This window comes from Pseudomonas sp. O39, from assembly GCF_045447295.1.
GTDB classification, from domain to species: domain Bacteria; phylum Pseudomonadota; class Gammaproteobacteria; order Pseudomonadales; family Pseudomonadaceae; genus Aquipseudomonas; species Aquipseudomonas antarctica_A.
The window spans coordinates 1-84,562 of sequence record NZ_JBJGXV010000028.1 but is presented as its reverse complement, the minus strand read 5'-3'; the positions used below and the strand labels follow the sequence as shown (position 1 = coordinate 84,562).

Here is an 84,562-nt window from a genome sequence, read left to right as displayed (position 1 = left end):
ATTATGCGAAAGACTAGCATGTTCGTGTGTGTTGCGTTACACAGGAAATTACCTAGGCTCAACTGCAACGCTTCCTACCATAAGGAGCAGCTTCAGCTTTTGTCACCATCACAGGTGAGCTCACCGCTGAAGCGCGCCAAACACTTCAGCAGTATCGCGGGCCGGCCGCATTACACCGCACGATATGAGGCATACGTGTGCGACTGTCAGGCTTCATCAATTTGTAGAAAATGGCGACGTCCTCGAGATGGCAATCCAGAGACTGCGAGCTTTTTTTGGCTGGGCCCGCACCTCGGATATGCCACGACGGTACGCACGAGCTTTTTTTGAGGATCGCTTAGCCACCGTTTGAAACCATGCATTTGACGTCCATGTCAGCCATCTGCGCTCCTAAAAGGGACAGATGAAGGAGCAACGCACGTAGCCCTTTAAAGCACATCAGGGGCAGCCTCTCACCATGTAGGAAACGTCCTATTCGCCTGTAGGAACGACCCTCTTGGATCATCTTATTAGAATAATTATTATAACAACCGCTGCGACACTAAACTTTCAAGGTGAAATCTTTAATGCCGCACATGCCTAAATTCTTAATATTTTAAGGATGACAAAATGAAATTCTACAAAGCTCCCCTGGCACTTTTTGCTGCACTGGTAGTTGGGAGCGCGGCTGCTCATGTAACCCTCGAGTTCGGGCGCACCATCACAACCGCTGTGTTTGAAGCAGAGAAAAAATGAAATACATTCCTACTCTACTGTTATTACTCATTACAATTCCCGCGCACGCAGATTTGTATGTGGACTTCCACCTTAACAAATATTCAATTAGAGGAAACGTCCCCGCAGGCAAATATTTAGTCTATATGGAGAGTCGAAATAGCATCAAGTATGGATCTCGTATTAATTGGCCCACCAAAGATGGTGTATGGGCCTTCCCAACTTACAAGCGGATTCATGACGCCTACAGTATAGATCCAATTTATCTGGCTCCGCCGCTGATAGTTACACCATCGTATGTACAAAACGCAGACGTCTATTTAAACATATTATCTATCGATCAGTTATTTAGAGGGATCGACCTACCAAACATTGATACCACAGCGCTTGAAGAAGTGGGCCTTCACATTTGCGACTATAAGGTCAATACATCACCCTGGAAGTGCAAAGGTGCCAAAGCGGGTTCAGGGCTCATCGAAACGCCAACCCCACCACAGCCGCCACTAAGTTGCAGTATTAGCGGTTCTATTGAGCTACGCCACGGCAATATCACATTAAGTAATGTTGCTAATAATCGTGCGGTCACCACCGCCTATGTGACCTGCAATCGCGCAGCTAACGTGAGTGTTGCGATCGCTCAAAACATGGCAGGCCGCGTCAAACTCAATGGCGTTGAAGGGCTTTACTCAGTGCTGTCAGTCGAAGGCGTGGGCTCTGGCCGCTCCTACAGGTTTTCTGCAGGAACCGGCTACAGATCACTCACCTTCGCATCCGTACTGGAGACTAACGGCAACACGAGCGCAGGCGACTTCAGCGGCAGCGCCAGTGTGGTACTGACTTTCCCTTGATCATGCCCCCCCATCAAACCAGACGTGGCGCTCGCGGGGCCTTGAATAAAGCCGCTTCTCCCAAGCGCGCTCGCACCAGGGCCTGGCCCTGCCGGGTCATCTGGTCAAGCCATCGCTGCCATGGTATCGGGTATTCATCAGCACTTGCGGACCGCGGGCGCCCAGCACCTGAAAGCCCTGGGCCTCGAAACAACCGACCTTGGCCACGTTGCAAACGAGTTCCGCATGGGGATAACGCGCCAGCATGGCTTGCAGCATCTGCCGGGCAATACCCTGTCGTTTGACCCTTGGGCCATCGGACGTTTACCGCTAGTCAGCACACCGTTCACCAACATTGTGGTGAAATCGATAACGCTGCCCGTCGTAACGCAGTACTGGGAAACAAATGCCCGGGCCGCCGACCTCGACATCAGGCCAACCATTATTGCCTTTGCTAGCTAGAAACTCAGCGACACCGCTTTCTTCGAGTATGAGTTTCCAGTGGCCGTCAGACTGCTGACTGACTAGATAAAATCCAGTGCCCGCTTGCCCATAACAGTCAGTGCTGCCTTCAGTAATCAACGCGTCCGGCCGGCCGTCACCGTTCAGGTCCTCAACCAGCTCCATGGTTACCGGCGTGTAGGTACCTGTTGTCTCAATTTCGCACTCCGACGTCTCTTGGTTAAATCCAGCAGCGCGGAATGCTTTTAGCTGCTCGCTACGCGGTAGTTCATCCGCCAGCGCCGTAGCGCTGGTCATGAAACATACCACCCATAGACCTGACGTAAGCCTTCCCCGCTTATAGATCGTCCGTTGATGATGCCAAATGTGATGTACCCACACTAGCGTAAAGGATCAACTAGCTCTGCCCTCACAATATAACCAATTAATATAACTCGACTAAATGACTATTTAGTTTAGTTATTCTTTAAAAGCACTAATAGGCTGCGTACCTGCCTTATGTCCCATCGATGAGGTGTCTGTATGCCTGCCCTCCTTGATAACGTGACGTGCCAGTTCTGCAGATACCCTTCCCTGGCTCATTTATTAGGCCTGTACATAATCAAATACATCGTGCCGTGGAAGTCGAGCCGTTAGCGAGTCAGTACCATTGCCAGGAAGGCCGCCATCGTCTTTACAGATAGTCTTGTTTAACAGCTTTTCACAACCGCTCGGGACACACTTGGAGGACTATCCAAGCCGTCTTTAACGTTACTGAAGGAGCGAGCCATGTCAGTTGAAAGCGTGGGGAAAAACACGGTGCCCAAGCAAGGCGATAGCGGCTCGGTCTTCGATGCTGCACTCAACGGTGCCTGGAAAAACGAGTGGACACGGCGCGAGGCGGCGCGCGACCAGGCCAAGGCATCGGGCAATGAAGCGTTGGCGCAACACTTCCAAAACGAACTGGATGTCCTGAAACTGATGATGCCGGAGGGTGTACCAAGCGACGCTACGCCACCGTTGGCAGGTGCCAGCGAATCAGAACCTTCGAAAAGCTCGGTGCTGGACACAGCACCACCTCTGCCAACTTCGAAATCATTGCCGACCCCATCGAACGCCGTTGCTGAGCGCCCCAAGGATGTGCCGACAGGTAACACGCTGAACTTCACCAACGAGCGTGACACGCCGATGACTATCGTGTTCACCGCCAATGCCGGCCAGCCCCTTGTTCCCTCCGTCACACTCAAACCCGGCGAAACACTGGCGCAGTCTTTCCCCGAAGGTTGGTCGGGTAACTTCCGCTCCTCGACCGGCGATGGCGTCAACGCCACACTTGGCGAAGTGGCTTTCAATGGTGGAGCGGACGGTAAGCAGACTTTCTACGACGTCAGCTATATCGAGGGCAACAACGCCCGTATGACCATCGAACCGAGCTCGGGCGGCCCGGTGTCCGGCACACTGAAGGACATCGTGAGCGGCGCACCCGACAGCATCAAGGCGCGGGATGAGCACGGCAATGTCTACGGGCTGAAGAAAACCACCAACGCGCAAGTCATCAACGATTCGGTGGTCAGCTACTACCGTGCCGCAGTCGGTGACGGCGAGGGGTACGTCGTGCCGAAGGATGACGCGAGCACGCTCGGCTCCAACTCCAACAGCCTTAACGTGCGAATTGCTTGATTGGGTTGCGCCCATACACGTCTAAAATCGCCCTATGTAAAAAAGCTGGCCCTTGAGGCCAGCTTTTTCTCGGCTGGCAAAAGCTGAAGCTGACCGCCGCCGTAAGGACTGCAAGTACATACTAGACCGGAGACCCTTCAGTAACCGCTCGCCGCCGTCATCGCCCCACCCACGATCGCAATCCCTGAACTGCTGCCCAAGCGCGTCGCCCCGGCTTCAATCATTTTCACCGCCGTCGGGTAATCACGCACCCCACCGGATGCCTTGACCCCAACCCCGGCGCCTACGGTTTTGCGCATCAGTGCCACGTCTTCGACCGTGGCGCCGCTTCGGCTGAACCCGGTAGACGTCTTGACGAAAGCCACACCCAAGTCCCGGCAGATTTCGCACGCCTGGACCTTCTGTGCGTCGTCGAGCAGGCAGGTTTCCAGGATGACCTTCAACGGTACGGTGCCGCAGGCCTTGTGGACCACGGCAATATCATCGCGCACCGCGTTCAGCAGCCCTTCCTTCAACCAACCGATATTGAGCACCATGTCAATCTCCCCTGCCCCGGCGGCAATCGCCCGTGCGGCTTCAAATGCCTTGCTGTCACTCAGGCCCGCGCCCAGCGGGAAGCCCACCACCGCACAAATCACCACGGTATCGTCGGTCAGGCACGACGCGGCGTAAGGTACCTGTCCCGAATTCAGGCACACCGAATAAAAGCCGTGTTCCTGGGCTTCCTCGCACAAGGTGCGAATCTGCTCACGGGAGGCGTCGGGAGACAGCAAAGTGTGATCGATGTACTTTGCCAATGCTGCGGGTTGAAGAGTGTTCATTTAACGGGCCCTTGCCTGTATGTTGCCAATGATCGTGTGCCGCTTGTCACAGCGCTCACAATAATACGTTACAATAGTCACACTTAATGTTGCTTATTTAACAACAACAATCAAGCCCTGGAATACTCGTGGACAGTAAAAAAGCCGAGCGACTCAAGCTTATCCAACAAGCCTTGCAGGACCAGAACGCCATTCACCTGAGGGAAATGGCAGCGTTGCTGGACGTCTCCGAGATGACGCTGCGCCGTGATCTCAATCACTTCAGCGATCACCTGCGACTGTTGGGCGGCTACATAACCCGGGGCGGCAGTGAGGTCAGCGAATACCGGGTCGCCGACCAAGGCACGCGCCACGTCGAAGAGAAACGCCGCATCGGCAAGCTCGCTGCCGGTTTGATACAGCCCGGTGACACGGTCTTCTTCGACTGCGGCACCACCTCGCCCTTCGTCATTGACTTCATCCCCGATGAGCTGGAGTTCACGGCCGTGTGCAGTTCGTTGAACGTGCTGCTCAAGTTGCATAACAAGCCCAACTGCCACATCGTCTTGTGCGGCGGCACCTTTCACCGCAAGAACCAAGTATTCGAAAGCAGCGCCGAAAGCAGTATTCTCGACAGCGTGCGCCTGACGTGGGCCTTCGTGACTGCGGCGGGTGTCAGTCAGGAATTCGGTGTGACGTGCTTCAACTTCAATGAAGTCGAGGTCAAGCAAAAGGTCCTGCGCCAGGCCCAGCAACGCGTGTTGCTCGCCGACTTCAGCAAGTTCGACACGGTGCGCACCGCTCATTTCGCCAGCCTTGAAGACTTCCAGTACGTGGTGAGCGACAAGAAAATTCCCCGCGCCTATAAAGAAGTCATCCAGGCCCGCGGTGCGCAATTGCTGGTTTAACCCAACAACCTCTGCCGTTCCTTCTTATTCAAATAGCCGGTGGTCACGCTGAACGAGGCGCTCGCCCCGGCCGCCAGCTGCCTCACGTGGCCTTTGGCTTTCTCAGCGTTGTAGCCCTCGGGCTCGCAGGTCGACGGCAGCACGAACGCGGCCACTTGCTGATCCGGTGCGTGCAGGACCCAGCGTGCGGCGTGCTCGAATTGCTCGGGGCGATAACGGGTGTAGAACGCGGCGCCATCGGGATGCTCGAGCAGAAAGTGCGCGTGGCCGCTGGCGTCGGTGCCGACGCCGTCGAGGAAAAACACAATTTCAGGGTCATACAGCGCTGGCGCTTCGAGGCAGGCCAACTGAGCGGGATGCTCGGCCAGTTGCGCCATGTAGGCACTCCAGTCGGGTGTCGGCTTGACGTGGTCCGGCACACTGGTCCGCAGGCGCAGACGCTGCATGCCCAGCGGCTCGACGAACCGGGCACCGTCCACATAGGCGTAGTTCATGTGGGCCATGTACATCAGGTCCATGGGCTTGCCGGCCAGGTTCGTCACATCCATCTCGATATCGAACAAGGCCGAATCAGCGCGCAGTGTCACGCTGGGGCAGGCCCGGTAGCGATCGCCGAACCCCTTGGCATATTCATATGACCCGCCCAGGCGCACAAAGCCCTCGCCCAACTCCAGCCAGGCGGTGTCCATAGGCGCGCAGGGCATTTCGCCGTGCAAGGCATGCGTGTCATCCGGCGCCGGGCAGCCGTTGCGCAGCAAGCCACTGTGAAACATGAAACAGCCATAGGTATCAATGACCGTCGGGCTCGGCCGGGGCTGCTCAAACAGGTTGCGCATGGTCAGGTCGCACCCCTCGAACACGGCCGACCAGATCATCTGCCCTTGATAAGGCAGCACCACCAGGCGTCCACGGCTGTTCTCCAGGCTCAGGGCCAACACACCGGACGGGTAGGTCCAGGCACTGACCTTGAAATCCTCAGACTGCAAAAGGATCTTTTCCTGCTCGCCAAACACCGCACGATACAGCGCGATACGTGTGTTCATGAGGCCACCGCCGCTGCCGCGCCCGCTGGCAAGGTGTCTGACTGGCGCAGGCATTTGACTGCGTACATCACGATCACGATAAAGCACAGCAACGGTACGCTGTAGGCCAGTTGCATGTTGCCGCCGCTGGCATCGGACAACAGGCCCTGGAAGATGGGGATGACCCCGCCACCGACGATACTCATCACCAGCAATGAACCACCGACACCGGTGTCTTCACCCAGGCCATCGATGGTCAGGCCGTAAATGGTCGGCCAGCATGGGCCGAGAAAAATACTCACGCCAACCGCTGCATACACCGCCGAAATGTTCGGCACCAGAATCGTGTAGGCCAGCAGCACAATGCACAGCACGCCGTAAATCGCTAACACTCTGGCCGGGTGCAGCCTGCGCATCAACAGGTTGGCGATCATCTTGCCAACAAAGTACGCCGCAAAAGTGGTCAGCAGAAACCACGAGGCGCTGCGTTCATTCATACCGCCCATTTGCATGGCCAGGCGAATGGTAAAACTCCACACACCCACCTGTGCGCCCACATAGAGAAACTGCGCCAGTACGCCAAAGGTAAAACGCGGGTTACGCAACAGCCGCCCCAGGCTTTGACGCAGGCTGCCAGGCTTGCTGCCGGCAGGCTTGTTGCCCTTGCACGCGGGGAACCGGGTAATGGCGATCAGGATAAACATCAGCACCAGTACAGCGATCATCCACTTGTACGGCAGCAACGTGGACTGGATCATTTGCAACTGCTGCACCGCCGCCTCGGAGGCGCTCATTTGCTTCAGTTGTTCAGTGGTGGCGTCGGAGTCCTTGAACATCACAAAGCTGCCCACGTACACCCCGGCCATCGCGCCGAATGGGTGAAAGGTCTGCGAGATATTCAAACGTCGCGTCCCGGTTTCCCGTGGGCCCATCAGCGTCGAATAGGTGTTGCACGCGGTCTCCAGGAACGACAGGCCGGCGGCAATCACAAACAGTGCCAGTAGGAACATGCCGTACTTGGCGGTGGAGGCCGCCGGAAAAAACAGCAGGCAGCCAAACATGTACAACAACAGCCCGATCAGAATCGTGCTCTTGTAGCTCAAGCGACGCACCACCATCGCGGCCGGAATCGCTACAAAAAAATAGCCCAGGTAAAACGCCGACTGCACGAAGGCGGTCTGGAAATCACTGAGCAAAAACGCTTTCTTGAAGTGTGCGATCAGCACGTCGTTCATGCTCGCGGCGGCTGCCCACAGCGCAAAGATGCTGCACAGCAGGATAAAGGCGAACCAGGGCGTGCGGTTCAGGTAGAAACCGTCGGGGGTTTGTTGCAGCGCAGGTTTGTTCATTATTGTTCTCCGGGCTGATGGGGGTGTTACCGCTGTTGCTGGAAGCGGGCGAATGCTTCGCTGTCGGGATAGGAGGTCTGCGTACCCAGCGCCATCACCGAGCAGGCGGAATACGCCACTGCCTGTTCCATGGCGTGACGAATCCCGCCGTCGCGGTTCCAGTGTTGAATAAAGCAGCCAATAAAGGCGTCACCGGCACCGGTGGTATCACGGGCGGCAACCCGTTGGCCCGGCACTAGGAATTCACCCTCTTCACCCACGTACAGCGCGCCTTGCTCGCCAAGGGTGACAATCACGTGGCGAATACCGCTGGCTACCAGGGTTTTTGCGGCGGTGCGGGCTGAGTCCGGCGAGTCCACGGTCTGGCCGGTGATCAGCGCCAGTTCCGATTCGTTGGGGATCAGGAAATCCAATTTTGCCAAATGCTCGGCGCTCAACCCGGCCATGGCCGGTGCCGGGTTGAGCAATACCGCAATGCCATGCCGGTGAGCGAATTCGATGGCGTAGTAGACCGTCTCCAGGTTGATCTCCAGTTGCAGCACGATCAACGTGCACGCGCGCAGGTCGGCTGCTGCCGCATCGATATCCGCAGGCGACAAATGCGCGTTGGCGCCTTTGACGATCAAAATGCTGTTGTGGGAGTCGGCCCGGACAAAAATCGGCGCCACGCCGCTGGAAACGCCAGGCACCCGCTGCACATAACGGGTGTCGATACCAAAGTGCTGAAAGTTGGCCAGGGTGTTGTCGGCAAACATGTCGTCCCCGACCTTGCTCAACATCAACACATCCGCCCCAAGCTTGGCTGCCGCCACCGCCTGGTTGGCCCCTTTACCGCCGCAACCCAGGGCAAAGCCCGGTGCTTCCAGGGTTTCGCCCTGGCCCGGCATGCGGTCGATGTACGTAATCAAATCCACCATATTGCTGCCGATGACTGCGATCTTGCTCATTGCTATTCCACCTTGTTGCGGCACGACCAGGCAGGTTGTGGCGCTCTTGTTTTGTTATTTAAATAACATTAGGTGTGAATATTCAATCTTTTTTTGCGATGAGAGATCAACGGAGTGTGCACATGGCCGGCAGCGGCCTTAAGCAGTTGCTGATCGACTGCGTCGGGTCTGCTCCATAGCCCGACTCAAAAAGGGCAAGGTCGCAATTATGTAGCGTGTGTGTAAGCGTCACCTTGTGTCCCCGGGGAGCGCTCACTAAGCTGGCCGATCTTTTTTGATGCAACCCGGAATCCCCATGCCTCGAAGTATTGCCCACCTCGCCTTGCTGCTGGGGTTGATCACCGCCATAGGCCCTTTCGCCATCGACAGCTATTTGCCCGCGCTGCCCACCCTCGGGGCCAGCCTGCAGGCGTCGCCGGCGGCCGTGCAGATGAGCTTGACGGTGTTCTTCATGATCATTGGCGTGTGCCAGCTGTTCTACGGGCCCATCAGCGATGTGTTCGGTCGCAAGCCGCCGATTTATGCAGGGTTGGTGATTTTTGCCGTGGGCAGCGTCGGTTGTGCGCTGGCCCCCACTATTGAAGTGCTGATCGGCTTTCGTGCCCTGCAAGCGTTTGGTGCGTGCGCCGGCATGGTCATTCCCCGGGCCATCGTTCGTGACCTGTATACCGGCCATGAAGCGGCGCGCTTGATGGCCTTGCTGATGTTGGTGATGAGTGTTTCACCGATCCTGGCGCCCTTGGCCGGCAGCGTCGTCATTTCCCTTTGGAGTTGGCGTGAAGTGTTCGTGGCGCTGGCTGTCGTGGCGGTGCTGTGCCTGGTGATGACCATCGTGCAACTGCCGGAAACCCATCCGGCCGAACGCCGTTTGGGCAAGACCCTGGGCAATGCGTTCGGCAGCTACGGCGCCCTCCTTCGTGACCCGGTATTCACTGGCCTGTCGGTGGTGTGTGGCTTTGGCCTGGCGACGTTCTTTGTGTTTATCGGCAGCGCGCCGTTCGTTTACATCGAGTATTTCGGCCTGACGCCGACGCAATTCAGCCTGTGTTTTGCGGTGAACGCTGCCTCATTCTTCGCCATGAGCCAACTGACGGCGCGCCTGAGTGCGCGCTTTGGCCTGGCCCCGCTGATTCGCTGGTCGGTTGTAGGCGTTGCCGTGGTCATGACATTGCTGGCCACCACCACGCTATGGAGCGACAATCTGGCGTTGATGATGGCGCTGCTGTTTATCGGTTTCGGCTTTCTCGGCCTGTTACTGCCGGCCGCAGGGGTATTATCCATGGAAGATCATGGTGCCGTGGCGGGTTCCGCGTCGGCGCTGCTCGGTGCTATCCAAATGATCACGGCGGCCGTCTCGATGACCCTGGTTGGTGTGTTTGCCGACCACACACCTGCCCCCATGCTGATTGGCATCGCGCTGTGTGCCGTCGCCGCGATGCTGGTCACCCTGTGGACCCTGCGTCGTTTACCGACTCATCTGGCCCGCGCCAGGTCCTGACATTGTTTTGACTGATAGCCGTTATTGGCCGGAATCCGTTCTGGGGCGGGGCCAGGCTTTATAGAATGGCGACCACAGTCTAACCGCCACCGATCGGTGCTGGAGGTCGTCATGCGTTACCTGTTTATTGCACTGCTGAGCGTGGTCAGCACTTTCGCCGCCGCCCAGGGCGCCCCCAATCCGGGCGCGGACAAACCGGTCAATCAGGCCGACAATTACGCCGAAGACTTGGACATCGCCAAGGCCGTGCGCAATACCAACGCCGCATCCGCCACCTGCGGCCCGGTCAAGGGCCATGTTGTGTACGTTGATAGCCAGGGCGTGCGTCACGAACTGGACTATAGGCGGCTCGGTGACACCTGCCCGCACAGTTAATCGCGCTTACAAATCAAACCGGTCCACCGCCCGCCGCCGCTCGTTGTCATCGCGCACGTCATAACTGGCGGTCGTCTGGATATTAGAGTGATGCGCCAGTTTCTGCGCGATAGACAGGTCATGCTCTTCGATCACCCGGGTGATGAAAGACCGTCGGAAATCATGGGGCATGATCTTCACGCCCACCTGTTCGCCGCGCTGACGAGCGATGTAGTAGATCGCGTGCTTGGTAATGCGTTCGCGCGTGATATGGCTGCCCCGGCGGATACGATTGAACAGAAATGGATCGTCCTGTTCGCCTTCCTTGAGGTGTTCGCGGCGAAACTCCAGCCATGCTTGCAGCTTGGCAAACGCCCAGGCGGGTGCGTACTTGATCAGTTCCTTGTTGCCCTTGCCGGTCACGCGCAAGCTGCGTTCGTCGAAGTTGATCTGCGCCAGGTCGAGGTTGACCGACTCCGACTTGCGCATGCCCGAGCCATACAAAATACCGATCACCGCCGCATCCCGCAGGCCCTGGGGGCGAGGGTCGGCGGCGCAGACGTCCATCATTTCGCGGATCAGTGTGCGCCGCAGGTTACGGCCCTGCCCCAGGCGGGTACCGGGCGCAGCCTTGACCGAACGCATCTTCAACAGGTGGTCCTGGCTGATCAAGCTCATGCGCCACGCCTCGTTCATTACCCCGCGCACCGCATTTACATACAACGAAGAGGTGTTCGGCGCATAGCCGTCCTCGCGCAACGCGGCGACCAGGGCAATCACGTGCTCGGGTTGCAGCAGGTGCCAGTCGATCTCTTCGAGATTGATGTCTTCAAAGCCGAGTCGGTCGGCGGCGTCCTGCAGCACGTAACGCATGGTCAGTTGACTGGAGGGCGCCAGGCGGGTGAGGTAGAGGGTCAGCGGGTTGCGGATAGACTCAGTCAAGGTAGATCAGCCTTTGGATTAAATACCTCGATCAACTCATTGTTTAATCGAGGTATTTAGTGAATTGGCGAGCGCCGAGTTTAACGCACGACCGGCCCTTGCACAAAATCACTGGGCCGATTCGTCATCCTCTGTGGCGTCTTCGGGCTGAGGCTGGGTTTGGGTCTGGCTCCATTCAGTGTCCTGTTTCTGCATCAGCCCAAACCAATGCTGGCGCATGAACGCCAGGTAGCCGTCCGGCGCCTTGGCGAAATCACTCTCATCGCCATAGCAGCCGGGAAGCGGCAACTCCGTGCCCTGCTCCTTGTACTGGCTGACCAGCGCCTGTTGCGCTGCAATAGAGCAGTCCGTCGGCAGCGGCATGCCACGCAGGGCGCCAGCTTCCTCGTCCCACCAGCTCGCGCCGACGCGATCGACACCGCGCAGGCGGTACTTCTGGGATTTGCCGACATGCATGATCAGTTTGAATTCACGGGGGCTGACGTCGCTGGTGCACGTTCGCGAGTAGCCCACGGTCGCCTGAGTCATGCCATCCCCGGCCAGGTCGGTGACCTTGGTCGCCGCCATGTCAAAGCGCAGCGCTGCATCGAATTGGCAATGCTGCACGTCGTCATAAAGCATCCAGACGCGTTTGGGATGGTCGCCCGCCAGCAGGTATTGGGCCGCATAGACGAAGGCCGACTGGGTGCCGTCATCGTCACGCTCGCCAACTTGCTCGGCGAGTACCAGCAGGTTTTTGCCTTGGCGGTCGTCCCAGGTATAGGCGGCGACCTGCTTGCCACGCACTTCCACGCCCTCCGGTACCTGCTCGATGCGCGAGAGCACTACCCCGTCGTCGGCCCGTACGGTCGTGACACAGGCCACGGCCATCAACAATCCCATCAACGCAGGCCGTAATTGGCCGCGAAAAAGCTGCACGCTATTCATCCGAGTACCCTGGCAAGAGATGGCTTACTTTACCGGCACTTGAAGGGCAATGCAGAGAAGATTGTTGAATTACAATCGGTCGGCGGCACAACGCTGAAATAACCCAGCAGTTTTACCCGGTAAACCTATTGCTTGGCGCTTCAGTCACTTAGCTGAACCCTAGCTGTCTACCTGTCAAATAAACGAGTTTTTCATCCGCCTTTCATATTCGTTCAACATTTTTCCGCTTAACCTTGGCCGCAGAACTTGAGAACAAACCGCGTTTTTACCGACTAACCTGTTGATTACGCTTTACCTTTCATATATTTCGTCTTTAATCTGATACCCATGGAAGAATCCGTTGCCCGTCTTCAGGAAAGTCGAATGAATGCCGCAAACCCACGCTACGTTTAATCAGTCAGCGTTTTACCGACTGATTACTGCTGTTTTCACGCTTCAATTGCTCTAGCCCCGAGGTCATGAATCTTTGAAACCCTACCCTATTCATTGCGTGTCGATCGTTATCCCGGTCTACAACGAACAAGAGAGCCTGCCTGAATTGCTGCGTCGCACGACGGCAGCCTGCAAGCAACTGGCTTACGAATACGAAATCATCCTGGTGGATGACGGTAGCCGCGACAACTCGGCTCAATTGCTTGAAGACGCCGCCGCTGAAGACGGCAGCAACGTGGTGGCGGTGATCCTCAACCGTAACTACGGCCAGCATGCGGCGATCATGGCCGGCTTCGAGCAGTGCCGGGGCGAGGTGGTCATCACCCTCGACGCCGACCTGCAGAACCCGCCCGAAGAGATCCCGCGCCTGGTGGAACAAGCTGCCCTGGGTTACGACGTGGTGGCAACCGTGCGTAACAACCGCCAGGACTCGGCCTTCCGCCGCTGGCCTTCGCGCCTGATCAACCTGGCGGTGCAACGCTCCACCGGCGTGGCCATGACCGACTACGGCTGCATGCTGCGCGCCTACCGCCGCACCATCGTCGACGCCATGCTCGCCTGCCGTGAGCGCAGCACCTTTATTCCGATCCTGGCCAACGGCTTTGCCCGGCACACCACCGAGATTCTGGTGCATCACGCCGAGCGCGAGCACGGCGAGTCCAAATACAGCGCGATGCGCCTGATCAGTCTGATGTTCGACCTGCTGACCTGCATGACCACCACCCCGCTGCGCCTGCTGAGCATCGTCGGTTTCAGCCTGGCGGCGCTGGGCATGCTGTTTGCCTTTGCACTGGTATTCCTGCGATTGGTCTTCGGTGCCGAATGGGCAGGCTCAGGCACGTTTGTACTGTTTGCGGTATTGTTCGTGTTCACCGGCGGTCAATTCATCGGCATGGGCCTCTTGGGTGAATACCTGGGCCGCATGTACAGTGACGTGCGCGCCCGCCCACGCTTCTTTATTGAAAAAGTGCTGCGTAACCAACCCGCAGCACCTGCTCCGGTCGTCGTGGTCGACGGCCTGACAAGTTCTCACACTTCCACTTCTCCTTCCGATCAGGTTTCGTCATGAATTCAAAAGCTGTTGTCTTCGCTTATCACGATATTGGCTGTGCAGGCATTGAAGCCCTGCTGACCGCCGGCTACGACATTGCTGCCGTGTTCACCCATGCCGACGACCCCAAGGAAAATAATTTCTACGGCTCCGTCGCCCAACTCTGTGCCCGCAACGGCATCCCGGTACATGCACCGGAAGACGCCAACCACCCACTGTGGATCGAGCGCATTGCCAAGCTGAACCCGGATTTCATCTTCTCGTTCTACTACCGCAACCTGCTGAGCGAAGCCCTGCTGGCCACCGCCAAGAAAGGTGCGTTCAACCTGCACGGCTCGCTGCTGCCTAAGTACCGTGGCCGCGCCCCGGCCAACTGGGTGCTGGTAAACGGCGAAACCGAAACCGGCGTGACCCTGCACCGCATGGTCAAACGTGCCGACGCCGGCGCGATCCTGGCCCAGCAAAAAGTCGTTATCGACCGCACTGACACTGGCCTGACCCTGCACGCCAAACTGCGTGAAGCGGCCACCAACCTGCTGCGTGATGCCCTGCCACAACTGGCCCAAGGCAAGCTGGCGGAAACTGCCCAGAACGAAAGCCAGGCCACCTACTTCGGCCGCCGCACCGCTGCCGATGGCAAACTGGACTGGAAAAAGCCGGCTGAAGAGCTGTTCAACCTGGTTCGCGCCGTCACCCAACCTTACCCGGGCGCCTTCTGCGCCGTAGGCGAGCACAAACTGATCGTTTGGCAAGCCGATGTGGTCAAGGGCAACGAAGGCATTGCCCCGGGCCGTGTGATCAGCGTCAACCCGCTGCGCATCGCCTGCGGTGAAGATTCCCTGGTGGTCAAGTTTGGCCAGCGCAACGAAAACGGCCTGTACCTGGCCGGTCCTTCCCTGGCCGACGAGTTGGGCCTGGTGGACGGTTCCGTACTGCGCGGCGCCGAGTCCGGCCGCAAGCCACGTCGTACTCGCGTACTGATCCTGGGTGTGAACGGTTTCATCGGTAACCACCTGTCCGAGCGCCTGCTGCGTGACGACCGTTACGAAATCTACGGCCTGGATATCGGTTCCGACGCTATCGAGCGCCTGCGCAGCCACCCGAACTTCCACTACGTGGAAGGCGACATCAGCATTCACTCCGAGTGGATCGAGTACCACATCAAGAAGTGCGACGTGGTCCTGCCGCTGGTGGCCATCGCTACCCCTATCGAATACACCCGTAACCCACTGCGCGTGTTCGAACTGGACTTTGAAGAGAACCTGAAACTGGTTCGCTACTGCGTCAAGTACAACAAGCGTGTGATCTTCCCGTCGACCTCCGAAGTCTATGGCATGTGCCAGGACCAGTACTTCGACGAAGACACCTCCAACCTGGTGGTTGGCCCGGTCAACAAGCAACGCTGGATCTACTCGGTCTCCAAGCAACTGCTGGACCGTGTGATCTGGGCTTACGGCGACAAAGGCCTGAACTTCACCCTGTTCCGTCCGTTCAACTGGATGGGCCCGCGCCTGGACCGTCTGGACTCGGCACGTATCGGCAGCTCCCGTGCAATCACCCAGTTGATCCTGAACCTGGTAGAAGGCACGCCAATCCGCCTGTTCGACGGTGGCGAGCAGAAGCGTTGCTTCACCGACATCGCTGACGGCATCGAAGCCCTGGCACGCATCATTGATAACGACAACGATGTCTGCAATGGTCAGATCATCAACATCGGCAACCCGGAAAACGAAGCCAGCATTCGTCAGCTGGGCGAAGAGCTGCTGCGTCAGTTCGAAGCTCACCCGCTGCGTAGCAACTTCCCTCCGTTCGCCGGTTTCCGCGACGTAGAGAGCAAGGCGTTCTACGGCACCGGTTACCAGGACGTGGCGCACCGCAAGCCAAGCATCGAAAACGCCAAGCGCCTGCTGAACTGGGAGCCAACCGTTGAGATGAGCGAAACCATCGGTAACACCCTGGACTTCTTCCTTAAAGAAGCCATGCTCGAAATCGCGGACAAGCGCTGATGCAGGCAGGTCTTCGCATCGACGTCGACACCTACCGTGGCACCCGTGAAGGTGTGCCGCGGTTGCTCGAATCCCTGGATGAAGCCGGGGTGAAAGCGACGTTCTTCTTCAGCGTTGGGCCGGACAACATGGGGCGCCACTTGTGGCGCCTCATCCGTCCGCAATTCCTGTGGAAGATGCTGCGTTCCAATGCCGCCGGGCTGTATGGCTGGGATATCTTGCTGGCCGGCACCGCCTGGCCGGGCAAGCCGATTGGTCGTGACCTGGGGCATTTGATGCGCCAGGCCAAGGCCGCCGGCCATGAAGTCGGCCTGCACGCGTGGGACCACCACGGCTGGCAGGCCAACACCGGGCGCTGGAGCGACGCACAACTGGTAGAGCAGATTCGTCGCGGCGTCGACACCTTGAGCGACATTCTCGGTGAACGCATCGACTGTTCCGCCGCCGCCGGCTGGCGTGCCGATGAACGCGTGGTGCAAGCCAAACAAGGTTTCAACTTTCGCTACAACAGTGATTGCCGGGGCTCCAGCCTGTTTCGACCCACCTTGGCCGATGGCAGTGCGGGCACCCCACAAATTCCGGTAGACCTGCCGACCTTTGACGAAGTCGTCGGTCCGGTGGTGGCTGCCAAAGATTTCAACAGCTTTATTCTTGACCGGTTTACCGCGTCAAAGCTGAACGTCTACACGATCCACGCAGAAGTAGAAGGGATTCTGATGGCTGAAGATTTTCGCCAGTTGCTCGCCCAGGCCGGGCAGCGCGGCATCGACTTCAAACCCTTGGGCGATCTGCTGCCCGCGGATGTGACCACCCTGCCCCAGCAACACCTGGTGCGCGGCGCGCTGAGCGGCCGCGAGGGATGGCTCGGAGTACAGCAGGCATGATCCGGCGCTGGGCATTGCCCCTGCTCCTGTTGGCGTTTGGTGTGTTTTATCTGTTACCGCTGGCCAGTCATGGCCTGTGGATTCCGGATGAAACCCGTTATGCACAAATCAGCCAGGAAATGCTGCTGACCGGCAAGTGGGCTTCGCCACACTTCATGGGCATCCGCTACTTCGAGAAACCCGCCGCCGGCTATTGGATGATTGCGCTGGGCCAGGCGATTTTCGGGCAAAACCTGTTCGGCGTGCGCTTTGCGTCCGCGCTGAGCACCGGGTTGAGCATCCTGCTGGTCTATCTTGTGTCTCGCCGACTGTGGAACGACCCGCAAAAAAGCCTGGTCAGCACGGTGCTGTACATGAGTTTTGTCAGCGTGGCCTTGCTTGGCGGTTATGCCAACCTGGACCCGCAATTCACCTTCTGGGTCAACCTGACCGGCGTGGCGCTGTGGTTCTGCTTCGACAGCACCACGCGCCGCGGCCGTTTATGGTCCTGGGCCATGCTCGGTTTTGCCTGTGGCATGGGTTTCATGACCAAAGGGTTCCTGGCCTGGCTGCTGCCGGTGTTGATCGCCCTGCCCTACGCAATCTGGCAGAAACGCTTTCGTGAATTGCTGGCTTACGGCGTGGTCGCCGTGGTCGTTGCGATTGTGGTCAGCCTGCCGTGGGCCCTGGCTGTGCACCTGCAAGAGCCGGACTACTGGAACTTCTTCTTCTGGCACGAGCATATCCAACGCTTCGCCGGGGATGACGCCCAGCATGCCGAGCCATTCTGGTTCTATCTGCCGCTGATGGTCGCGTTCTCGTTGCCATGGATTGCCCTGCTGCCATCCACGGTGAAACGCGCCTGGCTGGAAAAACGCCTGCCTAAAACCGCGTTCCTGCTGCTCTGGCTATTAATGCCGCTGGCATTCTTCAGCCTGGCCAAAGGCAAGCTGCCGTCGTACATCATGCCTTGCCTGCTGCCGTTGGCCCTGCTGATGGGGTCGACCCTGAGCGACAAACTTGCCCGGGGACACAGTCGCGCACTGCGCATCAACGGCTGGCTGAACCTCGGTATCGGTATCGCGGCCTTGTTGGCAATCAGCTGGTTTCAATTGAAGAACCCGGTGTACGAACACGGACAAGAAACCCTCAGCCTGGTGCTGGTGTTTACCTTCCTGTTCGGCTGGATTGTGGTCAACCTGCTGCAGGCCGCGCGTCCTTTGAAGCTGTGGGCAGCGCCGGCGATCGGCAGTTGGTTGCTGGTCGCTCTGGTGCCGGCCGCCCTGCCCCATTCGGTGGTGTACAACAAGACGCCGGATCAGTTCATCATCGACCACCTGCCAGAACTGCAACCGACCACCGCTCTGCTCAGCAATGACCTGGGCGCCGCGTCGGCCCTGTCATGGCGTTTGGGCCGCCCGGACGTCAGCCTCTACAACACCGTCGGCGAAGTGAAATACGGCATCGCCTACCCGGACACCGCCCATCGCAAGATCGATACCAGCGAAGTCCAGCAATGGATGAGCGAAGCGCGCAAAAAGGGTTCTGTCGGCGTGGTGATGCGGGTCAAGGGCGACGATGAGGTTGCTGAAGTGAACCTGCTGCCCCAGGACGGCAAGCGTTATGAGCAAGGCAATATCGTGATCCTGATTTTCCCACAGGCTGCGCAATGATCACGTTGCTTCTGCTATTAAGCGCCTGCCTGCTCACCTGCATGGGCCAGGTTTCGCAAAAATTTGCCGTGGAAAGCTGGCGTGACCAGCCGGACGGTTGGGCGCCGAAACTGCGCTCCCCGTGGCTGTGGTCGGCGCTGGTGTGCCTGGGCCTGGGCCTGTTGGTGTGGCTGCTGGTGTTACAGCGTCTGGAGGTGGGCATCGCCTACCCGATGCTCAGCTTGAATTTCGTGCTGGTGACGCTGATGGCGCGCTTTGTGTTTCATGAGCACATCGATGGCCGTCATTGGCTCGGTGTGGCGCTGGTCATCGGCGGCGTTGTACTGCTGGGGCGTCACGTATGAGCCGGGCGCAAGGGTTTGCCCTGGCCCTGGGCAGCGTCGGCCTGGTGAGCGCCGCTCAACTGGGCATGCGCTGGAGCATGACGCGCCTGCCACTGCCTGACGAGTGGCTGAGCGCATTCAACAGCAACGCCATTGATCTGGGCGCCCTGGGCGTGGTCAGCCTGGCAATCATCGCCTATGCGCTGTCGATGGTGTGCTGGCTCGGCGCCCTCAAGCATTTACCCCTGGGTCGCGCCTATTCGCTGCTCAGCATCAGCTACGCGCTGGTGTACCTGCTGGCGGCCAGCCTGCCGGTGTTCAACGAACATTTTTCGCTTTCAAAAACCCTGGGGGTGGCGCTGGTCATCCTCGGTGTTCTGGTTATTAACTCTCGTCGTGCTAGCGTTGCAAGCCCCAGGAATGCCCCATGAAAATCAGTGTATTTGGTAGCGGTTACGTCGGTCTGGTACAGGCCACCGTATTGGCCGAAGTCGGTCACGATGTGATCTGCATGGACGTTGACAAGAGCAAGGTCGAGTCGCTTCAGAAAGGCCATGTGACCATCTTCGAACCGGGCCTGGCTGCCATGGTCAAGGAAAACCTGGAAAGTGGCCGCCTGCACTTTACCTTTGATGAAAAACTCGCCGTTGAACACGGTGAAGTGCTTTTTATCGCCGTGGGCACGCCCTCGGATGAAGACGGCTCAGCCGACCTCAAGTATGTGCTGTCGGTAGGTGATGCCGTGTCCCGCCATCGTGTGGAACCGGTGATTCTGGTGGAAAAGTCCACCGTACCCGTCGGCACCGGCGACACCTTGCGCGCCCATATCGAAAAAAACCTGCACATCGCAGGCCGTCACCTGGAATTCGATATCGTCTCCAACCCGGAATTCCTCAAGGAAGGCACGGCCGTTGCCGACTGCCGCCGCCCGGACCGTATTATCATCGGTTGCGAACGTGAAGAAGTGCGTGAAGTGATGCGCGACCTGTATGCGCCCTTCAACCGCAACCACGACCGCATCATCTTCATGGACCTGCGCAGCGCCGAACTGACCAAGTACGCCGCCAACTGCATGCTGGCCACCAAGATCAGCTTTATCAACCAGATCGCCGAGCTGGCCGAACACCTGGGTGCGGACATCGAAGCCGTACGCCTGGGCATCGGCGCCGACTCACGAATTGGCTACCACTTCATCTACCCGGGTTGCGGCTACGGCGGTTCGTGCTTCCCCAAAGACATGCGCGCCCTGATCCACAGCGCCAAGGAAGCCAACTGCTCCAGCGACCTGCTGGAAGCGGTCGAAGCCATCAACCAGCGCCAGAAGAGCAAGCTGTTCGAACGTATCAATGCTTACTTCAAGGGCGAGCTGAAAGGCAAGACGTTCGCGTTGTGGGGCCTGGCCTTCAAGCCCAACACCGATGACATGCGTGATGCACCGAGCCGCGTGCTGATGGAAGCCCTTTGGGCGGCGGGCGCCAATGTACGTGCGTTTGACCCTGAAGCGATGCAGGAAACCCAGCGAATCTACGGTGACGAGTCGCGGCTGACGCTGCTGGGCACACCGGAGTCCGCCTTGAGCGGCGCCGATGCGCTGATCGTCTGCACCGAATGGCAGCAGTTCAAGGCCCCGGATTTCGAGCTGATCCTCGACCGCCTGAAAAACCCGGTGATTTTCGACGGTCGCAACCTGTACGACGGCGAGCGCCTGGCGCGCAAAGGCTTCAAATACTTCCCAATGGGTCGTGGTGATTCCTGCGAGTTGCCGATTCCTCAGCAAAACTGGGTAGCGCCGGTCAAGGAAGACTGACACGTGAACAAAGCTCAACCGCCCTTGCTTACTGCAACGATCCGCAACCAGTCGCTGGGGCTTGGGCTCCTTGCACTGGTGCTGTTTATCGTCGGCAATTGGCACCAGGCCATCATCGGGTTCGACTCGCGCTTCGTGGTGTTTGCTCAGGAGATGCTGCGCCATGGGCCGAGCTTCTTTCCCACCACCTATGGCCAGCCCTACGCTGACTACCTGGCGACCTCAACACTGCTGACGTGGCTGTTGTCCTTGCCGTTCGGCCAGGTCACCAGCCTGACGGCATGGCTGCCTACGTCTATCGCGTCAGCGCTGATCGTAACCCTGGTGTATCGCCTCACGGCGCCCTACTCCACGCGTTGGGGCCTGTTGAGCATCGCGATGTTGCTGCTCAGCAGCACCTTCATCAGTGAAACCCGTGCGGTGTCCCTGGACCAGATGCTCGCCGCCATCGCCCTGGCGGTGCTCTACCTGGGTTACGCCCACGATCACTTCGGTGCCGCCAAACGTCTGCATTGGTTGTTCCTGCTGGTGATTCTAGGCTTTGCAGTGCGTGGGCCAATCGGCCTGGTGATCCCGACCGGCGTACTCTGCAGCTATTACCTGATCAATCGCCAATGGCGCCAACTGTTCACTTTTGGTGTGCTGGCACTGGCCCTGTTGGTGGCATGCGTCGGCCTCTTGCTGCTGCTGGCCAAGCTCAGCGGTGGCGAAGACTTCATGCAGGACGTGATCCGCATGCAGTTCCTGGGGCGTATGGACGGCACCGAAGGCTCCAGCGGCGTGCTGTATTACTTCACCAGCTCCATGGGCAACTATGCGTTGGCCTATCCGCTGGCGTTGTTGGTGCTGTTGGCGGTCGTCGTCGGCGGGCGCCGAGCGCCGGACCCGGCGTTGCAACTGGTGTTGTATTGCGCGGCGGCCGGTCTGCTGGTGATGCTGGGCCTGTCGGTACCCCAGGCCAAAAAGGCCCGCTACATACTGCCGATGCTGCCCATGGCGGCGATCATTGCGGCCTACCCGTTCCAGGTCACCCAGGGGCGACTGTTCGCGGCGCTACGCGCTTTGATGCTGGGTATCTGGACGCTGCTGCCGGCGCTCCTGGTGATCGGATTGGTGGTGGCGCGCAAGCGTTACCCGGCGCAGCTGGACAACCTTGGGCTGATCTTCACGTTACTGGGTGTGCTTCAGGGGCTGGCGTTGCTGTCACTCCTCAAAGCACGCCTGCGGCCGCTGGGGCCCGCCTTCGCGGCAGTGCTGGCGCTCTGGTCGACCTACATCGTGGTGGTCGAACCGCTGGAACGCACGCTCTACGACACCCGCACCTTCAGCCTCGCGGTCAAAGCGCAAATCCTGCAGCAACCGGCACCGGTGGTACTGCATGGCTTGGGTAAAGATGCGAAAGCCATCAAGTTCATGGTCAACTTCAACTGCGATAAGGTGCCACTGTTTACCCAATCGTCCGCAGATCTCGCCCCGTTGCAAGGGCCGGCCTGGCTGGTGATGAGTGCTCAGGACTTCGAAAAACTGCAAGATCCACGCTTGCGCTCGATCACACCGACGCTCAGTGGAGAGTTCGACAAAGATCCTTATGTGTTGCTGCATCTGGAGAAAGTCTCAGCGCCTTGATCGCGTTCACTGATCGCGGTCACAGCAGTCTGACGGAAACAACGCCCACTCCTCAAAGAGTGGGCGTTTTTCGTTATTAGCGCCCGGAAAGCACCTACGTTGCTATGCGTAAAGGCTGGTGCGCTTTGCCTTCCGATGCCTGGAACCCAAATGTAGACTCGTTCGCCAAGTGCGTTAACTATCTACTACAGGACGCTGCCATCCCTTCAACGCACAGTGGCCGCCATCATTAAAAGGGCAATACCGTGCCAGAAGATTTGTTGCTTATGCCTGCGCCGAGGCTGGATCGGCTGATGGAGCTGCGCGACGCGTTGGTGGCGTTGAAGGGCCCCTTGGCCGATAACACCGCGCTGCAGGCGAATCTGCAAAGGCAGTTGTTCAATGAAGAGATCGATACGCGTGTTCTCGGGAGGATCAACAGACCGTTCGCGCAGCAGACACGCCTGATCCCTTTTGATTAAGCCCTATAACTTCACTTTTTTTGCATTCAACCCTCATTAATATGCAGTGGCGCCAGGGTGCCCAGGTCGGCACACTGTTCAGTGTTCCTCCCCCAACTGTTGGAACTTTCAAAGGGCTTTTGCGGGAAACCCGCCAAGCCCTTTTTTTCGCCTGCTATTGATGGACTGCTTCGATGCTCGCTCGCTGGTTACCCGCTGCAATCAATACCCGCCCTGCCGAATGGAGCCGCGCCGCAGTCGGCATGGCCGTAGGCACGCTGTTCAGTGTCTGGGTGTGTGCCCGGCTATTTGGAATGGAAGTCGCACTGCACCTGCTCGGTCCCCTTGGCGCTTCGGCCGTGCTGCTCTTTGCGGTGTCGTCCGGTGCGCTGGCCCAACCCTGGTCGATTATTGGCAGCTATTTGTGCGCCGCCGTGGTGGGGTTGCTGGTCGCTCGGGTATTGGGCCGTACGCTGGGCAGCGCTTGCCTGGCGGCCGGCATGACCGTCATCCTGATGTGCTGGCTGCGTTGCTTGCACCCACCCGCCGGTGGCCTGGCCATGACCCTGGTGCTTGCCGACCCCGCCTCTATTGCGCTGGGTTGGCAGGAGTTGGCCCCGGTCATGCTCGGCGCGTGTGCCCTGCTGGTATGCGCGTTGGCCTATAACAACGCCACGCGCACGCGTTATCCCAAGGGTACGGGCGAATCACCTGCGGTCATTATCGGCACTGCGCCATCGGGGGCAGACGCCGCCATCACCGCAGCCGACCTGAAGCTGGCCATGGCCGAGATGGAGCAGTTTTACGATGTGCAACCGACCGAGCTGGAACAACTGATCCACGCGGCCGAAGGCCATGCACGGCGTCGCAGCATTGGCCAGGTACTGGCCAGCCGAGTCGCTTGACCTCATCTGCATAAATGCAAAAACGACCTGCATGATTCCGGGTTGTACGGGGCAAATTTGCACTGGTACGATCGCGAGAGGGTTCGTTCGCGAACATCTTGATAAAGAACAATAAAAGCAGGGAGTTACAGATGACTGCTCAGGTTTCATCCGAAGCAAGCCGCGCCGAGGCTCTTCAGCAGGAGGCCCTTAAGCACGAGGTGCTGGCCGACGTGCGTAACCATATCGGCCACCTCACCCTCAATCGCCCCGCAGGCTTGAACGCCATTACCCTGGAGATGGTCCGCAGCTTGACCGCGCAGTTACAGGCCTGGGCGGATGATCCGCAGGTTTACGCCGTGGTACTGCGCGGCGCCGGTGAAAAAGCCTTCTGCGCCGGTGGCGACATCCGTTCGCTGTACGAAAGCTTCAAGAACGGCGACAGTCTGCACGAAGATTTTTTCGTTGAAGAATACGCCCTCGACCTGGCCATTCATCATTACCGCAAACCCGTATTGGCCCTGATGGACGGGTTTGTGCTGGGCGGTGGGATGGGCCTGGTGCAAGGTGCCGACCTGCGCGTAGTCACTGAGCGCAGCCGCCTGGCCATGCCGGAAGTGGCCATCGGCTATTTCCCGGATGTGGGCGGTAGCTACTTCCTGCCCCGCATTCCGGGCGAACTGGGGATTTACCTCGGCCTCACCGGCGTACAGATTCGCGCGGCCGATGCGTTGTATTGCGGGTTGGCGGACTGGTCTATCGACAGCGCCAAACTCAGCGAGCTGGACCGCAAGCTCGATCAATTGCAGTGGCAGGACTCGCCGCTCAAGGACCTGCAAGGCGTATTGGCCAAACTGGCCGTACAGCAATTGCCCGATGCACCACTGGCAGCGCTGCGACCTGCTATCGACCACTTCTTCGCCTTGCCGGACGTGCAGAGCATCGTTGAGCAACTGCAGGAAGTCACCGTCGCCGACAGCCACGAATGGGCCCTGAGTACCGTTAACCTGATGCAAACCCGCTCGCCGCTGGCCATGGCCGTAACCCTGCAAATGCTGCGCCGTGGCCGCCGCCTGCCGCTGGAGCAGTGCTTTGCCCTGGAACTGCACCTGGATCGCCAGTGGTTCGAACGCGGCGACCTGATCGAAGGGGTTCGTGCCCTGATCATCGATAAAGACAAAACGCCCCGTTGGAACCCGCCGACTGTCCACGGGCTGGACGCCAGCCATGTCGACAGCTTCTTCCGCGACTTCGTGCAGACTGGGAAATAGGCCATGCAAGATATTGAATACACTGAAGAACAGGTAATGATCCGTGACATGGCGCGCGACTTTGCCCGTGGCGAAATCGCCCCGCATGCGCAAGCGTGGGAAAAAGCCGGCTGGATCGATGACGTTTTGGTCGCAAAAATGGGTGAATTGGGCCTGTTGGGCATGGTGGTCCCTGAGGAATGGGGCGGCACCTACGTCGACTACGTGGCTTATGCGCTGGCGGTAGAAGAGATTTCTGCCGGTGATGGTGCTACCGGCGCGCTGATGAGTATCCACAACTCAGTGGGTTGCGGGCCAATCCTCAACTACGGCACACACGAACAGAAACAAACCTGGCTGCCCGACCTTGCCAGCGGCCAGGCCATTGGCTGCTTCTGCCTGACCGAACCCCAGGCCGGCTCCGAAGCCCACAACCTGCGCACCCGCGCTGAGCTGCGTGATGGCCAGTGGGTAATCAATGGCGCCAAGCAGTTTGTCAGCAACGGCAAGCGCGCCAAGTTAGCCATTGTGTTTGCGGTGACTGACCCGGCGTTGGGCAAAAAAGGTATTTCCGCGTTCCTGGTGCCCACCCAGACGCCGGGGTTTGTGGTTGATCGCACGGAACACAAGATGGGCATTCGCGCCTCGGATACCTGCGCCGTCACACTCAGCGAGTGCACAGTGCCCGAAGCCAACCTGCTGGGTGAACGCGGCAGAGGCCTGGCCATCGCCCTGTCCAACCTCGAAGGCGGGCGCATCGGTATTGCCGCCCAAGCGTTAGGCATCGCACGGGCAGCGTTTGAGGCGGCGCTGGCGTACGCCCGTGATCGCGTGCAATTCAATCAGGCAATCATTGAGCACCAGAGCATCGCCAACCTGCTGGCAGACATGCAAACCCGGCTCAATGCCGCACGCCTGCTGATCCTGCACGCCGCGCGCCTGCGCAGTGCCGGCAAACCATGCTTGTCGGAAGCCTCCCAGGCCAAGCTGTTCGCCTCGGAAATGGCCGAAAAGGTCTGCTCTTCAGCGATGCAGATTCATGGCGGCTATGGGTATCTTGAGGATTACCCGGTGGAGCGTTACTACCGGGATGCCAGGATTACGCAGATTTACGAAGGGACCAGTGAGATTCAGCGGATGGTCATTGCCCGAGAGCTCAAGCACTACCAGCTCTAACAGATACGCCGCTCCCACCTGTGGGAGCGGTCTTGCCCTAATGCCAGTCAGTTAAGCGAACGAAATGCTCAATGCAGCGAAGATCAAATGTGGGAGCGGGCTTGCTCGCGAAGGCGGCCTGAAGCAAACATTGATGTTGATTGCCCCACCGCATTCGCGAGCAAGCCCGCTCCCACCATGGGGTCTACCGTGTTCTTGGGGTCAGCTTACTGGTCCTTGAATTCAGGCGCGCGCTTGGCTACAAATGCCGCCATGCCTTCCTTCTGGTCTTGCGTCGCAAACGCTGCATGGAACACCCGGCGTTCAAAGCGCACGCCTTCGGACAGGCTCACTTCAAACGCGCGGTTCACACTTTCCTTGACCATCATGCTGATCGGCACTGACTTGCCGGCAATCAGTGTGGCGACTTTCAGCGCCTCTTCCAGCAGTTCATCGGCCGGCACAATGCGCGCGACAATCCCGCAGCGCTCAGCTTCCACCGCATCGATAAAACGCCCGGTCAGGCACATTTCCATGGCCTTGGCCTTGCCCACTGCGCGGGTCAGGCGCTGAGTGCCGCCCATGCCCGGCAATACACCGAGGTTGATTTCCGGCTGACCGAACTTCGCCGTATCACCGGCCAGGATGAAGTCGCACATCAACGCCAGTTCGCAGCCGCCGCCCAGGGCGAACCCATTAACGGCCGCAATGATCGGCTTGCGGCGGTTGGCCACGCGGTCACTGTCGCTGAACAGGTCGTCGAGGTAGATCTGCGGGTAAGTCAGCTCGGCCATTTCCTTGATGTCGGCACCGGCAGCGAAGGCTTTTTTGGAGCCGGTCAACACGATGCAACCGATTTGCGGGTTGGCTTCCAGGCTGTCGAGCGCCTGGTTCAACTCGCTGACCAACTGCGCATTCAAGGCATTCAGCGCGTGCGGGCGATTAAGGGTAATCAACCCGACGCGGCCCTGCACTTCGAGCAAAATGGTTTCATAACTCATGTATTGGCTCCTTAAAGATTGCGTGAGATGACCATGCGTTGAATGTCGCTGGTGCCTTCGTAAATCTGGCAGACCCGCACATCGCGGTAGATCCGCTCCAGGGGGAAGTCGCTCAGGTAACCGTAACCGCCCAAGGTTTGCAAGGCGGCGGAGCAGACTTTCTCGGCCATTTCCGAGGCAAACAGCTTGGCCATCGACGCTTCGACCAGCGCCGGCTTGCCGCTGTCACGCAGCGCGGCGGCGTAATGCACCATTTGCCGGGCGACCGCGATTTGAGTGGCCATGTCCGCCAGGCGGAACGCCACCGCCTGGTGCTCAATCAACGCTTTACCAAAGCTTTCGCGCTCACGTGCATAGTCGCGTGCTGCTTCAAACGCGGCGCGGGCCATGCCCACCGATTGCGAGGCAATACCCACACGCCCGCCTTCGAGGTTGGCCAGGGCGATCTTGTAGCCTTCGCCCTCCTCGCCCAAGCGATTGGCGACGGGCACCTTCACATCCTCAAACAGAATCTGGCACGTGTCGGACGCGTGCTGGCCCAGCTTGTCTTCCACCCGCGCGACCGTGTAACCCGGTGAGTCGGTAGGCACGATAAACGCGCTGATCCCACGTTTGCCGGCTGCCGGGTCAGTGACCGCAAACACAATCACAATGCCGGCGTTCTGTCCGGAGGTGATGAACTGTTTGCAACCATTGAGCACGTAATGGTCGCCTTCAAGGCGCGCACGGGTTTTCAGGCTACTGGCATCAGAGCCTGCCTGTGGCTCGGTCAATGCGAAAGCACCGAGCATGGCGCCACTGGCCAAGGGTTTGAGGAACAGTTCTTTCTGCTGATCGTTGCCGAACTTGAGAATCGGCACGCAACCCACCGAGTTGTGCACGCTCATGATGGTTGAGCACGCGCCGTCACCGGCGGCGATTTCTTCCAGCGCCATGGCATAGGCCAGGTAGCCGGTGTCGCAACCGCCCCACTGGTCCGGCACCAGCATGCCGAAAAAGCCCAGCTCGGCCATTTCGCCGATGGCTTCCTTGGGGAAACGGTGCTCGCGGTCCCATTCGGCGGCGAACGGTTTCAGGCGTTCCTGGGCAAATTGCCGGGCCGCCTCGCTGATTTGCAGTTGTTCGTCATTGGGCAGCATGTTGAGTCCTTAATACAGACATTCGACGGCCATGGCCGTGGCTTCACCACCGCCGATGCAGATGGCGGCAACGCCACGCTTGAGGCCTTTCTGGCGCAGGGCCGAGAGCAAGGTCACCAGAATGCGCGCGCCGGAGGCGCCGATCGGATGCCCCAAGGCACAGGCGCCGCCGTGGATGTTGACCTTGCTGTGGGGGATATCCAGCTTGCTCATCGTCACCAGGCTGACGACCGCGAAGGCTTCGTTGATCTCGAACAAATCTACGTCGCCCAGGTGCCAGCCGGTCTTGCTCATCAGCTTGCGAATTGCGCCCACCGGCGCCACCGGGAACAGCCCCGGCTCATCGGCAAATGCAGCATGCCCGTGGATCACCGCCAGCGGCTTGAGACCGCGCTTTTGCGCCTCGGACTGGCGCATCAGCAGCAACGCCGCCGCGCCATCGGAAATCGAACTGGAGTTGGCCGCCGTCACGGTGCCGCCTTCACGAAACGCCGGTTTCAGACTGCTGATCTTGTCCAGCCTGGCTTTGGGTGGCTGTTCGTCATGCACGATGGTTTTTTGCTCTTTACCAACGGTGACCTGCACCGGAACGATCTCCGCAGCGAAGCTGCCGCCGGTAATCGCCGCTTGCGCACGGGTCAGCGAGGCGATGGCGAACGCGTCCTGGGCTTCACGGGTAAACCCGTTGTGCTCGGCGCAGTCTTCGGCAAAGGTGCCCATCAGGCGGCCCTTGTCATACGCATCTTCCAGGCCGTCGAGAAACATATGGTCGAGCACCTTGCCATGGCCCATGCGGTAGCCGCTGCGCGCACGGTCGAGCAGGTACGGCGCGTTGGACATACTCTCCATGCCACCGGCGATCACCACTTCGACACTGCCGGCCAACAACGCGTCGTGGGCTAGCATGGTCGCTTCCATGCCTGAACCACACATCTTGTTCAGCGTGGTGCAGCGGGTGGCCTTGTCCAGCCCGGCACCCAGGGCCGCCTGACGCGCAGGCGCCTGGCCCAGGCCTGCGGGCAGCACACAACCGAACAACACTTCATCCACGGCATCGGACGCAATACCGGCGCGCTCGACAGCCGCGCGAATCGCGGCGGCGCCCAGTTGCGGTGCGGTCAGACCTTTGAGGTCGCCCTGGAAACCGCCCATGGGCGTGCGCACGGCGCTGACTATGACAATCGGATCGCTCATGAATAATTCTCCTTATTTGGCCGCCATGCGCAAGGCACCGTCGAGACGGATCACCTCGCCATTGAGCATGCTGTTTTCAATGATGTGCCGCACCAGCGCAGCGTATTCGGACGGTTTGCCCAGGCGCGGCGGAAATGGCACGCCGGCAGCCAGGGAATCGCGCACTTCCGGCGTCATACCCGCCATCATTGGCGTCTCGAAGATGCCGGGGGCAATGGTCATCACCCGAATGCCATAGCGTGCCAATTCGCGCGCGGCGGGCAAGGTCAGGCTGGCAATGGCGCCTTTGGAGGCGGCATACGCCGCCTGGCCGATCTGCCCGTCAAAGGCGGCCACCGATGCGGTGTTGATGATTACACCGCGCTCACCGTCGGCATTCGCCTCGGTGTCGGCCATTGCCGCAGCAGCCAGGCGCAACAGGTTGAAGCTACCGATCAGGTTGACGTTGATCACCTGGGCAAAGCTGGCCAGGCCGTGGGGGCCGTTCTTGCCGAGGATCTTCTCGCCGCGTACGACACCGGCGCAATTCACCAGGCCATGCAAACCACCAAAGGCTGCAACGGTGGCGTGAACGGCAGCTTCAGCAGCGGCTTCCTGGCTGATATCTGCCACCGCACTGCGGGCGTTCTCGCCGAGCTGTAGGGCTTTGGCCGCCACGGCCTCGGCGTTCAGGTCCACCAGCATCACTTTGGCACCGGCCGCGATGAGCATGTCAGCGGTGGCCGCGCCGAGGCCCGAGGCACCGCCGCTGACCAGGAATACCTTGTTTTCAATCTGCATCATTGTTTCCTTAAAAGTTGATCAAGCCAGTGCCGCTTGGGCCTTGGCGATTTCCTGATTACGCAAAATAAAGCGCTGCAGCTTGCCGCTCGGGGTCTTGGGCAAGTCACTGACGAATTCGATTTCTCGTGGGTAGGCATGGGCGGCCAGGCGTTGGCGCACATACAGGCGCAGCTCTTCGGCCAATTCCGGGGTGGCGCGGTATTGCTCGTTGATCACCACAAACGCTTTCACCAGTTCGGTGCGCTCCGGGCAGGGTTTACCGACCACCGCAGCCTCGATGACAGCCGGGTGCTCGACCAGCGCGCTTTCCACGTCGAACGGCCCCACGCGGTAACCGGAAGTGGTGATCACATCATCACTGCGCCCGACAAAACTGATGCTGGCGTCAGGGTTCAGCTCGACGGTGTCGCCACTGAGGTAGTACTTGCCCACGAAGGCTTTGGTCTTGACCCCGTCATACCCCGCAAACCAGCACATTGGCGATTGTTCACGGTCGATGGCCAGGATTCCCGGTTGCCCGGCGGGCAACTCCTGGTAATCGTCATCCAGCACCACGATACGATGCCCCGGTGAGGCAAAACCGGCCGAGCCGACGTGCACCGGGTGCGCCAGGCCATGGTGGTTGCAGAGCACCATGCCCAGTTCGGTCTGGCCGTAGTGGTCGTGAATAGTGACGCCCAGGTTATCGGCGAACCAACGGATGACCTCCGGGTTCAGCGGCTCGCCGGCGCTGCTGACGATGCGCAGCTTGCCCTTGATCGAGCGGGCGAACTGCTCACCACCGGCAATCAGCAGGCGATACGCCGTGGGAGAGCCGGTCAGGTTGGTAATCCCGTATTTATTGATCACCCGGCAGGTGCTTTCGAGGGTAAAGGGGCCATCGTAGAAGGTGATCGGGTGGCCCATGGACAACGGCCCGGTCACGCCGAAATAGATACCGTAGGCCCAGCCTGGGTCGGCCACATTCCAGAACGCATCTTCAGGGCGCAGGTCCACCGCGTCACGGGTGTAGCGCTGAAACGCAACGATCGCCTTGAGCGGCACCGACAGCGCTTTCGACGGGCCGGTGGTGCCCGAGGTGAACATCAGCAGGAAAGGGTCATCGCCGCCCAGCAACACCGGCTCGCACACCGGGGAATAGTTGGGCAATTCGGCCCAGAAACTGTAATCGCCCCGCACGAGGCCTTCACCCTTGGCACCCGCGACCGTGACAATGGTTGGGCAACCCTGCACCTCCGCCAGTTTCGGGCGGTTCACCGCATCGGTGACCACCAGCGCCGCGGCGGAGCTGCTCAGACGATGCTCAATAGCCTTGGGGCCAAACGCAGTAAATAACGGCTGATAGACCGCGCCGATGCGCCAGGTCGCCAACACCACCACCAGCAATTCAGCCGTGCGGGGCAGCAGGCCCGCCACCTTGTCACCGCGTTTGACGCCCTGGGCCTGCAGGAAATTGGCGAAGCGGGCCGCCTGGTCCTGCAGTTGGGTAAAGGTAGACGTGGCGCTCTGCCCGTCCTTGCCCTCCCAGAACAACGCGATGCGCCCCGGTAGCGCGTGCCGGTCGCAGCATTCCACGCAGGCATTGAGCGCCTGTAGATTGCCGGCCAGTGCGGCATCGACGGTGTGCTGATAATCGAATTCGGTGATGGCAGCCAGGTACTCACGCATTGCTTCAAATCCTTCTGTATTTTTATTTTGATGACGGTTTTGAGGACAAGAATCGCTGAAATAGTCGCTCTGGAGCGGCGCAGCAGCAATGGTCAAAGCCTTCAACTTGGCTGACTGGTTTGGCCAATCATTGATTGCGCTGATCAGCCGGTCAGCCCAAGTGATTGGACGCCCCCAGCGCTTGCTTCTAACCTGATGGCCTGCGCCACCACAGAAGCCTTCCATGATCGTTCGCCCCAAACCCAACCTGCTGGGCATCCTGTTTTCCCTCAAGGGCTCGATTGCCAAGCGCATCGCCTTGCGCAGCCTGCTGGTCACGTTACTGGCCTCAGTGATCGTGTTGGTGGAAACCCTGCACCCGGCCTATTTCTCCAAGGTCAACGCCACGCCCTTCACGTTGCTCGGGCTGTCGTTGTCGATCTTCATGAGTTTTCGCAACAACGCCTGCTACGACCGCTGGTGGGAAGGCCGCAAGCAACTTGGCCAAATGATCATTGAGGTGCGCTCGCTGATTCGCGAAACCCAGGTGCTGGCTGATCCGGCTGAGCGCGCGGGCGTGTTGCGCGGTCTGTGCGGCTTTGCCCATGGTTTGATCGCGCGCTTGCGTCATGAAGATGAGGCCCGGGCCATCAAGCCCTGGATCAGCGTCGAGCAGGCGCACCCCAACCTGCCCGATAGGGTATTGCAACAACTGGGCGCGCGATTTTCGCTGCTGGCAGAACGGGGCGTGATCAGCGAATGGCGCTACACCCAGCTCGAAACCCGGCTGGTCAGCCTGAGCCAGGTGCAAGCGTCGTGTGAGCGCATCAAAAGCACGCCGCTGCCCTTCCCCTACACGCTGCTGCTGCACCGCACCATCTACCTGTTCTGCATTCTTCTGCCGTTCGCCATGGCCGAGCCATTGGGCTGGCTGACGCCGCTGTTCACCGCCATCGTGAGCTACACCTTCTTTGGCCTGGATGAAATCGGCGACGACCTGGAGGACCCGTTCGGTTTTGACGAAAACGACTTGCCGTGCAATGCGATCGTACGCACCCTGGAGCGCGAGTTGCTCGCCGCCCTCGGCGAATCCGACCTGCCACCGGCGCTGGAGCCGGTTGAATACGTGCTGAACTGACGCGGGTTTGACACTCGCCGTGGTCTGACCGAAGCTGATGGCTTTGCGATAGCTGCCCCAGCTTTTGGACGCCTGCATGTCAAAGTCACGCCGTTACTCCATCATCGGCCTGTGCGCCCTGTTGTTGCTTGTGTTGGTCACTTGGTTTTTCTCCCGCTCCAGTCCAGTGGCCGTGCCGCCGGCGATTGCCCACGGCTATTCCAAAGCCTTGAAGCAGGCGCATAACGGCGAGCCAGGGGCCGCGCGCGTGCTGTATCAACAGCTCGGCCGGCCGGACCTGACTCCCCAGCGTCGCGCTGCGTTGCACGCCGAACTGCCCAATTACCCCAGCCCACAAGCGCTGAAACTGGCCGATAAAGACCTGGCCGACGAGTCTCCATTGGTCCGCGAGGCGGCCATTCACAGCATTGTCGGCCTGGTACCCAGCGGCCAACGCACGTTGTTGCTCGGCCCTGTGCTGGATGACCCTGAACAAGACGTGCGCTTTGCCGCCGCGAATGCCTTGCTCGGCCTATCGCCGGACACCCTGGGTTTGTATTTCGGGCCCTTGCAGCAGGTGCTGGATGAGTTCGTGAAAAAGCTCAAGGGCGAGCCCGAAACGGCTGAAGGCTGGATTCAACTGGCGCGCCTGTACATCCACAGTGCCTTGCTGCCGGAGGCGCAAAACGCACTGGAGCAGGCCATGCGCTTGCAGCCGGACAATCTGCAGGCCGTGGTCGCACAAATCGAGCTACTGGACAAACAAGGCAAAACCGATGAGTCGCGTCAGTTGCTGGCACGCCAATTGGCGGCCCATCCCGAGTCGGCTTACTTGCAGCATGCTCTGGGCATGTGGCTCTTGCACCACGGCGAACGGCCGTATGCCCTGCTCGGTTTGTCCAAAGCGGTAGAGCTTGAACCGGACAATCAAGATTACCGCTACGACCTCGCCACCACCCTGCACGCCCAGGAGGAATTGGAAGCGGCCCAGCGTCAGCTGGAAGAAATCATTCAGCGCCACCCGGCCAATCGCAAGGCACGGGTGTTGCTGGTCAATTACTGGAAAGAGAGCGGCCAGTTGCAGAACGTCCAGGTGTTACTCGCCCAACTTGAGCAACAAAATCCGGATGATCCCGCCCTGCAGCAAGGCCTGTAGCCCGCGCTAAAAAGATGTAAGCCTTAGCCAGGCTTGTACAAATTGTGCAAAACGTTGAACCGCCACGGACCACTACGGTCAAGTAAATATGGCGCGCCCAAGGCGGTGCGCTCCTCTACTTGTACGTGACCCGAGGGCACTTCTTGTCTACATCCAAAGAGCTGTTCAGTGAAAAGGCGGCCACCGGCATCGAAGGTCTTGACGACATTCTTTCCGGCGGGCTTTCGCGCAGCCACCTGTTCCTGCTGGAAGGCGAACCCGGCACCGGTAAAACCACCGTAGCGCTGCACTTTCTGCAGGACGGCGCAAAGAACGGTGAACGATCCTTGTACATCACCCTGTCCGAAACCGAACGGGAGTTGCGCCAAGGCGCCGAATCCCATGGCTGGGACCTGGATGACAATATCCATATCTTCGAACTGACCCCGCCGGAAAGCCTGCTCGACGCCGATCACCAACAAAGCTTGCTGTATTCCTCCGACCTGGAACTGGGGGAAGCCACTCGACAGATTTTTGAAGAGGTGGAACGGGTCAAACCGTCGCGGGTGGTCATCGACAGCCTCTCGGAAATCCGTCTGCTCGCGCAAAGCTCGCTGCGCTATCGCCGGCAGATCCTGGCGATCAAGCACTACTTCGTGCGCTACAACGCCACGGTGCTGTTGCTGGACGACCTGACCACCGAATCCCTGGACAAGACCGTACACAGCGTGGCCCACGGGGTGATTCGCCTGGAAGAATTGACGCCCACCTACGGCGCCGAGCGCCGTCGCGTGCGGATTGTGAAATACCGTGGCCAGAAATACCGCGGCGGGTTTCATGACTTCACCATCATGGCCGACGGCATCCACGTATTCCCTCGCCTGGTGGCGGCCGAGCACCGTGGTGGTTACGTGCGTGAGACCCTGAGCAGTGGCATCCGCGAAATGGATGCCTTGATGGGCGGCGGGGTCGAGACCGGCTCCAGCACCTTGATCCTCGGCCCTGCCGGTACCGGCAAATCCCTGATCTCGATGATCTTTGCCGCAGCCGCCGTGGCCCGTGGCGAGAAAGCCGCGTTGTTTATTTTCGACGAAGAGCTGGGCTTGTTGTTCGAGCGCATGAACAACATGGGCATCGACCTCGCCGCCCTGCAAGCCACGGGCAACCTGCTGATCGAACAGGTGGACGCAGCCGAGCTTTCTCCTGGCGAGTTTTCGCACCGCGTGCGGCGCTGCGTCGACGAGCGCGGGATCAAAACCGTGGTGATCGACAGTATCAACGGCTACCAGGCCGCAATGCCGGAAGAAAACTCACTGATTTTGCATATGCACGAGCTGCTGCTGTACCTCAACCGCCGGGGCGCCGCGACCTTCATGACGGTGGCCCAGCACGGGCTGGTCGGCGATATGCAGGCGCCCGTGGACATCACCTATCTGGCCGACACCGTGATTCTGCTGCGTTACTTCGAAGCGCTCGGCAAAGTTCGCCGGGCCATTTCGATTATCAAGAAACGCACCGGCGCCCATGAGTCGACCATTCGCGAGTATCGAATCAGCGCGCGTGGCCTGACTATTGGCGAACCCCTCGACAATTTCCAAGGCGTACTGCGCGGCATCCCGACTTATATGGGCGCCGGTTCCCCGCTGCTCAAGGAAGACGGCGTGTGACCGGTCTTTCCCCCATCTCCGAACGCGCAATCATCCTCGCGCCATTGGGCCGTGACAGCTCTCTGGCGCTGAAGATGCTCAACGAAGCCGGCTACAGCGGCATGATTGCCGGCAACCTGACGGCACTCTGCGAGGCCCTGGAGCAAGGCGCCGGTATGCTGTTGATTGCCGCTGAAGCCCTGCGCGGTGTCGATTTGGAACCGCTGCTGGAATACCTGCATGAACAACCGGCCTGGTCAGACCTGCCCATCGTACTGATGACCCACCATGGTGGCAGCGAACAGAATGGCTCATCCCATCTGAGCGGGCTGCTGGGCAACGTGACCTTCCTGGAGCGGCCCTTCCATCCCGTGACCCTGATCAGCCTGGTGAGCGCGGCCCTGCGCGGTCGGCGTCGGCAATATGACGCGCGTGACCGCCTGATCGACTTGAGCGAGAGTGAACTGCGCCTGCAACGTACCCTCGAGACCCTTGAGCAGCAGGTCGAAGAGCGCACGGCGCAGTTGCGCAGCAACGAAGAAGCGCTGCGTCAGTCGCAAAAAATGGAAGCTGTGGGACAGCTGACAGGCGGCATCGCCCATGACTTCAACAACATGCTCACCGGGATCATCGGCAGCCTGGAACTGCTGCGCAGGCGCGTTTCGCGCGGGAAGCTGGATGATCTGGACAGCCTGATCGACCTGGGTGTCACCTCCGCCAACCGCGCCGCCGGCCTGACCCATCGGCTGCTGGCGTTCTCCCGTCGCCAATCCCTCGATCCCAAGCCCGTGGAGATCAACCAGTTGGTCGCCTCCATGGGCGAACTGCTGCAGCGCAGCATCAACGAAAGCATTAGCCTGGATATGCGCCTGACCGAGGCGCTGTGGACCGCCGAAGCCGACCCCAACCAACTGGAAAGTGCCCTGCTCAACCTGGTGATCAACGCGCGCGATGCCATGCCCAACGGCGGCAGCCTTATCGTGGAGACCACCAACCGCCACCTCGACAGTGTGTTCACCGCCGCCTACGGCACGTTGATGCCAGGCGATTATGTCGAACTGAGCGTGAGTGACACCGGTTGCGGTATCCCTGAGAGCCTGATTGGTCGCGTCTTCGACCCCTTCTTCACCACCAAGCCGATTGGCCAGGGAACGGGCCTCGGCCTGTCGATGATCTATGGCTTTGCGCGGCAATCCCACGGCCATGTGATCATCCACAGTGAAGTTGGCAAGGGCACGACCGTCAGTCTGTTCCTTCCACGCTTTATCGGTGAGCCGGTGACGGCCGCCGCCGTTAACCCGGCGCTGTTGCCGTTTGCCAATCCTGGCGAGACGGTATTGATCGTCGAAGACGACCCCGCCGTGCGTGTGCTGGTCAGCGCCGTACTCACGGAATTGGGGTATGCCTTTGTGGAAGCAGGTGACGCCAACACCGCCGTACCGATCATTGAGTCTGACCAGCGCATTGACCTGTTGATCAGCGATGTCGGACTGCCCGGCATGAACGGGCGGCAACTGGCGGAAATCGGGCGGCAACTGCGCCCGGAGCTGAAAGTGCTGTTTATCACCGGCTATGCCGAGCATGCAGCCGTGCGAGGTGGCTTCCTGGACCCGGGCATGCAACTGATCACCAAACCGTTCACGTTTGACCTACTGACGGAAAAGGTGCGGGAGATGATCAAGCAATAGGGCTGCATGGCAGCCCTGGCGTGTTTCAGGCCAGCAAACGCTGGATATGCTCTTGCAACGTGTCCAGGTCAAAAGGCTTGGCCAGGATCGGCGCGTTGCGCGTGATCGGGCTGTTGCAGTCGAGAATCTCCTGCGGATAGCCGCTGATAAAAATGACTTTCAGTTCCGGTCGCAACTTGATCGCCGGCTCGGCGATCTGCACGCCGGAAATGCCACCCGGCAAACGGTAGTCCGTCACCATCAGGTCCAGGTGCGGCTTGGTCGCAAGGATTTCAAAGGCCTGCTCCCCATCGATCGCCTTCAATACCCGGTAGCCCAGGCCGGCCAGGTATTCACCCAGCACGAACATAATGGATTCGTCGTCTTCGACGATCAGTACGACATCTTGTGCATCTTCACTCATGGGAAGCCTTTGTCCGGTCAATTGCTGCAAGTACGACCATGGGGTCACGCAGAGGTTGCGTCGAGGTGACGATTGATTTCATACCGACGCCTCAAGAGGCAGGCACACCCGAAACAAGGCGCCCTCGCCTATGCGGCTTTCGACCTCGATGGCGCCGCCATGGGCGGTCACGATCTGCTCGGAGATAAACAACCCCAAGCCCAGGCCTGCCGCTACATGGCTGGCAGAGACACGCTCGAATTGCTGGAAAATACGCTTCTGGTTGTCTTCGCTGATACCAATGCCACGGTCACGCACCTCGACGCGCGCCTCACCGTGTGAGGTATACACCCGCACATACACAGGGCTCTTGGCCCCGTAGCGCAACGCGTTGGTGAGCAGGTTGGTCACCACCTGTTCAATGCGAAACTCATCCCAATTGCCCACGACGCCCTCTTCGGCCTCCAGGTCCATGGTCGAGCCCGCCGCGGCCACCTGCGGCGCGAAGTTCTGCACCAGGTTACGCACCAGTTGGGTCAGGTCGAAACGCGCCGGGCGAATCGACAGCTTGCCGGTGCGGATGCGCGACACGTCGAGCATGTCCTCGATCAGGCGAATCAGGCTCTGGATCTGGCGCTCATCGCGGTCGACCATAGCGTGCATCTTGTCCAGCGTAAACGCAGCGGCGTTATCACGCGCCAGGTGCATCTTGCGCAGCTGGGTCTCCAGGATCAGCCCGTTAAGCGGCGTACGCACTTCGTGGGCGACGATTGACATGAAGTCGTCACGCATGCGCACCGCCTGCTCCAGCTCGGACTGGGTGGCCTGCAGGCGCGTCAGCAACAGTTCCTGCTCACGGCGACTGCGCTCCAGGGCTTCCACCTGCAGTTTCATGGCCTTGCTCTGGCGATACAGGTCTACGAACACATTGACCTTGCTCTTGACCGCATGGATATCCAGCGGTTTGTGCAAGAAGTCCACGGCACCGCTTTCATAGCCTTTGAAGGCATAGTTGAGTTCACGGCCGGCAGCGCTGACGAACACAATCGGGATATTCTTGGTTTTTTCAGTGCCGCGCATCAGTTCGGCCAGCTCGAAACCGTTCATGCCGGGCATCTGCACATCGAGAATCGCCATGGCGAACTCGTGCTCCAGCAACAGTGACAAGGCCTCGTCGGCGCTCAATGCCTTGAAGACCTGGCGATCCTCGCGCTTGATCAGCGCCTCGAGGGCCAGCAGGTTTTCCGGCAGATCATCGACGATCAGCAGTTTGGCCTGGACAGTACTTAACATGGGGAAGGTTCCAGGGAAGCCAGCAGTGAGCCAATCTGGCTCAACGTTAGAATATGATCAGGTGTATGCAAGGCCAGGGCCGCCAGGGGCATCACGGCGATGCGTGCTTCTGTGGGTTCTTGTACGACGGTGGTGCCACCCGATTGTTTGACGTGGGCAAGGCCGCGCGCGCCATCATGGTTGGCGCCCGTCAGCAGAACCGCCATCAAACCGGTGCCATAGGCATCGGCAGCGGACGCAAACAAATAATCGATCGCGGGTCGGGAATGGTGTACGCGGTCTTCCTGGCTCAGGGACAGGCTGCGATCGTTTTCCACCGACAGGTGATAGCCGGGCCCGGCAAAATACAAGGTGCCCGCCACTATCACTTCCTTGTCTCGTGCTTCTTGCACCGGGATGCGCAGGCGCCGTGCAAAGACTTCGGCCAACTGGCTACGGCGCTCATCCGGCAGGTGCAATACAGCAATGATCGGCACACTGAAGGTACCGGGCAACGTGCCAAAAATACTCAGCAACGCCTCGACACCGCCGGCGGAAGCGCCGACGACGATGGCTTCAATCCCGCTGATCGGGTTGGTTGCGGCGTCGCTCATGATTTTCGGTAGATCCGTTCCTGCTTGACCAAGGGTTCGAACTGCTTGCTGTAAGCGGAAAAATCCAGGGTTTCCTTGCTGCCCAGCACCAGAAAACCGCGATGGCACAGCGACTCATGAAACAACCCGAACGCTCGATCCTGTAATTTTTTATTGAAATAAATCAGCACGTTGCGGCATGAAATTAATTGAGTTTCTGAGAATACACTGTCGGTTGCCAAGCTGTGATCGGCAAAGGTGACGTTCTCGCGCAGTGTCTTGTCGAAGATCGCATAATCGTAGGCTGCCGTGTAGTAATCGGCAAATGAACGCTGCCCGCCGGCCTGCTGATAGTTGGCGGTGTAGGCCCGCACATTCTCCAGGGAGAAGATGCCTTGCTTGGCTTTTTCCAGCGATGCCGGATTGATATCCGTGGCATAGATGATCGTGCGCTCCAGCAAGCCTTCTTCGCGCAGCAGGATGGCCATGGAGTACACCTCCTCCCCCGTGCTGCAACCGGCGATCCAGATCTTGATCGACGGGTAGGTCTTGAGCAACGGCACCACCTCCTGGCGGATCGCCAGGAAGTGCGACGGGTCGCGAAACATCTCGCTCACCGGGATCGTCAGAAATTGCAGCAACTGCATGAACGCGGCGGGGTCGTGCAGCACGCGCTCCTGCAGCGCGGAAATAGTGGCGCAGCCAAACTGGTGTAAGGCGTGGGCCACACGTCTCTTGACTGACGCACCCGAGTAGTCGCGAAAGTCATAGCTGTACTTGAGGTAAATCGCCTCGATCAGCAGGCGCAGCTCAATATCGCTGCTTTTATCCAAAAAACTTCGCTCCACTTAAATGCGTTCCATCTTCGGTAGCCATACGCGAATCAGCGAGAACAAACGGTCCAGGTCGATCGGCTTGGCCAGGTAGTCGTTCGAGCCCGCCGCGAGACAACGTTCCTGATCGTCTTTCATGGCCTTGGCCGTCACTGCAATGATTGGCAGCTTTTTCCAGCGCGGGTCCTGGCGGATCAAGGTGGTAGCCTCGTAACCGTCCATTTCCGGCATCATCATGTCCATCAACACCAGGTCCACGTCGTCAACTTCATTGAGTTTGTCGATCGCCTCACGGCCGTTACGCCCGATCACCACCACGGCGCCCTTGTGCTCCAGGGCACTGGTCAGGGCGAAGATGTTACGCACATCGTCGTCCACCAACAGGATCTTGCGACCTTCAAAGACCTTGTCGCGGCTGCGGGCGGTCTTGAGCATCTTCTGGCGGTCATGGGACAGCTGGGATTCGACTTTGTGCAGAAAGAGTGTCACTTCGTCCAGCAAGCGTTCAGGTGAGCGCGCGCCTTTGATGATGATCGAGCGCGAATACTTGCGCAGCTCCGCCTCTTCGTCACGGGTCAGGTTGCGCCCGGTGTAGACGATTACCGGCGGGAACGAGCAGATGTCTTCGGTCGCCATGCGCTTGAGCAGCTCATTGCCGAGCATGTCCGGCAGTTTGAGGTCTATGATCATGCAGTCGTAAATATTCGTGCGCAGCAGGTCCAGAGCGGCCTGGGCGTAGCCTACATCGGTGATTTCAATGTCATCGTCGCCGATCAAGCGGGCAATGCTGTCGCGTTGCAGGTCATCGTCTTCCACCAGCAGTACGCGTTTGACCTTCTGGGTCAATTTGGCTTCCAGACGCGCAAACACATCCTTGAGCTCTTCGCGGGTGGTCGGTTTGACCGCATACCCGATGGCGCCCATGTGCATCGCGGCCTCGACGCGATCTTCCACAGAGATCACATGCACCGGAATGTGGCGGGTATTGGCGTGTTCCTTGAGGCGTTGCAGCACGGTCAGCCCGGAATGGTCGGGCAGGCGCATGTCCAACAGGATGGCGTCGGGGATGAACTCCTCGGCCAGGCTGTAGCCTTCGTCCGCGCCATGGGCGACCAGGCAGTTGTAGCCCAGCTCGTGGGCGAGATCGAACAGGATGCGCGCAAAATTGGGTTCGTCTTCCACCACCAGAATACAACGGGTGGTGAACGGTGCCTTGTCGCGATCATCGGCAAAACGCGGGATCTGTTGTGCGTCGGCAATCGGCAGCGCAGAGACCACAACAGGCTTCGGTGCAGGCGCTGCGACGACTTGGCGTGGCGGCTCGATCGGCGCGTCGTTCTGCGCGTGTTCCACGTACTGCTCCGGCAACACCAGGGTAAACACGCTGCCCTTGCCCGGCTCGCTGGTCACGCTGATATAGCCGCCGAGCAACGTCGCGAGGTCACGCGAGATCGACAAGCCCAGGCCGGTCCCGCCGTAACGGCGGTTGGTCGTGCCATCCGCCTGACGGAACGCCTCGAAGATGCTTTCCTGCTGGTCCGGCGCAATGCCGATCCCTGAGTCCCGCACGGTAAAGGCAATGCCGCCCTCCCCGGCACGAGACACCGAGAGGCTGACCTCACCTTGCTCAGTGAACTTGACGGCGTTGGACAGCAGGTTCTTGAGGATCTGCTCCAGACGCTGGCGGTCGGTAAACAGCATCGTCGGTGAGTCTGCCTGTACCTCAACCTGGAAGCCCAGCTTGCGGTCGGCGGTCAGCGGCTCGAACATGACACGCAAGCCATCGACCAGCCGCGCGACGCTGGAGTTTTCCGGGCGCACCTCCAGTTTACCGGCTTCTACCTTGGAAATGTCGAGGATGTCGTTGATCAGGTTAAGCAAGTCATTACCGGCCGAATAGATGGATTCGGCGAACTTGACTTGTTCTGCGCTGAGGTTTTCCTGAGGGTTCTCCGCCAGCAGCTTGGCCAGAATCAGCGAGCTGTTCAGCGGTGTGCGCAACTCATGGGACATGTTGGCGAGGAACTCGGACTTGTACTTGCTGGAGCGCTGCAATTCATCTGCGCGGTCTTCCAGTTCGATCTGGGCGCGGTTCAGCTCGACGTTTTTGCGGTCCATGGCATCGCGCTGCTCGGCCAGGGTTTGCGTCTGCGCGGCCAACTGCTCGTTGGTCTGCTCAAGCTCGGCCTGCTGGGTTTCCAGGTGAGCCTGGGATTCCTTGAGAATGCGCGACTGCTCTTCCAGCTCTTCGTTGGCGGTCTTGAGCTCTTCCTGCTGCACTTGCAGCTCTTCGTTGAGTTGCTGGGTCTCGGCCAGCACTTCTTGCAGGCGCTGGCGATAACGGGCAGCTTCGATGGACGTGCCAATATTGCCGGCAATCAATTCCAGCAATTCGACATCACGCTCTTCCAGCGGGCGCAGGAAGCCCAGTTCGATGACACCGTTGACACGGTCGTCGTCGCTGGTCGGCATCACCAGCACACTGCGGGTTGAGCCTTCGCCCAGGCCCGAACTGACCTTGAAGTAATCCACCGGCACATCGTCCAGGCGAATCAGGCGATCAAGCTGGGCGGCCTGCCCAACGATGCCCTCGTCACTGTAGATCGACTGTTCCTGCTGCTCCTGTTCACGGGAGAAGCCATACGTGGCAACACGTCTGAGGCCGCCGTGCTCTTCACGCACATACAGCGCAGCCACGACCGAGCCCATGTACTGGGCGAAGAAATGCAGGATGTTGCGCCCCAGCAAATTCACGCTGAGTTGCCCCAGCACTTGTTCGGCCAGCTCGGTTTGACCGTTGCGTAACCAAGCCTGCTGTTCCAGGCGCCGGGCGATCTTCTGTTGTGACGCGAGGTTTGCGCTGTAACTATCTGATAGGGATACTAAATTCTTTCTGCCGCTGTACGCCAAAAAACCGCTTAGGCCGAGCACAAAGGCCAGGTACAGGCTCACGCTGACCACTGTTGTGCGGGTGACATCTGCGTTGCGGGTGACACGGAACTGCTGCTCCATATCCACCGCATCTGCATATTCCTGGCGAATGGCGTCGGTCAGGCTCTTGCCCCGGCCGGACTTGACCGCCCCGCGGTAATCCCCGCTCTGGCGCTGCAGGTCGATCATCGATTGGGCGTACTTGTTCCACTCGGCCTGCATCGACTCCAGGCGTTTAAGGCGATCCACTTGTTGCGGGTTATCCGCAACCAGCTCCTGCAGATTACGTAAATCGCCAATGATGCGCGGCTTTGCCACTTCATACGGGTCGAGGAAATGCTCATCGCCGGTAATCAGGAAACCCCGCAAGCCGGTTTTCAGGTCAACCGTCAATTTGGACGACTCATTGAGGTTATTGATGACCCGATCGGTGTGCTCCACCCACTGGATCACCGACAACAGATAGGTGATCAAAACGACAAAAAAAGCCGCGCTGAGCACGCCCACGCCCAGAGGCAAGGCCACGTTTCGGCTCAGGAGTTTACGGAAGCTCTTTTCATCGACAGACGAAGCGGGAGTCATGGGCATGCCTTGGCCAAGTGCGGAAAAAGAGGGAGTTTGCCCGAATACCAGGGCCAAGGGCTACGTTTCTGCGTGGATTTGAAGCAATAGCCTACTCACTGCACGTGAATTTCAAGGTGATTTCGGCCGGTTTCTTCAACTCATTTACACACCTTAAAACAGATGACTGGGACTTCAGCGGAACGGACCTACAAGGTTTTCGCACTCAAGATTGCGCCTCAGGAACACGGAAGATCTTTTGGAAGGCGTCTTTTCTGACCCACCAAGGTAATTCACATGAGCATCACCCACGCTGCACTGCAGCCAGTCGTCACCTCTCACAACCACACTGTCACAGAGCCTGACGTTAAAACGCAAAACGCCTCAAGCACTTCAACAACGACCACTGCCACCGTTCAGGCGCCCACTACCAGTTCCTTGCAGCGACTTCTCGCTGACCAGGAAAACCTGAAAAACCTGGCCAGCAGGCTGCGGGGGATTGTTCCCTGGGTTAAAGACGGCTTCTTAGCTTCAGACTGGTTGAACAAAAACACACTGCGGCTGCATGAGCATTCGTCCAAAGCCTCAGCCCAGACCACGCCTCAAACGTTTACCAGCGTCATTACTGACCTCGGTTATGACCTGCCGCGTACTGCGGATGAATTCACTGCGTTGGCGCAAAAGCTGGAGCAAAAGGCCTCATTGCATCCTCTGGGAGATTTCGGTGGCGCGCTGTCCTGGCCAATGCCGATATCGCAACAAGACCAGACCCGCATCGTGAACTTCCTCCACTCAAACAACACGGGGCTGCCTGGCTTACCGCTGCCCAGAGATGGCGACAGCACCCTTGGTTACCTGTTGAGGGGCAGTTCGCTGACGTCAAGCGACCTGCACAACCCCGCCCTGGCGCTACAAAAACTAATCGACTCACCCAAGGGCCAGGCACTGGGGAAAGCCCTGCAAACGCATCTGAATGGCGCGTCATCGGACATCAGTATTTACGACTATGTATTGGCCGCCATTCATCTTGGACTCGATCAGGCGTCCAGTAGGCATCCCGAGCGTAACAAGGTAGCCGGTGTTGTTTTGCATGACTCCTCGTACTGGGGCGCGTCACCCTCGCTGGCGGTTAAATCCGTGAGCGATCAACTTGTTGCCAACAGCAAAGCGACAGCGACCACCGTTAAACTCGCAACGCACCTTCTGTTAGCCCGCAGTTACCCACAATTTCTCATCAAAGATATCCCGCCCACTGTGACGTACGGCAGCACCGTCTGGACGCAACTGACCCTTGCAGTAGCCAAGATCGAAGCGCAGACGCCTGGTCGGGTACCAAACATGACCTATGCCGAGGTTATTGCCGCCGCAGAATCCATGCCGACCGACAGCTATGCAGTTCAATCTGCCCAGCGCGAAGCCCTGAGAAATTGGGGTGTGGTCAGTGGCATGTTGGATCTCTTCGGCACCCAACCTTCGGAGCCCGAAATCGAGAAGGTCAGGAATGCCTATAACAATCAGTTGAAAGCATTGACCAACGCTTCTTCGTTGATGCAGACACCTTGGCCCAGTCGAAAGGAGATCGCGCTCAACTGCCTTAAAGCGGAATTCCCGGGGGTTGATCCAGCGGTTTTTGAAGCCAAAGTCTTGAAACTCCTCCACAAGAACAGCAGTCAGGCGCCCTTCGTTTTCCCCGAGCGGCGTTCCATGCTCGACATCGCAATGGAAGGTGAAAGGCTCGAAAAAAATCACAGCTGGGTCACCGACGACACAAGAATTCCAATCAGTCGTTTCAACGCCTATGTCCAGTCCGATAACTTTCATGCCGCCCGTCTATTCAAAGATGAGTATAAAAACACCTTAAAAGCACAAGCCGATGGGCACCACGAGAGGGTGAAGTACCTGACCTCGACATTGTCACTGGAAGATCGCAGGAACCTCGATTCCGGCAAACTCGAGTTCTTCCACACCAATGATTACAAGGTGGACATGGATTTCACGTCGCCGCTCGCGCTGTCAAAACGTGGGAATACGCTGCATGTTAAAACCACTCGCGGGGGCGAGGTGAATATTTATTACCTTGATACCAGTAAGGGAACCTTTGAGAAAGCGAACCACCTGAAAAGTAAGTTCACCGAGCCTTACAGTGGTGAAAAACTGGATGAGCGAAATGCAAATACCGTATCCCAAACAACACTTTTTGCCCCCCCTTATGCCGGCACGCACGCCGACGAGATAAAGAACCCTTCTGCGATCCCCAACAGCTATGGCTCCGACCGCACCTCTTTTATTGCCGATGTGTTCGTCCACTCGCTCGCGCTGGATAACGAGGACCTCCTGAACCACGCCAAGGGCGTGACGTCGTTTGACAAAAACCGGTCGTTGAACGCGGCGATTGGTGAGTTCTTTCTCAACCTGATCCCGCTTCGGTCTGCCATCGTCAATTTCCAAAATCACAAGATCGGTGAGGGGTTATTTGACCTGTTCTTTGACGTCGTTGGACTGGTCACACTTGGCGCGGGTAAGGCCGCGCAAGCCACAAAAATCTTGGGTACAGGCCTACACGCAGCCACCAAGGCCGTGAAAACGGTCAAATTCCTTGGCGTGGCCGCCATTGAGGCACTCAATCCACTTGGTGGCGTGGGCGATTTGGCTGTTGGCGTTGGCGGGCTGCTGGGCAAAGGTTTCAGCTATCTCTCGTCCAAAGGTCGCGATGCCATCATCAAGCTCAAGGGCCTCACAGGTAGTTACGATGGGCTCAAAGCAGCCAGTAAAACCCATGGTGTCGCAGCGACAGGCACCTATAAGGTTGCAGGGCAGACCATCGAGGGCGGCGCTGTGTTTCAGGAGGGCAAATGGTATGCCTATGACCCTGTCAGCGACCGCCGGTATGGTCCTGCGCTCAAGGACTTCAAGCCAACGGTCGCCGCACACGATGGGGACATACGGGCAGTCACCGATAGCTGGCTGGGGAAAATGATAGGGGCTGTCGTCGCGCCTGCGGCAGTAAATCCCAATTTCCTTGATGACTTTGTATCGGCGTTAGCCAAAGCCAAAGCTGAGGACAAGGCCGCTTATATACGGGGCCAGAACACGGGAAAACCAGAGGCTATCTATGGCTACTCCCCAGCGCTGAAAATCAATGATTTGAAGCGTCTTGCGGTAGCTGAACGTCGTACGCCGACGGAGCTCGGCAGCCTGGTGAAACGTATAGGTGAACTTGAAGCACTCCCCGAGCGATTCAAAACAGCCCGTGAAACGGCGCAAGTCATTGACGCTTACGGCTATAAGAGAGGGTATGACGCGGGTGGGCCAGAAGGTATCAGTGGGTTCTCGAAAACGTTGAGCCTGAATCAGTATGCAGAACTGGGTATCGCGCGCGGGCGTACACCTGAAGAGCTTGGTCGCCTGGTCAAGTATATGGAAAAACGAAGAATTGACGTTGATCTGGAAAACTACAGGGTATTCCACGCGGAGATAACCGCTGCGGGTGGCAAAGCAGTTCCCATGCCGCAAAGCTTTTACCTCAGCCAAAGCCAGGTTTCCCTGCTATCGGAGGGCGAGTGTGCAGCGATTTCCAATGTGATGGCAGCCGCTGCTGCGCACCCGGCCCCTGGCAAACAGGACATCTTTATGAAAAACATGTACGCCGCGATGGTGCCTGCGCTTAGCCCCAGCGAAATCGCCGAATTACGAAAAATCAATCCGAACAAAGCCATCATTGAACAACGCCGGTCAGCCGACGTAAACAAGTTCCGCGAACAGCTGAACCAGATTCAAGAGGTACTCGGCGACAAATTCCATCACACAATGCAGGCACGACAAGTCACACCCGCGGTCATCATTTCGGAGCTCGCCAAAGCCGGCAAGTCCTCGACCTCAAAAACGCTATTAATCCATGGCCCAGGGCATGGTATTACGGCCGGATACAACGCCAGGACGAGAGAATGGTTTTATTTCGACCCTAACTTTGGGAAAGCGACATTTACGACTGAAGCGGCGATGAGTGCTGCGCTGGAAAGTACATTAAACAGCGGTCTTAGCTCACACCTGATGCCGCACTTTACAGGCACCACTCGCGGCACACGTGAGTATAAGATGTCGGTATTCGAGGACGCGAACCTGAACAGTACGATCAAGGGGACGGGCGTTGATTTGTCCTTTTTCTACCGAGACAATTTGTTTAAAACCACCCTGTAAACCGGTCTGAAGATCCAGCGTTGTCGCTAGGATGGTCGTTTTTGTGGCGACCATCAACGTGCGTCAATGGTGCTTTTGGAAAGTACCATTGACGCCCTGCCCCTCTCGATGCCACCCACTCGTGCGCAACGCGACATTTTCTCTGATTCCCTTCACAATGCCGCAGCCTACGGAACTTGCCGAGATTGACGCGACTCATTAGAGAATGGTCTTTCAAACGATCAAGACCTGCCCCTCCATTTTTCGGGAATTTTCATTATGTCCGCTACCGCCTCCACCCTCCTTGTAGTCGAAGACGACGCCATCGTGCGCATGCTGATCGTCGATGTACTCGAAGAATTGGAGTTCACGGTAGTAGAAGCGGCGGACGGGGAAGCAGCCCTGGTGATCGTGGAAAACACCGATCAGGTGATCGACCTGATGATGACCGATGTCGGCCTGCCTGATATGAATGGAAAAGACTTGGCGAAGAAGGTGCGTGAGCTGCGCCCTGCTCTGCCAATCCTGTTTGCCAGCGGCTATGCCGACAGTATCGATGTGCCGCCCGGCATGCAGGTGATCGGCAAGCCATTCTCTATCGATCAACTGCGCGACAAGGTCAAATCGATGCTGGCTGATCGTCTGAACTGACGTTGACGCTGCCCATTCGCGGCAGCACGCTCCTCATTTTTGTAGCCCTGGCGAACATCATCGGCCCATCGCGGCGATTGCGAGGGCCGCTCTGCGCCTCAACACCTGCCCTGACCCGCATGACGGCTATAGTCTCAGTTCACCTTGTTTGCAGGGATTAACGTGACGTTCGGCCAATAAAGCTGGACACTCAGCACTTTGATCCCACGCCCTTTATAAAGCACTCTGGAAGGACGCAACAACATGATTGGAAAACCGACGCGCCTGCTGTTGGCGAGCCTCTCGATTCTCATGAGTACCGGCGCCTGGGCCGATTTTACGGCAACCCCTGCCGAAGCCCGGGCCATTGCCAAGGAAGCCTACTTATATGGCTACCCGGTAGTGGCAATGTACAAGAGGCTTTACACCCAGGCCGTTGATAAAGGCGGTGCCAAATTCAAGGCGCCGTTCAACCATATCGCTAATACCGCCCAGGTCTTCACGCCCAAGGACACGGCGTTCGCCACCCCGAACGCAGACACGCCCTACTCGTTCGTGTGGATGGACCTGCGCAAAGAACCTCTGGTACTGACCCTGCCGAAGATCGAAGACAACCGTTACTACTCGGTGCAGTTGATCGACCTTTATACGCAGAACATGGCGTACCTGGGCACCCGCAGCACCGGCAACAATGGCGGCCACTACATGATTGCCGGCCCGGACTGGAAGGGTCAGCAGCCGGTTGACATCGACCGAGTGGTCTACAGCGAAAGCAACATCGCCTACGCCTTGTATCGCACGCAATTGTTGGACGACAAGGACCTGAACAAGGTCAAGCAGATTCAGAACGGCTACAAAGTGCAGTCGCTGAGCAGCTATGTAAAACAGCCTGCACCCGCTACGGTGCCGAAGATCGAATGGCCCAAGCCTACGGCGACCATGACCGAAGGCCCGCAGCTGTTTCGCTACCTGAACTTCATGCTGGCGTTTGCCGCGCCCCAGGACAGCGAAAAAGACCTGTTGGCACGCTTTGCCAAGATCGGTATCGCCCCTGGCGCGCCGTTCAAGGTCAAGGCATTGACCGTCGAACAGCGCAAGGCGCTGGAAGATGGCATTGCCGATGGCCGGGCTGAGTTTGCGGCATTCAAAAAGGACAAGATCGACACTCATCAAGTGTCCAGCAGTGACCTGTACGGCAGCCGCGATCGCCTGAAAAACAATTACCTGTACCGCTACGCCGGGGCCGATCTGGGGATTTTCGGCAACTCCCCTGACGAAGCCATTTACCTGAACTACGCCGTTGACAGCGAAGGCAAGCCGGCCAACGGCGCACGCCACAGCTACACCGTGCACTTTGACAAGGATCAATTGCCGCCGGCCGATGCGTTCTGGTCGCTGACCATGTACGACGCAAAGACCAAGCTGCTGGCGCCCAACCTCAAGAAACGCTACCAGATCAATTCGCGGATGCTGCCCGACCTCAAGCTGGACGCCGACGGCGGCCTGACCCTGGCATTACAGCACCACGAGCCGCCCAAAGCCGAACAGAACAACTGGTTGCCGGCCCCGCCTGGTCCGTTTTATGCCGTACTGCGGATTTACCTGCCCAAGCCTGACGCGACTCAATGGCAGTTACCACCGCTGACACCGCTCAAGTAACACCCGGTGCCCGGCCGAAACCTCGATTCGGCCGGGTACGTCCCATCCTCGATGATAAGTGCGCCGTCCTGCCCCGCTATAACAACTCTGGCGCAGGGAATGCGTCGAACCCTCAGCGGTTTTTCAGCTTCACATAAGACTGATACACGTCCGACGCCCAGCCATCGATAACGCCTTTAACGTCATCCGCCTTCATCACTTGAGCGTCGTTGGACAAGGGCTTGCCGGTGCCTTTGCGAACCACCTGTGCGAGCACCTTGCCAGTCGCGCCATCCAGAAACTGCGCCTCAGTGCCCAGTGTCGTCTCCTGATCACGAATACCGGCTCCGGTACTCACCGCCGCCACCACCAAGGCCACGGGAATGTACTCGTAAGGCTTGAGGCTTTCGGTCTTGCTGCTCACGGCGGTAATGGCTGCGCGCAGCACGATCACGCCCGGGCCGGGGGCATTGGCCACCTGCATTGACTTGCTCAGCTCGCGCTTGAGCGCTGCGGTGTAGTAACTGTTGATACCGTTCAGGGTGCTGGCCGGAATTTTGGCGGTGGCCTGGGGTTTGGGATAGAACTGGGTGGGTTCGATGTACACCGCGGTGTAGCGCTTGAGGTCCAGGTTGGGATCGACCCAGCGCATCACCTCGGCGCCCGATGGCGACTTGGCCTCTTTAAGTTGGCTGTAGTCCGAGAGAAAACCGGAATACTCGTCCGGCTGGGGGGCCTTTGAGGCACACCCGGACACTGCGATAGTAGCGACGCACAGCGCACTGACCATTAGCCTTAGTTTCATCATTGAACTCCCTGGCGACCATCATTTAAACAACGAGCCCTATGTATAGCCAATGCTGAAGGAGTTTGCTCAGCCGCGTTCGCGCGGGATCAGGCTTTGTAACTGCGCGGCCAGGAAGTTGGCGTCGAAGGCGAAGGTGTCCGGGTCTTTCAGACCATTGGTTTTCTTCCACAGCCAGTCCTGTTTATCCGGCGGTAGCACCAGCGAGATACTGCCGTGCCGAGCAGCGGTCAGGCCTATCACCGAGACGGAAATCAAGCCGCCTGCGCCCATGACTTCCGGCACGAACTCAACGGCTTTGCCGGTGATCTGCACGGTAAGTTTCTCGGTCTTGAAGGTCGAACTCTCAACCGGCAGGCTCGGGCTGCTGGCGACATACGCTTCACGATGGACGTCCAGCAGGCCGACGGTCTTGACCGGTTCCAGCCACTGTTCAATCTGCCCGAACAACTCACCGAGCTTTTGCGCCCAGCGCGCCGACTGCACGTCGAATTGCTGTTTCTTGTGCGCTTCGCTATCGGCGTAATGACGAAGCATCTCGCCCAGTTGCTGTACATCGTCCATTGCAGATTTCCTTGGGTGAGCCAGGTTGCGAAGTAGGATCATGGCAGAAGTGGCGGCTCGCCGTATGGCTTAAAACTGCTCCGGTCATTTAGCGGGTAACTGCATATGACTAATCCGCAGGCGGTGAGTAAGGTAACGCGACATTCCTTGTCAGGAGCTTCGCATGCGTACCATTGGCCTAATCGGCGGCATGAGCTGGGAGTCCAGCGCCGAGTATTACCGCATCATCAACCAACGCGTGCGCGACCAACTTGGCCCACTGCGCTCTGCGCAATTGTTGATGTACAGCGTGGATTTCGGCCCGGTGGAACAGGCTCAGCATGCCGGCCGCTGGGATGACACCGCGCTGATTCTGGAAGATGCCGCGCGCCGCCTGCAAGCCGGCGGTGCCGAGTGTGTGGTGCTGTGTACCAACACCATGCATTTGGTGGCGTCGCGCATTGAAGCGGCGGTGTCGATTCCGTTTCTGCATATTGCCGATGCCGCCGGGGCAGCGGCCGTTGAGCGCGGCACGCTGACGGTCGGCCTGCTGGGCACCGCGTTCACCATGGAACAGGATTTTCTCAAAGCGCGCCTGGCCGCCCAGGGCTTGACCGTGCTGGTGCCCGACGCGGACGAGCGCCAGGCCGTGCACCGGATCATCTATGAGGAGTTGTGTGTCGGGGTGATCAACCAGGCTTCGCGCCAGGTCTATCAGCGCGTAATCGCCACCCTGGCCGCACGGGGTGCCCAGGCAATCATCCTCGGGTGCACGGAAATCGGCCTGCTGATCAAGCCTGAACACAGCGACCTGCCGCTGCTGGACACCACCGAGCTGCATGCGCAGGCCGCGGTGGCGTTTGCGCTGGAGGATTAAGCCGATTTGCGCAGGCGCGCCATGCTCAGGGTGTCGACAAAGACACCGTCACGCAGGGCGTAATCGCGCAACCGACCTTCAACTTCGAAGCCGAACTTGCGGTACAGGTTATGCGCCGCCTCGTTGTCGGCGTACACCGTGAGTTCCACGCGGTGCAGGTTCATCCAGTTGTCGGCCACATCCAGCGCGGCCGTCAACAACCTGGAACCCACACCCTTGCCCTGCCAGGCCGTCGCCACGCCCATGCCGAACGAACCGACGTGGCTCTGGCGTACGCGCAGGTACTGTTCCAAGCCGAGCTGACCAATCACCTCGCCGCCATGCATCGCCACCAGCTGTAGCCGGCGCTCGTTATCCATCACCAACCGCTTGCGCCAGGCCTCGATCGACTGAAAAGGCATTTGCAGCACCTGACGACACACAGCCGGTTCGTTATAGAGCGCAGTCACACCTTCAAGGTGGGCTTCGGTAAAGCGCTGGATCACGATGTGGGGTTCAGGCGTGTGCATTGTGTTTCATCCTTTGAAAGACAAGTGGCAGGCCAGTGTAGGGGCAAACCAGCTTCTCTGACGAGCCCGGAATCCTCCCGCAAATCAACCGGCTGTATCCTGCATCTGTACGATAGCGATCGCACCCGGCAGCGCGGATACTTGGCGCAGGCCCTGCCACGTCAATCCAACGTTTCGGCCTTTAACCCTGTGACGAAAACAACAAAAAAAGTCCCACAGAGGAACGCCCATGAATCGTCTTGATCCCTCGGGCCTGTTACAGGCCTTCAGCACCATGACCCTGGATTTGCAGCGACTTGCCCAGCACCAGGACATCGAACATTTTCAGCAGCATGCACTGACGCGTATCAGCCAGTTACTGGCGTTTGACAGCGCCTGGTGGGGGCGCGCGGCGCTGATAGGAGGCTTGCCGGAAGAGCACAGCAGCTATCTGTACCAGTTGCCGCCGGGTTATTTGGACGACTGGCAATCGATCCGCCATATGGATGTGACGATCAAGCAGGTACATGCGGCGCCAGGCCAGGCCGTCATCATCGACATGCGCAACTGCGCCAGCGGCGCCGGCTTGAATTGGCTCGGCGAACGGCACGGGATCGGCGAGTTGTTGTGCGTCATCCATGTCGACCCGCTCACTTGTCTGAGCGATCACCTGACCTTGTACCGCAAGCCTGCGGCTGCGAAATTCAACGAGCAGGACTGCCTGCTGCTCAACAACCTGATGCTGCACTTGGTAGCGGCGGTTTCGGCGAACCAGATCCGCACCCTGGTGGCCATGCGCGAAACGCTCACAAGCCCACGCAATCTCGCGCTGGCGGTGTGCGGCCCGCGCGGCGTCCTGCAGTGCGCCGAGCGCGGCTTTACCGATTTACTGCTCAGTGAATGGCCGCAATGGAGCGGCCCTACCCTGCCGGTGGCCCTGGATGAGCGCGGCTACGAGGGCAAGCAGATCCACATTGAGGTTTCGGCGGTGGGCGATCAGTTTCTGCTGGCGGCGCGCATCAACCGCGCCCTGCCCCAGCTCAGCCCAAGGGAAAACGACGTCGCCCAAGGCTTTGGCGAGGGCAAGACCTATAAGGAAGTCGCCCGCGACCTCGGCCTGTCGCCCAATACCGTACGCCATCATATTCGCGCTATCTACACCAAGCTCGGCGTCAAGGACAAGGCGCGTATAGCGCACTTGGTGCACGCCCCACCCGACTGATCTACACCGGTTTATCGCAGCGTTTTGCACTGTCGTTTTGACGGTCACGGGTTTCTTTTGCCCATTTTTTTACCGCTGCTGCACTCGCCCTGACGCTCCATTCAAGAGACGCCTCGCCATGACCCCAACAACCGTGCGTAACCTGACGGTGCTGCTCGGCGGCACACTGCTGTGCCTCGATAGCCAGGCTGCCGACCTCAATGCCCGCGACTTTTTCAGCGCACCGCCAGGCACCAGCCTGGGCGTGCTGTACTTGCCTGCGACGCGTGCCGGAAATTTCCACGGGCCTGCCGATACCACCGGCAAGGCCGACCTCAGGGTGAACGCTCTGGCATACCGCCAAGTGTATTTCACCGACGCCTGCGGCACGCTGTGCACGCCGCAAGTCATCGTGCCCTTCGCCGACATCAATGCGCGCTTGCCAGGCGCCAGCCAACGCACCGGCGAAAGTGGGCTGGGCGATCCGCAAGTGGGCGGCACCGTGTTTTTCATCAACGACCCGGCCTCTCGTACCTACAGCGGCCTCTTGAGCCTGATCACCGTGCCGGTGGGCGAATACCACAGCAACAACCCGGACGTGTCTGCGGGCGCCAATCGCTGGGGCGCAACCTTTGTCTACAACTACACGCGAGGCATCGGCGAAAAATGGGTGCTGGAAGCCAATCTGGAAGCCCAGCTCTACGCCCCCAATGACGACTATTTCGGCAGCCAGCTCAAGCAAGCCCCGCTGTATCGCCTGCAAGCATTTGCCTCCTACGACTTCAGCCCCGCCACTTACGGTGCGTTGCGCCTGATCCAGGCCGACGGTGGGGCGCTGCGCCTCAACAACCGTCAACTCGACGACACCCACAAACGCTACACCCAGGTCGGGTTCGAGGTCGGGCACTGGCTCGACAAGCAGAACCAACTGATGTTCGGCCTTTCGCAAAATGTCGCCGCGTCCAACGGTTACGCCGGAACCGATGCGCTGTTGCGCCTGGTCCACGTGTTCTGACGCGCTTTCCCGAGCCCCTTTTCCCGGAGCAAGAAGATGCACACTCAAACCCATGCCGCACAACATGAGGCCTCAGCCTCATCGTCCTCCTGGGCACTGCTGGCAGCCATCGTGCTGTTCGCCGCAATCACCCCGACCATCCTGATGACCGCCCCCGCCGTGGCTTCACAGTTGGCGAGTCAATGGCAACTGAGCCCTGCGCAAATCGGTGATCTGTTTTCCGTCGAACTGGGCGCCATGAGCCTGGCGACGCTGCCCGCGCTCTGGTGGCTCAAACGGGTCGACTGGCGGGTGGCAGCCTTATGCGCCGCACTCCTGTTCATCGCGGCCAATCTGCTGTCGATGCTCGCCGACACCTACGCCAGCTTGCTTGCCTTGCGCTTCGCCAGTGCGTTGGCCGGAGGTTCATTGATGATTATCTGCCTGGCCAGTGCCGCCCATACGGCCAACCCCAGCCGGGTCTACGGGTTATGGGTGATGGGGCAACTGGTGGTCGGCGCCTTGGGCCTTGCGGTACTTCCGGGCTTATTCGAACGCTACGGCTTGAATGCCTGCTACCTCATCCTGGCGGTCCTGATGACCGTACTGTTGCCACTGGCCCGTGGTTTTCCCGCCAGCCCGGCGAACAAGGCGAACGACAGCCCTTCGCTGCACCGCTCACCCTGGAAGGCCGCGCTGGGGGTCGCAGCGGTCCTGGCCTTTTACATCAGCCTCGGCGGCGTCTGGACCTTCATCGGTGCCCTGGGTGCGCGTGCCGGAATCTCGCCACAGCACAGCGGTGAAGTGTTGGCCGTCGCGACGCTGATGGGCATTGCCGGGGCGGCGTGCGCTGCGCTGATCGGTGCGCGCCTGCCGCGTGGGGTGCTGTTGCTCGCGGGCTATGCACTGATGGCGACCGCCGTGCTGCTACTGCTCGGCCAACCCGCGCTGCTGCGTTTTGCGCTGGCGGCGCTGCTGTTCAAGTTCACCTGGACCTTCATCCTGCCGCTGATCCTCGCCTGCCTGGCCGACCTGGACCACAGCGGCAAGTTGATGAACGCCTCCAACCTGGTGATCGGCGGCGGCCTGGCCATCGGCCCTGCCGTCGCCGGCCGGCTGATCGAGACCAGTGGCGGGTTTACCGCGCTGCTGGTCGGCGCTGCCGTTATCACCTTGCTGTCCCTGGCGATGACCTTCGCCAGCCGCCCATCACAACCCCGTTGAACTGGAGCCTGTATGAACCGAACCACCGCGTTTTTCTTTGATGAAATGACCCTGTGGCACAGCGCCAGTGCCCACGCGCTAACCTTGCCCGTGGGCGGATGGGTGCAGCCGCCGGCCGGCAGCGGGCATGCCGAGTCGCCGGACACCAAGCGACGCTTTAAAAGCCTGCTGGACGTGTCCGGCTTGAGTCGCCACTTGCACCTGCACAGCGCCCCTCCCGCCAGTGAAGAGGATCTGCTGCGGGTGCATGGCAGCCACTACCTGCAACGTTTCAAGGCCCTGAGCGATGCCGGCGGTGGTGAACTCGGCCCCCAGGCCCCGATAGGTCCGGGCAGCTACGAAATTGCCAAGTTATCCGCCGGCTTGACCATCGCCGCGGTGGACACGGTCCTAAACGGCCAGGCACACAATGCCTATTCGCTGTCGCGGCCACCGGGGCACCATTGCTTGGCCGACAGCGCGATGGGCTTCTGTTTCCTCGCCAACATTGCGCTTGCCATCGAAGTGGCCAAGGCGCGCAACGGGCTGGGCAAGGTCGCCGTGATCGACTGGGACGTCCATCATGGCAATGGCACCCAATCGATTTTCGAGGACCGGGGCGATGTGTTGACGATTTCACTGCATCAGGACGGTTGTTATCCGCCGGGTTACAGCGGCGAGCAGGATCGCGGCCGTGGCGCCGGCCTGGGGGCGAATATCAATATTCCATTGCCGCCGGGCAGTGGGCACGACGCGTACCTGCATGCCATGGCGCGCATCGTGGTGCCGGCGCTGGAACGGTTTCAACCGGAGCTGATCATCGTTGCTTGCGGCTATGACGCCAACGCCGTCGACCCGTTGGCGCGCATGCTGCTGCACAGTGACTCTTTCCGGCTGATGACCCGCGCGCTACGCCTGGCGGCAGAGCGCCTGTGCCAGGGCCGCCTGGTGCTGGTGCATGAGGGCGGCTACAGCGAAGCCTATGTGCCGTTTTGCGGGTTGGCCACCCTGGAGGAGTTAAGCGGTGTGCGCACAGCGGTGCAAGACCCGATGCTGGAATTTGTCCAGTTGCAGCAACCCAACGCGACGTTGCTGACATTCCAGAAGCAATGGATCGAGCAGTTGGCGCGCGGGCTTATCGATTAAACCCTGGGCGCCGCCAGCCGCCATAAGCGCGCGATGTCCGAGGCCCGCTCGCGTAATAAACGCGGCGCTTCGCTGCAAGCCTGTTCCAGGCTCATCGGGCCCGAAGGCAAGGCGAATGCGGCGTCCACACCGTGGGCGTACATTTGCTCGTAGCCATCGCCCAGTGTGCCGGCGATCACGATCACCGGCACGTTGTGCTGGCGGGCAATGCGTGCCACGCCGAACGGGGTTTTGCCACGCAGCGTCTGGGCGTCGAAGCGGCCTTCGCCGGTAATCACCAGATCGGCGCCCCGTACGGCTTCGTCCAGCCCCACCAATTCGGCGACGACCTCGACGCCGGCGCGAAATTGCGCGCCCAGGAAGGCCTTGGCGGCAAACCCCAAGCCACCTGCTGCACCACTGCCGGGCTCATCACGCACGTCTTTGGGCAGAACCTTGGCGCAGTGATCGGCAAAATGGCCGAGGGCGGCGTCCAGTTGTTCGACCTGCTGCGCATTCGCACCTTTTTGCGGGCCGAAGATGGCAGAAGCGCCGTGTGCGCCGCACAGCGGGTTGTTCACGTCGGCGGCAATCTCAAAGCGTACGTGGGCCAGCCGTGGGTCCTGTTGTTCAAGATTGATGCGCGCCAGGCCTGCCAAGGCCAGGCCACCGGGCGCAAGTATCTGGTCCTGGGCATCGAACAGTTGCACGCCGAGCGCCTGCATCGCGCCTGCACCACCGTCGTTGGTGGCGCTGCCGCCAATCGCCAGGATGACGCGCCGGGCGCCAGCATCCAATGCGGCGCGTATCAGTTCGCCGGTGCCGTACGTGGTGCTGGTGCAGGCATCGCGCTGACCCGGCGGCACACGTTGCAAGCCGCTGGCTTCGGCCATCTCGATAATCGCGGTGCAGCTGTCGGCCAGCCAGCCCCAGCGCGCTTCAACCGTCCCGCCCAACGGACCTCGCACAGTGTGGCTGCGCAGTTCGCCATTGCAGGCGGCGAGTACCGAATCCACGGTGCCTTCACCGCCATCGGCCATCGGGCACTGGATCAAGCGTGCATCCGGCCACACCTGGGCCAACCCTTCGGCAATCGCCTGGGCGACACCTTCGGCACTCAGACTGTCCTTGAATGAGTCGGGGGCGATGATGATTTTCATGGGGTTTCTCCGTTTTTTATAACGCCCATGCTGCCAGTTGGCTGCGGCAATGACGCCGGTCAGATGCACAAGTGTGAGTGAGGTTTGTTGTTCATTTCGACAAAGCCTGGGGCAACAACTGTACGCCCAGGTAAAGGGCAAGCATGCCGTCGAGGGTCAGTGGGTCGACACCACTCAACTCGGCTATGCGCTCCATCCGATAACGCAGGCTGTTGCGGTGAATACCCAACGCATCGGCACATGCCTGGCTCTGGCCGTCGTGTTCGCACCAACTGCGCAACGTCGCCAGCAACTGACCGTTGGTGTCCTTGGCCAGCACTTTGCGCAACGGGTTGAGCAATTCGTCGAGGGCGTCTTCATTGCGGTGTCGCCAGAGCATCACGGGCAAACGATAACGGTTGAGCGTCAACAGCCGTGATTGCGGGAGAATATCGCGACCATAGGCGAGCAAGTCCCCCACGCGACGGTAACACCGGCGCAGCCCCGCCAAGCCATCGGCCTGACCGCCCACGGCCACTCGCAGGATATTCCAGCCCATGCCTTCAAGCTTCTCCAGCAAGCGCAGGTTATCCACGTGCACCGCTGCCGGTCGGCACCACAGCAGGGAAAATTGCGCGGAGCTGACGCACCAACTGTCCGGGTAGCGGCTGGTGAGCCAGGCGCTCAACGCGTCCGCCGATTGGCCCACGCCCAGCTCGAACAGGTACGGCGTGCGCGTCATTTGCGGTTTGAGCCCCAATTGTTGCGCCTCATCGACCAGACGTGGCGAGTCGCCGGCGTCGGCCAAAAGCAACGCCAGCAGATCATCACAGCGCTGGCGCCGCCATTGCTGTTCGGCTTGTTGATGGCGATGGCTGACCAGCATTTCAGCCGTCATGCGCACCAACTCAGCGTAAGTGCGCAACAACTCGGGTTCACCGGTAATGCCGAGCACGCCGATCAGCCGCTGGTCGTGCATCAGCGGCAGGTTGATGCCGGGTTGCACGCCCTTCAGGTGTTTGGCGGTCTGACCGTCGATTTCCACCACCCGACCGTTGGCCAGCACCAACTGCGCGCCTTCATGACGCGTGTTGATGCGCTCCGGCTCACCGCTGCCGAGGATCAAGCCCTGGCTGTCCATGACGTTGACGTTGTAGGGCAGGATGGCCATGGTGCGATTGACGATATCCTGCGCCAGGTCATGATCCAGCTCGAACATGGGGCTAAGTTCCTTGAAAGGCAGGGTTGTTCATAGGCACAGCGCAAAGCACGCTTCACTGTGCGCTAGCACAAAGACAGCACCCCGGCCGGTGGCCGAGACTCTTTGGGCGATCAACGTTACCCTCGCATCGCGAAAAATCATAATAAAGAGAGACTGCCATGTCACAGAGCGCCGCTGCCACACTGGCCACCGATGACGATAAAAACGCCATCTACAAGCGCATTACCCTGCGCCTGATCCCCTTCATTTTCATCTGCTACTTGTTCAACTACCTTGACCGGGTGAACGTTGGCTTTGCCAAGTTGCAGATGCTCGACGCCTTGAAATTCAGTGAGACGGTGTACGGCCTCGGTGCCGGGATCTTCTTTATCGGCTACGTGCTGTGCGGCGTGCCGAGTAACCTGGCGCTGACCAAGTTCGGCCCGCGCCGCTGGATCGCGTTGATGATGATCGTGTGGGGCACCTTGTCCACCTGCCTGCTGTTCGTCACGACGCCGACGCATTTCTATGGGCTGCGCCTGTTGACCGGCGCCGCTGAAGCCGGCTTTTTCCCTGGCGTGGTGCTGTACCTCTCGCAGTGGTTCCCAACCTTTCGCCGCGGGCGGATCATGGCATTGTTCATGTCGGCGATTCCGGTCTCCGGCTTGCTCGGCAGCCCGTTCTCCGGCTGGATCCTCAACCACTTCGCTGCAGGCCAGGGTGGCCTGGCGGGCTGGCAGTGGATGTTCCTGCTGCAAGGCATCCCGACCGTAATACTTGGCGCACTCGCTTACTTCCTGCTCAGCGACAGCTTTGCCAATGCCCAGTGGCTCACGCCCCACGAGCGTGCAGTGCTGGAAGCCGATCAGGCGATGGACTTGGCCAACAAGCCGAAGACCACCACCGATTCGCTCGGCGCAGTGTTCAAGAACCCGGCCATCTGGGCGTTCGGCCTGATCTACTTCTGCATCCAGAGCGGTGTGTATGCGATCAACTTCTGGCTGCCGTCGATCATCAAGAACCTGGGTTTCAGCGATAACCTGGTGATTGGCTGGCTGAGTGCGATTCCGTATCTGCTGGCCGCCGTGTTCATGCTGCTGGTGGGCCGCTCCGCCGACTTGCGCAAGGAGCGTCGCTGGCATTTGGTGGTGCCGATGTTGATGGGCGCCATCGGCCTGCTGATCGCGGTGAATTTCGCCACTACCCCGGCGATTGCGATTCTCGGCCTGACCATCGCCACCATGGGCGCCCTCACCGGCCTGCCGATGTTCTGGCCGGTGCCAACCGCCCTGCTCAGCGCGGGCGCGGCGGCAGGCGGTTTGGCGCTGATCAATTCCATGGGCCAGATGGCCGGCTTCCTCAGCCCCTACATCGTGGGGTTTGTGAAGGATGCCACCGGGTCCACGGACATGGCGTTGTACCTGCTGGCGGCGGTGATTGTCGCGGGCAGTGTGCTGGCATTGCGCATGACCCGAACATTGAAGGTTTGATCCACCCCGCTGCCCGGCTTGCGTCGGGCAGCGCACGATTATTCAGGGCAATTACGCGACGGGTTGCCACATGCCATAAGCCGGAGCACCTGTTTATTCCCCGTATAGGCCTCGTGAGCCTTGTCGGGGCGTTCAAGGAAACCCAATAAGGTGTTGTCATTGGACACGAGCACATTGACCAACGGATAGAAAGGCACCTGCTCACTCTTTGGCGTCGAGACAAACGTCAACAGGTCACTGGGGTCGCTGAACATCACCAACTGCGGCCCCGGCAAATTGGCAAGCGCACGGCTCGCCCCAGCCCGAGGCGATTGCGGGGAAGCGGCATCCCCCAGCTTGATCACCATCGCCCTGATCGGGTCCTGCGGATACCGATCATCAGTGTCCAGTGCATTGATCCCCGTCTGCAGGTTCTGATCCGCCAAGCCCAGCAGCGGCAATTGATTAGCCATCATGAACACCGTTCTTGTGCGCATGAAAGTTTGCCGCGCAGCCTGGCCCTTGGCGTCATCGGCATTGGACAGCAGGCCGTTCAGCGCATCAAACACCACTTTGCTGCCCAGGCTCTCCGCGAGAATGACCAGTGGTGTTTGCTCGGTTGCGACGCGCTGTACTTGCTGGGTTGCCGTTCCCTCACCGCCGGGGGTGGCCAAGGCCCGAAGAATGGCCGTCTGGATCTGCCCGCTGATAAAATCCCTGGATTTCCCCTGATAGATCAGCGCATCGGCGAGGCAATCGTCGATCATCTCGTCCTTGAGCACTTTGTTAATGCTTGCGCGCTGGTAAGGATAAGCTGGCGTGCTATTGCCGGAGTCGACACACACTTGGCTTTTGTTGCTCTGGTCATAGCACAACTGTTCCTTGAGCGGCGCTATGACCGGCCACCACGCCAACGCGTTGGCACGCACATGGCCACCCGCGATCGCAAGGTTCTGTTGGTACAACTGCACACGAGTGCCCGGCACGTCAGTACGCTTGGGTGCGACAGGATCCTTGCCGCCGAGCATCGCGTTCAAATCACGGATGGACTCGGCTGCCCACTGTGCGTCCTGGGTACACATGCCATGCACTATCAGTACATCCAGTGTCTTATCGGGAGCGGATTGCAGCATCGTCGCAATCCCCGCAAATTCGGTGCTTTCTCCAGGCGGCGCATGAAATTGCGGTGGGTCGTAGGGCGTAGTGCAACCTGACAACCAGGTGGCCCCCAGCATTACGCTGGGAGCGATGAACAGAGAAAAAAAGCCTGAGCGGGTAGACGACGTCAGCATCGGGACACTCCTTTGTGCGAGGCCCAGGCTGAAAACAGGGCTAGCCGAGGCAAATAAGCCAGCCGCACTATCGCGTGATCCCAAAGCGTGCGCACCTGTCAACATTGACAGTAGACACCGCACCAAATGGTCTGCTGCTACAGCAATCCCCCGCCGTCGATATCCATCACGGCACCGGTCATAAACCCGTTCTCCATGGCCAGCACATACCCCGCCGCAACCTCCTCAGCCTGCCCCACTCGCCCAACCGGCAAGGCCCCGCCAGCCTTGGCGAACATCGCCAGCCGCTGCTCCTCTGTCAGCCCTGCATAAGCCGGTGTATCAATCACCCCCGGGCTGATCACATTGACCCGACGGGGCGCCAATTCTTTTGCCAGTTGCTTGCCCAGCGCTTCGGTCGCAGCGTTGATGCCGGTCTTGATCAACTGGCCGGGCGCCAGTTTGCGGCCCAGTTGGCCCGAGGTCAGGCTGATGCTGCCGTGCTCAGCCAAAAACGGCAGCGCCTGTTGGATTGCCCGCAGCGCGCCCCAGAGTTTTACGTTGAAGTTGTCCTGGGCTTCGGTCAGGTCGGTTTCACTGAGGGTTTTGGCCCGCACCGACGGCCCGGCGGTATAGACCAGATGATCAAAGCGTCCGACCGCTTCGAACAAACGCTGCAGGGAGACGCTGTCGGTCACGTCGACCGGCTCGCTGCGCACGCCGTTGTCGACACTGGAGGTCAAGCGGCGCCCGGCCAGCACCACCTGCGCGCCACGCGCTGCGGCGGCCTTGGCCACTGCTGCGCCGATACCGCTGCTGCCGCCAATCACGATGACGGTTTTACCGCTGAGGGGGGATGTCATGAGGTTGATACCTGATTGAGAAAGTGAGTGTTGATCTTCTCAGCTTGGCAATCAGCGAAAAATCCCGGTAAAACGACAAGATCTTTAAAGGATTTTTACAAATGAGCTCAACCCTGGACCTGGAAGTGTTTGTGCGCACCGCCGACACAGGCAGCCTCTCGGCGGCCGCGCGTAGCCTTAACCTCACGCCGGCAGCAGCCAGTATCGCCCTCAAACGGCTGGAAACCCGCTTGGGCATCCGCCTGCTCGCCCGTTCCACCCGCAGCATGCGCCTGACCGAAGAAGGTCGGCGTTACCTGGACAGCGTACGCATAGCCCTGGAAGCCTTGTCCGAGGGCGAGCAAGCGATCAAACAACAAGGCCAAAGCCTCAGCGGCCTGTTGCAGTTGGCCGCCCCCTCGGATTTCGGGCGCAATGTGCTGCTGGGCTGGCTGGATGAATTCAAGGTCGAGCACCCGAACATCCGCCTGCAGTTGTTGCTCAACGACAGCAACGCCGATTTGTTCCGCGACACCGTCGACATCGCCCTGCGCTTTGGTGTGCCACGGGACTCCAGCCTGGTGGCATTACCCGTCGTGCCCGGCCACCATCGCATTCCTTGCGCGAGCCCTGACTACCTCGCGCGGCACGGTACGCCGCGTACGCCTGCGGACCTGGCGCAACACAGTACGCTGCGCTACATGCGCCGGGGGCAGCCGAATAACACCTGGTACTTTCGCCAGGGCGCACTGCTCCAGGAAGTCGAAGTGACGGGCGATTACCTGAGCGACGATGGCGAAATTGTGCGGCGTTGGGCGTTGGCTGGCCACGGGGTCGCGTATAAGGCCAACCTGGATATCGCCCGGGATATCCAAGCCGGGCGCCTGGTGCCGCTGTTGCCCGATTGGCAAGGCGAGCCCACCCCGTTCAACCTGATGTGCCCTCACCGCCTGCAAGTGTCGGAACGGGTGAAAGTGCTGCATCGTTTTTTACAGCAGCGCTGTCAGACCTTGCTGAGCGCATGAAGAAAGCCGTGCCGGGGTTGTTCCAGAGCCCTTGAGTCTGGTATTGCATCACTTACGTTTCCCAGCCATGAGGATCTTTGCATGATTTACCGCACATTGGGCCAGTCCGGGTTGAAGGTCAGCGCACTGACCCTGGGCACCATGATGTTTGGCGAACAGACCCACACCGAAGACTCGCTGCGCATCATCGACAAGGCCTGGGACCAGGGCATCAACTTCATCGACACCGCCGACGTTTACACCGGCGGGCGCTCCGAAGAAATCGTCGGCGAAGCCATCGCCCGCCACCGCTCGGATTGGGTGGTGGCGTCGAAAGTCGGCATCGGCCCATTGGACGGTTTACCCAACCGCAATGGCCTGAGCCGCAAGCGCATTTTCAACGCACTGGAAGCCAGCCTCACCCGCCTCGACACCGACTACCTGGACATCTATTACCTGCACCGCGAAGACCACGACACGCCGCTGGAAGTGACGGTGTCGGCGATAGGCGACCTGATCCGCCAAGGCAAGATTCGTTATTGGGGCCTGTCCAACTACCGGGGTTGGCGCATCGCTGAAGTGATTCGCGTGGCCGAGCGTTTGGGCGTAGACAAGCCGATCATCAGCCAGCCGTTGTACAACATCGTCAATCGCCAGGCCGAGATCGAACAAATCACCGCCGCTGGCGCCTATGGCTTGGGCGTGGTGCCTTACAGCCCGCTGGCCCGTGGCGTGCTCAGTGGCAAGTACGCACCTGATGTGACGCCCGAAGCCGGCAGCCGCGCGGCGCGCCAGGACAAACGCATTCTGGAAACCGAATGGCGGGTTGAGTCACTGCGTATTGCCCAGCAGATTCAGCAATACACCCAGGGGCGTGGCGTGGGGATCGTGGAGTTTGCGATTGCCTGGGTACTGAACAACTCGGCGGTCAGTTCAGCGATCGTCGGGCCGCGTACCGAGGCGCAGTGGGATGCGTACACCGGGGCGCTGGATGTGAAGATCAGCGCTGAAGATGAGGCGTTTATTGACTCACTGGTGACGCCGGGGCATTCGTCTACGCCGGGGTTTAATGATGTGGGCCATTTTGTCTCGGGTCGCGTAGCTCGTTCTTAGCGTGTACCCCGGCTCGCCCGCCGCCTGTGACAAGTAGCAGGGTGTGGCGAGCCGCGCTCGCCATAAAAGCCCGCTTGCCACAGGGATTGGCCAAAACCGCGCGTCGTGAAAAATTTTCCGCAAAACGCCCCAAAACCGCGCAACCGATTCCGCCAAAAGCACCATAATCCCCTCCTGAAATCTCTCTCTTTTGTAGCAATCGGTTTTCGCGAGGACAGTGTGTCTAAAGGTGTTGTGTTATCGGTATTGGCCTCGGTGTTGTTTGCCGTGATGTATTACTTCACTTCGTTGCTCACGCCATTGAGCGGCCTGGAAATTTTTGGCTGGCGCATGTTGCTGACCGTGCCCTGCATGACCGTGTTCATGATCGTCAGTGGCGAATGGCGGCGCGTGTGGGAACTGGTGCGAATGTTGGTGGCCAAGCCGAGGCTGATTGGCGGTGTTCTGCTGTCGTCGGTCCTGTTAGGTGTGCAACTCTGGCTGTTTATGTGGGCACCGCTGAATGGGCGCAGCCTGGATGTGTCGGTGGGGTATTTCCTGCTGCCGCTGACCATGGTGCTGACCGGGCGTTTGGTGTACGGCGAACAGCTGTCACGCCTGCAGCAGATCGCGGTATTTTTTGCCGCGCTCGGGGTGCTTAACGAGTTGTATCAGGCCGGGGGTTTTTCCTGGGCGACATTGGTGGTGATCATCGGTTACCCGATCTATTTTGTGGTGCGCAAATACTTGGGCACCGATCACTTGGGCGGCTTGTGGCTGGACATGGCACTGATGCTGCCGGTGGCCTGGTGGTTTGTGCAGAGCGGTGAACAGGGGTTTGCCGTGCTCGATGTGCACCCCAAGCTGTACGCGTTGATTCCGATGCTGGGCTTGATCAGCGCCTCCGCCCTGGTGAGCTATATCGTTGCCAGCCGCTTGCTGGCGTTCAGCCTGTTTGGCTTGCTCAGCTACGTGGAGCCCGTATTGCTGCTGGCGGTGGCGTTGATATTGGGAGAAGGCATCAAGGGCGGCCAATGGCTGACTTACATCCCGATCTGGCTGGCGGTGATGGTGCTGGTGTATGAAGGGTTCAAGCACTTGGTGCGTCAGCGCAGAGCGTGATTCGCAGGCAATAAAAAGCCCGCCCGAGGGTTAACCTCGGGCGGGCTTTTTTACGCTTAGTCGGCGGTCAGTACACCACGACGCACCTGGTCACGCTCGATCGACTCGAACAGTGCCTTGAAGTTGCCCTCGCCAAACCCATCATCGCCCTTGCGCTGGATGAATTCGAAGAACACCGGGCCCATCAGGGTTTCCGAGAAGATCTGCAGCAGCAGACGTTTGTCGCCTTCAATCGAAGAACCGTCGAGCAGAATGCCGCGTGCTTGCAGTTGGTCCACCGGCTCGCCGTGATTCGGCAGGCGGCCTTCAAGCATTTCGTAGTACGTGTCCGGCGGCGCCGTCATGAAGCGCATGCCGATCTTCTTCAGCGCGTCCCAGGTCTTGATCAGGTCGTCGGTGAGGAACGCCACGTGCTGAATGCCCTCACCATTGAACTGCATCAGGAACTCTTCGATCTGGCCGGCACCCTTGGAGGACTCTTCGTTCAGCGGGATGCGGATCATGCCGTCAGGGGCACTCATGGCCTTGGAGGTCAGGCCGGTGTATTCGCCCTTGATGTCGAAGTAACGCGCTTCACGGAAGTTGAACAACTTCTCGTAGAAGTTGGCCCAGTAGGCCATGCGCCCGCGGTACACGTTATGGGTCAGGTGGTCGATGACCTTGAGGCCGGCGCCCACCGGGTTGCGGTCAACGCCTTCGAGGTACACGAAGTCGATGTCATAGATTGAGCTGCCCTCACCGAAACGGTCGATCAGATACAGCGGCGCGCCGCCGATGCCCTTGATCGCCGGCAGGTTCAGTTCCATGGGCCCGGTTTGAATATGGATCGGCTGGGCGCCCAGCTCCAGCGCGCGGTTAAACGCCTGTTGCGAGTCTTTGACGCGGAACGCCATGCCGCACACCGATGGGCCGTGCTCGGCCGCAAAGTAGGATGCGAGGCTGTCGGGCTCGTTGTTGAGGATCAGGTTGATCTCGCCCTGGCGGAACAGGTCGACGTTCTTGGAACGGTGGGTCGCGACTTTGGTGAAGCCCATGATCTCGAAGATCGGCTCCAGGGTGCCCGGGGTTGGCGATGCGAATTCGATAAATTCAAAGCCCATCAGGCCCATTGGGTTTTCGTATTGGTCGGCCATTTTCGGCGCCTCATTCTTGTAGTGAACAAATAGTTATTTGCGAGCAAGGATGAGGTCGGAGGGAGGCGCACAAGAGAGGCCCCGCACACTGCGTGCGAGGAAGTCACCAAAGATCAGGGGGGAGCCGAATAGCTTCATGGTTACATCAGTCTCTGACGGCCGAGGCTTGCGTGAGCGCAAGTCCATATTCTTGTATGCGTAAATCGATTCTACACAGCGTAACCGTATTTGTCCGCACTCTTATCAAATCCCCATTGGCTTGGCCTGCGCAAGGGGTTTGTTGCACAGATAAATGCCAGACAGGATCACCGCGCCGCCCAGCACCATGGGCGCAGTCAGTTGTTCGCCCAGCAGCAGTGCGCCGCACATCACCGCTGTCAGCGGGTTAAGCGCAATAAACACACCGGCACGGGTCGCGCCGATGCGCCGAATGCCGTCGTAATAGCCGATGTACGCCAGTGCTGAGCCCAGCACGCCCAGGTACAACAAACTCAATGCCTGCGGCAGTTGGAGGCTGCCGAGCCCTTCTGCGGTGAAACGTCCCATGAACAGGGTGAGGACGGTGAGCATCAAGGTGCCCAGCAGCACGGACCAGGTGACGGTTTGCAAAGGGCCGAGGCTCTGATTCAGCTCACGGGAAAACAGCGAGTAAATCCCCCACCCCACTACGCAACCAAAAATCAGCACGTCGCCCCGCCAGTTGCTCGCGGTGCTGTGCAGCAACTCAGGGTTGCGACTGACAATCACCACGGCGGCGCCCGCCAGGCATAAGGCGATGCCCATAACTTTGGCGACACCCAGGCGCTCTTTGAAGAGCCACCATGAGGCCAGGCCGATCACCGCCGGATTCAGCGCCACGATCAACGAGGCGCGCGATGCGTTGACGTAATGCAGGCCATAGAAAAAACACAGGTTATAGAAAAAGATGCCAAAGAAACCCAGCACGCTCAGCCGTACCAGTTGCCGAGGATCGGGTCGCGCCAGAGGAATCCGCGCGCACACCATAAACAGCAGCAGCGCCAGGCTGGCCAGGATAAACCGCAGGCTGGCGGCCAGTAACGGGGCGATCCGATCGGCCAGGTAGCGCCCGGCGACAAACGTGCCGCCCCATATCATGGTCACAGCAGCAAGTTTCAGATAGGTCAGTCGATCGGACAGAGGGTGCATGAGGAGGTGCTCAGGGTATTGAAGGATTGGCGTATTCTTCGACTAATGATCGGTAATCGTAAAATGAGCCTTTACTCATGACCCTGACGCAGTTGGAAATATTTTCGTTAGTCGCCGAACTGCAAGGTTTTACCAGTGCAGCTCACCGCCTCGGCATCAGTCAATCCGCGGTGTCGCATGCGATCAAGGCCCTGGAACAAGAGTTGGGCGTGGAATTGTTCCGGCGCCACCAGTCGTTGGTGGAACTGAGCGATATCGGCGCGCAATTACTCGGGCGCGCGCGTGCAATGCTGGGCCTGGCCAATACCTTGCAGCAGGAAGCGGCCGATGCCCGCGGGATGAAACGCGGCACACTGCGGATTGGGTCGTTCGGGCCGACGGCGTCAATCCGCATCTTGCCCACGCTCCTGCGGCAGTTTCGACAGGCTTATCCGGGCATCGAAGTGCACGTGGACGAAGGGCCCGACAGACAGGTTATCCAGTGGCTGGATGAGCGCAGGATCGATGTCGGGTTTGTGGTGCTGGATCAGGAGCGCTTCGACACCGTGGCCTTGTTCGAGGACCAACTGGTGGCACTGCTACCCGCCGGTCATCCACTGGCCGCTAACGCGGCGCTGCCCTTGCAAGCGCTGTGTGATGACCCTTTTATTCTCACCGAGGCCGGTTCCTCGGAACTGGTGATGCGTTTGTTCAGCGAGGCCCGTTTAAGGCCTAAAGTGCGTTATCGCTGCGCCCAATTGCTCAGCACGCTGGAAGCCGTCAGCCGTGGCGACGGGCTGAGTATCGTGGCGCAAGCGTCGCTGCCGGAACACGTCGACCCACGCTATGCAGCGCGGCCGTTGTCTCCCGCGGTGCCACGCCGGATCGGTCTGGCCGTGCTTGACCGCCGCCAGTCCTCACCTGCCACCCTGGCGTTCATCGCGCTGGCGCAAAAGCTGCACCACGCCGGGACTTAGCGATAACTCATGGTGAACGAGGCCAACCCGTTAGCGACGCCGGGCGTGATCGTTTGCTCGGTTTGGACGTAACGGGCGGTCAGGGGGATCGTCACCTTGCCATTGCCGGTGCTGCCCACCTGCCATTGATTCAGGTTGCCCACGGCCGCGGAATCGGCGCCATACCTCACCAATTGGGCGCCATGCAGCAGTTGCAGCGCCACGCCACGGGCGTTTGAAGTGCGGGTCAAGTTCAACCGGTCACTGCGATTAGCGTTGTCAGTCTGGTCGGTTATCGTGATGAATACATCCTGGGTACCACCAGTTCCGCCAGCGCACTCCAAGGTAATATCCTGGGTCACGCTGCCGGCGAAACTGCCTGGCCCCTTGAAATCACGGCTGGCTATACGCCCCACCGGCATCGCAATCGACGGCGCAGAGACACGGCAGGTAGGCCTGCGCGGTGGTGCTATAACCGCAGGGGTAAAGTTGACCGCCACATAGCCCGGACCTGCGGTCGATACATTTGTCAGCGTGTACCTGGCGATATTGCGGGAGGGAATCGTACCGGCCGATACCGGCCCGGTGGCAACCAGATAGACCCGCCCTTGAAGCCCCCAGCCATTGGGTTTGTTATGTTTGGTGTTTAACAGTGTGGTGCCGGTGTGGCTGATGGCACGCATTGGCTGGCCGGGGTCCCTGGCCATCATGGCGAACCCGACCCCGGGCAGGCCGGTGGCATACACCGGCATTGACACGCCTGAGGCGCTGAACGTCCTGCCACTGACTGGCGAATTGACCACGCTCATGTTCGCAGACACCGGTTGCTCGACGGGCCAGTCCTGATATCGACACAGCATCACAAAGCTATTGTTGCCGAAGTCATAACCGTTCGCCGCACCTATCACCTGACCCACTTGCGGGTTGACCGGCAAGGTGATCGGCGCAATGGAGAGGTTCAGTGTCGCTTGTGGCGTACACGTGCCAGCACTGAAATGAGCATGGGCCGCCATCGCAAGTCCCCAACCCGCCAACAGTGCGCTCATGCGAAAAAACCTGATCATATCGCCACATCCTCTGTAACAGGACCCGCCAGGGACACCGAATGCTCGCGCGTCACGCCGTGGTCATCCAGGGTGGTAAAGCGCAGCGTCGCCGAGCCTTGCCAAGGTGCTGACCGGCCTTTCAACATCAGGTTTGCCGTGGTGCGTGGCAACAGCATCGGCGGGTCCTCACTGGGGTACTCGACGCCCTCCAGGGTCAGCACGACGCTGGATAACGTCACATGAAAGGCACTGGGGTTATGCACCCGTAGCACCGGGCTGTCGCCGCCCAGCCGCCACCGCAGGGTCTGCACGGCGTCCACCTCCCGGCCTGTCAGTGCCTCTGGGCGCAGGAACAGCTTGATTCGTGTGCGAAAGACAAATTGCAGTTGATTGCTAGTCCTGGCCGTGGGCCGGATACCTCGTACATTCAGCCAATACACTGACTCTTGAGGGCGTGCGTTCGCCTGCTCCTCAGCGGGGTGGTAAGCCAACCGCAACCCCTGTGCCGTGCCGGCCTCCAGCCGCAGGATCGGCGGGCTGACCGTAAACGGTACGTCACTCAACTCCGGCAAGGCCTCAGGGTCGCCGCGATCAATCCATACCTGCACCAACCTCGGGCCGTCAGCTTCGTTGCGAAGGTTGACCGTCACCTCCCGCGCGGCGGCGGGGTAGATGATGCGGGTTCGATCTATGACGATTTCCCCGTGCGCCGGCCACATCTGAGCCGCCAGTGCCAGACCGAACACGGTCCTCAACCACCTGTTAAACATCAACTGCTCTCCTCCTGCCTATCCAGGTCGCCCTTGCACTGGCTGATCAACTGGTCCGCGTTTTGCTGGCGCCGGCCGGGTTTTCGGGGTGGCAAGCGATACTGGATAAAGCAGCGCTCGCCGGCGGCCTCAGCCCAGCGGACGGTCAGCGTGCCGTGCTCGGCAACGCCACGCACAAACGCCTTGCCGGCCTGCCCGATAACGCCGACTTCACTACCGTGTTCATCGAACACCTGTGCGGCGAACGGCACGGGTTTGCCGTCTGGATAGGTCGCCTTGATCACCACCGCCCGGCCGCTGACGGTCTCGAACCTGACCCGCGACACCGCCCCCATCGTGGGGACGACGTGATGGTTGGACGCTTTCAACTCCACATCCATGGGCATGCCCTGTGGATCAATGGCCACTTCATTGCGCTGGTACGCCCTGAGCGAGGGCATGACGCCATAGCCGTGTTTGTCGATACGCACCCCGGAACTGCCGAGCTGCGCGCCCTGCGCATCCGGCGCATAAACCAGCGCCGAGGCTTCACCTAGGCTTGGCGAGAGCGTGACGCCGCCGTCATGGGCGATGAGCCCGCCATCGGCGCTCATGGACACTTGCGCGCTGTCCCGGCTCTGGCCATAACCGGCGCGCAGGCTGGCGGTGTTGCTGCGATAGCCCGTGTAGGCATTGAAACTTGAGCCGTGCTGGTTACCCGTGCCGTGGTTGCCGATCAGCCCGTAGTGAGTGTGATCTGAATCCCCCAGCAAACCATTGATTCCGACTTGCTGTTGGCTGCCGCGCGAATCACCGGCGTCCCGGTAAAGCGAACTGCTCAGGGTCGGTGCGTGCGCGCCATCGCCCAACGGCATGGAGAGGGTCAGTACCAGATGATTATCGACACGCCCTGCTTGCGTGGCCCGGCCAAAAAAGATCTCGTCACTGCGTTCTCGGTCGCTCGAGCGATGCGTTTCACTGACCCTCGAGCGCTGCGCCGAGAGGTTCCAGTTGAGCTTCTTCCAATGGGCCCCATAGCTGACAGTGAATGAAGTCTGGCGCCCTTGCGTCCCGGCCCAGTAGTCGATGGAACTGCCGTACACACTCAGCGTGCCCTCGCCCACCTGCTGACTGATCGTCAGGTCCAATCGACTTTTCTGCCGGGTATAACTGCCCATGCTCCCGCCGTGATGCCCCAGTTCCCGTACAGTCAGTGCGTCAGGCAGGCTCAGATAGCCTTCGGTAGAGAAGCGATAGGCCCCCAACATAAAATGTGTCCCTGAGTACGGCACGTTCTTGCTATAGGCCAGGCCCCAGCTTTGTCCGCCGAACAGCCCTTGCCCCGGCACCTGAGTACGCGAGCGCGTGCTGTCGAGGGCGAACGCGCCGATAGGCGTGCTCATCGCCACACCCACCTTGGCTTGACCATAACCCTGGGAAAGCGTGCTGCCTGCGTAGGCGGTCAGGCTATTCGTGAGCCCCTGCTGGAGGGTGCCCTGGAATACCGTGGGGCTGGCGCCGGCTAGCCCGCGTTGTTGCACGCGCCCCATGGTCACGGTGTAGTGGGTAGCGCCATTACGTAACAGGTGCGGGGCAACCGAATAGGGCACGACAAAGGTGCTACTCCGCCCGTCCACCTCGGTGACGCTGACGTTGAGGTCGCCACCGTAACCGGTGGGGTAAAGATCATCGATCACAAAGGGCCCGGGAGCCACCGTGGTTTCGTAGAGCGTGTAGCCATTCTGGCGCACCGTCACCGTGGCATTGCTTTCGGCGACGCCGCGAACCTGTGGTGCATAGCCTTGTTGCGACTGCGCAAGCATGCGGTCCTCGGTCGCCAGGGTAATACCCCGTACGCGCACGCCGTCGAGGATCTGGCCGCTGCTGAAACTGTCGCCAACGGTAAGTTGCGAACGCCAGGTTGCAAGGGAGCGTTGCAGGTAGGTGGCCGTTTGTTGATAAGGCAACCGGCCACTTCGCGATGCCCAGGCTTGCCCTCCCTGGTGGCGCAGTCGCCAGTCACCCAGGTTGACGCCGCCGTTAAGGCCCAGGTAGCCCCGGTCCTCACCGGCGCCCGACGTCACCGCTGCGGCGCTGAAGTTGTAATTGAGCAGTGCGGCATCAATGCCCTCGTCCCACTGGGCAGGGTCAATGTAGTCGCGTGCGGAGCGGTTGATGTAGACCTGCGGGATACTCAGGTCCAGCGTCAGCGACTCGGTGTCGACGCGGCTGCTGGCCATGGGGATCCAGTCGGCGAAATCGCGGCAGGCAGCCTGCGAGGCGCCGTCGAGTGGGTGCAGCACCACCCCGAGTTCGGCAAGCTGTTGCGCACTCACGCACGGCTGCGCGCCATCCTGCTCATTGCGGGGCACGAAATTGAGCGCGTGGCGGCCAATCGATTGCCCATTGAGCATCACGTCTACGCGATAAACGCCAGGCGCTAGCGTATTGACGGCATTGAAACGCGTGATGTCCGCCGGGCTGGACTGGCCGCTGCTGAAAGCCTCTATGTCAAACAACAATGGGGCAGCCTCGACCGATATCACCAGCGTACTCAGGAGGCCGAACAACACCACCAGCCGAGGATGGGAAAACAGCCAGGCGCATTGGTAGAACGTAAATTGTAATGAGGCAGGCATAGTCAGAACTTCAGGGGCGCACGCTGCGGCGAGGAAAACGCGCCGTAGTCATTGATGTATTTAAAATGCACCTGGGCATCAGCGGGAATTGCATGCACGACCTCGCGCACGGCCAGTGTCAGATGACCGCCGGGCGCCACCATGCCCTCTCCCGCCGGCAGCAGGCGCGCTTCAGGTTGCGCGCCCATGGCCAGCGCGACCTCGTTGAATGTCACGTGATAGGCCGATGGGTTGTGCACTTCCAGGAGCGCGCCCTGGGCGCTGCGGTGCAGGGTCCAGCGTAATTGGGCGGGCGCCTCGTCCGTGCTGCCGGGTAAATGGGCCGGCCGAAAAAACACTTTGGTGCGGATGCGAAAGGCGAACTGCAGGTGGCTCGCAGGAGCGTCGTCCTGAGCGGACTGCTCAGCGTTGACCTTGGGCGGAATCTCAAGCGCGTTCAGCCAAAACACTGACTCGCGGTCAGCCGGCAGCGGCTCTTGGGTATAGACCAATCGCACCGCCTGGCTTTTGCCCGGGTCCAGACGGAATACCGGTGGCGAAAGAATGAAAGGCACTTCACTGCCTGACGGGGCTGACGCTGGGTCACCCGGGTCCAGCCACACCTGCACCAGGCGCGGAGCCCGCGGGTCGTCGTTGGTCAGGCGTAGCGTGACTTCACGGCGCTGCTGCGGGTAGATGTGCCGAGTGCCGTCAATCACCACGCCGGCGTGGGCGGCGCTTGGCCATCCCGCGCTGATCGAAAGGGTCATCAGCAGGCAACTCAGAAGCAAGGGTCGGGCGAGCATGGATCGGTCCTTCAAGGCGCTGTCCGGTGCCTGGCGAATCGCCAGGCACCTGGGCCTTGATCAGGGGAACGTGATGGAATACAGCACTTGCGTGCTGACCGGGCCAGGGGTTGCAACACCGGTGGCGAAATACTGAGCCGCGAACGGCAACGACACTTCACCGTTTTCAGGGACCTTTGCGGCGCTCGAATTAAGGGCGAGGCGAAGGTCCATAGGGCGGTGAGTGGTGCCGTCGACAATCTGTACTTCAACCAGAGAAGCGGGCTTCGGCGAGGCAGGCGCTTGATTCTTCAAGTTACCGGTAGCCGGGTTGATGGCAGGGCTGCTGCTCTCAAACAAGACGGCCACGGCCGTGTCCTTCGGGCAAGCACCCACTCGCACAAAAAAGGGCGTGGTGCCGGCCGTCTGGCCTCTGGCCTTGAGCGCGCTGGCCTGGACCTTGCTGAGCGCCACCGCGAAGTTCGAACTGGTGCCAGCCGCGGAGCCGGAGCCGCCACTGATACTGCACGTTGTACCGGTGATTTCACCGGTCAGGCTGATCGTGCCATCTGCGCCAAACACAGGCAGCGTGGCAACGCCGGTAGCGGCCAGCAAGGCGGCGGCCAGTCGGATTTTTTTCATTGCGGGTGTTTCCTCATAAGTAGCGTTAACGGGTTGCAAGACGAATTTCAATTATTGAAAGACGAGGTTGTACCGTCCCGCCAAAGTTGGGCTTGAACGGCTGAGAGAGAGGCTGGAGGGGGTGTTGTTCCTGAGTCTCTTACTTTTTGCAACGATGTTTATCTTGCCAAGGTGAAGTGCCCGCAACAACTGACCAAACGGCTAGGTGGATGGGCCTCAAACAACTGAGCACACCGGCGTAATGCCATCTATCATCGGCATACACCTCTGTTTTCATTTCGTTATTGGCTGCCCCTATGCCCCTCACCGCCAAAGGCCCACGAAGCCGAACCGTACGCGCGTTTATCAGCGGAATCTGCGGCGTGCTCCCCGTTTTACTGGGCGTTGCGATTCTTTATTGGCAGGCCGAACGCACCCTTGAACAAAGCACGGACCAAACCGCCCACGAAGCCGTTCGCCAATTCGACTTGATGCTCGACAATACCGCCCTCGCCGCCCGCACATTACTGCCGCTGGCCGGCCACCCTTGCGACAACGGTACGCAACTGGCCCTGCGTGAGCAGGTGACACGTCGGCCCTTTGTGCGAGCGACGACCCTGTCCTGGCAGAAAAACATTTATTGCAGCTCGTTGTTCGGAGGTACTTACCAGTCAGCGGTTAACCCGGATGATTACGTTGATGGCACGCTGAGGTTGATGAACGGCAACCCGGTGACGCCGGATACCGCGCTGCTGGTTTACCGCTTGGTCGAAGGCGATAAAGCCGCATTTGCCTCAGTTGACGGCTACCACCTGACCAACGCCTTGCGCCTGATCAGCCGTTACGCGTACCTGATCCTGCAAGTCGGCCCCAACTGGTTGGATGCGGACGGCAAAGTACACAACACCGCTGTGCCGGAGTACGCCGTGGCCCATCACCACTTGGCCTCTGAGCGTTATCACTACAGTGTCGACGCAGGCATGCCCGACGGCGAGGTCTGGCGTTATATGGAAGCGCGCTACCCGGCCCTGTTCAGCCTGCTGGTGTTCTTCGGCGTACTGGCGGGCATGCTCGCGCACTGGCTGCAAAAGCGCTCGTCCGCACCCACCCACGAGCTGCAGCGCGCCTTGGGTGCCAACGAGTTCATTCCCTATTTCCAACCCGTGGTACGCGGCGATACCCGCGAATGGGCTGGCTGTGAAGTGTTGATGCGCTGGCAACACCCGAAAGAAGGCCTGGTGCGCCCTGACCTGTTTATCCCGCTGGCCGAACACTCCGGCCTGATCGTACCGATGACCCGCTCACTGCTGCGCCAGACCGCCGCGCAACTCGCCCCACATGCCGGGCGCTTCAGCCCTGGTTTTCATATCGGCGTGAACATCACGGCACACCACTGCCAGGATCTGGACCTGGTACAAGACTGCCAGGAGTTTCTCGCCGCCTTTACTCCAGGCCAGGTGACGCTAGTGCTGGAGTTGACCGAACGCGATCTGATCCAGCCTACCGACATCACCCGCCGCTTGTTCGACGCCCTGCATCAACTGGGCGTGATGATCGCGATTGATGACTTTGGCACCGGCCACTCGAGCCTGGGTTACTTGCGCAACTTCAATGTCGACTACTTGAAAATCGATCAAAGCTTTGTCGCCATGATTGGGGCCGATGCACTCTCAAGGCATATTCTTGACAGCATCATCGAACTCTCCGGCAAGCTGGATCTGGGTATTGTGGCCGAGGGTGTGGAAACAGCAGAGCAGTGCGAATATCTCGCGGCACAAGGTGTGGATTTCCTGCAGGGTTATCTCTTCGGTCGACCGTTACCCTGTGAAGAGTTCATTAAGTCCCTGACCAGCCATTGAATAGCCATCTACTGCGCTCGATGAAATAATCTTATTAAAGCAACAACGTGATTTACTCGTGCGACATTAACTACTACAATTTTTCCTGCCTGTGCTGAACTCGCAGAAAGGCCTCTTTCTTTGAGTCACCTTAAGCTCTTGGCTTACTAGCTTTGTCTGCAGTTGATATCAGCCAACTACACTATTGGAGTACAGATTTTGTCCAGACTCGCCGAATTTCGCGCAGCAGAAAAAGCCCTTCAAGAGCAGCTTGCCCAGCTGGAATCCCTGAAGAACGACGCCGGCCTGAAAAAAGAAATCGAATTTGAAGAAAAGCTGCAAGGCCTGATGAAGCACTACGGCAAAGGCCTGCGCGACATCATCTCGATCCTTGATCCAAACCCAGGCAAAGCCGGTGCCGCCACCAACGCCCCCAAACAGCGTCGCGCGCGCGTGGTCAAGGTTTACCACAACCCGCACACCGGCGAACTGATCGAAACCAAGGGCGGCAACCATCGCGGCCTGAAAGCCTGGAAAGAACAGTATGGCGCCGCCACTGTAGATTCCTGGCTTCGCGGCTAATCAAAAGTCACTAGCAAAAAGCCCCGCCTACGCGGGGCTTTTTTTTTGAGGGTTCGAAAACGAATCTAACTACCGTTTCACTTTGTTCACTATCGATCAAAAGGGTGTGTTCAAAGTTTCAGACTGTCGCGCACCGAACTCACTTCACCCTGGCTGGCCTCGTAGGCTTCGGCTTGGCCCGCGTATGAAAAAACATACGCTTTATCGGTATCTACCGCGCCCACCAATGTTTGTGACAACACGTGCCGTCCGTTCTCGGTAATCACGCAAGTAGTTTCCATCGCCTCAAGACGGCTCAATGTGGTTGGGTGCATTTTGCTGCACACGCTTTGATAACCACTGCGGGCAAATGCTTTCTGGATGGATTTACGCATGTCCAGCAACACACCCTGAAGATTAACTTTATGCCCGGCCTCAATCGGTGTGCCGGTCAACTCCATGACCATCAAGGTATTGCCATTTTCATCATTCTTGATCGCGCGTTGCCGAGACGCCGCCAGGGGGGTTACCGGCGCGGCGTCGTCGGGCACCACCTCCTCGACTTGCCAGCCGCTGGGCCAATGAATTTCCGGGTCTGCCGCTTGCACGAATGAACTGCCCAAGAGTGGGCCAAACAGCAAACACAAAGCACTCAACAGCGGTTTACGGAATTCAATCATTGCGAAAAACACCCAAGGTTCAAGCGCCAAAGTTTGACGCCCGATACCCGCAAGTCGCAAGCGCTGTGTGACCTTTTCATTTGGCGCAGCAGGCAGGCCTTGCGTATCATGGCCGCGCTGCATGGATGCTTGCCGCACGCCAAGGGAACGCTATTCTCACTTCAAGCCGCGTTTGCCCCATTTTTCTGGAGGGCCCATGAGCCTGCACGATCTGAACACTTTCCCGGGCGTCACCGCCCAACCCGACACCGCGACCACGAACTTCGTGTTCAACCACACCATGCTGCGGGTCAAAGACATCACCAAATCGCTGGACTTCTACACCCGCGTCCTGGGTTTTTCCCTGGTTGAAAAGCGCGACTTCCCGGAAGCCGAATTCAGCCTGTACTTCCTGGCTCTGGTGGACAAAGCCCAGATCCCGGCAGATGCCGCTGAACGTACCCAGTGGATGAAATCGATCCCGGGCATCCTGGAACTGACCCACAACCACGGCACCGAAAACGATGCCGATTTTGCCTACCATAACGGCAACACCGACCCTCGTGGTTTTGGCCATATCTGCATTTCGGTGCCGGATATCGTGGCTGCCTGCGAGCGCTTTGAAGCCCTGGGTTGCGACTTCCAGAAACGTTTGACCGATGGCCGCATGAAAAGCCTGGCGTTCATCAAAGACCCGGACGCGTACTGGGTTGAAATTATTCAACCGGCGCCGATGTAAGCCGCTTATGGGTGGGTGCAGAGCGTCACTGAATGCATTCCCACGCAGCGCGCAGGAACGAAAAAACCCCATGATCACTCATGGGGTTTTTCGTTTTCGAGCGCGAATTTATGCCGGAGCGGAGGTTCGGATCAGGTGATCGAAAGCACTCAAGGAAGCCTTGGCACCCTCGCCTACCGCAATCACGATCTGCTTGTACGGCACGGTGGTTACGTCACCGGCAGCGAACACCCCTGGCAGGGAAGTTTCGCCACGGGCGTCGACAATAATCTCGCCACGAGGCGTCAGCTCCACAGTGCCCTTGAGCCAATCCGTGTTGGGCAGCAAACCGATCTGAACAAAAATGCCTTCCAGGTCGATGGTGTTGAACTCACCGCTATCGCGATCCTTGTATGCCAAGCCGGTGACTTTCTGGCCATCGCCTTTGACTTCACTGGTCAGCGCGCTGGTGATGACATCAACGTTCGGCAGGCTGTAGAGCTTGCGTTGCAACACCGCATCGGCGCGCAACTTGCTGTCGAACTCAAGCAACGTCACGTGGCTGACGATACCGGCCAGGTCGATGGCCGCTTCAACGCCAGAGTTACCACCGCCAATCACCGCTACACGCTTGCCCTTGAACAACGGGCCATCGCAGTGCGGGCAGAAACACACGCCCTTGGCCTTGTATTCCTGCTCGCCCGGCACACCCATTTCGCGCCAGCGGGCGCCGGTGGCCAGAATCACGGTCTTGGACTTTAGGGTCGCACCGCTTTCAAAGCGAATCTCGTGCAAGCCACCGGCATTTTTCGCAGGGATCAAGCTGCTGGCACGTTGCAGGTTCATGATGTCCACGTCGTACTGACGCACGTGTGCCTCAAGGGCACTGGCCAGTTTCGGCCCTTCGGTCTCTTGTACAGAGATGAAGTTTTCGATGGACATGGTGTCCAGTACCTGGCCGCCAAAACGCTCGGCCGCCACACCGGTGCGGATGCCTTTACGCGCGGCGTAGATGGCAGCCGACGAACCGGCTGGGCCACCGCCGACGACCAGCACATCAAAGGCGTCTTTGGCGCTGATTTTCTCGGCGGCTTTTTCGATGCCGCTGGTGTCGAGTTTAGCGAGGATTTCTTCCAGGCCCATGCGGCCCTGGCCGAAGTTCACACCGTTGAGGTAAACACTGGGCACTGCCATGACCTTGCGCTCATCGACCTCAGCCTGGAACAGCGCGCCGTCGATAGCGACGTGGCGGATGTTCGGGTTGAGCACCGCCATCAGGTTCAACGCCTGCACCACGTCCGGGCAGTTCTGGCATGACAACGAGAAGTAAGTCTCGAAGCTGAACTCGCCTTTCAAGGCGCGAATCTGTTCAATCACTTCGACACTGGCCTTCGACGGGTGGCCACCGACTTGCAGCAGGGCCAACACCAGCGAAGTGAATTCATGGCCCATCGGGATGCCGGCGAAACGCAGGCTGATATCGGCACCCGGGCGGTTGATGGAGAACGATGGCTTGCGCGCATCATCGCCATCGGTTTTCAGGGTAATCAGCGTGGTGAGGCTGGTTACGTCCTGCAAAAGAGCGAGCATTTCCTGGGATTTCGCGCCGTCGTCGAGGGAGGCGACGATCTCGATCGGCTGGGTGACCCGTTCCAGGTATGACTTCAACTGAGCTTTAAGATTGGCGTCCAACATACGGGCGATTTCCTATTAATTCGGTTTATTGCAGACAAAAAAACGCCCGAGCGAAACTCGCCCGGGCGTTTTGAGGGCGGTGCAGCTTACTTAAGGTGCGGCACAATCCGCCCTGAGGTGTTTCACAGGCTTAGATCTTGCCGACCAGGTCCAGGGACGGAGCCAGGGTGGCCTCGCCTTCTTTCCACTTGGCTGGGCACACTTCGCCCGGGTGGGCAGCAACATACTGAGCGGCCTTGATTTTGCGCAGCAGCTCGGAAGCGTCACGGCCCACGCCGCCATCGTTCAGCTCAACGATTTTGATCTTGCCTTCTGGGTCAATCACGAACGTGCCGCGGTCAGCCAGGCCAGCTTCTTCGATCAGTACGTCGAAGTTGCGGGAAATGGTCAGGGTTGGGTCGCCGATCATGGTGTACTGGATTTTGCCGATGGCTGGCGAAGTGTTGTGCCAGGCAGCGTGAGCAAAGTGGGTGTCGGTGGAGACGCTGTAGATTTCGACGCCCAGTTTCTGGAATTCGGCGTAGTTGTCAGCCAGGTCTTCCAGCTCGGTTGGGCAGACGAAGGTGAAGTCGGCCGGGTAGAAGAACACTACGGACCATTTGCCTTTCAGGTCAGCATCCGACACGTCTACGAAGTTGCCGTTTTTGTAGGCGGTAGCTTTGAACGGTTTTACTTGGCTGTTGATGATAGGCATCGATGACTCTCCGTCAGGGGTTAGTAAGTTGATGGGATGAATCCTACCCACTCTCTCCGACGATGGCTCATTGGCAAACCTGATGCTGACGATTGGTTTTCGCTATCAAGTGACACTATTAATAGAAGAAATCTCAAATCAGCGGTTGGGTGGCCAAGGTCATGCCAAGAAAGGGGGTCATGCCGAGATAAGGGAAAATTAAGCCGTTCGATCTGTAACGATATGATTTTTATGATTTTTCTATGACTGATAATTTCGAACAAACAAAACGCAAAATCCAGCCCTTTTTGATTAGCCCTCCTCACAAAATCAAAGCGTATGGCTTCGCTGGTTTTCTTAGGAATCGAGGACTAGGTTGATGACTTAGTTCGTAATAGCGTTCCGGCGGCGTTTTGCTCGAAAGCACTAGCCTCCTCGATGTAGCCGTGTACGGTGCTATCGTGCCGCCAACCACCCTGGCGCTTAATTTCCAGAAAATCCGCCCCTGCACGATAAGCACTGGTGGCCAAGCCTCGGCGCAGGCTGTGGCTGCTCATCTCCAGGTCATGCAGCAACCCCGCTTCACGGGAGCGGCTGGTCAGAATGGTATTCACGCTGCCCTCGTGTAGCGCCATATCACCGACTAAGTCCCAGCGGCTGATGCGCCGAAACAACGGGCCTTGCTCAATCTGAGCGGTATCGAGCCAGCGCCGTAACGCCTTCGCGGGGCAGCAAAGGCCGTCGCCATACGGGATTGCCTTTGACAGGCCCTCACCCTCCTGGTCCGTCTTGGAACGGGGCAATAGGATTAGCAGTCCCTCCCGCTCCCACTGCAGCTCGCGAACCTCCAGCGCGACCAGTTCGCTGCGCCGAAAAGCGCCGAAGAATCCGACTTGCAACAATGCGCTGTCACGCCGCGCGGCAAGCCCGCCGAGCGTGTCCAGGTACTTCACCATGCGTTCGAGATCCTCCATGTGTAGGGCCTTGGCTTTTTTTCGAGGACGCCCGTTCACCCGTTCAATCCCGCGCAAAGTCTTGCGTACGGTGGCGGTGACTGCTGGGTCAGGAAAACCTTGATAGCGGTGCCATTGCGACAGCGCGGTGAGGCGCAGGGCCAGGGTGCGTGGGTTCAGCGCTTCGGCGAACGACAGCAGGTAGCGAATCACCGCGGCCTCATCGCACGGCAACACGCCGCCCCAGGCTTGGAAGTGGCGAATCGCCGAGCGATAAGTGCGCCGGGTGTTGTCGGCGGTGGCCGCGGCGAGAAAGCGCTGGTGTTGCAGGGCCAGTTGCTCGGTGGTGGCGAGCGTACCGTGGGTACGGATCAGCGCAGAAGGGTCGTCTGACCGTACTGCAGGGACGCTGTCGTCGCTCTTGCTCGCTGTCATCAAGAAACGCCTGTTTAAGCTTTGTGTACCGCTGAGTATAGGCGTGGATACCGATCATGAACATTTAACTCACGATAACCACGCTTATCGCGGGTTAATTATCCACATCTCCAAGCTGGTCTATTCTGTACTTTAAATGATGTATTACGTTTTCCATATTACGCTACGAAATAATCGGAGACCGGTATGGCTCGCCCAGGTGTTCTTTATGTTCAGGTGGCCAACGCGGCGGCTCGACTCGCGGCCGAGGGCCAAAATCCTACAATCGACAGTATCCGTGCCGCCCTCGGTGGAACCGGTAGTAAGAGCACTATTGCGCCCTTGTTAAAACGCTGGAAAAGTGCACACCCGGCCACGGTGATCCAGGCGGATCTTGGCTTGCCGGCCGAACTCGTGATGGCGTTGAAAGAGGTGTACCTAAAAGTTCAGGCGCAGGCGACCCTCCAATTCGAACAAGCGGAGCAGATCCATCAGGCATCTAACGCCGCGCTGCACGAACAGTTGCAGCAGACGGTTGTGGAGCAGGAAGCTCTACTCAACATCCAGCAGCAGCAAGCGCTGGCTCTTGTATCAGCCGATACGCGTCTCCAAGAGTTGGATGAAACCGTGCAACGTCAGGAGATCGCCTTGGCCGGCCTACGCAGTGAAAAGCTCGGTCTTGAACAGCGACTCGCTGACCGCGTCGCCGAGCTGGCCTCACTGACCCAACAACTGCAGCACGCGCGCGTGCAGTTTGAGCATTATCAGACATCGGTCGCTCAGCAACGCGCCGACGAGCGTCGGACCGCTGAACAATGCCAGCATCGCCTTGAATACGAACTGACTGAACTCCGGCAACGACTGCTCGCTCAGCAAACCCGTCTGGGTGAGCTGCAGGCTCAGGAACAACAACTGTCACAAGACAACGTTCACCTTCAAAGCTCCCTGCTCACTGCTCAGGAGGCGCTCATCCAGAGCCGTAGTGCACATGCGCAGGTGGTGTATCAACTTGCCGAGCTGAACCAGACTCATCAGACACTGGAACAGCGTCATGAGCATAGCGAACGGCGTTTGGTTGAGGCGCAGACCAACCTGGCTGTGATCGAACGGGAGCTAGGTTTACTGGCGCAACGGTTAACCCAAACTGAAACCCAATTGACCGAGTTGACCACAGAAAAGCAATTGCTCCTGCAAGACAACGCGGTACTCATTAGTCAACTGGCGGAGTTCAGATCGAAGCAATCGAGCCTGTTATCGGGGTCTTGACATCCGGCCAGCCAATCAGGCTTGACGATCTGGAACAGACGTTTCATAAGCTGAAGAGGACGGCATTTCC

Annotated in this window: 73 protein-coding genes and 2 pseudogenes; 39 read left to right on the top strand and 36 right to left on the bottom strand. The window is 59.3% G+C overall.

The features are described from left to right. The first annotated feature begins 609 nt into the window (after nt 1–609). Together ACI77D_RS26130 and ACI77D_RS26125 are read left to right on the top strand one after the other, a co-directional pair. Complete coding sequence (locus ACI77D_RS26130) at nt 610–735, top strand: hypothetical protein (RefSeq protein WP_259746010.1); 126 nt, start codon at nt 610–612, stop codon at nt 733–735. Beyond that, nucleotides 732–1,562 carry a PapG chaperone-binding domain-containing protein gene (locus tag ACI77D_RS26125; RefSeq protein WP_407017764.1) on the top strand — a complete coding sequence of 277 codons (831 nt, stop codon included), beginning with the start codon at nt 732–734 and terminating at the stop codon, nt 1,560–1,562. The genes ACI77D_RS26130 and ACI77D_RS26125 overlap by 4 nt, the downstream gene beginning before the upstream one ends. A gap of 105 nt (nt 1,563–1,667) precedes the next feature. Here ACI77D_RS26125 and ACI77D_RS26120 read toward each other — a convergent pair. Next, a pseudogene (locus ACI77D_RS26120) lies at nt 1,668–1,844 on the bottom strand (GNAT family N-acetyltransferase); the annotation flags it as partial. A gap of 27 nt (nt 1,845–1,871) precedes the next feature. Beyond that, on the bottom strand, nt 1,872–2,300 hold the full coding sequence (locus ACI77D_RS26115) for a hypothetical protein (protein WP_221294795.1): 429 nt from the start codon (nt 2,298–2,300) through the stop codon (nt 1,872–1,874). A 471-nt stretch (nt 2,301–2,771) separates the two neighbouring features. Between ACI77D_RS26115 and ACI77D_RS26110 the strand changes: the two genes are divergently transcribed. Beyond that, entirely contained in the window at nt 2,772–3,662 is an 891-nt protein-coding gene (locus ACI77D_RS26110; protein ID WP_407017763.1) for a hypothetical protein, read from the top strand. A 137-nt stretch (nt 3,663–3,799) separates the two neighbouring features. Here the strand turns inward: ACI77D_RS26110 and deoC are convergent, their stop codons facing one another. Then, complete coding sequence (gene deoC, locus ACI77D_RS26105) at nt 3,800–4,483, bottom strand: deoxyribose-phosphate aldolase (RefSeq protein WP_407017762.1); 684 nt, start codon at nt 4,481–4,483, stop codon at nt 3,800–3,802. Nucleotides 4,484–4,611: 128 nt separating this feature from the next. Here deoC and deoR point away from each other — a divergent pair, with 128 nt between their 5' ends. Beyond that, nucleotides 4,612–5,370, top strand: a complete 759-nt coding sequence (deoR, locus tag ACI77D_RS26100) for a DNA-binding transcriptional repressor DeoR (protein WP_064452463.1) — start codon at nt 4,612–4,614, stop codon at nt 5,368–5,370. Here the strand turns inward: deoR and ACI77D_RS26095 are convergent. From ACI77D_RS26095 to rbsK, 3 genes are read right to left on the bottom strand one after another with little or no spacing between them, the layout of a single operon-like run. Next, the gene (locus tag ACI77D_RS26095) at nt 5,367–6,413 is read right to left on the bottom strand and encodes an aldose 1-epimerase family protein (protein ID WP_221294798.1); all 1,047 of its coding nucleotides are present in this window, start codon (nt 6,411–6,413) and stop codon (nt 5,367–5,369) included. The two genes, deoR and ACI77D_RS26095, sit on opposite strands and share 4 nt — an antisense overlap. After that, nucleotides 6,410–7,741: an L-fucose:H+ symporter permease gene (gene fucP / locus ACI77D_RS26090; RefSeq protein ID WP_064452465.1), complete on the bottom strand. Its 1,332-nt coding sequence runs from the start codon at nt 7,739–7,741 to the stop codon at nt 6,410–6,412. The genes ACI77D_RS26095 and fucP overlap by 4 nt, the downstream gene beginning before the upstream one ends. Nucleotides 7,742–7,767: 26 nt before the next feature. After that, nucleotides 7,768–8,688 (bottom strand): ribokinase, encoded by a 921-nt coding sequence (gene rbsK, locus ACI77D_RS26085; protein ID WP_407017761.1) that lies wholly within the window; start codon nt 8,686–8,688, stop codon nt 7,768–7,770. Between the two features lie 295 nt (nt 8,689–8,983). On the opposite strand from rbsK, the gene ACI77D_RS26080 reads away from it, so the two are divergent. Together ACI77D_RS26080 and ACI77D_RS26075 are read left to right on the top strand one after the other, a co-directional pair. Further along, entirely contained in the window at nt 8,984–10,186 is a 1,203-nt protein-coding gene (locus tag ACI77D_RS26080) for a multidrug effflux MFS transporter (protein WP_064452467.1), read from the top strand. 111 nt (nt 10,187–10,297) lie between these two features. After that, a complete protein-coding gene (locus ACI77D_RS26075; protein ID WP_407017760.1) occupies nt 10,298–10,561 on the top strand; it encodes a DUF2790 domain-containing protein in 264 nt (87 codons plus the stop codon). A gap of 6 nt (nt 10,562–10,567) precedes the next feature. Here ACI77D_RS26075 and xerC read toward each other — a convergent pair whose 3' ends face one another. Beyond that, nucleotides 10,568–11,482, bottom strand: coding sequence for a tyrosine recombinase XerC (xerC, locus tag ACI77D_RS26070; RefSeq protein ID WP_221294800.1), 915 nt, complete (start codon nt 11,480–11,482; stop codon nt 10,568–10,570). Nucleotides 11,483–11,590: 108 nt separating this feature from the next. Next, nucleotides 11,591–12,409 (bottom strand): M949_RS01915 family surface polysaccharide biosynthesis protein, encoded by an 819-nt coding sequence (locus ACI77D_RS26065; protein ID WP_064452470.1) that lies wholly within the window; start codon nt 12,407–12,409, stop codon nt 11,591–11,593. Nucleotides 12,410–12,875: 466 nt separating this feature from the next. Between ACI77D_RS26065 and arnC the strand changes: the two genes are divergently transcribed. The 12 genes from arnC to ACI77D_RS26005 all read left to right on the top strand — a co-directional run bounded on the left by arnC (nt 12,876) and on the right by ACI77D_RS26005 (nt 25,940). Then, nucleotides 12,876–13,910 carry an undecaprenyl-phosphate 4-deoxy-4-formamido-L-arabinose transferase gene (arnC, locus tag ACI77D_RS26060; protein WP_064452471.1) on the top strand — a complete coding sequence of 345 codons (1,035 nt, stop codon included), beginning with the start codon at nt 12,876–12,878 and terminating at the stop codon, nt 13,908–13,910. Beyond that, nucleotides 13,907–15,898, top strand: coding sequence for a bifunctional UDP-4-amino-4-deoxy-L-arabinose formyltransferase/UDP-glucuronic acid oxidase ArnA (gene arnA, locus ACI77D_RS26055; protein ID WP_064452472.1), 1,992 nt, complete (start codon nt 13,907–13,909; stop codon nt 15,896–15,898). Before arnC ends, arnA begins: the two co-directional genes overlap by 4 nt. Beyond that, the gene (gene arnD / locus ACI77D_RS26050) at nt 15,898–16,782 is read left to right on the top strand and encodes a 4-deoxy-4-formamido-L-arabinose-phosphoundecaprenol deformylase (RefSeq protein WP_064452473.1); all 885 of its coding nucleotides are present in this window, start codon (nt 15,898–15,900) and stop codon (nt 16,780–16,782) included. Before arnA ends, arnD begins: the two co-directional genes overlap by 1 nt. Then, nucleotides 16,779–18,434 carry a lipid IV(A) 4-amino-4-deoxy-L-arabinosyltransferase gene (arnT, locus tag ACI77D_RS26045; protein WP_407017759.1) on the top strand — a complete coding sequence of 552 codons (1,656 nt, stop codon included), beginning with the start codon at nt 16,779–16,781 and terminating at the stop codon, nt 18,432–18,434. The genes arnD and arnT overlap by 4 nt, the downstream gene beginning before the upstream one ends. Further along, nucleotides 18,431–18,778 carry a 4-amino-4-deoxy-L-arabinose-phosphoundecaprenol flippase subunit ArnE gene (gene arnE, locus ACI77D_RS26040; RefSeq protein WP_064452475.1) on the top strand — a complete coding sequence of 116 codons (348 nt, stop codon included), beginning with the start codon at nt 18,431–18,433 and terminating at the stop codon, nt 18,776–18,778. Before arnT ends, arnE begins: the two co-directional genes overlap by 4 nt. After that, entirely contained in the window at nt 18,775–19,188 is a 414-nt protein-coding gene (gene arnF, locus ACI77D_RS26035; protein WP_064452476.1) for a 4-amino-4-deoxy-L-arabinose-phosphoundecaprenol flippase subunit ArnF, read from the top strand. The genes arnE and arnF overlap by 4 nt, the downstream gene beginning before the upstream one ends. Then, nucleotides 19,185–20,564 (top strand): UDP-glucose/GDP-mannose dehydrogenase family protein, encoded by a 1,380-nt coding sequence (locus tag ACI77D_RS26030; RefSeq protein ID WP_064452477.1) that lies wholly within the window; start codon nt 19,185–19,187, stop codon nt 20,562–20,564. Before arnF ends, ACI77D_RS26030 begins: the two co-directional genes overlap by 4 nt. 3 nt (nt 20,565–20,567) lie before the next feature. Further along, the gene (locus ACI77D_RS26025) at nt 20,568–22,190 is read left to right on the top strand and encodes an ArnT family glycosyltransferase (RefSeq protein ID WP_407017758.1); all 1,623 of its coding nucleotides are present in this window, start codon (nt 20,568–20,570) and stop codon (nt 22,188–22,190) included. A 266-nt stretch (nt 22,191–22,456) separates the two neighbouring features. Continuing rightward, nucleotides 22,457–22,651 carry a type VI secretion system contractile sheath small subunit gene (locus ACI77D_RS26020; protein ID WP_407017766.1) on the top strand — a complete coding sequence of 65 codons (195 nt, stop codon included), beginning with the start codon at nt 22,457–22,459 and terminating at the stop codon, nt 22,649–22,651. A 173-nt stretch (nt 22,652–22,824) separates the two neighbouring features. Then, nucleotides 22,825–23,535, top strand: a complete 711-nt coding sequence (locus tag ACI77D_RS26015; protein WP_064452479.1) for an HPP family protein — start codon at nt 22,825–22,827, stop codon at nt 23,533–23,535. A gap of 131 nt (nt 23,536–23,666) precedes the next feature. Then, complete coding sequence (locus tag ACI77D_RS26010; RefSeq protein ID WP_407017757.1) at nt 23,667–24,785, top strand: enoyl-CoA hydratase/isomerase family protein; 1,119 nt, start codon at nt 23,667–23,669, stop codon at nt 24,783–24,785. 3 nt (nt 24,786–24,788) lie between these two features. Further along, nucleotides 24,789–25,940, top strand: a complete 1,152-nt coding sequence (locus tag ACI77D_RS26005; protein WP_407017756.1) for an acyl-CoA dehydrogenase family protein — start codon at nt 24,789–24,791, stop codon at nt 25,938–25,940. Between the two features lie 206 nt (nt 25,941–26,146). On the opposite strand, the gene ACI77D_RS26000 is transcribed toward ACI77D_RS26005, so the two are convergent. The 5 genes from ACI77D_RS26000 to ACI77D_RS25980 are packed head-to-tail and all read right to left on the bottom strand — an operon-like array spanning nt 26,147 to nt 31,704. Beyond that, nucleotides 26,147–26,920: an enoyl-CoA hydratase gene (locus tag ACI77D_RS26000; protein WP_064452482.1), complete on the bottom strand. Its 774-nt coding sequence runs from the start codon at nt 26,918–26,920 to the stop codon at nt 26,147–26,149. Nucleotides 26,921–26,931: 11 nt separating this feature from the next. After that, nucleotides 26,932–28,059: an acyl-CoA dehydrogenase gene (locus ACI77D_RS25995; RefSeq protein ID WP_407017755.1), complete on the bottom strand. Its 1,128-nt coding sequence runs from the start codon at nt 28,057–28,059 to the stop codon at nt 26,932–26,934. Between the two features lie 9 nt (nt 28,060–28,068). Next, nucleotides 28,069–29,253, bottom strand: coding sequence for an acetyl-CoA C-acyltransferase (locus ACI77D_RS25990; protein ID WP_064452484.1), 1,185 nt, complete (start codon nt 29,251–29,253; stop codon nt 28,069–28,071). A gap of 12 nt (nt 29,254–29,265) precedes the next feature. Continuing rightward, the gene (locus ACI77D_RS25985; RefSeq protein ID WP_064452485.1) at nt 29,266–30,033 is read right to left on the bottom strand and encodes an SDR family NAD(P)-dependent oxidoreductase; all 768 of its coding nucleotides are present in this window, start codon (nt 30,031–30,033) and stop codon (nt 29,266–29,268) included. 21 nt (nt 30,034–30,054) lie between these two features. Beyond that, nucleotides 30,055–31,704, bottom strand: coding sequence for an AMP-binding protein (locus ACI77D_RS25980; RefSeq protein ID WP_221294807.1), 1,650 nt, complete (start codon nt 31,702–31,704; stop codon nt 30,055–30,057). A 223-nt stretch (nt 31,705–31,927) separates the two neighbouring features. Between ACI77D_RS25980 and ACI77D_RS25975 the strand changes: the two genes are divergently transcribed. The 4 genes from ACI77D_RS25975 to ACI77D_RS25960 all read left to right on the top strand — a co-directional run bounded on the left by ACI77D_RS25975 (nt 31,928) and on the right by ACI77D_RS25960 (nt 37,269). Further along, entirely contained in the window at nt 31,928–32,821 is an 894-nt protein-coding gene (locus ACI77D_RS25975) for a bestrophin family protein (protein ID WP_064452487.1), read from the top strand. Nucleotides 32,822–32,897: 76 nt separating this feature from the next. After that, the gene (locus ACI77D_RS25970) at nt 32,898–33,956 is read left to right on the top strand and encodes a HEAT repeat domain-containing protein (protein ID WP_064452488.1); all 1,059 of its coding nucleotides are present in this window, start codon (nt 32,898–32,900) and stop codon (nt 33,954–33,956) included. Between the two features lie 143 nt (nt 33,957–34,099). Beyond that, nucleotides 34,100–35,602, top strand: coding sequence for an ATPase domain-containing protein (locus tag ACI77D_RS25965; RefSeq protein ID WP_221294809.1), 1,503 nt, complete (start codon nt 34,100–34,102; stop codon nt 35,600–35,602). Next, the gene (locus tag ACI77D_RS25960; RefSeq protein ID WP_221294810.1) at nt 35,599–37,269 is read left to right on the top strand and encodes an ATP-binding protein; all 1,671 of its coding nucleotides are present in this window, start codon (nt 35,599–35,601) and stop codon (nt 37,267–37,269) included. The genes ACI77D_RS25965 and ACI77D_RS25960 overlap by 4 nt, the downstream gene beginning before the upstream one ends. 25 nt (nt 37,270–37,294) lie before the next feature. On the opposite strand, the gene ACI77D_RS25955 is transcribed toward ACI77D_RS25960, so the two are convergent. The 5 genes from ACI77D_RS25955 to ACI77D_RS25935 all read right to left on the bottom strand — a co-directional run bounded on the left by ACI77D_RS25955 (nt 37,295) and on the right by ACI77D_RS25935 (nt 43,862). Next, nucleotides 37,295–37,672, bottom strand: a complete 378-nt coding sequence (locus ACI77D_RS25955; protein WP_003217591.1) for a response regulator — start codon at nt 37,670–37,672, stop codon at nt 37,295–37,297. Nucleotides 37,673–37,750: 78 nt separating this feature from the next. Further along, nucleotides 37,751–38,944 (bottom strand): hybrid sensor histidine kinase/response regulator, encoded by a 1,194-nt coding sequence (locus tag ACI77D_RS25950; protein ID WP_221294811.1) that lies wholly within the window; start codon nt 38,942–38,944, stop codon nt 37,751–37,753. Next, nucleotides 38,938–39,537, bottom strand: a complete 600-nt coding sequence (locus ACI77D_RS25945) for a chemotaxis protein CheB (protein WP_407017754.1) — start codon at nt 39,535–39,537, stop codon at nt 38,938–38,940. The genes ACI77D_RS25950 and ACI77D_RS25945 overlap by 7 nt, the downstream gene beginning before the upstream one ends. Beyond that, nucleotides 39,534–40,364: a protein-glutamate O-methyltransferase CheR gene (locus tag ACI77D_RS25940; RefSeq protein ID WP_208604435.1), complete on the bottom strand. Its 831-nt coding sequence runs from the start codon at nt 40,362–40,364 to the stop codon at nt 39,534–39,536. Before ACI77D_RS25940 ends, ACI77D_RS25945 begins: the two co-directional genes overlap by 4 nt. After that, entirely contained in the window at nt 40,365–43,862 is a 3,498-nt protein-coding gene (locus ACI77D_RS25935) for a response regulator (RefSeq protein WP_407017753.1), read from the bottom strand. A 276-nt stretch (nt 43,863–44,138) separates the two neighbouring features. On the opposite strand from ACI77D_RS25935, the gene ACI77D_RS25930 reads away from it, so the two are divergent. The 3 genes from ACI77D_RS25930 (at nt 44,139) to ACI77D_RS25920 (ending at nt 50,306) form a co-directional block, all read left to right on the top strand. Continuing rightward, nucleotides 44,139–48,038 (top strand): hypothetical protein, encoded by a 3,900-nt coding sequence (locus ACI77D_RS25930; protein WP_407017752.1) that lies wholly within the window; start codon nt 44,139–44,141, stop codon nt 48,036–48,038. 258 nt (nt 48,039–48,296) lie between these two features. Continuing rightward, nucleotides 48,297–48,668 (top strand): response regulator, encoded by a 372-nt coding sequence (locus ACI77D_RS25925; RefSeq protein WP_407017751.1) that lies wholly within the window; start codon nt 48,297–48,299, stop codon nt 48,666–48,668. 243 nt (nt 48,669–48,911) lie between these two features. Beyond that, a complete protein-coding gene (locus tag ACI77D_RS25920) occupies nt 48,912–50,306 on the top strand; it encodes a DUF1254 domain-containing protein (RefSeq protein WP_262664760.1) in 1,395 nt (464 codons plus the stop codon). 112 nt (nt 50,307–50,418) lie between these two features. On the opposite strand, the gene ACI77D_RS25915 is transcribed toward ACI77D_RS25920, so the two are convergent. Continuing rightward, on the bottom strand, nt 50,419–51,090 hold the full coding sequence (locus tag ACI77D_RS25915; RefSeq protein ID WP_128589230.1) for a DUF3313 domain-containing protein: 672 nt from the start codon (nt 51,088–51,090) through the stop codon (nt 50,419–50,421). Between the two features lie 69 nt (nt 51,091–51,159). Continuing rightward, nucleotides 51,160–51,654, bottom strand: a complete 495-nt coding sequence (locus tag ACI77D_RS25910; RefSeq protein WP_128589232.1) for a hypothetical protein — start codon at nt 51,652–51,654, stop codon at nt 51,160–51,162. A gap of 163 nt (nt 51,655–51,817) precedes the next feature. On the opposite strand from ACI77D_RS25910, the gene ACI77D_RS25905 reads away from it, so the two are divergent. Beyond that, on the top strand, nt 51,818–52,510 hold the full coding sequence (locus ACI77D_RS25905) for an aspartate/glutamate racemase family protein (RefSeq protein ID WP_407017750.1): 693 nt from the start codon (nt 51,818–51,820) through the stop codon (nt 52,508–52,510). On the opposite strand, the gene ACI77D_RS25900 is transcribed toward ACI77D_RS25905, so the two are convergent. Continuing rightward, the gene (locus ACI77D_RS25900) at nt 52,507–53,019 is read right to left on the bottom strand and encodes a GNAT family N-acetyltransferase (protein WP_407017749.1); all 513 of its coding nucleotides are present in this window, start codon (nt 53,017–53,019) and stop codon (nt 52,507–52,509) included. The genes ACI77D_RS25905 and ACI77D_RS25900 overlap by 4 nt on opposite strands. Before the next feature lie 229 nt (nt 53,020–53,248). Between ACI77D_RS25900 and ACI77D_RS25895 the strand changes: the two genes are divergently transcribed. The 4 genes and pseudogenes from ACI77D_RS25895 (at nt 53,249) to ACI77D_RS25880 (ending at nt 57,542) form a co-directional block, all read left to right on the top strand. Then, nucleotides 53,249–54,220, top strand: a complete 972-nt coding sequence (locus ACI77D_RS25895) for a LuxR C-terminal-related transcriptional regulator (RefSeq protein WP_407017748.1) — start codon at nt 53,249–53,251, stop codon at nt 54,218–54,220. Nucleotides 54,221–54,338: 118 nt separating this feature from the next. Next, on the top strand, nt 54,339–55,214 hold the full coding sequence (locus tag ACI77D_RS25890) for a transporter (RefSeq protein WP_407017747.1): 876 nt from the start codon (nt 54,339–54,341) through the stop codon (nt 55,212–55,214). Nucleotides 55,215–55,250: 36 nt separating this feature from the next. Further along, nucleotides 55,251–56,433 (top strand): annotated as a pseudogene (locus ACI77D_RS25885) (MFS transporter). Further along, complete coding sequence (locus tag ACI77D_RS25880) at nt 56,430–57,542, top strand: class II histone deacetylase (RefSeq protein ID WP_407017746.1); 1,113 nt, start codon at nt 56,430–56,432, stop codon at nt 57,540–57,542. Before ACI77D_RS25885 ends, ACI77D_RS25880 begins: the two are co-directional and overlap by 4 nt. On the opposite strand, the gene ACI77D_RS25875 is transcribed toward ACI77D_RS25880, so the two are convergent. Together ACI77D_RS25875 and ACI77D_RS25870 are read right to left on the bottom strand one after the other, a co-directional pair. Beyond that, nucleotides 57,539–58,681 carry a glycerate kinase gene (locus ACI77D_RS25875; RefSeq protein WP_407017745.1) on the bottom strand — a complete coding sequence of 381 codons (1,143 nt, stop codon included), beginning with the start codon at nt 58,679–58,681 and terminating at the stop codon, nt 57,539–57,541. The two genes, ACI77D_RS25880 and ACI77D_RS25875, sit on opposite strands and share 4 nt — an antisense overlap. A gap of 91 nt (nt 58,682–58,772) precedes the next feature. Beyond that, a complete protein-coding gene (locus ACI77D_RS25870; protein ID WP_407017744.1) occupies nt 58,773–59,879 on the bottom strand; it encodes a sugar diacid recognition domain-containing protein in 1,107 nt (368 codons plus the stop codon). Nucleotides 59,880–60,040: 161 nt separating this feature from the next. Between ACI77D_RS25870 and ACI77D_RS25865 the strand changes: the two genes are divergently transcribed. Continuing rightward, nucleotides 60,041–61,351 (top strand): MFS transporter, encoded by a 1,311-nt coding sequence (locus ACI77D_RS25865; RefSeq protein WP_407017743.1) that lies wholly within the window; start codon nt 60,041–60,043, stop codon nt 61,349–61,351. A 38-nt stretch (nt 61,352–61,389) separates the two neighbouring features. Here the strand turns inward: ACI77D_RS25865 and ACI77D_RS25860 are convergent, their stop codons facing one another. Next, nucleotides 61,390–62,706 carry a hypothetical protein gene (locus ACI77D_RS25860; RefSeq protein WP_407017742.1) on the bottom strand — a complete coding sequence of 439 codons (1,317 nt, stop codon included), beginning with the start codon at nt 62,704–62,706 and terminating at the stop codon, nt 61,390–61,392. 53 nt (nt 62,707–62,759) lie between these two features. Then, entirely contained in the window at nt 62,760–63,464 is a 705-nt protein-coding gene (locus tag ACI77D_RS25855) for an SDR family oxidoreductase (RefSeq protein ID WP_407017741.1), read from the bottom strand. Between the two features lie 101 nt (nt 63,465–63,565). Here ACI77D_RS25855 and ACI77D_RS25850 point away from each other — a divergent pair, with 101 nt between their 5' ends. The 3 genes from ACI77D_RS25850 to rarD all read left to right on the top strand — a co-directional run bounded on the left by ACI77D_RS25850 (nt 63,566) and on the right by rarD (nt 66,661). Further along, nucleotides 63,566–64,468: a LysR family transcriptional regulator gene (locus ACI77D_RS25850; protein WP_064452509.1), complete on the top strand. Its 903-nt coding sequence runs from the start codon at nt 63,566–63,568 to the stop codon at nt 64,466–64,468. An 81-nt stretch (nt 64,469–64,549) separates the two neighbouring features. Then, nucleotides 64,550–65,560, top strand: a complete 1,011-nt coding sequence (locus ACI77D_RS25845) for an aldo/keto reductase (protein ID WP_221294824.1) — start codon at nt 64,550–64,552, stop codon at nt 65,558–65,560. Nucleotides 65,561–65,779: 219 nt separating this feature from the next. Next, nucleotides 65,780–66,661, top strand: coding sequence for an EamA family transporter RarD (gene rarD / locus ACI77D_RS25840; protein WP_064452511.1), 882 nt, complete (start codon nt 65,780–65,782; stop codon nt 66,659–66,661). A gap of 56 nt (nt 66,662–66,717) precedes the next feature. On the opposite strand, the gene hppD is transcribed toward rarD, so the two are convergent. Further along, on the bottom strand, nt 66,718–67,794 hold the full coding sequence (hppD, locus tag ACI77D_RS25835; protein WP_128589249.1) for a 4-hydroxyphenylpyruvate dioxygenase: 1,077 nt from the start codon (nt 67,792–67,794) through the stop codon (nt 66,718–66,720). Between the two features lie 243 nt (nt 67,795–68,037). Then, nucleotides 68,038–68,961 (bottom strand): DMT family transporter, encoded by a 924-nt coding sequence (locus ACI77D_RS25830; protein ID WP_407017740.1) that lies wholly within the window; start codon nt 68,959–68,961, stop codon nt 68,038–68,040. A 77-nt stretch (nt 68,962–69,038) separates the two neighbouring features. On the opposite strand from ACI77D_RS25830, the gene ACI77D_RS25825 reads away from it, so the two are divergent. After that, nucleotides 69,039–69,917 carry a LysR family transcriptional regulator gene (locus ACI77D_RS25825; protein WP_262664773.1) on the top strand — a complete coding sequence of 293 codons (879 nt, stop codon included), beginning with the start codon at nt 69,039–69,041 and terminating at the stop codon, nt 69,915–69,917. Here the strand turns inward: ACI77D_RS25825 and ACI77D_RS25820 are convergent. The 5 genes from ACI77D_RS25820 to ACI77D_RS25800 are packed head-to-tail and all read right to left on the bottom strand — an operon-like array spanning nt 69,914 to nt 75,736. After that, nucleotides 69,914–70,942 carry a fimbrial protein gene (locus ACI77D_RS25820; protein ID WP_407017739.1) on the bottom strand — a complete coding sequence of 343 codons (1,029 nt, stop codon included), beginning with the start codon at nt 70,940–70,942 and terminating at the stop codon, nt 69,914–69,916. The genes ACI77D_RS25825 and ACI77D_RS25820 overlap by 4 nt on opposite strands. Before the next feature lie 14 nt (nt 70,943–70,956). Continuing rightward, nucleotides 70,957–71,712 carry a molecular chaperone gene (locus ACI77D_RS25815; RefSeq protein ID WP_407017738.1) on the bottom strand — a complete coding sequence of 252 codons (756 nt, stop codon included), beginning with the start codon at nt 71,710–71,712 and terminating at the stop codon, nt 70,957–70,959. Then, a complete protein-coding gene (locus ACI77D_RS25810) occupies nt 71,712–74,330 on the bottom strand; it encodes a fimbria/pilus outer membrane usher protein (RefSeq protein WP_407017737.1) in 2,619 nt (872 codons plus the stop codon). The genes ACI77D_RS25815 and ACI77D_RS25810 overlap by 1 nt, the downstream gene beginning before the upstream one ends. Before the next feature lie 2 nt (nt 74,331–74,332). Then, nucleotides 74,333–75,115 (bottom strand): molecular chaperone, encoded by a 783-nt coding sequence (locus ACI77D_RS25805; protein ID WP_407017736.1) that lies wholly within the window; start codon nt 75,113–75,115, stop codon nt 74,333–74,335. Nucleotides 75,116–75,175: 60 nt separating this feature from the next. Continuing rightward, nucleotides 75,176–75,736, bottom strand: a complete 561-nt coding sequence (locus ACI77D_RS25800; protein WP_221294830.1) for a fimbrial protein — start codon at nt 75,734–75,736, stop codon at nt 75,176–75,178. 296 nt (nt 75,737–76,032) lie between these two features. On the opposite strand from ACI77D_RS25800, the gene ACI77D_RS25795 reads away from it, so the two are divergent. Together ACI77D_RS25795 and ACI77D_RS25790 are read left to right on the top strand one after the other, a co-directional pair. Further along, a complete protein-coding gene (locus ACI77D_RS25795; protein ID WP_407017735.1) occupies nt 76,033–77,574 on the top strand; it encodes an EAL domain-containing protein in 1,542 nt (513 codons plus the stop codon). A 198-nt stretch (nt 77,575–77,772) separates the two neighbouring features. After that, nucleotides 77,773–78,135, top strand: a complete 363-nt coding sequence (locus ACI77D_RS25790) for a histone-like nucleoid-structuring protein, MvaT/MvaU family (protein ID WP_064452520.1) — start codon at nt 77,773–77,775, stop codon at nt 78,133–78,135. A 110-nt stretch (nt 78,136–78,245) separates the two neighbouring features. On the opposite strand, the gene ACI77D_RS25785 is transcribed toward ACI77D_RS25790, so the two are convergent. Beyond that, nucleotides 78,246–78,794 (bottom strand): DUF4946 domain-containing protein, encoded by a 549-nt coding sequence (locus ACI77D_RS25785; protein WP_407017765.1) that lies wholly within the window; start codon nt 78,792–78,794, stop codon nt 78,246–78,248. 196 nt (nt 78,795–78,990) lie between these two features. Here ACI77D_RS25785 and gloA point away from each other — a divergent pair, with 196 nt between their 5' ends. Beyond that, nucleotides 78,991–79,512: a lactoylglutathione lyase gene (gloA, locus tag ACI77D_RS25780; protein WP_064452521.1), complete on the top strand. Its 522-nt coding sequence runs from the start codon at nt 78,991–78,993 to the stop codon at nt 79,510–79,512. 108 nt (nt 79,513–79,620) lie between these two features. Here the strand turns inward: gloA and ahpF are convergent, their stop codons facing one another. The 3 genes from ahpF to ACI77D_RS25765 all read right to left on the bottom strand — a co-directional run bounded on the left by ahpF (nt 79,621) and on the right by ACI77D_RS25765 (nt 83,247). Then, the gene (ahpF, locus tag ACI77D_RS25775) at nt 79,621–81,186 is read right to left on the bottom strand and encodes an alkyl hydroperoxide reductase subunit F (RefSeq protein ID WP_064452522.1); all 1,566 of its coding nucleotides are present in this window, start codon (nt 81,184–81,186) and stop codon (nt 79,621–79,623) included. Between the two features lie 130 nt (nt 81,187–81,316). Next, nucleotides 81,317–81,880, bottom strand: a complete 564-nt coding sequence (gene ahpC / locus ACI77D_RS25770) for an alkyl hydroperoxide reductase subunit C (RefSeq protein ID WP_053255965.1) — start codon at nt 81,878–81,880, stop codon at nt 81,317–81,319. 350 nt (nt 81,881–82,230) lie between these two features. After that, complete coding sequence (locus tag ACI77D_RS25765) at nt 82,231–83,247, bottom strand: site-specific integrase (RefSeq protein WP_406980467.1); 1,017 nt, start codon at nt 83,245–83,247, stop codon at nt 82,231–82,233. 186 nt (nt 83,248–83,433) lie between these two features. Here ACI77D_RS25765 and ACI77D_RS25760 point away from each other — a divergent pair, with 186 nt between their 5' ends. After that, nucleotides 83,434–84,492, top strand: a complete 1,059-nt coding sequence (locus tag ACI77D_RS25760; RefSeq protein ID WP_407017734.1) for a DNA-binding protein — start codon at nt 83,434–83,436, stop codon at nt 84,490–84,492. The last annotated feature ends 70 nt before the right edge of the window (nt 84,493–84,562 follow it).

Bases quoted from the DNA above. Each gene is read 5' to 3' on its own strand.
- ACI77D_RS25935 (WP_407017753.1), bottom strand. From the start codon at position 43,862: ATGACTCCCGCTTCGTCTGTCGATGAAAAGAGCTTCCGTAAACTCCTG.
- ACI77D_RS25915 (WP_128589230.1), bottom strand. From the start codon at position 51,090: ATGAAACTAAGGCTAATGGTCAGTGCGCTGTGCGTCGCTACTATCGCA.
- ACI77D_RS25815 (WP_407017738.1), bottom strand. From the start codon at position 71,712: ATGTTTAACAGGTGGTTGAGGACCGTGTTCGGTCTGGCACTGGCGGCT.
- ACI77D_RS26005 (WP_407017756.1), top strand. From the start codon at position 24,789: ATGCAAGATATTGAATACACTGAAGAACAGGTAATGATCCGTGACATG.
- ACI77D_RS25880 (WP_407017746.1), top strand. From the start codon at position 56,430: ATGAACCGAACCACCGCGTTTTTCTTTGATGAAATGACCCTGTGGCAC.
- arnA (WP_064452472.1), top strand. From the start codon at position 13,907: ATGAATTCAAAAGCTGTTGTCTTCGCTTATCACGATATTGGCTGTGCA.
- ACI77D_RS26015 (WP_064452479.1), top strand. From the start codon at position 22,825: ATGCTCGCTCGCTGGTTACCCGCTGCAATCAATACCCGCCCTGCCGAA.
- ACI77D_RS25930 (WP_407017752.1), top strand. From the start codon at position 44,139: ATGAGCATCACCCACGCTGCACTGCAGCCAGTCGTCACCTCTCACAAC.
- ACI77D_RS25765 (WP_406980467.1), bottom strand. From the start codon at position 83,247: ATGACAGCGAGCAAGAGCGACGACAGCGTCCCTGCAGTACGGTCAGAC.
- ACI77D_RS26110 (WP_407017763.1), top strand. From the start codon at position 2,772: ATGTCAGTTGAAAGCGTGGGGAAAAACACGGTGCCCAAGCAAGGCGAT.
- ACI77D_RS25990 (WP_064452484.1), bottom strand. From the start codon at position 29,253: ATGAGCGATCCGATTGTCATAGTCAGCGCCGTGCGCACGCCCATGGGC.
- ACI77D_RS25785 (WP_407017765.1), bottom strand. From the start codon at position 78,794: ATGATTGAATTCCGTAAACCGCTGTTGAGTGCTTTGTGTTTGCTGTTT.
- arnF (WP_064452476.1), top strand. From the start codon at position 18,775: ATGAGCCGGGCGCAAGGGTTTGCCCTGGCCCTGGGCAGCGTCGGCCTG.
- ACI77D_RS25925 (WP_407017751.1), top strand. From the start codon at position 48,297: ATGTCCGCTACCGCCTCCACCCTCCTTGTAGTCGAAGACGACGCCATC.
- ACI77D_RS25850 (WP_064452509.1), top strand. From the start codon at position 63,566: ATGAGCTCAACCCTGGACCTGGAAGTGTTTGTGCGCACCGCCGACACA.
- hppD (WP_128589249.1), bottom strand. From the start codon at position 67,794: ATGGCCGACCAATACGAAAACCCAATGGGCCTGATGGGCTTTGAATTT.
- ACI77D_RS25865 (WP_407017743.1), top strand. From the start codon at position 60,041: ATGTCACAGAGCGCCGCTGCCACACTGGCCACCGATGACGATAAAAAC.
- ACI77D_RS25870 (WP_407017744.1), bottom strand. From the start codon at position 59,879: ATGTTCGAGCTGGATCATGACCTGGCGCAGGATATCGTCAATCGCACC.
- ahpC (WP_053255965.1), bottom strand. From the start codon at position 81,880: ATGCCTATCATCAACAGCCAAGTAAAACCGTTCAAAGCTACCGCCTAC.
- ACI77D_RS25970 (WP_064452488.1), top strand. From the start codon at position 32,898: ATGTCAAAGTCACGCCGTTACTCCATCATCGGCCTGTGCGCCCTGTTG.
- ACI77D_RS25795 (WP_407017735.1), top strand. From the start codon at position 76,033: ATGCCCCTCACCGCCAAAGGCCCACGAAGCCGAACCGTACGCGCGTTT.
- ACI77D_RS25945 (WP_407017754.1), bottom strand. From the start codon at position 39,537: ATGAGCGACGCCGCAACCAACCCGATCAGCGGGATTGAAGCCATCGTC.
- ACI77D_RS25980 (WP_221294807.1), bottom strand. From the start codon at position 31,704: ATGCGTGAGTACCTGGCTGCCATCACCGAATTCGATTATCAGCACACC.
- ACI77D_RS25800 (WP_221294830.1), bottom strand. From the start codon at position 75,736: ATGAAAAAAATCCGACTGGCCGCCGCCTTGCTGGCCGCTACCGGCGTT.
- ACI77D_RS25910 (WP_128589232.1), bottom strand. From the start codon at position 51,654: ATGGACGATGTACAGCAACTGGGCGAGATGCTTCGTCATTACGCCGAT.
- gloA (WP_064452521.1), top strand. From the start codon at position 78,991: ATGAGCCTGCACGATCTGAACACTTTCCCGGGCGTCACCGCCCAACCC.
- ACI77D_RS25830 (WP_407017740.1), bottom strand. From the start codon at position 68,961: ATGCACCCTCTGTCCGATCGACTGACCTATCTGAAACTTGCTGCTGTG.
- ACI77D_RS25995 (WP_407017755.1), bottom strand. From the start codon at position 28,059: ATGCTGCCCAATGACGAACAACTGCAAATCAGCGAGGCGGCCCGGCAA.
- ACI77D_RS26020 (WP_407017766.1), top strand. From the start codon at position 22,457: ATGCCTGCGCCGAGGCTGGATCGGCTGATGGAGCTGCGCGACGCGTTG.
- ACI77D_RS25845 (WP_221294824.1), top strand. From the start codon at position 64,550: ATGATTTACCGCACATTGGGCCAGTCCGGGTTGAAGGTCAGCGCACTG.
- ACI77D_RS25975 (WP_064452487.1), top strand. From the start codon at position 31,928: ATGATCGTTCGCCCCAAACCCAACCTGCTGGGCATCCTGTTTTCCCTC.
- ACI77D_RS26095 (WP_221294798.1), bottom strand. From the start codon at position 6,413: ATGAACACACGTATCGCGCTGTATCGTGCGGTGTTTGGCGAGCAGGAA.
- ACI77D_RS25955 (WP_003217591.1), bottom strand. From the start codon at position 37,672: ATGAGTGAAGATGCACAAGATGTCGTACTGATCGTCGAAGACGACGAA.
- ACI77D_RS26030 (WP_064452477.1), top strand. From the start codon at position 19,185: ATGAAAATCAGTGTATTTGGTAGCGGTTACGTCGGTCTGGTACAGGCC.
- ACI77D_RS25820 (WP_407017739.1), bottom strand. From the start codon at position 70,942: ATGAGCGCACTGTTGGCGGGTTGGGGACTTGCGATGGCGGCCCATGCT.
- ACI77D_RS25905 (WP_407017750.1), top strand. From the start codon at position 51,818: ATGCGTACCATTGGCCTAATCGGCGGCATGAGCTGGGAGTCCAGCGCC.
- ACI77D_RS26010 (WP_407017757.1), top strand. From the start codon at position 23,667: ATGACTGCTCAGGTTTCATCCGAAGCAAGCCGCGCCGAGGCTCTTCAG.
- ACI77D_RS26125 (WP_407017764.1), top strand. From the start codon at position 732: ATGAAATACATTCCTACTCTACTGTTATTACTCATTACAATTCCCGCG.
- deoC (WP_407017762.1), bottom strand. From the start codon at position 4,483: ATGAACACTCTTCAACCCGCAGCATTGGCAAAGTACATCGATCACACT.
- fucP (WP_064452465.1), bottom strand. From the start codon at position 7,741: ATGAACAAACCTGCGCTGCAACAAACCCCCGACGGTTTCTACCTGAAC.
- ACI77D_RS26075 (WP_407017760.1), top strand. From the start codon at position 10,298: ATGCGTTACCTGTTTATTGCACTGCTGAGCGTGGTCAGCACTTTCGCC.
- ACI77D_RS25825 (WP_262664773.1), top strand. From the start codon at position 69,039: ATGACCCTGACGCAGTTGGAAATATTTTCGTTAGTCGCCGAACTGCAA.
- rbsK (WP_407017761.1), bottom strand. From the start codon at position 8,688: ATGAGCAAGATCGCAGTCATCGGCAGCAATATGGTGGATTTGATTACG.
- ACI77D_RS25760 (WP_407017734.1), top strand. From the start codon at position 83,434: ATGGCTCGCCCAGGTGTTCTTTATGTTCAGGTGGCCAACGCGGCGGCT.
- ACI77D_RS25805 (WP_407017736.1), bottom strand. From the start codon at position 75,115: ATGCTCGCCCGACCCTTGCTTCTGAGTTGCCTGCTGATGACCCTTTCG.
- ACI77D_RS25920 (WP_262664760.1), top strand. From the start codon at position 48,912: ATGATTGGAAAACCGACGCGCCTGCTGTTGGCGAGCCTCTCGATTCTC.
- ACI77D_RS25950 (WP_221294811.1), bottom strand. From the start codon at position 38,944: ATGTTAAGTACTGTCCAGGCCAAACTGCTGATCGTCGATGATCTGCCG.
- arnE (WP_064452475.1), top strand. From the start codon at position 18,431: ATGATCACGTTGCTTCTGCTATTAAGCGCCTGCCTGCTCACCTGCATG.
- ACI77D_RS26065 (WP_064452470.1), bottom strand. From the start codon at position 12,409: ATGAATAGCGTGCAGCTTTTTCGCGGCCAATTACGGCCTGCGTTGATG.
- ACI77D_RS26080 (WP_064452467.1), top strand. From the start codon at position 8,984: ATGCCTCGAAGTATTGCCCACCTCGCCTTGCTGCTGGGGTTGATCACC.
- ACI77D_RS25985 (WP_064452485.1), bottom strand. From the start codon at position 30,033: ATGCAGATTGAAAACAAGGTATTCCTGGTCAGCGGCGGTGCCTCGGGC.
- arnD (WP_064452473.1), top strand. From the start codon at position 15,898: ATGCAGGCAGGTCTTCGCATCGACGTCGACACCTACCGTGGCACCCGT.
- arnT (WP_407017759.1), top strand. From the start codon at position 16,779: ATGATCCGGCGCTGGGCATTGCCCCTGCTCCTGTTGGCGTTTGGTGTG.
- ACI77D_RS26000 (WP_064452482.1), bottom strand. From the start codon at position 26,920: ATGAGTTATGAAACCATTTTGCTCGAAGTGCAGGGCCGCGTCGGGTTG.
- ahpF (WP_064452522.1), bottom strand. From the start codon at position 81,186: ATGTTGGACGCCAATCTTAAAGCTCAGTTGAAGTCATACCTGGAACGG.
- ACI77D_RS25890 (WP_407017747.1), top strand. From the start codon at position 54,339: ATGACCCCAACAACCGTGCGTAACCTGACGGTGCTGCTCGGCGGCACA.
- ACI77D_RS26130 (WP_259746010.1), top strand. From the start codon at position 610: ATGAAATTCTACAAAGCTCCCCTGGCACTTTTTGCTGCACTGGTAGTT.
- ACI77D_RS25900 (WP_407017749.1), bottom strand. From the start codon at position 53,019: ATGCACACGCCTGAACCCCACATCGTGATCCAGCGCTTTACCGAAGCC.
- ACI77D_RS25855 (WP_407017741.1), bottom strand. From the start codon at position 63,464: ATGACATCCCCCCTCAGCGGTAAAACCGTCATCGTGATTGGCGGCAGC.
- ACI77D_RS25810 (WP_407017737.1), bottom strand. From the start codon at position 74,330: ATGCCTGCCTCATTACAATTTACGTTCTACCAATGCGCCTGGCTGTTT.
- ACI77D_RS25895 (WP_407017748.1), top strand. From the start codon at position 53,249: ATGAATCGTCTTGATCCCTCGGGCCTGTTACAGGCCTTCAGCACCATG.
- ACI77D_RS26115 (WP_221294795.1), bottom strand. From the start codon at position 2,300: ATGACCAGCGCTACGGCGCTGGCGGATGAACTACCGCGTAGCGAGCAG.
- ACI77D_RS25875 (WP_407017745.1), bottom strand. From the start codon at position 58,681: ATGAAAATCATCATCGCCCCCGACTCATTCAAGGACAGTCTGAGTGCC.